118 protein-coding genes, 1 tRNA gene, 3 rRNA genes and 3 other annotated features (2 of these 125 only partly in view) are annotated in these 115,343 nt (G+C 37.5%); of the genes, 16 read left to right on the top strand and 106 right to left on the bottom strand.

The features are described from left to right. The 7 genes from purS to NST49_RS03415 form a co-directional block, all read right to left on the bottom strand. Positions 1–106 carry the 5' portion of a phosphoribosylformylglycinamidine synthase subunit PurS gene (gene purS / locus NST49_RS03445; RefSeq protein ID WP_034537873.1) on the bottom strand. Its footprint begins 146 nt before the window's first position, so the window shows 106 of its 252 coding nt (coding positions 1–106); its start codon is at positions 104–106; the stop codon falls past the left edge of the window. Positions 107–192: 86 nt separating this feature from the next. After that, on the bottom strand, positions 193–903 hold the full coding sequence (gene purC, locus NST49_RS03440) for a phosphoribosylaminoimidazolesuccinocarboxamide synthase (RefSeq protein WP_034537874.1): 711 nt from the start codon (positions 901–903) through the stop codon (positions 193–195). A gap of 180 nt (positions 904–1,083) precedes the next feature. Beyond that, the gene (purK, locus tag NST49_RS03435) at positions 1,084–2,232 is read right to left on the bottom strand and encodes a 5-(carboxyamino)imidazole ribonucleotide synthase (RefSeq protein WP_034537877.1); all 1,149 of its coding nucleotides are present in this window, start codon (positions 2,230–2,232) and stop codon (positions 1,084–1,086) included. After that, positions 2,225–2,713, bottom strand: coding sequence for a 5-(carboxyamino)imidazole ribonucleotide mutase (gene purE, locus NST49_RS03430; RefSeq protein WP_034537879.1), 489 nt, complete (start codon positions 2,711–2,713; stop codon positions 2,225–2,227). Before purE ends, purK begins: the two co-directional genes overlap by 8 nt. 263 nt (positions 2,714–2,976) lie before the next feature. Continuing rightward, positions 2,977–4,470 (bottom strand): oxidoreductase, encoded by a 1,494-nt coding sequence (locus tag NST49_RS03425; RefSeq protein WP_341047009.1) that lies wholly within the window; start codon positions 4,468–4,470, stop codon positions 2,977–2,979. 22 nt (positions 4,471–4,492) lie between these two features. Next, the gene (locus NST49_RS03420; protein ID WP_187948727.1) at positions 4,493–4,894 is read right to left on the bottom strand and encodes a YbaN family protein; all 402 of its coding nucleotides are present in this window, start codon (positions 4,892–4,894) and stop codon (positions 4,493–4,495) included. A 55-nt stretch (positions 4,895–4,949) separates the two neighbouring features. Further along, the gene (locus NST49_RS03415; protein WP_341047004.1) at positions 4,950–6,035 is read right to left on the bottom strand and encodes an FMN-binding protein; all 1,086 of its coding nucleotides are present in this window, start codon (positions 6,033–6,035) and stop codon (positions 4,950–4,952) included. Positions 6,036–6,261: 226 nt separating this feature from the next. On the opposite strand from NST49_RS03415, the gene NST49_RS03410 reads away from it, so the two are divergent. The 3 genes from NST49_RS03410 to NST49_RS03400 all read left to right on the top strand — a co-directional run bounded on the left by NST49_RS03410 (position 6,262) and on the right by NST49_RS03400 (position 9,626). Next, positions 6,262–7,167, top strand: coding sequence for an FAD:protein FMN transferase (locus tag NST49_RS03410; RefSeq protein WP_341048657.1), 906 nt, complete (start codon positions 6,262–6,264; stop codon positions 7,165–7,167). 353 nt (positions 7,168–7,520) lie between these two features. Beyond that, the gene (locus tag NST49_RS03405) at positions 7,521–8,099 is read left to right on the top strand and encodes a hypothetical protein (protein WP_341047002.1); all 579 of its coding nucleotides are present in this window, start codon (positions 7,521–7,523) and stop codon (positions 8,097–8,099) included. Positions 8,100–8,141: 42 nt separating this feature from the next. Further along, positions 8,142–9,626 (top strand): flotillin family protein, encoded by a 1,485-nt coding sequence (locus NST49_RS03400; protein WP_341046999.1) that lies wholly within the window; start codon positions 8,142–8,144, stop codon positions 9,624–9,626. A gap of 661 nt (positions 9,627–10,287) precedes the next feature. Here the strand turns inward: NST49_RS03400 and NST49_RS03395 are convergent. The 7 genes from NST49_RS03395 to NST49_RS03365 all read right to left on the bottom strand — a co-directional run bounded on the left by NST49_RS03395 (position 10,288) and on the right by NST49_RS03365 (position 18,200). Beyond that, positions 10,288–11,334: a LacI family DNA-binding transcriptional regulator gene (locus tag NST49_RS03395; protein WP_341046996.1), complete on the bottom strand. Its 1,047-nt coding sequence runs from the start codon at positions 11,332–11,334 to the stop codon at positions 10,288–10,290. A gap of 333 nt (positions 11,335–11,667) precedes the next feature. Then, a complete protein-coding gene (locus NST49_RS03390) occupies positions 11,668–11,982 on the bottom strand; it encodes a PTS lactose/cellobiose transporter subunit IIA (protein WP_002305088.1) in 315 nt (104 codons plus the stop codon). Positions 11,983–12,037: 55 nt separating this feature from the next. Beyond that, positions 12,038–13,402, bottom strand: a complete 1,365-nt coding sequence (locus NST49_RS03385; protein ID WP_341046993.1) for a PTS sugar transporter subunit IIC — start codon at positions 13,400–13,402, stop codon at positions 12,038–12,040. 18 nt (positions 13,403–13,420) lie between these two features. Beyond that, the gene (locus NST49_RS03380; RefSeq protein ID WP_002305086.1) at positions 13,421–13,723 is read right to left on the bottom strand and encodes a PTS sugar transporter subunit IIB; all 303 of its coding nucleotides are present in this window, start codon (positions 13,721–13,723) and stop codon (positions 13,421–13,423) included. A 47-nt stretch (positions 13,724–13,770) separates the two neighbouring features. Further along, entirely contained in the window at positions 13,771–15,210 is a 1,440-nt protein-coding gene (locus NST49_RS03375) for a glycoside hydrolase family 1 protein (protein ID WP_126108985.1), read from the bottom strand. A gap of 73 nt (positions 15,211–15,283) precedes the next feature. Beyond that, positions 15,284–16,177 carry an ROK family protein gene (locus NST49_RS03370; RefSeq protein WP_002305082.1) on the bottom strand — a complete coding sequence of 298 codons (894 nt, stop codon included), beginning with the start codon at positions 16,175–16,177 and terminating at the stop codon, positions 15,284–15,286. Positions 16,178–16,841: 664 nt separating this feature from the next. Beyond that, positions 16,842–18,200: an IS91 family transposase gene (locus tag NST49_RS03365; RefSeq protein WP_341046520.1), complete on the bottom strand. Its 1,359-nt coding sequence runs from the start codon at positions 18,198–18,200 to the stop codon at positions 16,842–16,844. A 407-nt stretch (positions 18,201–18,607) separates the two neighbouring features. Between NST49_RS03365 and mutT the strand changes: the two genes are divergently transcribed. Both mutT and NST49_RS03355 read left to right on the top strand, forming a co-directional pair. Beyond that, positions 18,608–19,009: an 8-oxo-dGTP diphosphatase MutT gene (mutT, locus tag NST49_RS03360; protein ID WP_445662718.1), complete on the top strand. Its 402-nt coding sequence runs from the start codon at positions 18,608–18,610 to the stop codon at positions 19,007–19,009. After that, on the top strand, positions 19,006–21,879 hold the full coding sequence (locus NST49_RS03355) for a DEAD/DEAH box helicase (protein ID WP_341046988.1): 2,874 nt from the start codon (positions 19,006–19,008) through the stop codon (positions 21,877–21,879). The genes mutT and NST49_RS03355 overlap by 4 nt, the downstream gene beginning before the upstream one ends. A gap of 124 nt (positions 21,880–22,003) precedes the next feature. On the opposite strand, the gene NST49_RS03350 is transcribed toward NST49_RS03355, so the two are convergent. Continuing rightward, positions 22,004–22,135, bottom strand: a complete 132-nt coding sequence (locus tag NST49_RS03350) for a hypothetical protein (protein ID WP_034537971.1) — start codon at positions 22,133–22,135, stop codon at positions 22,004–22,006. A 523-nt stretch (positions 22,136–22,658) separates the two neighbouring features. Here NST49_RS03350 and NST49_RS03345 point away from each other — a divergent pair. The 5 genes from NST49_RS03345 (at position 22,659) to NST49_RS03325 (ending at position 27,077) form a co-directional block, all read left to right on the top strand. Further along, entirely contained in the window at positions 22,659–23,399 is a 741-nt protein-coding gene (locus tag NST49_RS03345) for a MurR/RpiR family transcriptional regulator (protein ID WP_341048654.1), read from the top strand. A 94-nt stretch (positions 23,400–23,493) separates the two neighbouring features. After that, a complete protein-coding gene (locus NST49_RS03340; RefSeq protein WP_187948716.1) occupies positions 23,494–24,927 on the top strand; it encodes a 6-phospho-beta-glucosidase in 1,434 nt (477 codons plus the stop codon). A gap of 55 nt (positions 24,928–24,982) precedes the next feature. After that, a complete protein-coding gene (locus NST49_RS03335; protein ID WP_187948715.1) occupies positions 24,983–25,537 on the top strand; it encodes a hypothetical protein in 555 nt (184 codons plus the stop codon). Between the two features lie 478 nt (positions 25,538–26,015). Beyond that, positions 26,016–26,192, top strand: coding sequence for a hypothetical protein (locus NST49_RS03330; protein WP_187948714.1), 177 nt, complete (start codon positions 26,016–26,018; stop codon positions 26,190–26,192). A 57-nt stretch (positions 26,193–26,249) separates the two neighbouring features. Continuing rightward, entirely contained in the window at positions 26,250–27,077 is an 828-nt protein-coding gene (locus tag NST49_RS03325; protein WP_341046982.1) for a sulfurtransferase, read from the top strand. A gap of 86 nt (positions 27,078–27,163) precedes the next feature. On the opposite strand, the gene rpsI is transcribed toward NST49_RS03325, so the two are convergent. The 42 genes from rpsI to rpsL all read right to left on the bottom strand — a co-directional run bounded on the left by rpsI (position 27,164) and on the right by rpsL (position 53,849). Beyond that, a complete protein-coding gene (rpsI, locus tag NST49_RS03320) occupies positions 27,164–27,556 on the bottom strand; it encodes a 30S ribosomal protein S9 (protein WP_023179527.1) in 393 nt (130 codons plus the stop codon). A gap of 13 nt (positions 27,557–27,569) precedes the next feature. Next, positions 27,570–28,016, bottom strand: coding sequence for a 50S ribosomal protein L13 (gene rplM, locus NST49_RS03315; protein WP_023179528.1), 447 nt, complete (start codon positions 28,014–28,016; stop codon positions 27,570–27,572). Positions 28,017–28,162: 146 nt separating this feature from the next. Then, the gene (locus NST49_RS03310) at positions 28,163–28,660 is read right to left on the bottom strand and encodes a GNAT family N-acetyltransferase (protein ID WP_341046978.1); all 498 of its coding nucleotides are present in this window, start codon (positions 28,658–28,660) and stop codon (positions 28,163–28,165) included. Beyond that, on the bottom strand, positions 28,635–29,474 hold the full coding sequence (gene truA, locus NST49_RS03305) for a tRNA pseudouridine(38-40) synthase TruA (RefSeq protein ID WP_023179530.1): 840 nt from the start codon (positions 29,472–29,474) through the stop codon (positions 28,635–28,637). Before truA ends, NST49_RS03310 begins: the two co-directional genes overlap by 26 nt. A gap of 92 nt (positions 29,475–29,566) precedes the next feature. Beyond that, on the bottom strand, positions 29,567–30,364 hold the full coding sequence (locus NST49_RS03300; RefSeq protein WP_341046975.1) for an energy-coupling factor transporter transmembrane component T family protein: 798 nt from the start codon (positions 30,362–30,364) through the stop codon (positions 29,567–29,569). Further along, positions 30,361–31,251, bottom strand: coding sequence for an energy-coupling factor ABC transporter ATP-binding protein (locus tag NST49_RS03295; RefSeq protein WP_341046973.1), 891 nt, complete (start codon positions 31,249–31,251; stop codon positions 30,361–30,363). Before NST49_RS03295 ends, NST49_RS03300 begins: the two co-directional genes overlap by 4 nt. After that, positions 31,227–32,066 (bottom strand): energy-coupling factor ABC transporter ATP-binding protein, encoded by an 840-nt coding sequence (locus NST49_RS03290; protein ID WP_341046972.1) that lies wholly within the window; start codon positions 32,064–32,066, stop codon positions 31,227–31,229. Before NST49_RS03290 ends, NST49_RS03295 begins: the two co-directional genes overlap by 25 nt. A 724-nt stretch (positions 32,067–32,790) precedes the next feature. Next, complete coding sequence (rplQ, locus tag NST49_RS03285; protein WP_007722182.1) at positions 32,791–33,171, bottom strand: 50S ribosomal protein L17; 381 nt, start codon at positions 33,169–33,171, stop codon at positions 32,791–32,793. Positions 33,172–33,197: 26 nt separating this feature from the next. Continuing rightward, positions 33,198–34,142, bottom strand: a complete 945-nt coding sequence (locus NST49_RS03280) for a DNA-directed RNA polymerase subunit alpha (RefSeq protein WP_023179534.1) — start codon at positions 34,140–34,142, stop codon at positions 33,198–33,200. Positions 34,143–34,214: 72 nt separating this feature from the next. Then, complete coding sequence (rpsK, locus tag NST49_RS03275; protein ID WP_023179536.1) at positions 34,215–34,601, bottom strand: 30S ribosomal protein S11; 387 nt, start codon at positions 34,599–34,601, stop codon at positions 34,215–34,217. A gap of 23 nt (positions 34,602–34,624) precedes the next feature. After that, positions 34,625–34,990, bottom strand: coding sequence for a 30S ribosomal protein S13 (rpsM, locus tag NST49_RS03270; RefSeq protein ID WP_023179538.1), 366 nt, complete (start codon positions 34,988–34,990; stop codon positions 34,625–34,627). Between the two features lie 31 nt (positions 34,991–35,021). After that, the gene (gene rpmJ, locus NST49_RS03265) at positions 35,022–35,135 is read right to left on the bottom strand and encodes a 50S ribosomal protein L36 (RefSeq protein WP_007722194.1); all 114 of its coding nucleotides are present in this window, start codon (positions 35,133–35,135) and stop codon (positions 35,022–35,024) included. Positions 35,136–35,169: 34 nt separating this feature from the next. After that, a complete protein-coding gene (gene infA / locus NST49_RS03260; protein WP_013712012.1) occupies positions 35,170–35,388 on the bottom strand; it encodes a translation initiation factor IF-1 in 219 nt (72 codons plus the stop codon). A gap of 260 nt (positions 35,389–35,648) precedes the next feature. Further along, positions 35,649–36,302, bottom strand: coding sequence for an adenylate kinase (locus NST49_RS03255; protein WP_023179540.1), 654 nt, complete (start codon positions 36,300–36,302; stop codon positions 35,649–35,651). Positions 36,303–36,361: 59 nt separating this feature from the next. Further along, complete coding sequence (gene secY / locus NST49_RS03250; protein WP_023179541.1) at positions 36,362–37,657, bottom strand: preprotein translocase subunit SecY; 1,296 nt, start codon at positions 37,655–37,657, stop codon at positions 36,362–36,364. Beyond that, a complete protein-coding gene (gene rplO, locus NST49_RS03245) occupies positions 37,657–38,097 on the bottom strand; it encodes a 50S ribosomal protein L15 (protein WP_023179543.1) in 441 nt (146 codons plus the stop codon). The genes secY and rplO overlap by 1 nt, the downstream gene beginning before the upstream one ends. Positions 38,098–38,141: 44 nt before the next feature. Continuing rightward, the gene (rpmD, locus tag NST49_RS03240; protein ID WP_023179545.1) at positions 38,142–38,321 is read right to left on the bottom strand and encodes a 50S ribosomal protein L30; all 180 of its coding nucleotides are present in this window, start codon (positions 38,319–38,321) and stop codon (positions 38,142–38,144) included. 15 nt (positions 38,322–38,336) lie between these two features. Next, positions 38,337–38,837, bottom strand: coding sequence for a 30S ribosomal protein S5 (rpsE, locus tag NST49_RS03235; RefSeq protein WP_023179546.1), 501 nt, complete (start codon positions 38,835–38,837; stop codon positions 38,337–38,339). Positions 38,838–38,857: 20 nt separating this feature from the next. Further along, positions 38,858–39,214, bottom strand: coding sequence for a 50S ribosomal protein L18 (rplR, locus tag NST49_RS03230; protein ID WP_023179548.1), 357 nt, complete (start codon positions 39,212–39,214; stop codon positions 38,858–38,860). A 48-nt stretch (positions 39,215–39,262) separates the two neighbouring features. After that, positions 39,263–39,799, bottom strand: coding sequence for a 50S ribosomal protein L6 (rplF, locus tag NST49_RS03225; RefSeq protein ID WP_023179549.1), 537 nt, complete (start codon positions 39,797–39,799; stop codon positions 39,263–39,265). Between the two features lie 31 nt (positions 39,800–39,830). Then, a complete protein-coding gene (gene rpsH, locus NST49_RS03220) occupies positions 39,831–40,229 on the bottom strand; it encodes a 30S ribosomal protein S8 (RefSeq protein WP_023179551.1) in 399 nt (132 codons plus the stop codon). A gap of 31 nt (positions 40,230–40,260) precedes the next feature. Further along, entirely contained in the window at positions 40,261–40,446 is a 186-nt protein-coding gene (locus NST49_RS03215; RefSeq protein WP_013712021.1) for a type Z 30S ribosomal protein S14, read from the bottom strand. Between the two features lie 18 nt (positions 40,447–40,464). Next, a complete protein-coding gene (gene rplE / locus NST49_RS03210) occupies positions 40,465–41,004 on the bottom strand; it encodes a 50S ribosomal protein L5 (RefSeq protein WP_023179552.1) in 540 nt (179 codons plus the stop codon). A gap of 26 nt (positions 41,005–41,030) precedes the next feature. Further along, positions 41,031–41,342 (bottom strand): 50S ribosomal protein L24, encoded by a 312-nt coding sequence (gene rplX / locus NST49_RS03205; protein ID WP_007725693.1) that lies wholly within the window; start codon positions 41,340–41,342, stop codon positions 41,031–41,033. A 35-nt stretch (positions 41,343–41,377) separates the two neighbouring features. After that, on the bottom strand, positions 41,378–41,746 hold the full coding sequence (rplN, locus tag NST49_RS03200; protein WP_023179554.1) for a 50S ribosomal protein L14: 369 nt from the start codon (positions 41,744–41,746) through the stop codon (positions 41,378–41,380). A gap of 49 nt (positions 41,747–41,795) precedes the next feature. Next, positions 41,796–42,062 carry a 30S ribosomal protein S17 gene (gene rpsQ, locus NST49_RS03195; RefSeq protein WP_034537976.1) on the bottom strand — a complete coding sequence of 89 codons (267 nt, stop codon included), beginning with the start codon at positions 42,060–42,062 and terminating at the stop codon, positions 41,796–41,798. A 27-nt stretch (positions 42,063–42,089) separates the two neighbouring features. Then, a complete protein-coding gene (gene rpmC, locus NST49_RS03190) occupies positions 42,090–42,284 on the bottom strand; it encodes a 50S ribosomal protein L29 (RefSeq protein ID WP_013712026.1) in 195 nt (64 codons plus the stop codon). Further along, positions 42,274–42,708 carry a 50S ribosomal protein L16 gene (rplP, locus tag NST49_RS03185; protein WP_007725689.1) on the bottom strand — a complete coding sequence of 145 codons (435 nt, stop codon included), beginning with the start codon at positions 42,706–42,708 and terminating at the stop codon, positions 42,274–42,276. The genes rpmC and rplP overlap by 11 nt, the downstream gene beginning before the upstream one ends. Positions 42,709–42,710: 2 nt before the next feature. Beyond that, positions 42,711–43,367, bottom strand: a complete 657-nt coding sequence (rpsC, locus tag NST49_RS03180; protein ID WP_023179557.1) for a 30S ribosomal protein S3 — start codon at positions 43,365–43,367, stop codon at positions 42,711–42,713. 3 nt (positions 43,368–43,370) lie between these two features. Further along, positions 43,371–43,727 (bottom strand): 50S ribosomal protein L22, encoded by a 357-nt coding sequence (rplV, locus tag NST49_RS03175; RefSeq protein WP_023179559.1) that lies wholly within the window; start codon positions 43,725–43,727, stop codon positions 43,371–43,373. Positions 43,728–43,750: 23 nt separating this feature from the next. Then, positions 43,751–44,029 carry a 30S ribosomal protein S19 gene (gene rpsS, locus NST49_RS03170; RefSeq protein WP_023179561.1) on the bottom strand — a complete coding sequence of 93 codons (279 nt, stop codon included), beginning with the start codon at positions 44,027–44,029 and terminating at the stop codon, positions 43,751–43,753. 54 nt (positions 44,030–44,083) lie between these two features. Beyond that, positions 44,084–44,917 (bottom strand): 50S ribosomal protein L2, encoded by an 834-nt coding sequence (gene rplB / locus NST49_RS03165; RefSeq protein WP_023179563.1) that lies wholly within the window; start codon positions 44,915–44,917, stop codon positions 44,084–44,086. 37 nt (positions 44,918–44,954) lie between these two features. Continuing rightward, positions 44,955–45,239 (bottom strand): 50S ribosomal protein L23, encoded by a 285-nt coding sequence (gene rplW, locus NST49_RS03160; protein WP_023179565.1) that lies wholly within the window; start codon positions 45,237–45,239, stop codon positions 44,955–44,957. Beyond that, positions 45,239–45,862 (bottom strand): 50S ribosomal protein L4, encoded by a 624-nt coding sequence (gene rplD, locus NST49_RS03155; RefSeq protein WP_007725670.1) that lies wholly within the window; start codon positions 45,860–45,862, stop codon positions 45,239–45,241. Before rplD ends, rplW begins: the two co-directional genes overlap by 1 nt. A 25-nt stretch (positions 45,863–45,887) precedes the next feature. Next, positions 45,888–46,520, bottom strand: coding sequence for a 50S ribosomal protein L3 (rplC, locus tag NST49_RS03150; RefSeq protein WP_023179567.1), 633 nt, complete (start codon positions 46,518–46,520; stop codon positions 45,888–45,890). A gap of 38 nt (positions 46,521–46,558) precedes the next feature. Then, positions 46,559–46,867, bottom strand: coding sequence for a 30S ribosomal protein S10 (gene rpsJ, locus NST49_RS03145; RefSeq protein WP_013712034.1), 309 nt, complete (start codon positions 46,865–46,867; stop codon positions 46,559–46,561). A gap of 400 nt (positions 46,868–47,267) precedes the next feature. Next, the gene (locus NST49_RS03140) at positions 47,268–48,290 is read right to left on the bottom strand and encodes a branched-chain amino acid aminotransferase (RefSeq protein ID WP_023179568.1); all 1,023 of its coding nucleotides are present in this window, start codon (positions 48,288–48,290) and stop codon (positions 47,268–47,270) included. 172 nt (positions 48,291–48,462) lie between these two features. Then, positions 48,463–48,987: a kinase gene (locus NST49_RS03135; RefSeq protein ID WP_341046952.1), complete on the bottom strand. Its 525-nt coding sequence runs from the start codon at positions 48,985–48,987 to the stop codon at positions 48,463–48,465. A gap of 391 nt (positions 48,988–49,378) precedes the next feature. Further along, the gene (tuf, locus tag NST49_RS03130) at positions 49,379–50,569 is read right to left on the bottom strand and encodes an elongation factor Tu (protein ID WP_251165930.1); all 1,191 of its coding nucleotides are present in this window, start codon (positions 50,567–50,569) and stop codon (positions 49,379–49,381) included. A gap of 139 nt (positions 50,570–50,708) precedes the next feature. Then, positions 50,709–52,796 carry an elongation factor G gene (gene fusA, locus NST49_RS03125; protein WP_023179574.1) on the bottom strand — a complete coding sequence of 696 codons (2,088 nt, stop codon included), beginning with the start codon at positions 52,794–52,796 and terminating at the stop codon, positions 50,709–50,711. A 104-nt stretch (positions 52,797–52,900) separates the two neighbouring features. After that, a complete protein-coding gene (gene rpsG, locus NST49_RS03120) occupies positions 52,901–53,371 on the bottom strand; it encodes a 30S ribosomal protein S7 (RefSeq protein WP_013712039.1) in 471 nt (156 codons plus the stop codon). A 67-nt stretch (positions 53,372–53,438) separates the two neighbouring features. Next, positions 53,439–53,849, bottom strand: coding sequence for a 30S ribosomal protein S12 (rpsL, locus tag NST49_RS03115; protein WP_023179576.1), 411 nt, complete (start codon positions 53,847–53,849; stop codon positions 53,439–53,441). 346 nt (positions 53,850–54,195) lie between these two features. Between rpsL and NST49_RS03110 the strand changes: the two genes are divergently transcribed. Then, a complete protein-coding gene (locus tag NST49_RS03110; protein WP_341046948.1) occupies positions 54,196–54,948 on the top strand; it encodes a prepilin peptidase in 753 nt (250 codons plus the stop codon). Positions 54,949–55,029: 81 nt separating this feature from the next. On the opposite strand, the gene NST49_RS03105 is transcribed toward NST49_RS03110, so the two are convergent. The 15 genes from NST49_RS03105 to NST49_RS03035 form a co-directional block, all read right to left on the bottom strand. Further along, the gene (locus NST49_RS03105; protein ID WP_081901374.1) at positions 55,030–56,502 is read right to left on the bottom strand and encodes an NAD-dependent succinate-semialdehyde dehydrogenase; all 1,473 of its coding nucleotides are present in this window, start codon (positions 56,500–56,502) and stop codon (positions 55,030–55,032) included. Positions 56,503–56,640: 138 nt separating this feature from the next. Then, positions 56,641–60,261, bottom strand: coding sequence for a DNA-directed RNA polymerase subunit beta' (gene rpoC / locus NST49_RS03100; RefSeq protein ID WP_341046945.1), 3,621 nt, complete (start codon positions 60,259–60,261; stop codon positions 56,641–56,643). Positions 60,262–60,436: 175 nt separating this feature from the next. Continuing rightward, positions 60,437–64,003, bottom strand: a complete 3,567-nt coding sequence (gene rpoB, locus NST49_RS03095) for a DNA-directed RNA polymerase subunit beta (protein WP_023179584.1) — start codon at positions 64,001–64,003, stop codon at positions 60,437–60,439. A gap of 285 nt (positions 64,004–64,288) precedes the next feature. Then, the gene (locus NST49_RS03090) at positions 64,289–64,900 is read right to left on the bottom strand and encodes a class I SAM-dependent methyltransferase (RefSeq protein WP_341046943.1); all 612 of its coding nucleotides are present in this window, start codon (positions 64,898–64,900) and stop codon (positions 64,289–64,291) included. Positions 64,901–65,033: 133 nt separating this feature from the next. Beyond that, positions 65,034–65,399 carry a 50S ribosomal protein L7/L12 gene (gene rplL / locus NST49_RS03085; protein WP_023179588.1) on the bottom strand — a complete coding sequence of 122 codons (366 nt, stop codon included), beginning with the start codon at positions 65,397–65,399 and terminating at the stop codon, positions 65,034–65,036. A 71-nt stretch (positions 65,400–65,470) separates the two neighbouring features. Beyond that, positions 65,471–65,971: a 50S ribosomal protein L10 gene (gene rplJ / locus NST49_RS03080; protein ID WP_341046940.1), complete on the bottom strand. Its 501-nt coding sequence runs from the start codon at positions 65,969–65,971 to the stop codon at positions 65,471–65,473. Positions 65,972–66,029: 58 nt separating this feature from the next. After that, positions 66,030–66,157, bottom strand: a sequence feature (ribosomal protein L10 leader region). A 51-nt stretch (positions 66,158–66,208) separates the two neighbouring features. Beyond that, a complete protein-coding gene (rplA, locus tag NST49_RS03075) occupies positions 66,209–66,898 on the bottom strand; it encodes a 50S ribosomal protein L1 (protein ID WP_043945515.1) in 690 nt (229 codons plus the stop codon). 96 nt (positions 66,899–66,994) lie between these two features. Beyond that, positions 66,995–67,420 (bottom strand): 50S ribosomal protein L11, encoded by a 426-nt coding sequence (rplK, locus tag NST49_RS03070; RefSeq protein ID WP_023179593.1) that lies wholly within the window; start codon positions 67,418–67,420, stop codon positions 66,995–66,997. Positions 67,421–67,541: 121 nt separating this feature from the next. Next, a complete protein-coding gene (locus tag NST49_RS03065) occupies positions 67,542–68,060 on the bottom strand; it encodes a hypothetical protein (protein WP_341046938.1) in 519 nt (172 codons plus the stop codon). 216 nt (positions 68,061–68,276) lie between these two features. Beyond that, positions 68,277–68,816, bottom strand: coding sequence for a transcription termination/antitermination protein NusG (nusG, locus tag NST49_RS03060; RefSeq protein ID WP_407371964.1), 540 nt, complete (start codon positions 68,814–68,816; stop codon positions 68,277–68,279). A 189-nt stretch (positions 68,817–69,005) separates the two neighbouring features. Further along, positions 69,006–69,185 (bottom strand): preprotein translocase subunit SecE, encoded by a 180-nt coding sequence (gene secE, locus NST49_RS03055; protein ID WP_023179598.1) that lies wholly within the window; start codon positions 69,183–69,185, stop codon positions 69,006–69,008. A gap of 36 nt (positions 69,186–69,221) precedes the next feature. After that, entirely contained in the window at positions 69,222–69,374 is a 153-nt protein-coding gene (gene rpmG / locus NST49_RS03050; RefSeq protein ID WP_013712055.1) for a 50S ribosomal protein L33, read from the bottom strand. 94 nt (positions 69,375–69,468) lie between these two features. Further along, complete coding sequence (gene menA / locus NST49_RS03045; RefSeq protein ID WP_251165933.1) at positions 69,469–70,410, bottom strand: 1,4-dihydroxy-2-naphthoate polyprenyltransferase; 942 nt, start codon at positions 70,408–70,410, stop codon at positions 69,469–69,471. 16 nt (positions 70,411–70,426) lie between these two features. Beyond that, positions 70,427–71,497 carry an FAD:protein FMN transferase gene (locus NST49_RS03040; RefSeq protein WP_341046933.1) on the bottom strand — a complete coding sequence of 357 codons (1,071 nt, stop codon included), beginning with the start codon at positions 71,495–71,497 and terminating at the stop codon, positions 70,427–70,429. Between the two features lie 159 nt (positions 71,498–71,656). Beyond that, the gene (locus NST49_RS03035; RefSeq protein ID WP_034537985.1) at positions 71,657–72,196 is read right to left on the bottom strand and encodes an FMN-binding protein; all 540 of its coding nucleotides are present in this window, start codon (positions 72,194–72,196) and stop codon (positions 71,657–71,659) included. A 637-nt stretch (positions 72,197–72,833) separates the two neighbouring features. Between NST49_RS03035 and NST49_RS03030 the strand changes: the two genes are divergently transcribed. The 3 genes from NST49_RS03030 (at position 72,834) to NST49_RS03020 (ending at position 76,510) form a co-directional block, all read left to right on the top strand. Further along, positions 72,834–74,687, top strand: a complete 1,854-nt coding sequence (locus NST49_RS03030; protein ID WP_341046932.1) for an FAD-dependent oxidoreductase — start codon at positions 72,834–72,836, stop codon at positions 74,685–74,687. A 231-nt stretch (positions 74,688–74,918) separates the two neighbouring features. Further along, on the top strand, positions 74,919–75,488 hold the full coding sequence (locus NST49_RS03025) for a Gx transporter family protein (protein ID WP_034537986.1): 570 nt from the start codon (positions 74,919–74,921) through the stop codon (positions 75,486–75,488). A 41-nt stretch (positions 75,489–75,529) separates the two neighbouring features. Further along, a complete protein-coding gene (locus tag NST49_RS03020; RefSeq protein WP_023179609.1) occupies positions 75,530–76,510 on the top strand; it encodes a polyprenyl synthetase family protein in 981 nt (326 codons plus the stop codon). A gap of 192 nt (positions 76,511–76,702) precedes the next feature. On the opposite strand, the gene NST49_RS03015 is transcribed toward NST49_RS03020, so the two are convergent. The 12 genes from NST49_RS03015 to NST49_RS02960 all read right to left on the bottom strand — a co-directional run bounded on the left by NST49_RS03015 (position 76,703) and on the right by NST49_RS02960 (position 87,631). Continuing rightward, the gene (locus tag NST49_RS03015) at positions 76,703–77,302 is read right to left on the bottom strand and encodes a sigma-70 family RNA polymerase sigma factor (protein WP_023179611.1); all 600 of its coding nucleotides are present in this window, start codon (positions 77,300–77,302) and stop codon (positions 76,703–76,705) included. Between the two features lie 105 nt (positions 77,303–77,407). Next, positions 77,408–77,932 (bottom strand): NYN domain-containing protein, encoded by a 525-nt coding sequence (locus tag NST49_RS03010; protein WP_023179613.1) that lies wholly within the window; start codon positions 77,930–77,932, stop codon positions 77,408–77,410. A 32-nt stretch (positions 77,933–77,964) separates the two neighbouring features. After that, positions 77,965–78,822, bottom strand: coding sequence for a 23S rRNA (guanosine(2251)-2'-O)-methyltransferase RlmB (gene rlmB / locus NST49_RS03005; protein WP_341046929.1), 858 nt, complete (start codon positions 78,820–78,822; stop codon positions 77,965–77,967). Continuing rightward, on the bottom strand, positions 78,809–79,222 hold the full coding sequence (locus NST49_RS03000) for a Mini-ribonuclease 3 (protein ID WP_023179616.1): 414 nt from the start codon (positions 79,220–79,222) through the stop codon (positions 78,809–78,811). The genes rlmB and NST49_RS03000 overlap by 14 nt, the downstream gene beginning before the upstream one ends. Positions 79,223–79,229: 7 nt before the next feature. Next, positions 79,230–80,636 carry a cysteine--tRNA ligase gene (gene cysS / locus NST49_RS02995; RefSeq protein ID WP_341046927.1) on the bottom strand — a complete coding sequence of 469 codons (1,407 nt, stop codon included), beginning with the start codon at positions 80,634–80,636 and terminating at the stop codon, positions 79,230–79,232. 33 nt (positions 80,637–80,669) lie between these two features. Next, on the bottom strand, positions 80,670–81,200 hold the full coding sequence (gene epsC, locus NST49_RS02990; RefSeq protein WP_023179620.1) for a serine O-acetyltransferase EpsC: 531 nt from the start codon (positions 81,198–81,200) through the stop codon (positions 80,670–80,672). A gap of 68 nt (positions 81,201–81,268) precedes the next feature. Continuing rightward, positions 81,269–81,491 (bottom strand) — a binding site (T-box leader). Between the two features lie 54 nt (positions 81,492–81,545). Continuing rightward, complete coding sequence (gene gltX, locus NST49_RS02985; RefSeq protein ID WP_023179622.1) at positions 81,546–83,015, bottom strand: glutamate--tRNA ligase; 1,470 nt, start codon at positions 83,013–83,015, stop codon at positions 81,546–81,548. Positions 83,016–83,084: 69 nt separating this feature from the next. Beyond that, the gene (gene ispF / locus NST49_RS02980; RefSeq protein WP_034537988.1) at positions 83,085–83,582 is read right to left on the bottom strand and encodes a 2-C-methyl-D-erythritol 2,4-cyclodiphosphate synthase; all 498 of its coding nucleotides are present in this window, start codon (positions 83,580–83,582) and stop codon (positions 83,085–83,087) included. A gap of 14 nt (positions 83,583–83,596) precedes the next feature. Continuing rightward, positions 83,597–84,310 carry a 2-C-methyl-D-erythritol 4-phosphate cytidylyltransferase gene (gene ispD / locus NST49_RS02975; RefSeq protein WP_023179625.1) on the bottom strand — a complete coding sequence of 238 codons (714 nt, stop codon included), beginning with the start codon at positions 84,308–84,310 and terminating at the stop codon, positions 83,597–83,599. Between the two features lie 11 nt (positions 84,311–84,321). After that, complete coding sequence (locus tag NST49_RS02970) at positions 84,322–85,434, bottom strand: PIN/TRAM domain-containing protein (protein ID WP_023179627.1); 1,113 nt, start codon at positions 85,432–85,434, stop codon at positions 84,322–84,324. A 75-nt stretch (positions 85,435–85,509) separates the two neighbouring features. After that, positions 85,510–86,880, bottom strand: coding sequence for a DNA repair protein RadA (gene radA / locus NST49_RS02965; protein ID WP_023179629.1), 1,371 nt, complete (start codon positions 86,878–86,880; stop codon positions 85,510–85,512). A gap of 211 nt (positions 86,881–87,091) precedes the next feature. Then, the gene (locus tag NST49_RS02960; RefSeq protein ID WP_251165937.1) at positions 87,092–87,631 is read right to left on the bottom strand and encodes a dUTP diphosphatase; all 540 of its coding nucleotides are present in this window, start codon (positions 87,629–87,631) and stop codon (positions 87,092–87,094) included. Between the two features lie 240 nt (positions 87,632–87,871). On the opposite strand from NST49_RS02960, the gene NST49_RS02955 reads away from it, so the two are divergent. Continuing rightward, positions 87,872–88,975: an ABC transporter ATP-binding protein gene (locus NST49_RS02955; protein ID WP_043945832.1), complete on the top strand. Its 1,104-nt coding sequence runs from the start codon at positions 87,872–87,874 to the stop codon at positions 88,973–88,975. Positions 88,976–89,360: 385 nt separating this feature from the next. Here the strand turns inward: NST49_RS02955 and rrf are convergent. The 16 genes from rrf to rsmG all read right to left on the bottom strand — a co-directional run bounded on the left by rrf (position 89,361) and on the right by rsmG (position 107,938). Next, positions 89,361–89,476 (bottom strand): 5S ribosomal RNA (gene rrf, locus NST49_RS02950). A 91-nt stretch (positions 89,477–89,567) separates the two neighbouring features. Continuing rightward, a 23S ribosomal RNA gene (locus NST49_RS02945) occupies positions 89,568–92,488 on the bottom strand. 216 nt (positions 92,489–92,704) lie between these two features. Further along, positions 92,705–94,266: ribosomal RNA gene (locus tag NST49_RS02940) — 16S ribosomal RNA — on the bottom strand. Together the 16S, 23S and 5S rRNA genes form the textbook arrangement of a ribosomal RNA operon. A 515-nt stretch (positions 94,267–94,781) precedes the next feature. Beyond that, on the bottom strand, positions 94,782–95,318 hold the full coding sequence (gene msrA / locus NST49_RS02935) for a peptide-methionine (S)-S-oxide reductase MsrA (RefSeq protein ID WP_023179634.1): 537 nt from the start codon (positions 95,316–95,318) through the stop codon (positions 94,782–94,784). Positions 95,319–95,398: 80 nt separating this feature from the next. Continuing rightward, positions 95,399–96,682 carry a serine--tRNA ligase gene (gene serS / locus NST49_RS02930; RefSeq protein WP_023179636.1) on the bottom strand — a complete coding sequence of 428 codons (1,284 nt, stop codon included), beginning with the start codon at positions 96,680–96,682 and terminating at the stop codon, positions 95,399–95,401. A 65-nt stretch (positions 96,683–96,747) separates the two neighbouring features. Continuing rightward, positions 96,748–96,984: a binding site (T-box leader), on the bottom strand. Positions 96,985–97,134: 150 nt separating this feature from the next. After that, positions 97,135–98,460 (bottom strand): serine hydrolase, encoded by a 1,326-nt coding sequence (locus NST49_RS02925; RefSeq protein WP_341046920.1) that lies wholly within the window; start codon positions 98,458–98,460, stop codon positions 97,135–97,137. A 184-nt stretch (positions 98,461–98,644) separates the two neighbouring features. Next, entirely contained in the window at positions 98,645–99,787 is a 1,143-nt protein-coding gene (locus NST49_RS02920) for a sensor histidine kinase (RefSeq protein WP_420867479.1), read from the bottom strand. Between the two features lie 28 nt (positions 99,788–99,815). Next, positions 99,816–100,505, bottom strand: coding sequence for a response regulator transcription factor (locus NST49_RS02915; RefSeq protein ID WP_023179642.1), 690 nt, complete (start codon positions 100,503–100,505; stop codon positions 99,816–99,818). A gap of 122 nt (positions 100,506–100,627) precedes the next feature. Beyond that, the gene (guaB, locus tag NST49_RS02910) at positions 100,628–102,109 is read right to left on the bottom strand and encodes an IMP dehydrogenase (RefSeq protein WP_023179644.1); all 1,482 of its coding nucleotides are present in this window, start codon (positions 102,107–102,109) and stop codon (positions 100,628–100,630) included. A gap of 238 nt (positions 102,110–102,347) precedes the next feature. After that, a complete protein-coding gene (locus NST49_RS02905) occupies positions 102,348–103,034 on the bottom strand; it encodes a DUF1129 domain-containing protein (RefSeq protein WP_034537993.1) in 687 nt (228 codons plus the stop codon). A 56-nt stretch (positions 103,035–103,090) separates the two neighbouring features. Beyond that, positions 103,091–104,191, bottom strand: coding sequence for a redox-regulated ATPase YchF (gene ychF / locus NST49_RS02900; protein ID WP_023179649.1), 1,101 nt, complete (start codon positions 104,189–104,191; stop codon positions 103,091–103,093). A 40-nt stretch (positions 104,192–104,231) separates the two neighbouring features. Then, positions 104,232–104,426 (bottom strand): DUF951 domain-containing protein, encoded by a 195-nt coding sequence (locus NST49_RS02895; RefSeq protein ID WP_023179650.1) that lies wholly within the window; start codon positions 104,424–104,426, stop codon positions 104,232–104,234. A gap of 18 nt (positions 104,427–104,444) precedes the next feature. Then, on the bottom strand, positions 104,445–105,335 hold the full coding sequence (locus tag NST49_RS02890; RefSeq protein ID WP_023179652.1) for a ParB/RepB/Spo0J family partition protein: 891 nt from the start codon (positions 105,333–105,335) through the stop codon (positions 104,445–104,447). Continuing rightward, positions 105,328–106,089, bottom strand: coding sequence for a ParA family protein (locus NST49_RS02885; protein ID WP_023179654.1), 762 nt, complete (start codon positions 106,087–106,089; stop codon positions 105,328–105,330). Before NST49_RS02885 ends, NST49_RS02890 begins: the two co-directional genes overlap by 8 nt. A 152-nt stretch (positions 106,090–106,241) precedes the next feature. Then, the gene (gene noc / locus NST49_RS02880) at positions 106,242–107,111 is read right to left on the bottom strand and encodes a nucleoid occlusion protein (RefSeq protein ID WP_023179656.1); all 870 of its coding nucleotides are present in this window, start codon (positions 107,109–107,111) and stop codon (positions 106,242–106,244) included. 110 nt (positions 107,112–107,221) lie between these two features. Beyond that, positions 107,222–107,938 (bottom strand): 16S rRNA (guanine(527)-N(7))-methyltransferase RsmG, encoded by a 717-nt coding sequence (gene rsmG / locus NST49_RS02875; RefSeq protein WP_023179657.1) that lies wholly within the window; start codon positions 107,936–107,938, stop codon positions 107,222–107,224. A 517-nt stretch (positions 107,939–108,455) separates the two neighbouring features. Here rsmG and NST49_RS02870 point away from each other — a divergent pair. After that, positions 108,456–109,472, top strand: a complete 1,017-nt coding sequence (locus NST49_RS02870; RefSeq protein ID WP_023179659.1) for a PTS transporter subunit IIC — start codon at positions 108,456–108,458, stop codon at positions 109,470–109,472. Positions 109,473–109,556: 84 nt separating this feature from the next. Here NST49_RS02870 and NST49_RS02865 read toward each other — a convergent pair. From NST49_RS02865 to NST49_RS02840, 6 genes are all read right to left on the bottom strand, one after another. After that, a tRNA-Val gene (locus tag NST49_RS02865) sits at positions 109,557–109,629 on the bottom strand. 209 nt (positions 109,630–109,838) lie between these two features. Beyond that, positions 109,839–111,728, bottom strand: coding sequence for a tRNA uridine-5-carboxymethylaminomethyl(34) synthesis enzyme MnmG (gene mnmG / locus NST49_RS02860; protein WP_023179661.1), 1,890 nt, complete (start codon positions 111,726–111,728; stop codon positions 109,839–109,841). Positions 111,729–111,929: 201 nt separating this feature from the next. Continuing rightward, a complete protein-coding gene (gene mnmE, locus NST49_RS02855) occupies positions 111,930–113,318 on the bottom strand; it encodes a tRNA uridine-5-carboxymethylaminomethyl(34) synthesis GTPase MnmE (protein WP_034537995.1) in 1,389 nt (462 codons plus the stop codon). Between the two features lie 227 nt (positions 113,319–113,545). Further along, on the bottom strand, positions 113,546–114,313 hold the full coding sequence (locus NST49_RS02850) for a DUF3891 family protein (protein WP_341046909.1): 768 nt from the start codon (positions 114,311–114,313) through the stop codon (positions 113,546–113,548). Positions 114,314–114,400: 87 nt separating this feature from the next. Further along, positions 114,401–114,841 (bottom strand): ASCH domain-containing protein, encoded by a 441-nt coding sequence (locus NST49_RS02845; protein ID WP_023179667.1) that lies wholly within the window; start codon positions 114,839–114,841, stop codon positions 114,401–114,403. A 16-nt stretch (positions 114,842–114,857) separates the two neighbouring features. Further along, a protein-coding gene (locus tag NST49_RS02840; protein ID WP_051932738.1) for a TraX family protein crosses the window boundary here: on the bottom strand, positions 114,858–115,343 show its 3' portion. Its footprint extends 114 nt past the window's final position; only the last 486 of its 600 coding nucleotides appear in the window; its start codon lies beyond the right edge, outside the window — the gene reads right to left on this strand; the stop codon is at positions 114,858–114,860.

Raw genomic sequence — 115,343 nt, 5'->3', positions numbered from 1 at the left:
TTTCGATTGACTCATATCCCATGCGATGAACCGCACCCTTGACTGCTTCCCCTTGCGGATCTAGAACGGAGTCTTTATAAGTGACATAAACGGTTACCTTATACACGATTGAAACGCCTCACTTTTCTCTTTTGATTTATAGTGGTTGATTTTTCATTAGTCTGTATCTAGATGAAAGGATAATTCGTTTATTCAGATGTTGTTCAGCCGCTTCAATACTTCTGCGTAAACAGGAATGATATCTCCTATATCACGGCGATAAAGATCTTTGTCCAAATGTTCTTTCGTATTTATATCCCACAAACGACAAGTATCTGGAGAGATTTCATCAGCGAGGATGATTTTCCCATCCGCCGTTTTTCCAAATTCAATTTTAAAATCAATTAAGCGAATAGCGATTTTTTTGAACATTTCCACTAAGGCAGCATTGATCTCTAAGGCTTGTTTTTTTATTTCGATCAGTTCTTCGTCTTTCGCAACATTTAGCATTTTAACGTGCGAGTCATTGATAAATGGATCATCCAGCTTATCATTTTTGTAATAAAACTCAAGAATCGGAAAAGGCAAATCGATTCCTTCCTCCATACCAAATCGTTTTGTAAAACTGCCGGCCGACGTGTTACGGACAACGACTTCTAAAGGAATCATTTCAACTTTACTTATTAATTGTTCGGTTTTTGACACTTCTTGGATATAATGACTTGAAAAGCCTTTTTCAGCTAAGTACGTGAATATCAAGCCCGTTATTTGGTTGTTCAGTTCTCCTTTCCCTTCAACATTTTCTTTTTTAGCACCATTTAACGAAGTTACTTGGTTTAAATACTCTGCTAAAAGAACGTTTTTTTGATTTGTCGCATACATCTTTTTAGCTTTCCCAGTATAGAGCAATTCTTTCCTTTCCATTATCTCTTCCTTTCTATTTACGAACATTAATTTACCATACCGTTTAATCATTCGTTTTAATTGTAGCACTCAACTTTTGATTGTCAATGGAATATCCACTATTTTTTCAAATGATAAACGAACGAAACCTATCTTATTTCATCGAAAAAAGACCGGAACAATAGCTCCAGTCTTTCTAGGTTAATTCAGATTTAATTTTCTGTATGATTCATTCCAAATCCCGGTATTCTCTATTTCTATCAAGGTTTCTTCTACATCGTTTGTCAAGATCGTGACGTGTCCGACTTTTCTATTTGTATGCAAGTCTTCTTTCCCATAGTAATGAAACGACCACTCCGCTTTTTTATCGCGGAACGCTAAACTGTCTTCCATATGTTGCCCAAGAATATTGACCATAACGACACTCGAAAGCAAGCGTGCTTTTGGCATCGTCAGCCCAGCTACCGCTCGGATATGTGCATCAAACTGCGAAAGAGACATTGCTTCAATCGTGTAATGTCCTGAATTATGCGGACGAGGTGCCAGTTCATTGACGAAGATGACATCGTCTTTTGTCAAAAACAATTCGATTCCTAACGTTCCAATCAATTGCAACGCATCAGCAATCTGTTGAGCGGCTTCTACCGCTTTTTCGCTCACTTCTGGAGAAATCCGAGCGGGTACAATGGATTCATGTAAAATATTAGCGATATGGATATTCTCAGAAACAGGAAAAATGGTCGTTTCTCCTTTTTGGTTGCGAACAATCATGACCGATAATTCTTTCGAAAAAGGTACCCAAGCTTCGAGAATACAGCTATTAGCAGCAATCAGCGCTTCTGTTGCTCCTTTATCCGCTTCTGATTTCAAGACAACTTGCCCTTTGCCATCGTATCCAAAACGTGTGGTTTTCAAGACGCAAGGATAGCCAATTTTTTCAACGGCAGTATTCAGTTGGTCTATTGTTTCCACAACCTCAAAGGGTGCAATCGAAACCCCACTAGACTCTAAAAACCGTTTTTCTTTGATTCGGTCTTGCGTAATAGCTACTACTTCGCTACCTTGCGGGATAGCTACCAACTCTTCCATCTCTTGTAATGCTTCTGCATCAATATTCTCAAATTCAAACGTTAAGACAGTTGCTCTTCTCGCAAACTCACGCAAAGCTTTTTTGTCTGCATAATCGGCACAGATGTTCCAATCAGACACTTGAGCTGCTGGACAATTTTGATTAGGATCCAAGATTCCAACAGTAAACCCCATCTTTTTTGCTGATTGAGCCATCATCTTTCCTAATTGTCCGCCTCCAATAATTCCAATAGTATCTCTTGGTTTAAGTGTTTTATACAAGATTTTCACTACTTTCTATTACACTTTTTTTAAGCCGATCACGTCTTACTTCCAATTTTTTTGCCAATTTTTCATCTTCAATAGAAAGAATCTGAACCGCAAGCAGTCCTGCATTCGCAGCTCCTGCTTTTCCAATCGCCACAGTAGCAACAGGTACACCCGCCGGCATTTGTACAATAGACAATAATGAATCCATTCCATTAAGTGCTCGAGTTTGTATCGGTACGCCTATGACTGGCAACGTGGTTTTCGCTGCAATCATGCCCGGTAAATGAGCTGCACCTCCAGCTCCTGCAATGATTATTTTTATTCCCAATTCCCTTGCTTGTTCCGCAAAACTAAACATCAAATCGGGTGTCCGATGGGCTGATACCACCTTTTTTTCATACGCTACATCAAATTCATCCAAAATCGCACAGCAGTCTTTCATCGTTTCCCAATCCGAAGTGCTTCCCATAACAACGGAGACAATGGCATTCATTCATTTTCCTCCACTCTATTTTCTCACGTTCAATATAGCACAACACACCAAATATTTACAAACGTTTAATCATAGTTTTTTATTTTCATTCGTTATTAAACCTTTTCCGCTCTATTAAATTGGATTTTATGATTATTTTTATTGGATTACACGTTTTTTTGATATTTTTTTAGAGTTCAAATCCTTAGACCTAACAGCATACAAAAAAAGCCAAGATCTGCTTACAGCATTCCTTGACTTCTTGAATATCTAAATCAAAATAGTTATTTTTCTTCTGTACTCTCCCACTGAACAGCATCTTTTGAACGTGCACGCAGGGCTTCAGAATTCCCATTTGCTTTTTCCACTGCATCTGCCACTCCATCAATGAGGCTTTTTGAAGTCACCGTTGCTCCTGAGATGACATCCACTTGCAACGTTTGCCCGGTTATAATTTCCTCCGGTAACCGCTTGAAAACAGAAGTTGCAACAGCATCTAGCTGTTCTTGTCTGTCCAATTCTATTGCTAAAATTTTGGTATCCGAGAAGGTTACTTTCATTAAGATATCACTTCCATCATGACCTTCAACAGAAGCTTCATAGGTTCCAGGATTGAAAGTAATTTTTGTATTTTGCAATTCTTTCAAATATTCATATTTTTCTTCTTCTGCTTTCACATCTTTAATCATGAAATCCATCACGTCCCATAAAGGTTCAGGGATCTGTAACCGATCTTGTTCGTTGATATCCGCAAAGTCTTTGATTTCTTCATCAGATTTTGTTTTTTCAACCCAATTCGGTTCGACCAAAAAGGCTTTCCCGACCGCAACTAGATCATAGCCCGCTTCAAGTGCAGCTTCCGCATCGCTGCGTTGACCAATTCCCCCTACACCGATAAGAGCAATTTGAGCTAACTCTTCCGATTGTTGCTCGATATACTTCTCTAATAGCGGCTGACTGTCTTCTTTATCTATGATTGATGTTCGGTTCCAACTGCCCATTGAAACATGGAAGTAATCCGGCTTTAATTTAGCTAAGCGGTTCAATAAGTACATTGTATCTTCAAATCGAATCCCCGGTTCTTCAATTTCTTCCGGAGAGAATCGATAACCTACAATGAAATGTTCTGCTTGCTGTTTCTTGACTTCTTCTTGCACAGCTTTCATCACGGCTTCCGGAAATTTAGCGCGTGCTTCTCGGCTGCCGCCCCATTTGTCTTCACGGCGGTTAGAATGAGGAGAGAAAAATTGTTGAATCAAGTATGTATTGGCACCATGAATTTCAACTCCATCAAATCCAGCTTCAATCGCGCGTCTGGTAGCATCTGCAAAACTTTGAATCATCCTATCAATATCCACTGGCATCATTTGTCGCGGTGTAACAGCTTCCGGTCTCAACGCTGCCACAGGACTAGCTGAGATTGGCGCAGCTCCACCATTGAGCTCTGGGGCCGCCATCCGTCCGGCGTGGTAAATTTGTAAAATAGATTTAGAGCCTTTTTCTTTAATCGCATTAGCCAATCTACGCAATTCTTTCACTTGAGAATCTTTATTGTTACCCAACGCCCCTGCAAAGCCTCGTCCTTTATCTTCCACAAATGAACTTTCTACAATAATTGCGCCTGCTTCTCCAGAACGATGGGCATAATAATCAATCATTTCTTGTGTGACCGTGCCATCAAAGTATGCTGCTTGAATAGTCATTGGTGCCATCATGATACGGTTTTTCAGTACCGCTCCCGATTTAAGTTCCATTTTCTCGAATAATTTATTTGACATGTTGGTAGTCCTTTCCAGCAATTTAATGTATGTATTTTTGGTCTTCTTTCGTTTTAAGATGATCTTTACGATTCGGAATAACGAATAATAATACTACAGTTAAAGCCAGTGTCAACAACACCAGCATTACTTTAACTGGTTGAAGTGGAGCAAGAAAAATTGAAATACCCATCAGAATATAACTATTCATTAGTATTTTCCATTTTTTATATTTAGGAATGGATTTCGTTTCAGCATAATCTGATACGTATATTTGATATATTTTAGTCTTTTTTAGCCAATCATTAAACTTGTTGGAGCTGTGTGCAAAACAGTAGCCAGATAACAATAAAAATGGTGTTGTTGGCAGCACTGGCAGAAGTACGCCTGCTGAACCTAAAAGAAAAGAAAGAATCCCAACACTAATTAAAAAATGGCGTTTCATCTGCATCATTCCTTTTCTTCATCTAAACGATAAACGAATTCTTCTCTCTGTCATTTCAACTCCATTTTTCGCGAGCAAATGGATTTGGCTCAGTTGGATCACTTAATTCACCACGGCGGTTCGGCTCATCAATTGTCTCAATAAATGGCGTTCCATTTTGGACGTATTCCATGAACCCGATACTTTCACCTTTACGATTAAAAACAGGAACATAAGAAATGAAAATTTTACGACCGTCATCTTTTCGTGTGAACCAATGCGTTTCGCTCTTGCGTGTCCCATCTGCCAGTTCTCCAGCTAGTTTGCCAACAAATTCGCGCACATGAGGCGGATGGCAATCAATAAAGTGGCTTCCTAAACTCGCTTGGGAACGGTGAAACTCATGATGATCTTCATTGAAATATTGAAAGCGCAAATCCGGCCCAACAAACGTAATTTCAACTGGTAGCGTATTCAAAACAGCTTCAATTTGTTCAATTGTCAAGGATCCTCCTCTAAATTGAATGCGAGGTTCTAAGTCTTCTAGCTTTGGTTCAGCTTCCGGGTCAATCTCGCCTCTAGCTATACCTAAAGCATAGTCCAATGCTTCTTGTGCTCCGCGTGAAGAAAAGGTTGCTCCAGAGATCGTGTCGATTTGAGAAGATTGACTGCGTAAAACTCTTGCAATAATGTCCTCCATTGCTTTGCCCCCGATATCAGGAGTTTCTTTTCCTTGGTATTCGATTTTTTCAATCTTATTTTCACTTACTGTTACATTCAGATTGATTTCACCTTTATACCCATCTCCGTTTCCGCTATATGTTCCAGATGTGAAATGGTGCTCAATCGTACCAGTATCTTCGTTAAATTCACCGTCAATTGGAGCCCGTTCTCCTCGTGCTACTCCTAACGCATAATCCACAGCTCGCAAAGTACCTTCTGAAGCATAGGTCGCACCAGACACTGTATCAATTTCTACTGATTGTCGTTTAATGATTTCTTCGACCATTTTCGCTACAGCTATCCCGCCTTTATTAGGTGTTTCATTTTCAGAGTAATCGATTTTTACTATTTTTTCTTCATCCACTGTTACATCCACGGTAATATAATCATGGTACCCAGTTGCTCTTCCTTTGTACGTTCCCGCTTTAAGATTATTCATATTAACCTCCCTGATATTGTTATTAATTTCACAATTTATTTTTACATCCTTAGTATAACAGAAAGAAGTTTGAAAAAATTGATCTATATTAAGTTTTTTTATTTTTTCATAGGAAATTATCACATATTTTCCTGATTATGTTAAAATGCAAACATATGCACCGTACGATATTTTTAAATTTATAGATGGGTGGGTGAAAAAAATTAAACAGAAAATTATCAACCAAATGGGAACACGAATTAGCCTTTCCATCGTGCATCCGGAGGCAGAAAACCTATTAGAGAAAGCTAGCCATATGTTGGCAGATTACGAAGCACGATTCAGCGCGAACAATTCTAAAAGTGCTTTAATGATGGTGAACCAACAAGCAGGAATACAGCCCGTTCATGTCGATTCAGATTTATATGACTTGATTCAATTCGGTAAGAAATATAGTTTATCTTCTAATCTTGCTCTAAACATCACAATCGGACCGCTCGTTAAACTATGGAAAATTGGTTTTACGGACGCGCATGTACCTGAACAAAAAGAAATTGAAGAAAAATTAAAACTGATTGATCCAACTGACATTAAATTGGATGCAGATAAAAGAACCGTATACTTAACAAAAAAGGGAATGGAACTAGATCTAGGTGCCTTAGCAAAGGGCTATTTCGCCGATAAACTCAAAAGTTTTTTTCAAAATGAAGGCGTACAAAGCGGCTTAGTGGATTTGGGCGGGAATGTTTTGACGATTGGGGAAAATCCAAAATACGAAGATGGCTATTGGCGTGTAGGCATTCAAAAACCTTCACCGGTTCGTGGGGATTTAGTAGGAGTTGTATTGGTGAAAGACAAGTCAGTGGTCACATCTGGCATTTATGAACGGTCGCTTAAGGTAGACGGAAAAAAATACCACCACATTTTTGATTCAACAACAGGCTACCCGATTGAAAATGAATTGGCCAGCGTAACCATAGTTTCGGACGAATCTATTGACGGAGAATTATGGACCACCCTGTTGTTTATGTTCAGTCCCACTGCGGCCATCCAATATATCGACAGCATTCCTGGCATCGAAGCTCTTATTATCACAAAAGACAACGATGTGAAAACGACACGTGGTATCGTACCGTATGTTGTTTTGTTTTAAGAAACTATAATAAACCCTGCAGTTTCTTGAGCTGGAATCGAAGTCTTTTTGAGTTATACCAATTTGTAGGAATTGTCTCATGTAATGGGATAAATGAAAACGTTTAAAAATTTGTCTTTGCTATCAAATATTCCGCACACTTCAAATGCAGTGTGGTATTATTTACATTAGTAGACCATTTATCCAGTCACGCTAAATATAAACAGAATCAACAAGCCATCAAGAGAGAGTATCCTATCTGACAAAACAATTATTGCAGTCATTGATTAGAGCAATAAAAGAGTTGAGAATGTACGTTTTTTCTTCGATAAGTATCATACAATAACTCATCACTGAAAGGAGGTGAAAACGAAGTGCTAACCACTATCTTAGAAGACCCACTGTACTTACAATTTGCTTTTGCAGGCTGTATAGCATTAGCCATTTTGACATTACCGTTAAAAGATATCATCAGTATCGGTTTTTACGACATCAGTGATTTATTTGTCACGGCTATGATTGCTTTTTTCATCACATATGGGGTTCTAGTAACCAATCATGCAGCCGTATCTATTTGGTTGTTTGTGGGTATCTTTTTTGCTATTATGGTTGTCATTATGCTCATGAACATTCTCGTTATTCTGCCCTTTAAAAGTCGTGCAGAAAATTCAAATATCACATCAATCCACGAATTAGAAGGCAAAGAAGCAAAAGTATCCATTCCGATCACACTCAATGGAACAGGTGAAGTCATCGTCTCTACAGGTTTTTCAAGAGTCAATAAAATGGCTAAAATCTACGAAAATACTGACGGCATAACCGACATTCCAAAAAATGAAAATGTATTGGTTATGGACGTCAGCGACAACATTCTTTATGTGCTGCCTTATACGAACAGCATTAAAACCATTGGCAAACCAAAGCCGACGTGGAATGAGAAACAAAGAAAATAACCTCACCATCAAAAACAGATAGAAGAAAGTAGGAATGTACACATGGATTCAGCATTATTTGGAACCGTTGGCGCAGTTGTCATCGCAGTCATTTTATTAGTAGCATTAGTTAGTCGTTACCGTACAGCTTCTCCAGCAGAAGCGTTAATTATCAGTGGTACAGCATTAGGCAGTAAGAACGTGTATGTAGACCCAAATACGGGCAATAAAATGAAAATCGTTAGCGGAGGCGGGACATTCGTTTGGCCAATCATTCAATCCGTTCATAAGTTGTCATTACTGTCATCTAAACTAGACGTTCGTACACCAGAAGTGTATACCGAGGAAGGTGTTCCAGTCGCAGTTGACGGAACCGTTATTATTAAAATTGGATCTACATCAGAAGATATCGCAACAGCCGCTGAACAATATCTTGGTAAATCAACGGAACAATTAGAAAGCGAAGCGAAAGAAGTCCTAGAAGGTCATTTGCGTTCAATTTTAGGTCGTATGACTGTTGAAGATATTTATCAAAATCGGGATAAATTCAACCAAAACGTCCAAGATGAAGCATCTGGCGATTTAGCTAAAATGGGATTGGTTATTTTATCTTTTACCGTAAAAGAAGTAACGGATAGAAACGGTTACCTAGATTCATTGGGTCAAGGGCGTATTGCTGAAGTGAAACGAGATGCAGATATCAAAACAGCAAATGCGGATAAAGAAACACGTATTCAACGAGCATTAGCTGAACAACTGTCTCAAGAAGCGGAATTGCAACGCCAAACAGAGATTGCACAAGCTGAAAAAGTGAAAAGTCTGCGCGTATCTGAATATGGAAGAGAACAAAATATCGCTAAAGCCGAAGCTGAAAGTGCGTATGACTTAAAGAAAGCTGAATTAAGAAAACAAGTTATCATTGAAGAGGGTAACGCTCAAATTATTGAACGTGAAAAGCAAATCGAATTGCAAGAAAAAGAAACCATCAAGCAAGAACGTGAATACGACGCAACTGTCCGTAAGAAAGCTGATGCTGAACGTTACTCTGTTGAGCAACGTGCGGAAGCCGATAAAAATAAAGCCATTGCTGAATCTGAAGCGAGAGCCAAAGAAATCGAATTAAACGGTATGGCTCAAGCTGAAAGTATTCGTTTAATCGGTAAAGCTGAAGCAGACAGTAAGACTGCATGGGCAGAAGCCTTGAAACAATACGGTGATGAAGCCATTGCAACCTTACTAATTGAAGCTTATCCTGCAATTGTTCGTGCTGCTGCTGAACCATTGAGTAACATTGACAAAATAACCGTTGTAGACAGCGGAAACGGAAATGGCGCATCAGCTATTACCAAAACAGCCTTAAACACATTGACCGCTTCTCAAGAAGCGTTTAAAGACGCAACAGGCTTAGACATCAACAATTTAATCAACTCATTTGCTGGAACAAAAAATGTGGGTCGTCAAATCAGTAATTTAAACGACACACTCACTCAAACAGCAGTCGTGGCTGAAGAACCAATCACCACAGACGATGCAGAAAAGATCATTTAAACACCTGCATCAATGCACGGCTAGGAGCTTTGTGGCGGTTCGATTCCGCCTCGTGTATTTAAATTAGATCAAATGAGTTCCAAAAACAACCCCGATGAAAAACCTTTCGTTAAAGGATTGATCTGTAATCAAGATAGAATAGGCACAATTGTCATTCGCTAACGCGTACTCGCTACCAATCCTGTAGTAGACTTTCACCACCAAGTTATCACCCACGCGGGCGCATTAAGAAAAGCGGACAAGTCCGCCTTGACCTATGAAAAAATAGGAAATTTGACCCTGAATGAGCAGCGAAGCGCGCAATGGGGCAAATTTATCTTTTTTTCACTAGGTCAGGACTTGGGAGCTAGACATTGATGGCTGAACTTATAATCCCCTAGTCTACAAAAAAATATGCTCCCCCGATATAAGAAAAAGAGGAGGAGAAATCGTTTAAAAACTTTTTAAATTATCTTATCATGAAAAAAGAAAGTCTGCATAATTTTTGTATAATTACTCAAAGAAGGAGATGTTTGGGAAATATTCCTGTTTTTGCTGAGATTTAAAGTACAGAGCATTTTTGGGCGCTGTACTTTACTTTTCAAGTCGACATAGACACAGACATTGTCTACCTCAATCAAAATAATCAAATAATCAGCTCCAACTAATTCAGCAAGTTTTGCTACTGCAAAATCCCACAACTCTCCCTTTCCACTAATGAGACAGGTACTACATTTATAGATGGCTTCGTTTCACCTTCAATCGATGCAACAATCGACTTTGTGGCGATATCAGCCATTTCTCCTAACTTCATTTTCATAGAAGTCAATGGCGGATTAGAATATTTAGACGATTCAATATCATCAAATCCTATAACAGAGATGTCATCTGGAACTTTGAGACCTCTTTCTTGAATAGCTTTGATTGCTCCAAATGCTATCTTATCATTACTGGCAAAAATAGCCGAAAACTCACTATTTCCATTAAATAATTTTTTCGCAGCCTCATATCCAGCATTTTCCACAAATTCGCTATTTACAATCAAGTTCTTATTTACTTCTATCCCTGCATCTTCTAATGCTTTTTTGTATCCTCTTATCCTGTCTTTAGAAGAGAATTTGACCGTACCGCCTGTAATATGTGCGATTTGTTTATGTTTTTTATCTATGAGATATTTTGTCGCACAATAAGCGCCGTTGTAATTGTCCGCATTCACTATCATGCACTGGTTATAGGTGGCATCTTCAGGTCTGATTGATTGATCGAGCAGCACAACTTTATACCCTCTATCAATGATTGTTTTTATCGATTCATCGTCGTCATTCTGGCCTATGAAAATCCCACCAGAAATTGTCTTATTATAAAAACTCTCTTTAATTTTTTCATAGCCTGCGACGCTATGTATAATATGGACAAGAACCAGGTAATCCATCTCACTTGCTGTTTCTATCACTGAACTAGTAAATTCTAGATAATACGGACTTTTGGTAATTCTATTTTTTAGTCCAACTTCTTCATGTATCAGGTCTATAATAAATAAGCCGATCACCTTATTTTGGCTTCCTGCAAGCATCCTTGCTGAAGCATGTGGCACATACTCATGTTCCTTAATTACTCTTAAAACCTTTTCTCTTGTTTCTTCCGAGACATTTGAATAATTATTTATCACTCTGGATACAGTACTGCGTGATACTCCGGCAATTTTTGCAATTTCAGTACTATTCATCATAAAGGCATCTCCTTTCGTTCGTAAACTCGTGTTCATACTGCAACACTATATTATTTGTCCATTTTTTTCAATCTTTTTCTGTTTTTCGAAAAACTCTGCCTGCTTCAGGATTCCAGCAAAAGGAGACTTTTGGCAATACCTTTCATGCAGAAACCATCAGCAAATGCCTTCAACCGCAGAACAAACCACCACCCCGGTGTTTTGTTCTAAAAATAAGGCACCCAGGATTATATTTCATCCTGGGTGCTCTATGTTTTGCTGCTGGCATCAGATTCTGCCTGTAAAGTAAGCAAGCAATTCTAGTTCGTCTAATATTTTCTCTTTCATGTTCACTTATTTATTGTTTAACTGTTTGAACATTTCTATCATTTCTTCGATTAATAATTTAGTTGTCTCCGTCGACATCAATTGATCTTCTGCGTGCATGATTATTAACGAAAGTTCAACTTTTTCGCCAGCAGCTTCTTTTTGTATCAAAGAAGTATGTGCATGATGGCCTTTCACAAAATATTCCGATGCTTCAGCCATTTTCTTTTCTGCTTCATTGTACTTTCCTTTTCTGGCATCTCTTAATGCTTCAATAGCCAATGATTTGGCCATTCCAACATTACTGATTATACTAAAAGCAGTTAATTCAATTCCTTCCATGTGTAAATCTCCTATCTTGAATCTTTCGGTTTGTTCTCAGCGTACTGCAGCTTTTTTAAATCGATTCTACTACTTCTTGTGACTGTATTTCATTCTCCATTTCATCTTCAATAATCGCTGCTTTATTCGCTGCGATTACAAACGGCGAGTAAATCAATACACTCACCGCAAGACAGATGAATCCGACAAACAGTGCGACGATATTTCCGCCTGTACCCAAGAAAGGCATCAATGGTCCTGGTGTTGTCCAAGGAATACCAATCGTTACCGGCGGCATAATCTTAAGAATCATAACTGCGGTATAACCAATCATAATGTTAACCAGTGGCGCAATAATAAATGGAATAATGTAAATCGGATTCAGAACAATCGGTAAACCAAAGATAACCATTTCGTTTATATTGAACAAACCGGGTGCCAAAGAAAGTTTGGCAATACTTTTCGATTCCTTATTTTTCGAGAAAATCAACATAGCAATGATTAGACCCAATGTCGCTCCTGAACCGCCATATTCAGAGAAAGCAGTAGCTAAACCACTGTACGTTATCGGATAAGGCGCTCCCCATGTAGTACCGCTTTCAGCATAATGTAAGAGGTTTGCGTTTCCGGCTTCCGAGAACATGGTATCTCGAATAGCTGCAATCGTATTTGGTCCGTGTATTCCCATAGCCCATAGCGATTGAGATAATAATGCTAAAATAAGCACTGAGAATAAACTTTGACTCATTCTGGTCAATGGTGTTTGAATGATGTTATAAATTAATTCATGTAATCCGCCCGGTGCAGCCATTTTTACAAAGTAGTTGAGGACGGAGAATAAAATCGTCGTGATGATAATCGGGATCAACACTTTGAAGGATCTTGCAACTGCTGAAGGTACTTGTTCTGGCATTTTAATTTCTAACTTATCTGATTTTGCTAATCTAGACATTAGTTCGCCGACCAAGAGCCCAACCAAAATTGCTACAAACAACCCTTGTGCGCCCATATATTGATTTGTTAGATAATTTACTCCTTCATTATCGAAATAATCAGGATAGATGATGAAATAAACAGAGATTGCGGTCAAACCTGTCAACAAATCATCGCCTTCCATTAGTTTCGCAAGGTTTCTGGCTATCAAAAACACAATCAGAATCGAGAAAATATCAGCTGAACCTTTAACAACTGGAGCGAACACTGCTTGGAATTTAACAATACCCGGAAAAAGTTTATCGAATTGCAAGATTTTAAACATGAATCCATCTGCTGACAAGAAAACATTATTCAATAACACCATCAATGATCCTGCCATCGTTAATGGGAATGATAAAATAAAAGCATCTCTTACTGCGCATATGTGTCTTTGAGCGTTCAACTTTGTAGCTACAGGCACTAACAATCTTTCTATAGCACTTTGAAATTTGTCCATAAAACTCATTTTTTTTAGCCTCTTTTCCTAGTTTATTTTTTGTAAAGCATCTTCTAAAATCGCTTTTCCATTCATCATTCCATACAGCCGCATGTCCATCACTTCTACGGGAATTCTGCCTTTTACAAGTTTTTCAACGGTCCCTTTCTGGAAACGCACTTGTGGTCCTAAAAGAACGATATCGACATTATCAACGGCCGTACTTGCCTCTGCAACTGGAAGAGCATCTATTTCTACTTCAATTCCTTTTTCCTTTGCGGAGTTTCTCATTTTGGTCACAAGCAAACTTGTGGACATTCCTGCTGAACATACTAGTAAAATTTTTTTCATGGTCTATCTCTCCTTGTTTTTTCATATTCATTGATTGTGAACGATTCTTATAACTCTTCTCCATTGGTGCGAATAACATTTTTGTACCAATAGAAGCTGTTCTTTTTGATTCTTCTCAAATCTTTTTGATCATTTTCATCTCTGTCCACATACACAAATCCATAGCGTTTTTGATAACCATTCAACCAGCTTAACAAATCTGTAAATGACCACGTGCAGTAGCCTAGAAGATCAACACCATCTGTTATTGCTTCTTTACAAGCCTTGATATGTGCGCTCAAGTAATCGATTCTGTGAGCATCATTGACAGTGTCGTCTTCTTCAAGCTTGTCGAATTCTCCAAGCCCGTTTTCTGTAATAAGTATTGGAAGATTATATTTGCTGGTCAATCTTCTTAGTCCAATTCTTAAACCAGTAGGATCAATTGCCCAGTCCCAATTTGTTGTTTCCAGATGTGCATTTTTTGCATTTTTATAAACTCCGGGTAATCCGCTTTCTTTAGCGGTGCCTTTTTTACCTGTGTTATTGATACCTTCCGATTGCCCTACTCCATCAAGCGGATTGAATGCAACTGTGCTTGTTTGGTAATAATTTATTCCGATAAAATCTGGTTTTACTCTTTCCAACAATTCAAGATCTCCATCTTCAATAGTGGGTGCGATTCCAAGTCTTTCGTAATATTTAAAAGCGAACACTGGATATTTACCTTTGCAATAAACATCGAGCCACCAATTGCAATTTAAATCCTCTGCATTTTCTGCGGATAAAACATCTTTTGGATCGCAACTGAATGGATAAACTGGTCCAAATGCAAAGCTTGGTCCAATCATACCGTCTGGAACATATTTTTTGAAGGATTCAATTACGGTAGCATTAGCTAAGTTCGCTATATGATTCGCCTCAAGCATTCTCTTTTGATCTTTAACAGCTGGCGGGTGCATAGCGGTTACGTAACCTAGTGTTACAAATATATTTTGTTCATTCAATGATACCCAGTGCTTAACTTTATTCCCAAATCTCTTGAATAACGTTACACAGTATTCATTAAAATCATGAATGATTTCTCTTGATTCCCATCCGCCGTACAAATCTTGAAGATGTTGAGGTAAATCCCAATGGTACAACGTAATGATTGGTTGGATATTGTTCGCGATAAGTTCATCTATCAAGTTTTCATAAAATTTTAAGCCTTCTTCATTTACTTCATTTCTTCCATTGGGATAAATACGTGTCCATGCAATTGAGAATCTATAAGCTTTCAATCCCATTTCAGCCATTAAAGCTACGTCTTCTTTGTATCTATTGTAATGGTCGACCGCGATATTCCCGTTTGTATTCTTAAATGTTGTCCCCGGTTGGCGGGTGTACACATCCCATACACTTTCCCCCTTTCCATCTTTGTCCCATGCTCCTTCAACCTGATACGCTGCAGATGCCGATCCCCATAGGAAATCATCTTGGAATTTGTCTAATTCTTCGTATATCACTGAATCTTCTCCTCCGTTTTCAATATAAATTTATTTTCAAACATTCTTTCTTGAAACAAAACTGTTGTGTATTTTAGATAGAAGCTTTTATAACAGCACCCAGTATGTTGGCATCGTTATTATGCTTGCATCTATTGATTTCGGTAGTAATAAAATCCGCTTCTAAATACTCCCTACAGGTTTTCTTATACGTTTCTCTTACTTTATTGATGAACCAGTTTTCTTCGGATATTCCTCCACCGATGCATATCACTTCAGGATTATAAAAAACGGTGATTACTATTAATTGAGCCACTATGTTTCCTATCCATTCATCTACTGAAGACACAGCTGATTCATTTCCGTTTAGGTACTTCTTGCAAACCTCATTTCCATACTGAACCTGCTCCTCCCGATTAGCTTTTTTATTGTATAAATTAACCAATCCGGTTATCGAAGCATAATCACCCATCTTATCAAGGCCGCCTATCTCAGCGTTTACAAAAGGCATATTATGGAATTCCCCCGCAAACGAATCTTTTCCATACACAACTCCGTTTTCGTCGCATATGCATCCGCCTGTTCCTGTACCTATAATCAAAAACGCTGAAGATTTGTATCCCTTTGCATTTCCAATTTTAAACTCACATAAACCTGCCGCTTTTGCATCATTGATTGCGGACACTTTTTTATTTGTCCTTTTGTTGATTTCATTATTGATATTTGTGCCGTACATTATAGCTACGTTAGGAGCAGCATAGGATTTAACATTCGAATCTTCATCAATAAGGCCGGGTGCGCTTACACCGATTTTGTCAATTTCATCTACATTTCTTATATTTGAACATATATAATCGTAAAATTCGTCGGCTGTATTGTACTTAACCGTTTCGACTTTCCACTTCTCTTTGATGCGATGTTGCTTGTCTATTAATGCATACTTAATGAACGTCCCTCCTATGTCTATTCCTAAACTTATTTTCCCCATAACACTTCTCCTTAAAATGAAGGTCTTGCAGTTTGCCTTCTTATATTGCAGCTTGATTCAAACTCATAAACGCGCGTTCATGATTTGTTAAAAAGAAAAACGATACGCTCATTTCCACCTTTTTTTATACGATGAACATCCCATGAACGCGCGTTTATGGATATAGCATATACTGAAAGCAATTACATTTCAATACTTTTTTTATTTTTTTTATTTTTTATGTGTAGTTTTTGTTTGAAAAGTACCTTTTAATTCCACCAATACTAAAAAATAAGGGAGCGATTTCATCTTCATTTAACCAGTTTTTTAAAGTACAGAGCAAATTTCTGGGCTGTACTTTATTTTTTTGACTTCAAAATTGATAGAAATGAACATTTTGATTTTCATTATCATTTTTCAGAAAAAAATACCTTCTCAAGTTAATAAATCAACTTAAGAAGGTATAGATTTTTATCACGCTAAACTGTAAGAAAACCTCGAGCTAACGCTCGAGGCCTTTTTATTTTAGTGGAGACTTTCAACTCGGAGATATCGATTGTCGTAGAGGACGCCGGTGGCACCTCGGAAATATTCTGGAATCATTTCTCCCTGGCAGACTTGGCAGCTGAACCGCGGTGGGTCATGAGGATCTCCCCCATCCAGCCAATCGAATTGCTCCACGACCTCAAGTGGAATCTCTTCCACTGCCCTGCATTGACGACAGATATAGCTCACGCTCTTGTCCTTGGGCTCTCTGTCGTAATCCTTCCCAGTCGAACCGAAGGTTTTCAAGAGCTTGCGCTTCTGCTTTTCTCTGCTGGTGTTTTTCTTTTTCTGACTCAATCCGTTCAATCTCCTCCCGTAAATACCTTCTCGCATCCCAATCGTTCGCATATTGGATGGTAAGCTGTCCTTTTTTGGACACAACAATCCCCTTGAACTCGTAGTAGTTGCCGCATTTCGAACATTTGAGTGGATCGATTCCGAATGTTTCGGTTATCCTTTCGCGCCATTTTTTCGGTTGGGCCATCTTTCGCGCACGGATGAGCAACTTCGTCATCTTCTCCTGTAGATGACGGACCACCTTTTGGACGGTCTTCTTGATACGTCTGCTGTACAACCCGTAATGGCGGATTGTTTTGAAGCCTTTGTCCGGGATGTGCCGGATCAGCGAAAGGATAAACTCTTTGGCCCCCATTATCTTGATTGCTTCTTTGTTTGTGCGTTTGTCATGATACCGGAAGAGGACCGTGTCACCATCGTAATAGATGATCCGTTCGAGCGCGATGGGTCCTCGTTTCATGTATCGGCTGATATATTGCAGCAGTGCCTTCACATTGGTCCTGCTCCGTTTCGGGGCGTTCACGTAAAAGCCTTCCGCATTCTTCGAATACGCGTTTTGCAGCAGGGGCTGGGCTTTCTTCTTCTCCTTCGGAGTAAGGGTACGCCGCAGGAGCTTAAGAACCGCGTTCTGCCAATGTATTCGCAAGAGTTTATAGGGAATGTAGTCGTAATCCACCCATTTCCCGCCGTCTGTCAACCCGCCCATGGTCACAATCATGTGCACATGGGAATTGAACTCCAACTGGGAGCCGAAGGTATGTAGGCCTGCGATGATGCCCGGGGTGATGCGTTTCTTGCGGAAATACGCCTTCACCACGTTTGCTGCCTCATCCATTAATCCCTTCAACAGTTCCTCCCGGTGAAGGAGAAACAAATCCCGCAATCCTTCATCAATCGTGAACACGATATGCCGGTGAATGGTGTGGTACATGTCATCCGCAATCATGTCGCTCCAGCGCTGACTCTCCCCAACCGCACAGGTCGGGCAAAACTTTCCCTTGCAGCGAATCGGAACATGCTTGACATCATGACAGCCTTCGCAAACGAACAATCGAAATCCTTTCCTCACATCGCCGCAATAGTGGAACTTATCTACTTCCGACAACACCACAGAGCGAATTCTTTTCTTGTGTATTCTCACAAGCGAGTCCCAATGGTGTTCTTTATCAAAGAAGATGGCGTGAAGAATATTCTTATTCATACCTTTATTTTACCCTCCGTGGAACAAAAAGCAAATTTGTGGAACATGCATCCGGATAAGCTTCTTTTCAAGAATAATTTTATAAAACCCTATACTATAAAAAAACACCTTCCAAAATATGAAGGTGTCGTGAAATGTTAATATACTAACATCCAAGTTATAAAATGCATCATTTTTTGCTTGCGTCTTGCCTTCTATTACTCCATGTTGAGTGGTGTTTTCCAAAATGGAAATAGTCACTTGTTCATTTAATCTTCTTGATTCAACGGAAATATAAATTCTCCTTCATCAAGAGTTGTATTTTAACGGACTAAAGTGAATTTACGCTTATTAATTAACTTCATACTTAAGGCTAGGAATGATATGATAAAATAAAACTACTACCGGTAAAGAAAGAAGTGAATCTATTGAAGAAAATTAATGTCGTTGGCGCTATTTTAATAGAAAATGGAAAAATTTTATGTGCGCAACGAGGTGAAGATAAATCGTTAGCTTACCTTTGGGAGTTTCCTGGTGGGAAAATAGAAACTGGAGAAACACCACAAGAAGCTTTAATTCGTGAGCTACAAGAAGAGTTGATGATTGAAGTGGAAGTGGAATTTGAAAAATTTGAAGAAACGAGTTATCAATATGACTTTGGTATAGTAAATTTAACTACCTTCATTTGTTTTTTAAAAAGTGGCACACCACAGTTAACTGAACATATCGCTGTAGAATGGTTAGTACCTAAAGAATTGAATAAACTAGAATGGGCACCAGCGGATATACCAGCCGTTGAGAAATTAATGGAAATGGAAACAATACGATGACAGATATGTTAGAGCGGTCTTTAAAAAAAGCTTTTATAGACAAAAAAATTGAAGGTTCTTTATATGACCCTCAAATGATCATCAATGATACGAAAAAAAAGCAGTATATGCTGAATGTGTTGCAAAATGAATTAGATACTTGTAAAGAATTCTTTTTTTCAGTGGCGTTTTTAACTCAAGGTGGTCTAGCAGCACTAAAAACACAATTGGCCGACTTACATGATCGAGGAATTAAAGGGAAAATTTTGACTTCAATTTACCTAGCCTTTAATCAGCCCGCGGTCTTTGAAGACTTAATAAAGATTCCTAATGTAGAAGTGCATATTTCAAAAAAAGAAGGGTTTCATTCCAAAGGATACCTTTTTAAACAATTAGGCTATCATTCTTTTATTATCGGAAGCTCCAACTTAACCATGAGTGCTTTAAAGACTAACTACGAGTGGAATGTCCGTTTAACTTCCTATGACCATGGGCAAATGATTCAGGACATCCAATTACATATGGAACAAGAATGGCAAGCAGCCCAAGTATTAACATCAGAATGGGTTTATGACTATAAAAAGACTTATCAACCAATGACATATTACAAAGAAGTCAGCACAATTCAAGATCCAGCTCTCGTTGATGGGTCCGCTCCTTACATTGTGCCCAATAATATGCAAAAAACGGCTCTATTCAATCTAAAAGAATTACGGAAAACTGGAGCCAAAAAAGGGTTGGTCATTTCTGCTACAGGAACTGGAAAAACATATTTATCAGCTTTTGATGTTTTACAAGCTAAGCCTAAACGCGTTTTATTTATCGTTCACCGAGAACAAATTCTCAATAAAGCCAAAAGCGATTTTCAAAAAATTCTTGGAGGACAAAATGGTGATTATGGAATTCTCTCTGGAAATAAGAAAGAAATAACAGCAACTTATTTGTTTGCTACTATTCAAACTATATCAAAAGATGCGGTCATGCAACAATTTGCTAAAGAACACTTCGACTACATTTTAATTGATGAAGTCCATAAAGCGGGTGCTCCTTCCTATCATCGAGTAATCGATTATTTTCAGCCCGATTTTTTACTAGGCATGACAGCTACTCCTGAACGAACTGATGGATTTAATATTTTTGAGTTATTTGATTACAATATTGCTTATGAAATTCGACTTCAAGAAGCTCTAGAAGAAGATATGCTTTCCCCATTTCATTATTTTGGAGTGACCGATTATGTAAAAGATGGAGAACTAATTTCTGAATCGACGGATTTGAAATATTTGGTTGAAGAAGAACGCGTTACTTATTTGTTAGAAAAGCTCCAGTATTATGGTTGTTCTGGTAACATTTCTAAAGGGTTAGTTTTTTGTAGTCGTAAAGAGGAAGCTAAAACACTGTCTACGCTATTCCACCAAAAAGGCCATCCTAGTACTTATCTAACAGGAGAGCATTCACTTGAAGACCGAGAAAGACAAGTTGAGCGACTAGAGAGCGGCGAAATTGAATACATCTTTACAGTAGATATTTTTAATGAAGGAATTGATATTCCCAAAATCAATCAAGTGGTTATGCTTCGAAATACCCAGTCGAGTATTATTTTTGTGCAACAATTAGGCCGGGGATTAAGAAAAGACCTTTCTAAAGAATTCGTTACCGTAATTGATTTTATTGGAAACTACAAAAACAATTATATGATCCCAATGGCTTTGTCTGGGGACGTGTCTAGGGATAAAAATAATTTACGCAAAGATACTTTTGATACAAACTTTATTTCAGGCATTTCTTCCATCAATTTTGAAAAAATTGCGAAGCAACAAATCTTCACTTCAATTAATCAAGCTTCTATGGATAGCATGAGTGAGTTAAGAAAATCATTCCAATTGCTTCATAATCGACTTGGCCGGGTACCCTACCTTAAAGATTTCGAAGAACAACACACGATCGATCCTTTGCTAGTTGCTAATAAAAAATTAAGCTATTACGATTTCCTAGTCAGTATAAACCAAAGTGAAGGGACACTTTCTGAGTTAGAAAATCGATTCTTAATGATTGCTTCAAGAGAATTGTTACCAGGAAAAAGAAAACAGGAATTAGTATTGTTAGAAAAAATGATGAGTGAACCTGAAAACAGTATATCTTTAAAAGGAATCCAACAGCTATTTATAGATAATGGGATTTTAGCAGATGAAGAAACAATAAATTCTATACTGAATACATTAGATCTATCCTTTTATACTGGTGCTATGGCAGCTACGTATAGGAAACAAGCTTTTATCAAACGAGCAGAAAATAAAGTGTCCTTGTCTCCTCTTTATAAAGAAGCATTAGTAAATGAATATTTTAAGTATTTGATGACGGATATTCTTGCAACTGGGTTGCTAAAATCTAAAGTGTATTCTTCTACAGAACCCTTAACGCGTTACCAAAAATACAAACGAAAAGACGTCTTGCGCTTGTTGAACTGGGACAAACAACTAGTAGACCAGAATGTTGGCGGCTATACATCAAGCAAAGACGAATTCGTTATTTTCGTAACCTTGAAAAAAGGAGAAACCTTCTCAGGTGCTCAAATGGCTTATGAAGATGAGTTGATCGACTATTCCACAATGAAGTGGTTCACGAAATCTCCAAGAACAATGTCCTCGCCTGAAGTGCAGAAATTAATGCAGCCTGAAGAATGGAATATACGTGTATTCGCTAAGAAATCGGATAACGAAGGAACAGAATTTTATTATCTAGGTGAAGTAAAACCAGTAAAAGAATCTATTATCGAGTTAGAAAAACCACTTCAAAATGGCGATAAAAAAAAGGTTGTAGAGATGTTTTTGAAGTTTTTAGAACCAATTGATGTAAACTTGTATCGGTATTTGGAAGCTGGACAGGAATGATATTAGAAATAAAGGTAATCGTATGGGTGTTGAATTGATCTCTTAATTATTTTAATTTAGAATTCAGCGTATCAAAAAAGAGCAGTAGCTGATTTTAGCTGCTGCTCTTTTGCTGTACCAAAGATTACTTATTAAAAATCTTCGGACCTTTTCGCATGTTTTTAAGATCATTTTTTGGTGTGTTGGTTTGTTTCGATTTTCCGCCACCTGCTTGTTTCTTTTTAATGATCTCTAACATTTTCTCTTTTGAATTCACTTATCACACCACCTTGTTAGTGTAACACTAAATACTTTCAGTGAGATAAGAGGAATAATGACTACTTTAATGGGATGATTCTTTCTCTATCCTAGTGAGTTCTTAGAATGATTAATCCATTCTCAAGACACCACTATTTATTAAATCCATTATTTTTTTCTATATCCTTTGCCCACCATCACAATATCTGGTTTTACATTCATCATTAAATAATACAGGATAAATCGTGAAGTAACAAACAAATTTTTGTTTATTGAGCAGATAATTTGTCCAAGGAATGTCCATTATTCTATTAAAATGAAATTCGGTAGAACGGTCAGAAAAAGTAGTATTAAAGTTTTTACCATTCCATAGCATAAGAAAATCCTTTATAATGGGAATGAATGATATCTCTAAGATACCAACCCTTACTATCACGATTATGATTCCCTTGATGTGCTTTTGAATAAACTCTTAGCCAATTATTAAGTTATTTATTCTCTCTGTTTTAATTTCGCTTTATAAAGGACTGATACGATTGATAATGGATAGACTAAACGATGTGACAAATTCCTATAAAAAAAATTCGACTTTCTATATATTAAGTTTATTCTTTCAAGAACATATTCACGAGATTCCTTATATTACAATGGATGAGGTTGCTATTAGAACCTTTGTATCAAAAAGCCAAATTTCTAAATATGTCAGATATTTAGACTATAAGACTTACATTGACTTTAAAGACGCTTGCGTAGAATACCTTGAATCCTTAGAGAGACGCCGTCACGATTCGAAAGAATCTAATAATATGAAAAATACTATTCTAAACTTTACAGATACTATGATTCATTTTCTTAACTCTTTAACAAGTTTGTTAGACTATAATCACCTAGAGTTATTAACTGAACAGCTTACTTCCGCAAGCACTATATTTGTATTTGCTCAAGGCGATGCGCGCTACCTCTGCCATCAGATCCAAACAGAACTACAAGTGATTAACATGAATGTTATTATTTGCGATGTTGATTTTCAACATTCCTACGATATTAGCGACGATGATTTATTATTAGTACTCAGTATTGACGGCAATACTTTCAAGTACGACAAACGAGTAGTGAAAAGGCTCGAGGAAACGAATGGAACAAAATGGCTCATAAGTTGTCAAAGTAATATAAAATTCAAAGGGCAACTGTTGCATGTTCCCATACAATACGGAAAATTCAATGCCTACTTCTTCAAATATGTTATTGATTTATTAATTCTCAATTTAAAGCAAACCTATTAAGCTTGTTCGTCAAGGAAGTTTCTTTTAAAGAAACTTCCTTTTTGATTAACAACATATCCCTTATACTTTGTGATAAGAGCAAGGAGGAATATACATGTCATTTCCAAACAATTTTTTATGGGGCGGAGCAACCGCTGCGAATCAAACAGAAGGTGCTTACGATGTTAATGGACGAGGCCCATCAAATCTAGATTATATGCCATACGGAGATTTACGTTTCCAAGTAGGTACAGGAAATTTGGACCCTAAATCTTTACCAGAGGATACTTTTTTCCCATCAAGAGTCGCCATTGACCATTATCACCATTACAAAGAGGATATTGCACTGATGGCCCAAATGGGATTCAAAGTCTATCGGTTATCACTCTCTTGGTCAAGAATTTATCCTAAGGGAAATGAATCAGAACCTAACCCGTTAGGCCTTGATTACTATCTGAATGTCTTTAAAGAGTGTCGAAAGTATAATATTGAACCTTTAGTAACCATCAATCATTTTGATATCCCTATGCATTTGGTTGACGAATATGGTGGATGGAAGAATCGTCAAACTATTGATTTTTATTTAAAATTCACCGAAACATTGTTTAATCATTATAAAGATTATGTCAAATATTGGCTTACTTTTAATGAAATCAATATGGTCTTACATTTCCCTTTTGTAGCAACAGGCTTAACTTTTAAACCAGAGGATAACAGAGAGCAGATAACAACTGATGTAATCCATCATCAATTAGTCGCCAGCTCTAAAGCTACTCAGCTTGCTAAAAAAATAAACCCAGATTTTCAAATTGGATGTATGCTGGCTGCTGGAAGTTATTATGCTCAGACGCCGCATCCAGAAGATGTATGGAAATCTATCCAAGATTCACGTGAAAGTTATATGTTTTCAGATGTCCAAGTAAGAGGAAGCTACCCTAATTATTACTTGAAACAAATCGAACAACAACATCTCACTCTTCCTATTAAAGACGGTGATATTGAGGTTTTAAGAGACCACACAGTAGATTTTATTAGCTTTTCTTATTATTCTTCAAGAGTAAGCAGTGCCCAACCTGATGCTGCGAATCAAACTGAAAGCAATATTTTTGCTTCAGAAATCAATCCTTATTTAGAAACTAGCGAATGGGGTTGGCAGATTGATCCATTAGGATTTCAAATTACAATCAATGAAATTTATGATCGTTACAACAAACCTATGTTTGTTGTAGAGAATGGTTTAGGGGCTGTCGATAATTTAACAGAAGATGGTGAGATTCATGATGATTACAGAATTGAATACCATAAAGAACACATCAAAGCCATGTCTGACGCAATCACTCTAGATGGTGTCGAGTTAATCGGCTATACATCATGGGCATGTATTGATTCTATTTCTAATGGAACTGGTGAAATGGCTAAGCGCTATGGTTTTATTTATGTTGACCGAGATAATTCCGGTAAGGGAACATTCAGACGTATTCCGAAAAAATCTTTTTATTGGTATCAAGAAGTAATTAAACATAACGGTGAAAATTTAAATGAAAAATAAATTTAATCTCACTTCATTATTTCGTTTCTTTCTTCTTTTATTCGGGTCTTTAGTCATGGGCTTAGGAGTTTCATTGTCCATATCAACAGGTTATGGAAGCGATTCTCTTTCTTGGGTCTGGCAGGGTATTTCACTTCATACTAATTTATCTTTAAATCAAGCCAATATGATCATCACTTTACTAATGCTGATTCCACCTTTAATTTATGATCGCGCTCAATTAGGCATTGGGAGTATTCTCCAACCTTATATTGTTGGAGCAACTGCCGAATATACATTAAACCAAGGACTCAGTAATCCGGGCAACTTTCTTTTCTTAATTATAGGTATTTTATTACTTGGGATTGGAGCCGGTATCTATACTAGTGCAAATCTAGGGAAAGTGCCTTATGATGCGTGTGTTTTTTGGATCAGTAAGGTCACGAAAAACTCAATTGGATTGATTAGAAGCTTAGGAGATCTGTGTCTCTTTATTATTGCTTGGTTGCTTAATCAGCATCTTATTATTGGTCCTTTAATCTCCGTATTTCTGATTGGTTACATTCTAAACACGACATATAATTTAATTAATACGTCTTTACAAAAGAGTAAGTACACGCTATTTAAGTAATGCGCTTAAAAACTTTCTGATACTAAACAAAACATCATGTTATTATCTTACTTTCTAGAAATGATGAATCAAAAGATTAAATAAACGTTAAATGTGATTCGAAATATAGTGCAATATAGACGGAGCTTAGCATTAAAAGAATTAAAAACTGAAATAGAAGGATAGAAGAGCTTATTCATGCTCTTCTATCCTTCTATTTTTTATTAATCAGTTCTTATCTCTCTCAGTTATCCAATTTGCCTACAGTAAACCATCTGGAGAAGTTACTCGTTCGTTGCACATTGATTAGTTGAACTGCCGAATTGACACATTCAGAAATAGCTATGTTTAGATGGCTACAATGCTTTTGATCTGGTTTAGAATAACTTTATTTTAAATAAAAAAGTATTGATGTTATCATAGAGATACAAGAAATCTTAATTAGAATAGGTTTGAACTGAATGCAAAATACGCTAATTGTTTGAAAGGTGTGTAGAGGATGAACAAATATCAAAAACGTACTGTTTCTATTTCAATTGCTGCACTTGTTGGTTTTTTAGTCTTGTCTTTACTAACATCTAATTGGAAATTCTTTTTATGGAGTTTATTGCCTATTTTTATGGTTTTGATGCTTTCATTTACTGCTAAACCTGATAAAAAAAGCAGTCGGAAATAAAAGAAAAATTCTATGTCTCTTCTTTTTCTAAAAAAATTGTTAATTTAGGAGGACTTTATGAAAAATTTTGTTACACAAACATGGTTATTAGAAAATTATTCAAATGATAACTTAATCTTACTGGATGCCCGTGCAGAATTAAATGACCCCAAGGCCGGAAATAATCAATATAAAAAAGGTCATCTCAAAAGAGCGCTATTCGTCTCTTTAGAAGATACAATGACCGGAAAAGTTAGCGAGCATGGTGGTCGGCATCCTTTGCCGGATATGGAAGTATTTACTAGGGAAATGAAGCAGTTGGGTATTTCTGATTCTTCTACAGTAATCATTTATGATAATGGGGATCTGGCAATGGCAGGCAGATTATGGTGGTTGTTAAGGTACGCTGGTAAAGATAAGGTATTTTTATTAGAAGGCGGTATAAAACATTGGGTCGATAATGGGTTAGAACTTACTATAGTTTTTCCAGAGCCGCAAGCTTCTGGGGATTTAAGATTGAATTTAAATGAATCCATGATTGCAGAACACTCTGAAGTAAAGGCTGCTGTTGACTTAGATCAAACAGCAATAATCGATTCCAGAGCGTATGAACGGTATTCTGGACAAGTGGAACCCTTAGATAAATTGCCTGGACACATCCCCAGTGCTTTAAACTATCCTTGGATGGATTTAGTTGATAAAGGTACCATAATGGACAGCAAAATTATAAACGAAAAGTTCAAATCTCTGGAAGAATATGAGGATATTATCGTTCACTGCGGATCTGGGATAACCGGGACAGTAAATGTGTTGTTTATGGAAGAAGCTGGATTGGAGCCAAGGTTGTACCTAGGAGGCTACAGTGATTGGGTCAGTTACGAAAACAGTCAAGTGGTAAAAGACTAAAAATTAGGAAAAACATTATCAGATTTTTATGCATAAAAAAAGAACTGCCATATAGACAGTTCTTTTTTGATATATATAACGTAATATTAACGTTTTGAGAATTGTGAAGCTTTACGCGCTTTTTTCAAACCTGGTTTCTTACGTTCAACCATACGTGGGTCACGAGTTAATAGACCTGCAGCTTTTAATGGGCCACGGAAGTCTGGATCAACTTCTAGCAATGCACGAGCGATACCATGACGGGCTGCTCCTGATTGACCAGTGAATCCTCCACCATTTACGTTTACATGTACGTCGTAGCTACCTAAAGTTTCTGTAAGAGCTAAAGGTTGTTTAACCACTTCGTGTAAATATGGGAATGGAATGTATTCAGTGATATCTTTTTTGTTCATGATGATTTTACCAGTACCTGGTACTAAGCGTACGCGAGCAGTTGAATTTTTACGTCTTCCTGTTGCGATATATTGTGTTTGTGCCATAGATATTCCCTCCTTAAATTAAGTTTGTGATGTCTAATACTTCAGGTTGTTGCGCTTGGTGATTGTGTTCTGCTCCACCGTAAACATGTAATTTCATGCCTTGAGCGCGACCTAAAGTGTTTTTAGGAAGCATACCTTTGACAGATAATTCGATTAATTTACGAGAATCTTTAGCACGTAAGTCACCAGCAGAGATTTGTTTCAATCCACCTGGGTTACCATCGATGTTACGAGAATAGATTTTGTCAGTTGCTTTTTTACCAGTTAATTTCACTTTGTCAGCGTTGATTACGATAACGAAGTCACCTGTATCAACATTTGGTGTGTAAGTTGGTTTATTTTTACCACGTAAAATAGCTGCGACTACACTTGACATACGTCCCATAGGGATATCAGTTGCGTCTACCACATACCATTTACGTTCTACTTCATTTGGTTTTGCCATATAAGTTGTACGCACGTTTTATTCCTCCATATTCTTATCTGTTTGTTTGAATGCACAATAAGTTTCCGGGGCTCATCGTGGTGGCAAACAATACCATTTAATATTCTACCTTTAATTTTGAATTTTGTCAAATTTTTTCTAAGAAAGAATTCTTTTTTCTTTTACTTATTTTCCGGAATAAAATAAGCCATAAATAAATCATCGACAAAGTGACCGTCGATCCAAAATTCATCCTTTAAGTGACCTTCTATTTCAAATCCGCTCTTTTGATAGAGCTTAAGGGCATTCGGATTAGTAGCTAATACGCGCAAGCTGAGTTTATGAATACCTCTTTCAGCTGCTAAAGGCTTGATAGCTGCTAGTAAAGCTGTTCCGACGCCTTTGCCTTGGGCGGATGGATGAACACCTACATCAATGCTCCAGATCTTCTGGTGAGCCGGTAGCTGAGAAGGCTTTTGAAAACCTAAGAGCCCTGCTATTTCTTGCGTTTCTTTGTCTTCGGCTACTAAGTGGGATCCCACAGCAAAATGCTTTTGATAGTCTTCCACTGTTTCATAAGTCGTTACACTAGGCGTATTGCCTGAATGCCAGATTTGATTTTCAATCGCCATTAGTTCGGGGTAATCACTTAATTTACTTAATCGAATGATCCAACTCATCTTGCACCTGCTCTCCTAGTACGCTGTCTTCTTGATAATCTGTGCCTTTTTTAGCTTTTGAAGAATCGTAATAGACTTCCATCAAATACAATCCTTGTGGTTTAGCCGTAGGACCAGCCTGATTGCGGTCTTTAACTTCCAGCAGTCGTTGGATTTCATCTGCCGGTCGTAAGCCATTAGCAATTTGCAGCAAAGTACCTACAAATATACGAACCATATTATACAAAAAGCCGTTTCCTCTAAAAGTAAAAACCAATTCATTATTAAATGTGTCTTCATAGACACTGGCTTCATATACTGTGCGCACTTTGTCTTCTCTGCCACTGTTGCTGGCACAGAAACTGGAAAAGTCGTGTTCACCTTCTAAGTCTTTCAACGCATCTTTTAATTTTTTCATATCAATTGGGTAAGGATGGTGCAACGTATACAACCGTTTGAATGGATCCGGAATCGCGTTTAAATCGACTCGGTATTGGTACTTCTTTCCACTAGTATTGTACCGGGCATGAAAATCAGCATCGACAAGCGAGACTTCCTGAACAAAAATCTCATCAGTGGTCAAGCTGTTCAATGCTCGCTGCATATTTTTGACTGGGATTTCGATTGGGTAGTCAAAGTGAATGACCTGTCCTTTTGCATGGACGCCAGAATCTGTTCGTCCAGATCCATGGATGATCACTTCTTTTCCTTTAGTCATAATTTTTAACGCTCGTTGGATTTCGCCTTGTACGGTACGATCATGAGGCTGAATCTGAAATCCAGCAAAATGCGTGCCGTCGTATTGAACAATCAATTTATAGCGTAGTGGTTCCATTTGTTCGACTCCTTTAAAAATAACCTATTCTCATTTCGTTAAAAGCAAAAGAACCTTTCACAACCAAGCAGAAAGGTTCTTTTCCTGGTGCATCAATTTCTAAATACAACTAATCCGACTGTCAATAGAGCATACGCCAGCATAGCTACTGTATCCCGTGATACCCAATCCAGTTTGCGGTATTTTGTTCTTCCTTCGCCGCCTTTGTACCCTCTGGCTTCCATAGCCGTAGCCAATTCCTCAGCGCGGTTAAATGAGCTGACAAATAGGGGGATCAAAATCGGTACGATGGCTTTCATTTGTTGGAAAATATTCCCTTCGCCAAAATCGACTCCACGAGCTCGTTGAGCATTCATAATTTTTTCCGTTTCATCCATCAACGTTGGCACAAAACGCAACGCGATCGACAGCATCAAGGCAATTTCATAAACAGGGACTTTAATGACTTTCAACGGACGCAATAAATACTCGATGGCATCAGTCAGCGATAAAGGCATCGTTGTCAAAGTCAGTAAGGTCGACATAAAAATGATCAACACAAATCGACAAAAAATGAAGATTCCGTTAATCAAACCTTCTTGTGAGACGATAATTGGGCCCCAATCAAAGTAGATCGTGCTGCCTCCCGTAAAGAGGACTTGCAAGACAACTGTAAACAGAATCAGCCAAATCAACGGTTTAACTCCATTAATGAAAAAGCTGAGTTTAATATTGGACAAGTGAATAGCACCTAAAGCAAAGACCAATAAGAGCAGATACGTTTGCCAATTGTTCGCTAAGAAAATAATTCCGATAAAAATAATGGTTCCTAACAGTTTCGCACGCGGATCTAATTTGTGAATCCACGAGGTTCCAGGAATGTAACGACCAAAAATCAATTTATCCATCATTGGGCATCACCTTCTTCTGTTGCAACTAACTGCAGTTTCAATGCTTTCGCAATCTCATCAGCCAAGTCCCCTGTTGTTAGTGGCAGTTCATTTAAGAAAAGGCCTGTTTTTTGGCTCAAGAGGCTTCCGAATGAAACAGCAGAAGGAACACCTAACTGCTTCGATTCAAGCCACTCAGCGTCTTTAAATACTGCTTGAGGCGCGCCTTCTTTGATGACAGTTCCTTTTTCAAGTACCACCATATGATCGGCATAATTCGCTACATCGTCCATTTGGTGAGTTACCAATATGATCGTGATACCTTGTGTGCGGTACAAGCGGTAAAACATGTCCATCATTTCTTTTCTCCCTTGAGGATCCAGACCTGCAGTTGGTTCATCTAAGACCAATACTTCAGGTTCCATCGCTAGAACGCCAGCAATAGCCACACGTCGCATTTGACCGCCAGATAGGTCAAACGGTGAGCGTTCTAAATACGAATCGTCTAAGCCCACGATTGGAAGCATACGCTTAGCTAGTTCAAGTCCTTCTTCTTCAGTAGCTCCGAAATTTTTAGGTCCAAAAGCAATATCTTTTGCGACTGTTTCTTCAAATAACTGGGATTCAGGAAATTGAAAGACGATTCCTACTTTTTTACGAATACTTTTCAAGTTTTTATTATCTGTTTGTGCGGTAATGATCCGGTCTCCAATGGTTACTGTACCTTCACTAGGTTTCATTAATGCATTTAAATGTTGCAGAACAGTCGATTTCCCGCTGCCTGTGTGACCTACTAAAGCAGTGAAGCTACCTTCTTTAATATGTAAGTCAATGTCATAGAGTGCCCGGTTTTGGAAAGGTGTGCCTTTTTGATAGGTATAGCCTACTTTTTCGAAAGTAATGTCCATAACCAGTCCACCATCCCTTCTTCAGTCAAGTACTCAGCTGGAACATCAATACCGCGATCGCGTAAGTCGCTTTTCAGCTTTTCAGCAAAAGGCAGATCAAGTCCCATTTCAATTAATTGGTCTCCATACGAGAATATCTCTTCCGGTGATCCTTCTTGTACCAATTCACCATTTTTCATCACTAGTATGCGATTAGCATTTGCTGCTTCATCAATATCATGCGTAATCGAAATAACCGTTAGATTCGCTTTTTCTTTGATTTCTTTAACGGTCGCCAGCACTTCTTGTCGACCTTGCGGATCCAGCATACTGGTCGCTTCATCTAGAATAATGATCTGCGGACGTAAAGCTACAACTCCTGCAATAGCTACCCTTTGTTTTTGACCTCCAGATAACCGAGCCGGTTCTTTTTCCATAAAGTCTTCCATTTTAACGCGCGTGATTGCACTCTTAACACGTTCGATCATATCATCTCTAGGAATCCCTTGATTTTCTAGACCAAAAGACACATCATCTTGAACGGTTGATCCTACAAATTGATTGTCTGGATTTTGAAACACCATTCCAACCATTTCACGGATGTCCCAAATATTTTCCTCACTTAATACAAGACCACCAACTGTCACTTCTCCTTGGCTGGGAGCTATCAATCCATTAATGGTTTTAGCTAGAGTTGATTTACCTGAACCGTTATGGCCAATAATTGCGATCCATTCACCCTCTTCAATTGAGAGAGAAACATTATTTAATGCCTGTCTTTCATCAGTTTCATGATATTGATAAGAAATTTCTTTTAATGTTATGATTTTATCCATTGAACATTCCTCACGTTCTATATCCTGAAAAAGAGTGGTTTCTTTTCCAGCTTTTTTTAAACCAAATTTAGTTAAGACTATCAAAAAAGAAGTTTCATTGCAATTCGATGATTTCCAACTTATTTTTATTCGTTCTTAATAAACTACTTCATAGTATAGCATTTCTTGACCTATTTTCGGAGGTGTCTTGACATATTTTAAAAGAACTTTACATTCTTTTTCATTTTAATAAACTTAAGTACATTAAAAACCTATTCGCATCGCTAATTTCTTGTTTCCATGAAAGAGTGAAACACTTTTGTTGTTCTACTTTTACGTCAACATCCATTTTATTGCTCAATTTTGTGAAATAGACATTACTTTAGTATTTAATACTTCATTCTATGCTAATCTTTCAGATGTTTTCAACGTTTTACAAGTAATAACCTCTAGTTTTTACAATCCAACCAATTTTTTATATTAAAAAAGGAAACAAATATATGGACACCCCCACCTACTTGTTTCCTTTCTTAAGACAAAAAAAATCACTTTCTTTTGATGAATTTACCTCTCCTGAATGAGCAATCTCAAGTCAGGAGAAGTTTCGAGCTAGACTTGGAAACCAATTTTCATTGATCCCATCATCATAACACTCTTTGCATACATCTAAAAAGTGAAACAAATTTAATTTTGAACCTGTTCTAGAATAAACGCGGCAACTCGTCATTCTAGTAGTGAATGAAAATTAAACTAATTCAATAATAACCATTGGTGCAGCATCGCCGCGACGTGGTTGAGTTTTCATGATACGTGTGTATCCACCTTGACGCTCAGCGTAACGTGGAGCAACATCACTAAACAATTTTTGTAAAACTGATTGAACAACGATATCTTCGCCTTCTTCTTTAACAGAAGCGACTTCATTACGTACGAATTCAGCAGCTTGACGGCGTGCGTGTAAATCGCCTTTTTTGCCTAAAGTAATCATTTTTTCAGTCGTTTTACGGACTTCTTTAGCGCGAGCTTCAGTCGTTACGATGCGTTCGTTGATGATCAAATCAGAAGTTAAGTCGCGTAGCATTGCTTTACGTTGTGAACTTGTACGTCCTAATTTACGGTAACCCATTGTACATTTCCTCCCTTGTTACAGTACTAGTCATCTTGGCGTAAGTTTAAGTCTAATTCAGCTAACTTAAATTTCACTTCTTCAAGTGATTTACGTCCTAGATTACGTACTTTAATCATTTCAGCTTCAGTTTTATCTGTTAACTCTTGAACAGAATTGATTCCAGCACGTTTCAAACAGTTGTATGAACGGACAGACAAATCAAGCTCTTCAATTGTCATTTCGAGCATTTTCTCTTTATGAGTTTCTTCTTTTTCTACCATGATTTCAGCTTTACGAGCTTCATCAGTTAGATTTACAAAGACGTTTAAATGTTCTGTAAGAATTTTAGCTGCTAAACTCACAGCCTCTTCTGGACTAATCGAACCATCTGCCCAAACATCAAGTGTTAATTTGTCAGAAATATTTTTTTGACCCACTCGAGTATTTTCAACTTGATAGTTCACACGACTAACCGGGGTGTAAATTGAATCGACTGGCAATACACCAATTGGCATATCGTCTTGTTTATTATGTTCAGCACGTACATATCCGCGTCCTGATTTTGCTGTCATGCGTACGTGGAAGCGTGCGCCTTCTGCAACTGTACAAATGTACAAGTCAGGATTTAAGATTTCAACATCGCTATCATAAATGATATCAGCTGCTGTTACGACTGCTGGACCTTTTACGTCAATTTCAATCGTTTTGTCTTCACCAGAATATAACTTGAGAGCAAGTTTTTTAATATTTAAAATGATTGATGTTACATCCTCAACAACACCATCGACAGTTGAAAATTCATGTAATACACCATCAATTTGAATAGTAGTTACTGCTGCTCCTGGAAGAGAAGACAACAAAATACGACGTAGTGAATTACCTAACGTTGTACCATAACCGCGTTCAAGTGGTTCTACAACGAATTTACCAAACTTGGCATCATCGCTGATCTCAATCGTTTCAATTCTTGGTTTCTCAATTTCGATCATTCTATCTATACCCCTTTCAAAACGTTAAGTTCATGTTATTGAGTGCTACCTACATAGTGAAGCGGCTCTCAATTAAACACGACGGCGTTTTGGAGGGCGGCATCCATTATGAGGAATTGGAGTTACGTCACGAATTGCTGTAACTTCTAATCCAGTAGCTTGTAAAGAACGAATTGCTGCTTCACGACCAGAACCTGGACCTTTAACTGCAACTTCTACAGTTTTCATTCCGTTTTCCATACTTACTTTAGCGGCTGCTTCAGCTGCCATTTGAGCTGCAAATGGAGTAGATTTTTTTGATCCGCGGAATCCTAAAGATCCTGCTGAAGACCATGAAATCGCATTTCCATGTACATCTGTAATCATTACGATTGTGTTGTTAAAAGTAGAACGAATATGTGCAACTCCGCTTTCTACATTCTTTTTAACACGACGTTTACGTGTAACTTTTTTTGCCATGAGGTTACCTCCTTACTAATGTTTTATTTTTTTCTGCCGGCAATTGATTTAGCTGGGCCTTTACGAGTACGCGCGTTGTTTTTCGTGTTTTGTCCACGAACTGGTAAGCCACGGCGATGACGTATGCCTCGGTATGATCCGATTTCAATCAATCGTTTGATGTCTTGGCTTACTTCACGACGAAGGTCACCTTCAACTTTTAATTTATCAATTGTAGAACGAATAGCGTCTAATTGATCATTTGACAAGTCACGTACACGAATTTCTTCAGATACGCCAGCTTCGTTTAAGACTTTTTGAGCTGTGTTTTTACCGATTCCATATATATAAGTTAGAGAAATTACTACGCGTTTGTCACGCGGAATATCTACACCTGCAATACGAGCCATTAACAATTACACCTCCTGTTTTTTTAAATGATTATCCTTGGCGTTGTTTGTGTTTAGGGTTTTCGCAAATCACCATAACACGTCCTTTACGACGGATAACTTTGCATTTGTCACAAATTTTCTTTACTGATGGTCTTACTTTCATGAACTATACCTCCTATTTTATTGACGGAGTACAATTATTTAAAGCGATAAGTTATGCGACCACGTGATAAATCATACGGTGACAACTCAACTGTTACTTTGTCTCCTGGTAGGATTCTAATGTAGTGCATTCGGATTTTACCTGAAACGTGAGCCAATACAACATGGCCATTTTCAAGTTCGACTTTAAACATTGCATTCGGCAAAGTTTCAACGACTGTTCCTTCAATTTCAATGACATCGTCTTTCGCCACGCCTAGTACCTCCTTAAAATTGTTTCGCATTTGCACGCGATAAACAGTGAGCGCACTTAGCCCTCACCTTCTATTTTTTTAATCTTCTTATAATAACACAATAGTTCAGCATTGAAAAGACAACACCTCGAATATTGTACCACAAATTAAATATAGTGACAAGTAGCCTTGCTCGAATACTGTTTAATCAATTTCAACAGTGATCTTGCTGGCAGTGACTTATATCAAGAATATAATGAAGTCATTGTTGCTCTGTTCATTTACTTAGTGTTTACAAGTATGTTTTGGACATTTTTGAAAACGTCTTTAACATCATCTTCACCATTTACGGTGTGTAACACATTACGTTCTTTATAAAAGTCTAATAGAGGTTCGGTTAACTCTAGGTTAACACTAATACGATTTTCAACAGTTTCTGGTTTATCGTCTTCTCTTTGATAGAATTCATGTCCGCCACATCGATCACAAGTACCTTCAACCACTGGTGGTTTATTGATTTTATGATACGTTGCACCACATGAACGACAGATAATCCGTCCAGTTAAACGTTGCATTAAGATATCTTTGTTAACACTGATGTAAACAACAGCATCTAATTTTTTGTTTAGGTCTTTTAAGATTTCTTCCAAAGCATGCGCTTGGTTAAGCGTTCTAGGAAAACCATCTAATAAGAACCCATCTTCAGTATCTGCTTCAGCTAAACGTTCTTTTACAATCCCGTTGGTTACTTCGTCAGGTACTAAATCGCCTTTATCCATATAAGACTTAGCTTCTAATCCTAAGGCAGTTTCATTTTTGATAGCAGCTCGGAACATATCCCCTGTAGAAATATGTGGCACATGATATGTGTCAACAATTTGTTCAGCTTGCGTTCCTTTCCCTGCACCAGGAAGACCCATTAAAATGAGATTCAAAATATTTTCCTCCTTAAATGTAAGAATGAGTGCCGAGGATAATCCTCAACACTTTCTTCTTATTGTATAAAGCCTTGGTAACTTTTTTTAGACATTTGGCCTTCAAGTTGTCTCATAAGTTCTAGAGCTACACCAACTACGATAAGTAGGCTGGTTCCACCTAGAGAAACAGATTGAGGTAAGTTCCAAACGTTTGACGCAAGTATTGGAAGTATTGCGATAACTCCAAGATAAACAGCTCCGACTGTACTCAAACGCGTTAGCGTTGCTGAGATAAAGTCTTGTGTTGGTTTTCCTGGACGCACACTAGGAATATATCCGCCTTGTTTTTGTAAGTTTTCAGCAACTTTTTCCGGATTCACTTGGATGAATGCGTAGAAATACGTAAAGACTACAATTAAAACAGTATATAATACTGCTCCAATCGGTTCTTGCAAGTTAAAGATCTTATTTAAAATGATAAACCATTGTGCATCTGCATTCGTAGCACTAAAGAATCCTAAGACTGTTTGTGGTGTCATAATAAATGAACTTGCGAAGATAACTGGAATAACACCAGCTGAGTTTACTTTCAAAGGCAAGTGAGTGTCCTGGTTTGAGCCAGCTGAACGTTTTGAGTATTGAACAGGAATTTTTCTTTTTGCATTTTCGACGTAGACGACTGTTACAACAATTGCTACGAAAGCAATCGCAATTAGAAGTGCGAAGAGAAGAGCTTGCGCCATTTCATCTCCAGCATTTCGTATTTGTGAATTGTAAAAATCACTTAAATCAGAAGGTACACGAGCAATGATACCTGAGAAGATAATCATTGAAGTCCCGTTTCCAAATCCCTTAACTGTAATTTGTTCCCCTAGCCACATAACTAACATAGTTCCGGCAGTAAACATGACGGCAATCATAAGATAAGTAGTCGTTCCTGGATTGATAATCAATCCTTGGTTCGTGCCAGCATTAAACCCATAAGAGATACCAATTGCTTGAACAAATGCCAACCCAATTGTTAAGTATCTTGTAACTTGGTTTAATTTTCTGCGGCCTACTTCACCTTGTTTTGCCCATTCAGCAAACTTAGGAATAATGTCCATTTGCAACAGTTGAACAACAATTGAGGCAGTGATATAAGGAGAAACACCGAGTGCAAAAATAGAAAATCTGTCTAATGCTCCCCCACCGATAGTATTCAATAAACTAAACAAAGAACTATTTGAGGATAGTTCTTGTAAAGCTGCCGCATTAACACCAGGAACCGTTATATGAGTTCCTAGTCTAAACACGATTAAAATACCTAAAGTGAAGATAATTCTACTTCGAATGTCCTTTGCTTTAAAGGATTCTATAAGCAGTTTGATCATTAGATCACCTCAACTGAACCGCCAGCAGCTTCAATTGCTTCTTTAGCTGCTTGGGAGAATTTGCTTGCTTGAACAGTAAGTTTACGTTCAACTTGACCATTACCCAAAACTTTAATCCCTGATTTTTCAGATTTGATGACTTTTGTTTCCACCAACAATGCTGGTGTTACTACTGTACCATCTTCGAAACGGTTTAAAGTATCAAGATTTACAATAGCGAATTCTTTGCGGTTAATGTTTGTAAATCCACGTTTTGGTACACGACGGAATAATGGTGTTTGACCACCTTCAAATCCTAAACGTACGCCACCACCTGAACGTGAGTTTTGTCCTTTTTGGCCTCGACCTGATGTTTTACCGTTACCTGATGAAGTCCCACGTCCAACGCGGTTACGCACTTTACGAGATCCTTCTGCGGGTTGTAATTCATGAAGTTTCATATAGATTAGGCACCTCCTTCAATTAAAAGTCTACTTACTTGTTACTATACTTCTTTAACGTCCACTAAATGTGAGATTGTGTTAACCATACCAGTGATTGCTTCATTAGCAGGCTTCACTACAGTGCTGTTGATTTTTCTTAATCCAAGAGCTTTAACTGTATCTTTTTGGTTTTGAGGACGTCCGATAACGCTACGTTTTAAAGTAATTTCTAAATTAGCCATTTCTTAATGTCCTCCTTATCCTATAATTTCTTCTACAGTTTTACCGCGAAGTTTTGCAACATCTTCAACGCGTTTTAACTGTAATAAACCTTCAACAGTAGCACGAATCATATTGATTGGTGTACTTGAACCTAAAGATTTACTTGTTACGTCAGCAACTCCAGCTAATTCCAATATGGCACGTACTGGACCACCAGCAGAAACCCCAGAACCGGCAACAGCAGGTTTGATTAAGATGTTACCGCCGCTGTAGCGACCAATAACTTCGTGAGGAATCGTAGTATCTACCATAGGTACTTCAATAAGATTCTTCTTAGCATCTTCAATTGCTTTGCGGATAGCTTCTGGTACTTCTTGAGCTTTACCAGTACCGAAACCTACGTGTCCGTTTTTATCTCCGACAACAACGATAGCAGCAAAACGTAGACGACGTCCACCTTTAACAACTTTAGTTACGCGATTGATTGAAACGACACGATCTTCTAATTCCAAATGTGTTGGATCGATGTAAACCATGTGTGGTATTCCTCCTTTTTTTAAAATTCTAGTCCATTTTCGCGAGCAGCTTCAGCTAAAGCTTGCACACGGCCATGGTAAAGGTATCCACCACGGTCAAAGACTACTTGTTTGATACCTTTTTCTACAGCACTTTTAGCGATAGCTGAACCAACAGCTGAAGCTTGTGCTACTTTTGTTTCTCCTGAAACTTCTTTGTCTAATGAAGATGCACTTGCTAGCGTTACACCCGCTACGTCATCAATTACTTGAGCGTAGATGTTTTTATTAGAACGGAACACGTTTAAGCGTGGGCACTCTGCAGTACCAGAAATTTTAGAACGTACACGACCATGTCTTTTCAGACGTAGTTTGTTTTTGTCTGGTTTTGTAATCACAATTGTCACCTCTTTAATTTTATGGTTGAAAATTAGGCAGCCAGGCTATTATTTACCTGTTTTACCTTCTTTACGACGTACAACTTCGTCAGAATAACGAATTCCTTTACCTTTATAAGGCTCAGGTGGACGTACGCTACGAATGTTAGCAGCTAAAGCGCCAACTTTCTCTTTGTTCATTCCTTTAACAACTACTTTAGTGTTTGCAGGAACTTCAACGTTAATTCCATCTTCTGGAACAAATTCTACAGGATGAGAGTATCCAACGTTCAATACAAGTTTTTCACCTTGTAATTGAGCACGGTACCCAACACCAACTAATTCTAATGTTTTTTCAAAACCAACAGTTACACCAACAATCATGTTGTTTAAATTAGCACGCATTGTGCCATGTAGTGCACGATTTGTTTTCAAGTCGTTTGGACGAGAAAAGTTAATTTCGTTGCCTTCTACATTCATTGTGATAACTGGGCTGAAAGAACGACTCAATTCACCTTTTGGCCCTTTAACAGTAACGATATCCTCATTACGAGTAACCGTTACGCCTTCAGGGATAGTGATTGTTTTATTACCTATACGGCTCACAGCAATGCACCTCCTTGATTATTCTTACTTATTACCAAACGTAAGCGATTATTTCGCCACCGATATTTTTTGCTCTTGCTTCTTTATCTGTGATGACACCTTCAGAAGTTGATACGATCGCAATACCAAGTCCGTTAAGAACTTTAGGTACTTCGCCAGCTTTAGCGTAAACACGCAAACCTGGTTTAGAGATACGTTTCAATCCTGTGATAACACGTTCGTTGTTTTTTCCGTATTTTAAGAAAACGCGGATAACGCCTTGTTTGTCATCTTCCATGTACTCAACATCTTTAATGAAACCTTCACGTTTCAAAATGTTAGCAATGTCTTTTTTAATTTTTGATGCAGGTGCTTCTAGTTGTTCGTGACGTGCTTGGTTAGCGTTACGTACACGAGTTAGAAAATCTGCAATTGGATCTGTCATGACCATTGAATTTAGCCTCCTTTATGCGAGTATCGTATTACCAGCTTGCTTTTTTCATGCCAGGAATTTGTCCTTTATAGGCAAGTTCACGGACGCAAATACGGCAAAGTTTAAATTTGCGGTAAACTGAGTGTGGACGTCCACAGCGTTCACAACGAGTGTATGCTTGAGTTGAGAATTTAGCAGGGCGTTTGTTTTTAGCAATTTGTGATTTTTTAGCCACGTAGTTCGCCTCCTATTCTTATTTTTGGAATGGCATTCCAAGTTGTGTCAAAAGTTCACGAGATTCTTCATCTGTGTTTGCAGTAGTTACAATAACAATATCCATTCCGCGGACTTTGTCTACTTTATCGTAGTCAACTTCTGGGAAGATTAATTGTTCTTTAACTCCTAAAGTGTAGTTTCCACGTCCGTCAAATGACTTGTTGCTTATACCATGGAAGTCACGTACACGAGGAAGTGAAACAGAAACCAATTTATCTAAGAAATCGTACATTCTGTCTCCACGTAATGTAACTTTAGTACCAATTGGCATACCTTCACGTAAACGGAAGCCAGCAATTGATTTTTTAGCTTTAGTAATTAATGGTTTTTGACCAGAAATCACTGTTAATTCGTCAACAGCTTTATCTAAATTTTTAGCATTTGATACAGCATCACCCACACCCATGTTGATAACGATTTTATCTACTTTAGGAGTTTGCATAATTGATTTGTAACCAAATTTTTCTACCATTGAGGGTGTTACTTCTTGGATATATTTTTCTTTAAGGCGGTTCATGAAGTTCATACCTCCTTCCTTATCTATTATTTATCTAAAACTTCACCGGTTTTTTTAGAAATACGTACTTTCTTACCATCTTCTACTTTAAAGCCAACACGAGTTGGTTCGCCAGTTGAAGCGTCTATTAGCATAACATTTGAAACGTGTATAGGGGCTTCCATTTCAATGATTCCACCTTGTGGATTCGCTGAGTTAGGTTTTTGATGTTTTTTCATAACATTAACGCCTTCTACGATTACACGATCTTTTTTAGGAAAAGCTTTTAATACAACAGCTTCAGTTCCTTTGTCTTTGCCAGTAATAACTTTTACTTTATCACCTGTTTTAATGTACATGTCTTTCACGCACCTCCTTTGTGGATGGTTGATTATTAAAGAACTTCTGGAGCAAGTGAAACGATCTTCATGAAGTTGTTGTCACGCAATTCGCGAGCAACTGGTCCAAAGATACGAGTTCCACGTGGACTCTTATCGTCACGGATAATTACACATGCATTTTCATCAAATTTAATGTATGAACCATCTGAACGGCGAGCTCCTGATTTAGTACGAACGATAACTGCACGAACGACTTCACCTTTTTTGACAACGCCACCTGGTGTTGCTTGTTTTACAGTACAAACAATTACATCACCAATATTAGCAGTTTTACGGCCAGATCCGCCTAATACTTTAATAGTTAAGACTTCACGAGCTCCTGAGTTATCTGCAACTCTCAAACGACTTTCTGTTTGGATCACTGTGGTATCCTCCTTCCAGATTTGGAAACTAAGTTATGTGTTGTAAACCTTAAATAGTAACAGATTCTTCAACAACTTCTACTAAACGGAAATGTTTTGTAGATGATAATGGACGAGTTTCCATAATTTTTACGATATCGCCAATTTTGGCAACATTGTTTTCATCATGTGCTTTATATTTTTTAGAGTATTTAATACGTTTACCATAACGGCTGTGTTTCTTTTGTGTTTCGATTACGACAACAATCGTTTTATCCATTTTGTCTGAAACAACTCGGCCTTGGTAGACTTTACGTTGATTACGTTCTTCACTCATTGTTTGGTGACCTCCTTTGCCAATCAACTATTTTTGTAATTCAGCTTGACGTAACGCAGTTTTAATGCGTGCAATCGATTTGCGAACTTCACTTAAGCGAGCAGTATTTTCTAGTTGGCCAGTAGCTAACTGGAATCTTAGATTGAATAACTCTTCTTTAAATGCTTTTTCTTTTTCAACCATTTCAGCAGTGGTTAACTCTTTAAGTTCATTAGCTTTCATTCGATTCACCACCAATTTCTTTACGTTTTACAATCTTAGTTTTAACAGGTAGTTTATGAGAAGCTAAACGAAGTGCTTCACGAGCTACTTCTTCTGAAACTCCATCAACTTCAAACATGATTTTGCCACGTTTTACTGGTGCAACCCAACCTTCGGGTGCTCCTTTACCAGAACCCATACGAACTCCAATTGCTTTAGACGTATATGATTTATGAGGGAAGATTTTAATCCATACTTTCCCACCACGTTTCATGTAACGTGTCATTGCAATACGAGCTGCTTCAATTTGACGGTTTGTGATCCATTTTGATTCTACGGCTTGTAAACCCCATTCACCAAAAGTTACTTCTTTCCCACCTTTAGCTTCACCGCGCATTTTACCTCTAAATTCACGACGGAATTTTACACGTTTAGGTACTAACATGATTATTTCCCTCCTTTCTCAATGTTCTTTTTTGCAGGAAGAACTTCTCCACGATAGATCCAAACTTTTACGCCTAGTTTACCGTAAGTTGTAGCTGCTTCTTCCCATGCGTAGTCGATATCGGCACGCAATGTATGAAGAGGAACAGTTCCTTCTGAATGTGTTTCGCTACGAGCGATATCTGCACCATTTAAACGGCCAGAAACCATTGTTTTAATACCTTTAGCTCCAGCACGCATTGTGCGTTGGATAGCTTGTTTTTGAGCACGACGGAAAGCAACACGGCTTTCTAGTTGACGAGCAATTCCTTCGCCGACTAATTTAGCATCTAGATCAGGGCGTTTGATTTCCACGATGTTGATGTGAACTCTTTTGCCTGTTAAATCATTTAATTTTTTACGTAATGCGTCAACTTCAGACCCACCTTTACCAATAACCATTCCTGGTTTAGCAGTATGAACTGAAACGTTAACACGGTTAGCAGCGCGTTCAATTTCTACTTTAGAAACAGAAGCTTCACTTAATTTTTTAGCAATATATTCGCGGATAGCGATATCTTCGTGTAAATAGTTTGCGAAATCTTTTTCTGCATACCATTTAGAATCCCAATCGCGGATGATACCTACACGTAAGCCTGTTGGATTAATTTTTTGACCCACAGATTATCCCTCCTTCTTTTCAGATACCACTATTGTAATGTGGCTTGTGCGTTTCAAGATTGGTGCAGCTGATCCTTTTGCACGTGGACGGAAACGTTTCATCGTTGGTCCTTCGTTAACATAAGCTTCGCTTACTACCAAGTTTTCTACGTCTAAATCGTAGTTATGTTCTGCATTAGCAATTGCTGACATCAAAACTTTTTCGATTGCTGGTGAAGCACCACGTGGAGTGAATTTCAAAATTGAAATTGCTTCTCCGATGCTTTTCCCTCTAATAAGATCGACAACTAAACGAACTTTACGAGCTGCAATACGAACAGTTTTAGCAGTTGCTTTAGCTTCTGTAATTTGTTCTGCCATATCGAGTTATCCTCCTCTCAAAATTAACGTTTAGTTTTTTTATCATCCGCAGTGTGACCGCGGTATGTTCTTGTTGGTGCAAATTCACCTAATTTGTGTCCGACCATGTCTTCTTGAATATAAACTGGTACATGCTTGCGTCCATCATAGACTGCGATTGTGTAACCAATGAAACTCGGGAAAATTGTTGAACGACGAGACCAAGTTTTAACGACAGATTTCTTTTCGCTTTCAGCCATTGCATTCATTTTTTTCATTAAGTGTTCATCGACAAAAGGTCCTTTTTTAAGACTACGACCCATGGGTGAACCTCCTTCCATTCTTTAGGAAAGTTGGAAAAACCAACTATCCTAGATTTATTTTGTTTTACGACGACGTGTGATAAATTTATTAGATTGAGCTTTTTTATTACGTGTTTTCAATCCAAGAGCAGGTTTACCCCATGGAGTCATTGGACCAGCATGTCCGATTGGAGCTTTACCTTCACCACCACCGTGTGGGTGATCGTTAGGGTTCATTACAGATCCACGAACAGTTGGGCGTTTGCCTAACCAACGAGAACGTCCGGCTTTACCAATGTTAATCAATTCATGTTGTTCATTACCAACTGAACCGATTGTTGCACGACAAGTTCCTAAAATCAAACGAACTTCACCTGAGTTTAAGCGGATCATTACGTATTTGCCTTCTTTACCTAACACTTGCGCGCTAGTTCCAGCTGAACGAACTAATTGTCCACCTTTACCTGGTTTCATTTCGATGTTGTGGATTACAGTACCAGCAGGAATGTTTTCTAATAGAAGAGCATTACCTGTCTTGATATCAACTGTTTCTCCTGAAATGATTTGTTGTCCTACTTGAATTCCTTTAGGTGCGATGATGTATGTTTTAACACCATCAGTGTATTGTACTAATGCAATGTTTGCTGAACGATTTGGATCGTATTCAACAGTTTTGATAATTCCAACGATACCGTCTTTATTACGTTTAAAGTCGATTACGCGGTAATTACGTTTATGTCCGCCACCACGGTGACGTACCATGATTTTACCAGCATTGTTACGACCGGCTTTTCTTTTGTTTGGTTCTAACAATGTCTTTTCAGGCGTTGTTGAAGTGATTTCTGCGAAATCAGAACCAGTCATATTACGACGGCCGTTTGTGGTAGGTTTGTACTTTTTAATACCCACGTGTTTTCCCTCCCGATGTTTATTTTCAAAGCTTTAATTAAGCTTCGAACAATTCAATTTCTTTTGATTCAGTTGTTAAAGTTACGATTGCTTTACGACGTTTTTTAGTGTATCCAGCATGTTTACCCATACGTTTTAATTTTCCACGTACGTTCATGATGTTAACATTAGAAACTTTTACGTCAAAAATTTCTTCAATCGCTTGTTTTACTTGAGTTTTATTTGCGCGTACATCCACTTCGAAAGTGTATTTTTTGTTATCTTGAGCAGCCATTGCTGCTTCAGTGATAACCGGGCGCAAGATTACGTCACGTACATCCATTATTGAAGAACCTCCTCTAGCTTAGTTAGAGCAGTTTGTGTCAAAATCAATTTTTCATGCGCTACAACATCTAACACAGTAACATTATCAAAAGCTACAACTTTAACTCCTGGAAGGTTACGAGCAGATAATGTTGCGAAATCATTGTCGTTTTCTACTACGATAAACGCTTTAGAATCAACATTTAGATTTTTTAACACTTGTGCAAATTCTTTAGTTTTTGGTGCATCAAAGTTCAATGCGTCAACAACAATTAAATCTCCGCTTATTACTTTAGTAGAAAGAACAGATTTGATTGCTAAGCGACGAACTTTTTTAGGAAGTTTGTAGCTGTATGAACGTGGAGTTGGTCCGAAGACGATTCCACCACCGCGCCATTGTGGAGATCTGATTGACCCTTGACGAGCACGACCAGTTCCTTTTTGAGCCCACGGTTTACGTCCACCACCGCGTACTGCACTGCGGTTTTTTACTGAGTGATTTCCTTGTCTTAATGAAGCACGTTGCATGATGATTGCATCAAATACAACATTTTCGTTTGGTTCGATACCGAAAATAGCGTCGTTTAATGTAACTTCACCATTTTGAGTACCATCTTGTTTATATAAGGCTACGTTTGGCATTCCTTTGTTCCTCCTCTCTTAATTTTTATTTAGCTTGTTGAAAAGCTGATTTAATTTGGATTAAGGATTTTTTAGACCCAGGTACATTCCCTTTGATAAGAAGTACATTTTTTTCAACGTCAACGCGAACAACTTCAAGGTTTTTGATAGTTACGCGATTTCCGCCCATACGACCTGGTAATAATTTGCGTTTGAATACACGGTTAGGATCTACAGGACCCATTGACCCTGGACGACGGTGGTGACGGGATCCGTGGGACATTGGTCCACGACTTTGTCCGTGGCGTTTAATAACACCTTGGAATCCTTTACCTTTGGTAGTCCCCGTTACATTAACGATGTCTCCAGCTTTGAAAGTATCAACTTTCACTTCTTGTCCTACTTCGTATTCTCCAAGCTCAACATCGTCAAATTCACGGATGAAGCGCTTAGGAGTAGCATTTGCTTTTGCTACATGACCCATTGCAGGTTTATTTGACAATACTTCACGTTGTTCTTGGTAACCCAATTGAACTGCTTCGTAACCATCCGTTTCGACTGTTTTAACTTGTAAAACAACGTTTGGAGTTGCTTCGATTACAGTTACTGGAATTAATTCACCAGATTCAGTGAAGACTTGTGTCATTCCTACTTTTTTTCCTAAGATTCCTTTGGTCATGAGTACACCTCCATTATATTATTTTTTTTAATTAAAAATTAAAGCTTGATTTCGATATCTACGCCAGATGGTAGATCTAATTTTGTTAAAGCATCAACAGTTTTAGATGTTGGATTAACAATATCAATCACACGTTTGTGTGTAAGCATTTCAAATTGTTCACGAGAATCTTTATATTTGTGAGTCGCACGAATCACAGTGTAAAGAGTTCTTTCTGTTGGCAATGGAATTGGACCAGATACACTAGCACCAGTTCTTTTTGCTGTTTCTACAATTTTTTCCGCTGATTGATCTAAGATACGATGTTCATATGCTTTTAAGCGGATACGAATCTTTTGTTTTGCCATTATTTTCCCTCCTTCGCCTATTTTTATAAATTAGACATTGCTCCACGAAAATTTCCGTCACACGCGCCGTGACAAAGCGGCCGGGTGTGTCGCGACCTCTCGTTTCATAGCCGTTGGGTTTCTTTCGAATACCCCAGTACGATTTCACTTATGAAATCAGCACCTTTTCAATTATATAAAAAATGACTTTATTAATCAAGCTTTTTTTAATTGTTTATTGAATTAATTTATTCCTGCTAAAACTATTTTCGATTTATTTTTTATCTAATAACTTAAAAAAGCTAAGTTAGGAATACATCAACGTTTCCCATCTTAGCTTATTTTATATTGTTTGTCTATTTATTTGTTTGACTATTTTTATTTCTTTTATTTTCTTGATTCTTCTATAACTATATTGTTCCTAAACTTTTTCAATCCATCCTTCAGGCGCTTCTACATCACCATACTGAATGCCCGTCAATTCCTCATATAACTTTTTAGTTACTGGTCCCGTTTCTGTTTCACTATAGAAGACATGGAAATCATCTTTGTATTGGATTCCTCCAATAGGCGAAATCACGGCTGCCGTTCCGCATGCTCCCGCTTCTTCAAATTCATCCAACTGTTCAATAAAGACGTCGCCTTCCACCACTTCAAGTCCCAAACGTTCTTTTGCAAGGTAAAGCAAAGAATATTTTGTGATACTTGGTAAGATAGATGGTGAAACTGGTGTCACAAATTTATTGTCTTTCGTGATGCCAAAGAAATTCGCTGATCCTACTTCTTCTATTTTAGTATGGGTTGTTGGATCTAAATAAATGGCATCACTAAAATTACGTTTATGGGCTTCTACTCCTGGAAGTAAACTACCACCATAATTTCCTCCAACTTTCGCTGCTCCCGTTCCATTACCAGCAGCTCTATCATAATCCGAAACAATAAAGTTCGTTGGGGTCAATCCGCCTTTAAAGTAAGCTCCTACTGGCATACAAAAAATAGAGAATAAATACTCTTCAGCTGGTTTTACACCAATATTATCTCCAACACCGATCATATACGGACGAAGATATAAAGATCCTCCTGTACCATATGGCGGAATATAGTGTTCATTTGCTTTTACTACTTTTTTAACGGCTTCAATAAATACATCTGTCGGTACAGCAGGCATCATTAGACGTCTGCAGCTGCGTTGCATCCGTTCAGCGTTTTGATCTGGCCGAAAAAGATTGATTGACCCATCTTTTGTTCGGTAAGCTTTCATTCCTTCAAAAACAGTTTGTCCATAGTGTAAGGCTGTTGATCCTTCACTGATATGAACTTTATTATCTTCTGATAAAGTTCCATCATCCCATTGTCCATCTTTCCAATAAGAAATATAACGGTAATCGGTTTTTATGTAGCTAAAACCTAAGTTATTCCATTCTATATCTACTGTCTTTGTCATTCCATCACTCCTTATCACTAGTGCTATTTAGTGTAACACAACAATGATAAAATTATGAGAAGTTTCTTACTTTTATGCAAATAATTTCTGTTTACTTTTATAATTCCTATCGCTATTGCTATTCAAACTTTTCTTTTTTATATAGCACAGAGTAACATTTTCTAAAGTAGGATTATTCATTAAAGTGTAGCCTAGTTTTTTCTACTCCTATATCATTCAATATATTCCTCACAACTTCTTCTTGCAAAGTGTCTTTCGTAATAATTTTTTCATTTGGAACTCCTAAATAATCTTTTTCATTCCACCAACTTCGCATTTCACTTTCTCCGAATTCGTTTACTTTTCCTCTTTTTTTATGTCTGTTGAGCGTTTCTTCAAAAGGTACGTCAAAATAGTAAGTATAAACGTTTTGTTCAAAAGTATTGATTAAATCTAACAACATATTTTTATATCTTTTATTGATCAAAATTCCCTCTACAATTATAAAAGGACATTTCCCTAACCCAAACTCAGCAATTTGTTTGCTCAATGCTATAGATAGATTTCCTTCCCTGTCGTTGACTTTAAGCATGTCCCGCCTAACCACATCTTGAGACACAACTAAAGTAGCTTCTCCTAACATTTCTTGCAGCTTTAAAGCAGTTGTTGTTTTGCCACTTCCAGAGTTGCCACGTAAAACAATTTGTTTTGAATCCATATTTACAACTCCTAGTTCGTTTTGACTGTTCTGCTATTCTTACCTATTATACTATATATATGAAGCAATCTTTCTTTATTAATAGATACATATCTATAGAAAATTTAAAACTTTTTTTAAGAACTTTTAATTCATCACATCATACTATTTATCAAATAGCCAAAATATTTCTTCTTACGGTGTTTTCGATTTATTCACGAAATAGATCATTTCACTTTTACGTTAACCTCCGTTTTAAGTCCTTCTTTGTGGGGAAAATTATTTATAAAGTACGCTATTTAACAAAAAGACCAAATAAAAAAACCCTGTCGCAATGACAGGGTTTTTTTCTCGGATGATCACGCTCTATACCAGATAGAGTCAATTTTTAACGTTTTATTTTAAGAGTTGATTAAGCTTCGATTGAAGCAACAACGCCGGCTCCAACAGTACGTCCACCTTCACGGATAGTGAATTTAGTACCTGCATCGATAGCGATAGGTGCGATCAATTCAACGTTAATTGTAACGTTGTCTCCTGGCATAACCATTTCAGTACCTTCTGGTAACTCAACAACACCAGTTACGTCAGTAGTACGGAAGTAAAATTGCGGGCGGTAGTTAGCGAAGAATGGAGTATGACGTCCACCTTCTTCTTTAGATAAAATATAAACTTCACCTGAGAATTTTGTATGTGGAGTAATTGAACCTGGTTTAGCTAAAACTTGTCCACGTTGGATGTCTTCACGAGCAACCCCACGTAATAATGCACCAATGTTGTCCCCTGCTTGAGCAAAGTCTAACAATTTACGGAACATTTCAACACCAGTAACAGTTGATTTAGTAGTAGCTTCATGAATTCCGATGATTTCTACTTCTTCACCGACTTTAATTTGTCCAGTTTCTACACGTCCTGTAGCAACTGTTCCACGTCCAGTGATTGAGAATACATCCTCAACTGGCATCATGAATGGTTTGTCAGTATCACGTTCTGGAGTTGGGATGTAAGAATCTACAGCATCCATCAATTCCATGATTTTATCTTCGAATTCTTCAACGCCTTCAAGAGCTTTAAGAGCTGAACCAGCAACAACTGGAGTGTCGTCTCCTGGGAAGTCATATTCTGACAATAAGTCACGAACTTCCATTTCAACTAATTCTAATAATTCTTCATCATCAACTTGGTCAACTTTGTTTAAGAAAACAACGATGTATGGAACACCAACTTGGCGAGACAATAGAATGTGTTCACGAGTTTGTGGCATTGGACCATCAGCAGCAGATACTACTAAGATAGCTCCATCCATTTGTGCAGCACCAGTGATCATGTTTTTAACATAGTCAGCATGGCCTGGGCAGTCTACGTGAGCGTAGTGACGAGTTTCAGTTTCGTATTCAACGTGAGAAGTGTTGATCGTGATTCCACGTTCGCGTTCTTCAGGAGCTCCATCGATTGAAGCGTAGTCAGTTGCAGTACTTTTGAAACCTCTTTTAGCTAATACAGTAGTGATTGCAGCAGTTAATGTTGTTTTACCATGGTCAACGTGTCCAATAGTACCAATGTTAACGTGCGTTTTTGAGCGATCGTATTTTTCTTTTGCCATTTTATTAATATCCTCCTCATAGTGAGTTCTTTTTTTATTGATAAGAATAGAGCATTTTGCTCCATCCTCATCATTTGTAAAAATTATAACGATTATCTGTTAGAAAATCAATACTTAACGATCGGACAACAAACTAAGATTAGTCAGCTGATCCGCCATTTTTCTTGATAATTTCTTCAGAGATAGATTTTGGAACATCTTCATAATGATCAAATGTCATTGAGAAGGTACCGCGACCTTGTGTTGCTGAACGTAATGCAGTTGCATAACCGAACATTTCAGCCAATGGAATCATACCTTTAACGATAGTAGTATTTCCACGAGCTTCAGAACCTTCGATACGTCCACGACGAGCTGAGATGTGTCCCATTACGTCTCCTAAATAATCTTCAGGAATTGTAATTTCAACACCCATCATAGGCTCTAAGATAACTGGATTTGCTTTTTTAGCAGCATTTTTCAATGCCATTGAAGCAGCAACTTTAAAGGCAGTTTCATTTGAATCGACATCATGGTATGAACCATCATAAAGTTTTGCTTTAATATCAACTAATGGATATCCAGCAAGAACTCCGTTGTCTAATGAAGCTTCCAAACCAGCTTTAACTGCTGGGATATATTCACGAGGAACAGTACCACCAACGATTGCATCTTCAAAATCAAAACCTTTTCCTTCTTCATTAGGAGAGAATTCGATCCATACGTGACCGTATTGACCTTTACCACCTGATTGACGAACGAATTTACCTTCTGCTTGAGTAGAACCACGGAATGTTTCACGATAAGAAACTTGTGGAGCACCAACACTAGCTTCAACATTGAATTCACGTCTCATACGGTCAACAATGATGTCCAAGTGTAACTCACCCATACCAGCGATAATTGTTTCGCCAGTTTCGTGGTCAGTTTCAGCACGGAAAGTTGGATCTTCTTCAGCAAGTTTTTGTAACGCAACACCCATTTTATCTTGGTCAGCTTTTGATTTTGGTTCAATAGCTACTTGGATAACTGGTTCTGGAAAGTCCATTGATTCTAAGATCACTTGTACTTTTTCATCACACAAAGTATCACCAGTAGTTGTATTTTTCAATCCAACAGCTGCTGCAATATCTCCAGCAAATACTTCAGGAATTTCGCTACGAGAGTTCGCATGCATTTGTAAGATACGTCCTACACGTTCACGTTTACCTTTAGTAGAGTTTTGGACATAAGATCCAGCTTGTAACGTACCAGAATAAACACGGAAGAAAGTTAAACGACCTACATACGGGTCAGTCATAACTTTAAATGCCAATGCTGAGAATGGTTCGTTGTCATCAGCATGACGTTCTACAGTTTCTTCAGAATCTGGTAAGATTCCTTGGATTGCAGGTACATCAAGTGGTGACGGTAGGTAGTCAACGACTGCATCAAGCATTAATTGAACACCTTTGTTTTTAAATGCTGAACCACATAGAACTGGATAGAATTCAACGTTAACTGTTGCAGTACGGATAGCTTTTTTCAATTCAGCTTCAGAAATTTCTTCACCTTCAAGATATTTCTCCATCAAAGCTTCATCTGTATCTGCTACTGCTTCAACTAATTTTGTACGCCATTCTTCTGCTAATTCTACGTATTCTTCAGGAATGTCTTCCTCACGGATATCTGTTCCTAAGTCATTTGTATACATTTCAGCTTTCATCTTGATCAAGTCAATGATACCTGTGAAGTTATCTTCAGCACCAATTGGCAATTGAATCGGATGAGCGTTTGCTTGTAAACGATCATGAATAGTACCTACAGAGTATAAGAAATCTGCACCAGTTTTGTCCATTTTGTTTACGAATACAATACGGGGCACACCGTAAGTTGTTGCTTGACGCCAAACCGTTTCAGTTTGAGGCTCAACACCTGATTGTGCATCAAGTAAAGCAACCGCACCATCTAATACACGTAGAGAACGTTCAACTTCAACAGTGAAGTCAACGTGACCAGGAGTATCGATAATGTTTACACGGTGATTATTCCAAGCAGCTGTTGTTGCAGCTGATGTAATTGTAATACCACGTTCTTGTTCTTGTTCCATCCAGTCCATTTGTGAAGCACCCTCATGGGTTTCACCAATTTTATGGATTTTACCAGTATAATACAGAACACGTTCAGTTGTTGTTGTTTTACCAGCATCAATATGAGCCATGATTCCAATATTACGGGTATTGTGTAGAGAAAATTCTCTTTCTGCCATCTTGCAATAACACCTCTCTTAATTTAATTTGAACTAAGAAACTTCAATTCTTCCTTTAAAGGCTAAGGTGCACATGTGCACCAAAGCCTCCTCTAGAAAAAATCTTACCAACGGTAATGAGCGAAAGCTTTATTCGCTTCAGCCATTTTATGAGTGTCTTCACGTTTTTTAACTGCTGCTCCAGTATTGTTAGCAGCATCCATGATTTCTTTAGCAAGACGTTGTTCCATAGTATCTTCTCCGCGTAAACGAGAGTAGCTTACTAACCAACGAAGAGCAAGAGCCGTACGACGTTCTGGACGAACTTCGATCGGAACTTGGTAGTTAGAACCCCCAACACGGCGAGCTTTAACTTCAAGAACAGGCATGATATTTTTCATTGCTTGTTCAAATACTTCAATAGGTTCGTTGCCAGTTTGTTCTTTAATCATGTCAAATGCATTATAAAGAATTGTAGCAGCTTTCCCACGTTTTCCGTCAACCATAATACGGTTGATCAAACGAGTAACAAGTTTAGAATTATAAAGTGGATCAGGTAAAACATCACGTTTAGTAATAGGACCTTTACGAGGCATCCAAATTCCTCCTTTCGATAATAGTTATCTTTTAGACTAATTTTTTTGTTTTAATTAAGCGCTAAGCTTATTTAGGTTTTTTAGTACCGTATTTAGAACGGCTTTGTTTACGATCTGCAACACCGGCAGTATCAAGCGCTCCACGAACGATGTGGTAACGAACTCCGGGTAGATCCTTCACTCGTCCTCCACGTAAAAGAACCACACTATGTTCTTGCAAGTTGTGACCTTCACCTGGGATATAAGCAGTTACTTCAATTAAGTTAGACAAACGAACACGTGCATATTTACGTAACGCTGAGTTAGGTTTTTTAGGAGTCATAGTTCCCACACGAGTACAAACACCACGTTTTTGAGGTGAGTTTACTGTTGTTTGTTTTTTTCTTTTACTGTTGTAACCTCTGTTTAAAGCTGGAGATTCAGATTTTTCTATTTTTGATTTACGAGGTTTACGTACTAATTGATTAATAGTAGGCATCGATTGTTTCCTCCTTCCCTATGTTATCATTCTAGTCCACACATCCAGGCGGTTCTTTTTTCAGCAAAAAAATAAGTGCTGCAAAATTGCAACCAACCGTTCAGTATAGTTTTAAGGCCAATGTACCAGTCAGCACGACTGATAGACAGGAATCTGCGTACAAAAGCACCTTTTGAATCATAACATGGTCTAATATTATTGTCAACAAGTTGCGTTGAAAAAAATGCTAAAAGTCTTTTATACTTTTGCACTTTTACTAGTATACTCCATCTCTTTAATTTTTTAAAGCATTCTGGACTAAATAGCAGATATTTATTAGTAAGTCGTTTTTATGAGGTGAATGAAGTTGCTAACTAGTGTATTTATATTGTTGATTTGGCTTACAGGCTGTTGTCTAGGTTCATTTTTGATGGTGGTTGGATTAAGAGTTCCTATTCATCAATCCATTGTTTTGCCACGTTCTTACTGCCCAAATTGTCACCAAACACTTCATTTTTTTGAGTTGCTGCCTGTAGTTTCTTATCTTTTTCAAAAAGGGCGCTGCCGCAATTGTCACCAACCCATTTCTATCCTTCATCTATTAACAGAATCATTAATGGGGTTTATGTTCCTTTTTATCTTTTATACTTATTATTTAAATCCAATTGAAGGATTGTTCCTTATAGGATTAGCTTCTTTTAGTCTGGTATTTACTATTTCAGACATTTACTACCAACTTTTACCTAATTACTTAATGAGTCTTTTCTTATTATGGGTAATTGCAGGGCAATTCTTTCTTCATTCTCAGCAATTTTATACCTATTTGCTATGCGGATTGGGATTTTTCATCTTCTTTTATCTACTTTATCAATTCTATCCTATAGGCGGTGGCGATGTTAAGTTATTAGGTATTATCGGCTTGCTTCTTGGATATCCTTTAACCTTGACGGCAATTATGATCGCTTGTTTTTCGGCATTACTGATTCATTTACCTTTAGTACTCAGCAAGAAAATCACTTCTAAGCATCACATACCATTTGCTCCTTTTATCTTTTTCGGTACCTTTTCTGCTTATTTCTTGCAAGAGATTCTTTCCGATTGGTGGTTATTTCTTTCTTAATAGATTATAACCGTGTGACTTCTTACATACACTACCTAAAAAAATGAGAAGCTTGGTTTCCAAGCTCCTCATTTCCTTGTACTATTCAGGATATTTTGTATGAACAAATTTAATTTCTAGATACTCTTCTATTCCGTAACTGCCGTTCTCACGTCCAACACCTGAGTGTTTTACGCCGCCAAATGGTGCTTCAGAAGTAGAAATAGCTGTATTATTGATGCCTACAAGGCCGTACTCTAATGCATCACTAACTACTTCAGCGCGTCTTAGATCTTTTGTAAAGAAATAAGATGCTAAACCGAAATGTGTATCATTTGCCATTTTAATGACTTCGTCTTCCTCTTCGAAATCAATTAATGGAATGACTGGACCAAACGTTTCTTCATAAAAGATATCCATCTCTGTAGTGACGGCATCTAAAATAGTGGGTGCATAAAAATATCCGTTAGCATAATCTCCTTCAGTTAAAGGACCTCCGCCAGCGAGCACCTTAGCCCCTTTAGCTTTCGCATCATCTACTTGTGCTTGGACCGTTTCAACGGCTTCGCCATTAATTAGCGGTCCTGCCATTACATCGTCTAGGCCATTTCCAACCGTTACTTTTTCAACAGCCGCTGACAACTGTTCAACAAATTCTTGTTTGATAGCTTTGCTGACAAAAATACGATTAGGTGAAGTACAAGCTTGTCCATTATTTCTAAATTTCATCGCCACAAGCGTTTCAACCGCATCTTCAATATCTGCATCTTCAAATACGATAAATGGAGCATGCCCACCTAATTCAAAAGAAATCTTTTTCATTGTTTGGGCAGATTGTTCATACAACATTTTTCCAACTTCAGTAGAGCCTGTAAATGTTAATTTTCGAACATCGTTGCTGTCTGTTAACGTCTTCCCAATTTTACTTGATGGTCCCACAATAAGATTGGCGACTCCAGCCGGAAGTCCCACTTCATGGAAGATCTCAAAAATCGCAATTGCTGACAAGGGTGTACTGCTTGCAGGTTTTAAAATCACCGTACAGCCTGCTGCGATAGCCGGAGCAATTTTCCGAACGATCATATTAGAAGGAAAGTTCCAAGGAGTGATTGCTCCAACTACTCCGACGGGTTGTTTCTTCACTTCGTATTTATGATTATTAGGAGCAGGAATCGTTTCTCCATAAATACGTCTTGCTTCTTCCGCACTCCAATGTAAGTTTTGACTATCAGTAAGGATTTCTGCCCTTGATTCTTTTAATGGTTTCCCTTGTTCTAATGTCATAATTAATGCCAATTGTTCTGTTTTTTCTTCAATTTTATCTGCAATAGCATGGATCAATTTGACTCGTTCAGCTAATTCCATACCTGACCATTTAGGAAAAGCTTCTTTAGCTGCTTGGATGGCATGCTGTGTTTCTTCTTCTCCACCTTGAGAGACTTTAATCAACTCTTCTTTAGTCGCTGGATTATGGACAGCCTTTTTTTCTAGTGATCCTTCTACCCATTGACCGTTGATGTAAAGTCCTGTTTGAATTTTTGGTAATTTTTCTCGTGTTTTTACCACTAAAATCACTCCTTCAAATTTTGGTGTCTGTTTTCTTTTTCCTCTTCCACCTTAACATATCATTTTTAAATTTCTAAATTATTTGCTCTTTTCGTTTTTAGATACAAAAAAAAAGAACCCCTCGCCTAACGAGGAGTTCTTTCCATATTATTTAGGTTCCACTTGGTCATTGATACTGTAAACATTCTCGCTTACAACGCCAACACCTTTAGGTTCCATCTTACGGTATTTAGCCATCCCAGTACCAGCTGGAATTACTTTACCAATGATAACATTTTCTTTCAATCCTAATAGAGGATCGCGTTTTCCGCGAATAGCAGCATCTGTTAAGACACGCGTTGTTTCTTGGAATGATGCGGCAGATAAGAAGCTGTTTGTTTCAAGGGAAGCTTTTGTAATTCCAAGCAATACAGGACGAGCTGTTGCAGGAATTCCGCCAGATACCAATGTATCAAAGTTTTTATCTGTGTAGTCATGAATATCAATTAGTGTACCTGGTAAGATATCTGTTTCACCTGGGTCCATTACACGTACTTTACGCAACATTTGACGTACCATAACTTCGATATGTTTGTCGCCGATTTCTACCCCTTGCATACGGTATACCTTTTGTACTTCGCGTAACAAGTAGTTTTCAACAGCAAGTACATCACGAACACGCAATAGTTCTTTAGGATCAATTGAACCTTGGTCTAATGCTTCACCACGGTGGATGATATCTCCTTCAGCTACTTTCATACGTGCTGTATATGGAACTTGATAAGAACGTGTATCTGTTTCTCCCTTAATGGTAACTTCTTTTGTACGAGCTGCTGGATTTTCATCGATTGAGATAATTTCCCCAGTAACTTCAGTAATCACAGCTTGACCTTTAGGGTGACGTGCTTCAAAAATTTCTTGGATACGAGGAAGCCCTTGAGTAATATCGTCTCCGGCAACCCCACCGGTATGGAACGTACGCATTGTTAATTGAGTACCTGGTTCTCCGATTGATTGAGCGGCAATTGTTCCAACTGCTTCCCCAACTTCAACTTCAGAGCCTGTTGCTAAGTTACGTCCATAACAATGTTTACATACACCATGTTTAGTATTACATGTAAATACGGAACGGATCGTTACTTCTTCAATCCCAACAGCTACGATTTCTCTAGCAATGTCTTCAGTAATGATTTGGTTTTCACCAATAATAACTGTTCCATCTTCAGGGTTAAAGACTGTTTTACGAGTGTAACGTCCTAATAAACGTTCTTCAAGTGGTTCAATAACTTCGTTTCCTTCTTTAATTGCATGAATCACTAATCCACGGTCAGAACCACAGTCTGTTTCACGAATGATAACATCTTGTGCAACGTCAACTAAACGACGAGTCAAGTAACCTGAGTCAGCTGTTTTCAAGGCTGTATCGGTCATCCCTTTACGAGCTCCATGGGTAGAGATAAACATCTCTAAAACTGACAAACCTTCACGGAAGTTAGATGTTACCGGTAATTCCATGATTTGGCCATTCGGTGCAGCCATCAATCCACGCATACCAGCAAGCTGAGTAAAGTTGGAAATGTTACCACGGGCACCAGAGTCACTCATCATGAAGATTGGGTTAAGGTCATTCAAACTTTCCATTAGGCGGATTTGAATGTGATCTTTTGTTTTGTTCCAGATATCAATAACACGTTCATAACGTTCTTCATCCGTGATTAAACCACGACGGAATTGTTTCGTTACTTTTTCAACTTGTTCATGAGCGTTATCTAGAATTTCTTGTTTTTCTTCTAATACTACGATATCGGCGATACCAACTGTAATACCAGCTTTTGTTGAGTATTTGTATCCTAGGTCTTTCATTCTGTCTAGCATTTTAGACGTTTCAGTGATTTTGAATCGTTTGAATACTTCAGCAATGATGTTTCCAAGGTTTTTCTTCTTGAATGGTTTAATCAATTCTTGAGCTTGAATGTGTTCAAGAACATCAATACCAGCATCAACAAAATAACTATCAGGTGTTTGAACTTCCAAATTGCTTTGTGTTGGTTCATTCAAATACGGGAATTCATTCGGCATAATATCGTTAAAGATCAGTTTACCAACAGTGGTAATCATCAATTTATCTTTTTGCCCTTTAGTAAATGGTTTGTTTGGAATATCAGATGGTTTGATTGCGATTCTAGAGTGTAAATGTACATAGCCGCTTTGGTAAGCAAGCATTGCTTCATTTAAACTACTAAATTGCATTCCTTCACCTTCGCGTCCTTCTTCTTCCATAGTTAGGTAGTAGTTACCTAAGACCATATCTTGAGAAGGTGTAACAACTGGTTTACCATCTTTTGGATTTAAAATGTTTTGGGCAGCTAGCATCAACATACGTGCTTCAGCTTGTGCTTCATCACTTAAAGGTACATGGACAGCCATTTGGTCACCATCGAAATCGGCATTATAAGCTTCACATACTAATGGGTGAAGACGGATAGCTTTACCTTCTACAAGAACAGGTTCAAATGCTTGGATCCCTAATCTATGCAAAGTAGGTGCTCGGTTCAATAGAACTGGATGTTCACGAATAACTTCTTCTAAAATTGGCCAAATTGAATCATCTTGGCGATCAATTTTGCGTTTAGCGTTTTTGATGTTGCTTGCGATATCGCGTGCAACTAACTCTTTCATTACGAAAGGTTTGAACAATTCAATCGCCATTTGTTTTGGCAGTCCACATTGATACATTTTCAAGAACGGTCCAACAACGATAACTGAACGTCCTGAATAGTCAACACGTTTACCTAGCAAGTTTTGACGGAAACGTCCTTGTTTCCCTTTAAGCATATGAGACAATGATTTCAATGGACGGTTACCTGGTCCAGTTACTGGACGTCCGCGACGACCATTATCGATCAAAGCATCTACTGCTTCTTGCAACATACGTTTTTCATTTTGCACAATAATGTTTGGCGCGTTTAAGTCTAATAAACGTTTCAAACGGTTGTTACGGTTGATCACACGACGGTACAAGTCATTTAAATCACTTGTAGCGAAACGTCCACCTTCTAATTGAACCATTGGACGAATTTCTGGCGGAATAATAGGAATAACATCCATTACCATCCATGAAGGTTGGTTGCCAGAATTACGGAATGCTTCTAAAATGTCTAAACGACGAATAGCACGTGTACGTTTTTGACCAGTAGTTGTTTTTAAAATTTCTTTTAGTTCTTCTACTTCTTGATCCAATTTAACATCATTCAAGAGTTGTTTAACCGCTTCTGCTCCCATTTCAGCTTGGAACTCATTGCCGTATTGTTCACGTTTTTCACGGTATTCTCTTTCTGTTAATAATTGTTTCTTTTCTAATGGTGTGCTACCTGGTTCGATAACCACATAAGAAGCAAAGTAAATGATTTCTTCCAACGCACGTGGACTCATATCTAACACAAGACCCATACGACTTGGAATACCTTTGAAGTACCAAATATGAGAAACTGGTGCTGCTAATTCAATATGACCCATACGTTCACGACGTACTTTAGAGCGAGTAACTTCTACTCCACAACGGTCACAAACAATCCCTTTATAGCGGATACGTTTGTATTTTCCACAAGCACATTCCCAGTCTTTAGAAGGTCCAAAAATACGTTCGCAGAATAAACCATCACGTTCAGGTTTTAAGGTACGGTAGTTAATGGTTTCTGGTTTTTTTACTTCACCATATGACCAACTACGGATTTTATCTGGAGAAGCTAAACCAATTTGCATGCTTTCAAAATTATTAACGTCTATCAAGGGGCTAACCTCCCTTTATTTTTGTTGAGCTGCCCTACCTGCTCTATTGTTTTATTTATAGATAGTGGTATCTATCTTTGGTTCAATGGACTACTTTGTACGTTGATTCGTTTTAAAGGATACTCGAAAGGCCCATTTATTAGTTCTAATTCAGAGGCCAATCGAGATACCTGGTTTAATCTTCTTTTAGTCGTTCTTGTTCAGCTGCTTCAGCACGGATTTTTTCTTGTTCTTCAGCATATTTGTTTAATGCATCAGGGTTCACGATATCATCGTCATCATCCATGTCACGTAATTCAATCAACTCATCATCTTCATTCAACACTTTCATGTCTAAACCTAATGATTGTAATTCTTTTACTAACACGCGGAATGATTCTGGAACACCTGGTTTTGGAATTTTTTCACCTTTAACAATTGCTTCATAAGTTTTCACACGACCAACAACATCATCCGATTTGTAAGTTAAGATTTCTTGTAGCGTATAAGCTGCCCCATATGCTTCAAGTGCCCAAACTTCCATTTCACCAAAACGTTGTCCACCAAATTGAGCTTTACCACCCAACGGTTGTTGTGTAACTAATGAGTAAGGTCCTGTTGAACGAGCATGTAATTTATCATCGACCATATGCGCCAATTTGATCATGTACATAACTCCAACAGAAATACGGTTATCGAAAGGTTCTCCTGTACGTCCATCGTATAATACGGTTTTCGCATCAGCAGCCATTCCAGCTTCTTTAACAGTATCCCATACGTCTTCATCTGAAGCTCCATCAAATACTGGAGTTGCAATATGAATACCCAATTGACGAGCAGCCATACCAATGTGCAATTCTAGTACTTGTCCAATATTCATACGTGATGGTACCCCTAATGGGTTCAACATGATGTCTACTGGAGTTCCGTCAGGCATAAATGGCATATCTTCTTCCGGCATGATCAAAGAGACAACCCCTTTGTTACCATGACGTCCGGCCATTTTATCCCCTTCGTTGATTTTACGTTTTTGAACGATATAGACACGAACAAGCATATTTACGCCTGGTGATAATTCATCCCCAGCTTCACGAGTAAAGATTTTAACATCATGAACTGTTCCGCCGCCACCATGTGGCACACGAAGAGATGTATCTCTAACTTCACGAGCTTTTTCACCAAAGATTGCATGCAATAGACGTTCTTCAGCTGATAATTCGGTTACCCCTTTAGGAGTTACTTTACCAACTAACAAGTCACCATCTTTTACTTCAGCACCGATACGGATAATACCCATTTCATCTAAATCTTTCAAAGCGTCATCTCCGACGTTTGGAAGTTCACGAGTGATTTCTTCAGGCCCAAGTTTTGTATCACGTGCTTCTGATTCAAATTCTTCAATATGAATAGAAGTGTATACATCATCTTTAACTAAACGTTCGCTCATGATAATAGCATCTTCATAGTTATACCCTTCCCATGTCATGAAGGCTACTAATGGGTTTTGTCCTAAAGCCATTTCGCCTTGTTCCATAGAAGAACCATCTGCTAATATCTCGCCTTTTTCAACGCGATCGCCTTTTTCAACGATTGGGCGTTGGTTGTAACAAGTACCTGAGTTCGAACGACGGAATTTTGTTACAGCATATTTATTTAAAGCACCGTTATCTTGACGTACGCGGATTTCATTAGCATCTACGTATTCAACGACACCGTCATTTTTACAGATCAATGCAGCTCCTGAATCTCGAGCAGCTACGTGTTCCATACCTGTTCCTACAAGCGGAGCTTGAGGATGGATCAATGGAACAGCTTGACGTTGCATGTTGGCTCCCATAAGGGCACGGTTACTGTCATCATTTTCTAAGAAAGGAATACAAGCTGTCGCTACTGCAACTACTTGTTTAGGAGAAACATCCATATAGTCAACGCGACTAATAGGGACTTCTAAGTTTTCTTCCACATAACGAGCAAGTACAATATCATTTGTAAATGTGCCATCTTCATTTAATGGAGCATTTGCTTGTGCAACAACATAGTTATCTTCTTCATCAGCTGTTAAGTAATCGATTTGATCCGTAACAACACCTGTTTCGCGGTTAACACGACGGTAAGGTGTTTCAATGAAACCAAATTTATTTACTTTAGCGTAACTTGATAGACTGTTGATCAGTCCAATGTTTGGACCTTCTGGAGTTTCGATCGGACACATACGGCCATAATGGGAGTAATGCACGTCACGAACTTCATATCCAGCACGGTCTCTTGTTAAACCACCGGGTCCTAATGCAGATAAACGACGTTTATGAGTCAACTCACCTAATGGGTTTGTTTGGTCCATGAATTGAGACAATTGAGACGAACCAAAGAATTCTTTGATTGATGCTACAACTGGACGAATATTGATCAATTGTTGTGGTGTTACTGTAGCCATATCTTGGATAGACATACGTTCACGAACCACACGTTCCATACGAGACAACCCAATACGGAATTGGTTTTGCAACAATTCACCAACAGAACGAATACGACGGTTTCCTAAGTGGTCAATATCGTCTACGTTTCCGATGCCTTCTTGTAAGTTAAAGAAGTAACTCATTGAAGCTAAGATATCAGCTGGTGTAGCATTTTTAGTTTCATCAGCAATAATTTTATTTCCAATCATGTTTACAACACGTTCAGAGTCTTTTTGAGAAAAGACTTTTACAACTTGTAATTCTACAGGTTCTGGAACGACACTGTCGTCTGAAGGGTAATAAGTTACGCTATTGATACCAGCATTCAAATACGGTGTTAACTTATCGATTTGATCACGGTCTAAGAACGTACCTGATTCAGCAATAATCTCACCTGTTTCAGGATCTACTAACGTTTCAGCCAATGTTTGGTTGAATAAACGAGTAGACAAGTTTAATTTTTTATTTACTTTGTAACGACCAACGTTAGCTAAGTCGTAACGTTTTGGATCAAAGAAGCGAGCTGTTAACAAACTTCTTGAGCTATCTGCTGTTTTAGGCTCACCTGGACGAAGACGTTCATAAACATCTTTTAAGGCTTCTTCTGTACGAGAGTCACTTGCATTTTTGTGTAAATCTTTTTCCATTGTTAAACGAAGACTTTCGTTGTCTCCAAAGATTTCAAAAATTTGATCATCCGAACCAAATCCTAATGCACGAACCAATACAGTCAATGGTATTTTACGTGTACGGTCAATACGAACATAAGAAAGGTCTTTTGCGTCAGTTTCAAATTCAAGCCATGCTCCACGGTTTGGAATAAGCGTTGAACCAAATCCTTCTTTTCCATTTTTGTCTAATTTTCCGTGGAAATAAACTCCTGGAGAACGAACCAATTGAGAAACAATTACTCGTTCCGCTCCGTTGATAACAAATGTACCCATTTCAGTCATTAGCGGGAAATCTCCAAAGAAGACTTCTTGTTCTTTAACTTCTCCGCTTTCTTTGTTGATCAAACGTAATTTAACATAGATAGGAGCTGAATAATTTGCGTCATGTGAGCGAGCTTCTTCAACGGTATATTTAGGTTCTTGCAATTGATAATCGACAAATTCTAGTGATAAATTCCCAGCAAAGTCATCAATTGGAGAAATGTCTTTAAACATTTCACGTAACCCTTCATCTAAGAACCATTGGTAAGAATCAGTTTGAATTTCAATTAAATTTGGAAGTTCTAAAACCTCATGGATACGTGAAAAACTTCTACGTGTACGGTGCTTACCGTAATTTACTAAATGGCCTGCCAACCTGTTCACCCCTCAAACTGTTTTTAGTGTGGTCGTTCTAGGTAAATCAACATGTTTCATTTGTGTTACTTTTATTAAAGATGCATAACAAACTGAATATCTACCTATTTTTTGGCAAAAAAAAACCAAAAGATTCGTGAACTTTTAAAATAAAAATCCATTTCCTTTTGTTTTCTTCTTTAAATCTGCTCTGGACAATATTTCAGAACAAATTTTTCTTCTTTAAGACACACTATATGCATTAGATTATTTTACACTAAATTTACTTATAAGTCAACAAAATTATTAATCCTCTTGTTTTACACTTTGAATGATCCAATAGCCTTTGTCTTTAGCGATGACTTCTGCATTTCTGAACATTTCTTCCATTTTCGCTTTTGCACTTGGCGCTCCCTGTTTTTTTTGAATGACCACAGTTAACGTACCCCCATGTTTAAGCAAATCGTAAGCTCCGGTCAAAACTCCATGAACCACTTGTTTACCTGCCCGTATAGGAGGATTACTAACAATAGCCGCAAAGTCCTTACCTTCTACTGATTCATAAATATCAGATGTATGGATCAATACATTTGCCAACCGGTTATTAGATGCATTTTGCTTCGCTAACCCTAAAGCTCTTTCGTTTACATCGACCATCTCTACTTTTCGTTCCGCATCTTCTTTAGCTAAAGATAACCCTATCGGACCATACCCACAACCAATATCTAACAGATTACCGGGAACCATTTCAGAAAAATCAAGGGTTTCAATCAGCAAACGCGAACCAAAATCAACTGTCTTTTTAGAAAAAACGCCTGTATCTGTTACAAATTTAAATTCTTTCCCTCGTAAAGTATACGTCCAAGCAGAAGTTTCACTGGCCGTTTGAGGTCTATTAGTAAAATAATGATCTGACATGCTCGTTCCTCCTTTATCTGGTTTCACTTTAACGTTCTATCCATTTAATTGTCTTTCAAAAAAACTCACTAAAGATAAAAAAGACACGCAGCAAACTGCGTGTCTTTTCTTAAAAGCATTAGTAGGGTTAAAATTATTTAACTTCTACAGATGCTCCAGCTGCTTCTAAAGCTTCTTTCAAAGTTTCAGCTTCTTCTTTAGAAACGTTCTCTTTGATTGCTGCTGGTGCTCCATCAACTAATCCTTTAGCTTCTTTCAAGCCAAGGCCTGTAGCTTCACGTACAGCTTTGATAACTTTAATTTTTGAGTCTCCAGCAGAAGTTAATTCTACTGTAAATTCAGTTTGTTCAGCTGCTGATGATTCACCAGCACCTGCTGCTGCTACAGGAGCTGCTGCAGTTACGCCAAATTCTTCTTCGATTGCTTTTACTAAGTCGTTTAATTCTAAAATCGTTGATTCTTTCAAGTCAGCAACGATTTGTTCAATGTTTAATGCCATTGTTGGTTTCCTCCATTATTGGTTAGTTTTTTTGGTTTAACTTACTTTTCTTTCAAAAAGAGATTGCTTGATTAAGCTACTTCTTCTTTTGATTCTGCAACTGCTTTGATAGCAAGTGCAGTATTGCGAACTGGTGCTTGAAGTACAGATAACAACATTGACAATAGACCGTCGCGGTCTGGCATAGTTGCAAGAGAATTCATTTCAGCGGCTGAAGAAACACGTCCTTCAATTACGCCACCTTTAATTTCTAATGCTGTTGCTTCTTTAGCAAATTCAGCGATAATTTTTGCAGGTGCTACAACGTCATCGTTACTAAATGCAACGGCTGTAGGTCCTTTGAAAACATCGTCCATTCCTTCTAAACCTGCTGCTTGTGCTGCACGGCTCAAAACAGAATTTTTGATAACTTTCATTTGAATTCCTGCATCACGTAATTGTTTACGTAAATTAGTCACTTCTTCAACAGTTAATCCACGGTAGTCTACTACAACTACTGAAGCTGCTTCTTTAAATTTAGTTGATGCTAAATCAACTAAATCTTGTTTTTTTGCGATAGCTGCTTGACTCATAAATTTTTCACCTCCTGATCGATTGGCTAGAATTTCTTGTTTTTATGAACTTAAAGTCCTATAAATGCAAAAAACTCTATGTCACCTTAGACATAGAGGGATAATCGTATGTTCTCACATATTCATCCTCGGTAGGAAATTAAGGCACTCGCCACCTACTGTCTTCGGTAATATTTCTCAACCTAGACGATTTTAACAATTTATATCGCCCAGGTCAAGACTATTAATAATTATTTATTAAAACGATCCTGCATCAACTTTAACACCAGGTCCAAAAGTAGTTGTTACTGTAATGTTTTTGATGTATTCGCCTTTTGCAGTTGAAGGTTTAACTCTTAGCATTGTTTCGTTAATAGTTTTGAAGTTTTCAACTAATTTAGCATTGTCAAATGATACTTTACCGATTGGAGCATGAACATTTCCTGCTTTGTCAACACGGTAAGTCACTTTACCTGCTTTAATTTCGTTGATTGCTTTAGTAACGTCCATTGTAACAGTACCTGTTTTAGGGTTTGGCATTAAGCCTTTAGGTCCTAAAACACGTCCAAGACGTCCAACTTCAGCCATCATGTCTGGAGTTGCTACAACAACGTCGAAATCAAACCATCCGCCATTGATTTTTTGAACTAATTCAGCTTCTCCTACGTAGTCTGCACCAGCAGCTTCAGCTTCTTTAGCTTTTTCACCTTTAGCGAATACTAATACTTTTTGAGTTTTCCCTGTTCCATTTGGAAGAACAACTGCTCCACGAATTTGTTGATCAGCTTTCTTAGGGTCAACGCCAAGTCTATAAGCAACTTCTACAGTTGCATCAAATTTAGCGTAGTCAACTTCTTTAACTAATGCTACAGCTTCTTCTAATGAATAAGCTTTTAAAACATCAACTTTTTCAGCCGCTGCTAAATATTGTTTACTTTTTTTAGCCATAATTTTTTCCTCCTTGATTGTGGTTATAACGGTTTTACCTCCCACTTAATCCTTATAAAGTTATCTATAAGGGATACTGAGAAGCGGAATATAGAATTAACCTTCTACAGTGAATCCCATGCTTCGTGCAGTACCTTCGATCATTAACATAGCAGCATCAACATCTGCAGCGTTTAAGTCAGCCATTTTTGATTCTGCAATTTCTCTAACTTGGTCGCGAGTTACTTTTGCAACTTTTTTAGTGTTTGGTTCACCAGAACCAGATTCAACACCAGCAGCTTTTTTAAGTAAAACAGCAGCAGGTGGTGTTTTTGTAACAAATGTAAATGAACGATCTTCATATACAGAAATTACAACGGGAATGATTATTCCGTTTTGATCAGCAGTACGAGCGTTGAATTCTTTACAGAACCCCATAATGTTGATTTGTGCTTGCCCTAAAGCTGGACCTACCGGTGGAGCTGGAGTTGCTTTTCCTGCAGGAATTTGTAATTTAACTAATTTAACAACTTTTTTAGCCACGAGACATACCTCCTTGATTGAGTCCGTGATGTGGTTAATGGGGTTAATATTTCCCCTCCCACATTTGACGCATACGTAAAACGTACCAAGATACTATACCATCTGAAATTCAATTTTGCAACTACTTTTTAAACTTATTCTTGTTTTTGACTTGAGAGCGATAAACCACTGGTTCTTTTATTGGTTCTTCTATCGGTTTCTCTGGCATCAACGCTTGTTCTTCTACTGATTTTTTAGAAACCTTCTTTATTTTTTTCTTTCTAATATGAGAATATATGGTGTAAATCACACCTACAACAACAACATAGACAGCAAAAAACACAATAAATCCCCACAACCCTACTGCAGCATCAGCAAATTCCATATTCCCCCTATTCGTAATGGCTTGTTGAATTTCAATAGCAAAAACCAATACCGTCATCATCGTAAAAGTATAAATAAAAGAAAGAATCGTTGTACTAAATTTCCATTTCCCAACAATTTTGAATAGGATATAGACCCCTATAAAGAAAATAATCCCTATAATGCCCATCACCCAGAAATGCAGATCTTTATCAGACATATTCATACCGAACAGCTGATTAAGGGTGTCATGAATTTCATTTACAATAGCTGCCAATATTAAAACAAGTTCTTTCATTCACTATTCACCTACTTAGTTCATTTTGGGTTTAGTATACCACAGGCTTGTGACTTTTATCGATGCTTCTCAGTGCATCTTTGGCTGTAAAACAAGAGGATGATACTACCGCAGTTACTGAAAGATTCAAGTCTTAGTACCCTATAATTTAACTGCACAAAAAAAGCGGGAACGGCTTGCCCCACTTCTTTCAATACTATTAAAACGGATCTTTGTTTACAGTTTATCTGCTTGTTCAAAGTCTAGTTCTGTACTTGTTTCACGACCAAACATCTCAACATTAACTTTAAGTTTTGCTTTTTCCAATTCAATCTCAGTAATTTTACCTGTAAGGCCGCTAAATGCACCTTCAATAATTGTAACGGTTTCGCCAACTTCAAAGTTGATTTCTTGATGACGAGCACTCATACCGATACGGCGTAGAATAACTTCGATCTCTGAGTTCAAAAGAGGTGCCGGCTTGCTACCTGCTCCATGTGAACCAACAAACCCTGTTACACCTGGAGTGTTACGAACAACGTACCAAGAATCATCAGACATGATCATTTCAACTAGAACGTATCCAGGAAATGTTTTTTTCATATTTGTTTTTTCTTTACCATTTTTTACTTCTTTTTCTTCTTCTTCAGGGATAACTACTCGAAAAATATAATCCCCCATACCCATACTGTTAGCTCTAGACTCGATGTTTTGTTTTACTTTGTTCTCATATCCGGAATATGTGTGTAAGACATACCACTGTTTTGCACTTTCTATTTCTTCCACCTGTATCACTCCTATTCATTTTATTATTGATGTTTGTTTTTTGTTATTGGCTAGTTGACTACTTTTTATGACATACAAAAAAACCTTCATTTACTTTTAAAGAAGGTTTTGTGCATTTATTGTTGAACTTATTATACCACCATGTGTTCTTTCACGCTAGTGGTTTCTGTTTAACACCTTTTATAGAACCAAGTCTAAGATTGCATCTATACCGAAATCAACAACTGCAAAGAAAAGAACAAATAATAGACAGACGACAAAAACAGTCAATGTATATTTTCTAAGTTCTTTACCAGTAGGCCATGTGACTGATTTAATTTCTTGGCGTACATTACCAAAAAAGTTTTTTATTTTCTTCATTTTTTATTCCCTCCAAATTGGCATTGAGACTTCTTTTTATTTTGTTTCACGATGCAATGTATGTTGATTGCAATATTTACAGAATTTTTTTACTTCTAAGCGTTCTGTGCGATTTCCTTCATTCACTTTTTTAGAGTAATTTCTAGATCCACAAACAGAACAAGCTAGAGATGTTTTTTTACCACTCATTTTTTCACCTATTCTTTCTCCTAAACGGACGGACGAATGACATCTTACTAAATTTACCATCACTCGTGAAACATGTCAATTGCTGTTTTTGATCTTATCGAAACAATAAGCTTATAGCTAACAACACAACTTCGCTACTACAAAATAAAATAATATTTTTTATAGCAATCACAAAAGTTTCTGATTTTACTTGTTTCGCGTTATAAACAGCTAGATTTTTTCGCATAGGCAAGATCGTTACTACTAAAAGTAATAATATAGGATGCAACAAACCTAAAATAATTGCTATCACAACGACAGCATAACTTGAGTAAACCAGCCCATTAAACAATTGAACGGCTCTTTTTTTACCAATATAGAAAGGCAGTGTATAACGGTGATTTAAAATATCTTGTTCCAAATCACACGTATTATTTGCCAGCATAATATTTGCAATTAAAAATACAGCAGGCAGAGAAACAAGGAACAACGACAAGATGAGCACCATATCTCCTTCTACTATAAATCGTGTTCCTTCAAACGCTAAGCTTAATAAGGTTCCTGGCTCAACATTTACGAAGGCTGCAATAAAAAAGATCCCAAATCCCATTGTTAGCCCAGAAATAGGTTCTCCTAACGGCATTCTTGAAATTGGGACTGGTCCAAAAGTATAAAAAATCCCAATAAAAAAGCAAACAGCTCCGATCAGTAATAAAATAATATTTGTTCTAAATACAAGTATAATTCCTAAAAGAAACGCGATAACCAGCATAGCCACGATTAGGCGAACAACTAATTTCTCTGATAGTTTTTCTTGTCCGATAATATTTACTTCATCTTTGTACCCTTCGTCTTTAGCTTTCTGGTAATCCATCAAATTATTGATGGCTGTTGTTGTCATATCAAAAATAATCATACTCAAAAAGAAAAGAAGTGTATTGATTGGACTAAAAGAATCAAAATAATAAGTTGCAAACAATGTTCCTAGCAGAAAAGGAAAAAGGCTCGCTAACTTCGTTTGGATCTCCACTAATTTCAAAAATGTATTTATCGACATCGCTTATCCCTCTTCGCTAATTTTTCAATGTGAAATCATCATTCGTCAATTTAAAGGTATCTTTTAAACCATCAGATAAATAAACTTCTTTATCTTTAGTAACAAATATTGCGTCAACGTTTTCTAAGGTATTAACATATTCTAACCCTTCTACCAATCCTTTAGAGAAAAGTGATGTTGACAATCCATCTCCATCAATAGACTTCTCTGTGACTACACTTACTCCAGCTAGTTCATTATTAAAAGGATACCCTGTTTCAGGATTCATCAAATGATGGTAAGTTTCTCCATCCACTTCAAGAAATCGTTCATAGATTCCGGAAGTAACAATTGAACGGTCGCTTAAAGCTAAAGAACCTAAAATCGTTCCTCGCGTTTCAAACGGATCTTGGATTCCAACATTCCAAGCCACACCTTCACCTCTTGCACTATCTCCTAATACATAAACGTTACCACCTAGATCAATAATAGCTGTATCTACTTCATGTTCCTCTAACACTTCCACTACTTCATCTGTAATAAAACCTTTAGCGATTGCCCCTAAATCGACTCGCATGTCTTTTTCTGGAAGGTAAACTGTTTGGGCTTCATCATCAAACTGAACTTTTGTATAATCAACTAAAGCTAAAGCTTTATCAATTTCAGATTGCTCCGGCTTCCTAGCGTCATCAAAACCAATGTGCCACAATTCAGTAATTGGCCCAATTGTCATATCAAAACTCCCAGCAGTAGTATCGCTGTAGTCAAAGGCTGCTTGCAACAAGTAATATAAATCATCCGATACCTCGACTGGTTTTATACCAGCTTGGCTATTGATTTTTTCAACTTCTGAATCCCCACTGGCTTCATCAACGGTAATCAAACCCGCAAGCTCTTCGATCCGTTCAAAAGCTGCATCTAACGCTTCTTGTTTGTCTTGATTATAAATCGTTACTTTCACTACCGTACCCATTAAAAATTCAGTTCTTTCAAACGGTTCCTTAGCTAACGACCGCTCTTTTGTGCTCGTTTCTTTTCCGCAACCCGCAAGCAAGAAAAGTCCAGCAATTAACAAAACCATCATCTTGCCTACCCATTTTTTTCTCATCAAAAAGACCCCTTGTTTGTTATCAATTTTTATCCAAATTCCATTAAAAATAAACAGGCCTTAGAAATTAATCTAAGACCTCTATATTATGTCATTTTACCTTAACCTTTTCAATATTTGCTAAAGGAATTGCCCTAGCAAAAAACAGTTTCAAAGGGATTAGTTATCTATTTCAATCTTATCTGTTTTACCTTCTGCTGCTGCATCAACGAGTTGTTGTGCATATTCAACAAACAATTCATGAGAATGAGTTGCACCCGACACAACTTCAACAGCTGAAGGATCTTGTGCATCTACTAAAGCTTGGTTGTATTCAGGAATGTACTCTGCAGGACCAGTTCCAACTTTTTCTTTCATTGCTTTTTGATATTCTTCGCTTTCTGATTTTAATTCTCCAGCATCATTAACATAGTCATAGTTTGATTCTGTAATTTGTCCGTCTTTAACAGTCATATTAAAAACAACACGCCAACCATTGTCATCAAGATTTTTTTCTTCTAATAAGTATGAACCATCTTGTAACGCTACTGCTTCAGTTGAGCTCATTGACTCAGAGCTTGTCTTTTCTGATTCAACAACTGCTGAACTTTCTACAGCAGAACTCTCTTCAGTAGTTGAATCATCTGACCCACATGCTGCCAATACAAATGTTGAAGCAAAAACAACTGATGCCATTTTCAAACCTTTTTTAAATTCCATAATATATACCCACCCTATTTTTATAGTCTGATCTTCCTAACGAAAGAACAACCCGGCTATTTCATTTGGCTGATCATCTACTATCAGTATAACGACTTACACATATATTGTCTATATTTTCACATGATATTCTTATAATATACACTGAGACAACACGTTACCAACAGCCACGCAACCCAAATATGCTTATTTATAAGCATTTAATGGTGGTATATCTTTCTAAGTCTTTTTTAATAGTGGAATTTTTCTTCAATATAAATTATTTTTTCCATCACAAACTCTCTTTTTATAATCTCGAAATTTCTATTTTCTTTAAAATACCCTTTGTTTCTTGATGAAAACTGGAATTTGTCGATAATGTGACAACCGTTTGTGCTTTTTTGCATTATCATTTTCCTTGATTTAATCCTTTTTTTAACACTGTTTTGTATATATTTTAACGAATACTTTCTTTTTCAAACTGTATATACCCAGTTCTGTATACCTTTTTTCAAAAGAATCTTTTAAAATGTAGACATATTCATTTTTATTTTGTATAATAAATTCATCAGATGGTTGTGAAACTTTTAACTAACTTGATGAAACTTGCAATTATTATTCTATTTAAAAAAAAGTTTTTAAAAAGGAGCTAGAAAAAATGACTCAAACAAATGTAGTTGTTGTTGGTGCTGGTTTTGCAGGAGTTGCTGCTACGAAACAATTAGCAAAGAAACTTAAGAAAAATAAAGATGTAACGATCACGTTAATCGATCGTCACTCTTACCTTACTTATATGACCGAATTGCACGAAGTGGCTGGGGGACGTGTTGAGCCTGAAGCTATTCAATATGATTTACAACGTTTATTCGCTCGCAAAAAAAATGTTAACTTGGTAACAGATACCGTTACTGCTGTTGACCACGATAAAAAAGTTGTTGTAACTGAAAACGGATCTTACAACTATGATTATTTAGTTTTAGGTATGGGTGGAGAACCAAATGACTTTGGAACACCTGGAGTTAAAGAACACGGCTTCACTCTTTGGTCATTAGAAGACGCTGTTCGTTTACGTCATCACATTGAGACTACTGTTGCTGCTGCAGCAATTGAACACAATGCTAAAAAACGTGCAGCTATGATGCGTTTTGTGATTTGTGGGTCTGGATTTACGGGTATCGAAATGGTCGGAGAATTATTAGATTGGAAAGATGTTTTAGCTAAAGAATACAAATTTGACGCTTCTGAGATCGAATTGATCGTTGTTGAAGCTGCTCCTACTATCTTAAACACACTTCCTCGTCAAGATGCCGATAAAGCTGAAAAATTCATGACGAAAAAAGGTATCAAGATTATGAAAGATGCTCCAATTGTTAGCGTTGGTTCAGATTCTGTTCTATTAAAATCTGGAGAAGAAATTGCTACGAAAACATTAGTCTGGACTGCTGGTGTTAAAGCGAACACAGATACAGCAGAATTTGGAATGGAACAAGCACGCGCAGGACGCCTAGTTGCTAATGAATTTATGGAAGCAAAAGATCTAAAAGATGTTTATGTTATTGGTGATCTTGTCTACTACGAAGAAGAAGAAGGTAAACCAACTCCTCAAATCGTACAAGCTGCTGAACAAACTGGACACACTGCTGCTGTTAACGTGATTGCAGCCATTGAAGGTAAAGAAAAACACAAATTCGAATCAAATTACCAAGGAACAATGGTTTCTATCGGTTCGAAATATGGTGTTGCTTATTTGATGGATAAATTCCACCTTAGCGGATTCTTCGCTATGTTAATGAAACACATTGTGAATTTGAAATACTTCCTTGATATTCGTTCTGGCTACTACATGGTACAATATATATTCCATGAATTCTTCCACATCAAAAACCAAAGAAATATTTTCCGCGGTCATCTTTCTCGGTACGGAAATGTCTTATGGAGTGTTCCTTTAAGAGTCTTTTACGGTAGTATGTGGTGTTTTGAAGGGGTCAAAAAAGCCTTTGGTTTATTTGGTTCTCAAAGCTGGTTTGGCGATAATGTAGCTTTACCGTTCTCTTGGTTGCAAGACGTAACTAGTGGAGCTTCAGAAGTAGTGGACGAAGTTACGGAAGTTGCAAAACCTATCTTTGGTCTGAGCTACGTATACGGTGAAGAACCCATGATGGTTTTATCTCATGCTCCTGGCTGGTTTAACAGTATTATGGAATTTATGATTCCTACTCCTGAAGTAGCTCTAATTTTCCAAAAGTTCATGACTTGTGTGGAAATTGCTATTGGTTTGGCTTTAATTGCCGGCTTATTCACTTGGTTAGCTAGTGCTGCTACTGTTGCTTTAGTTGTCAGCTTTGCTTTATCTGGTATGTTCTACTGGGTCAACATTTGGTTTGTCTTCGCAGCTATCGCTTTGATGAATGGTTCTGGTCGTGCGTTTGGTTTAGACTACTACGTGATTCCATGGATTCAAAAAGTTGCCGGTAAATGGTGGTATGGTACACCAAGGTCTTTATATAAATAAAAATTTAAGTTTACTATAGTATAAATGGGTGAGTGAAGGTAGGTCTCTCTACCTCCACTCATTTTCTTATGGCTTAAAGGGCACTAAACTTCATGTATGAAAGAGAAAAAAATGTTAAGATAGAAAGAAGAATTCAGTATTTTTTCTTCTTTGTCTCTTGTTATTTTTACTGAATGATCAAAACAAGCGATAACTTAATTCATTGAGTTTATTAAATAAGGGCTGGTGTATATGAATAGAAACCAAAAACTTGTATATATTGCATTATTGGCAGCTCAAGCTGTTATTTTAAGTTTAGTTGAAAGAAGCATTCCTTTTCCCTTTGCCTTTGCTCCAGGTGCAAAACTTGGAATTGCTAACCTTATTACAATTGTGGCTATATTTACGTTACCTTTAAAAGACAGTTTTACAGTAGTCTGGATGAGACTCATTATGACTACTCTCCTCGGAGGCACCTTGTCTACTTTTATGTACAGTTGTGCCGGAGCTCTATTGAGTTATGTTGGCATGCTAATCGTAAAAATGTTGGGGCCAAAACGTGTCAGCATTATCGGAATAAGTGCTACAGGTGGTATCTTGCATAATGTTGGCCAATTAGCAGTTGCTAGTTGGATCGCTCAAACGTGGACCGTTATGCTTTACTTGCCTATTTTATCCTTCATGGGTATTTTGTCTGGTATTGCTATTGGTATTGCTGCTAATTATCTAATGACTCATGTAAGAACATTAAAAGATTTCCAAAGTCATACTCAACACCATAGTAAAAAAAGTAGTCGTAAAACTACTTATGCAAATTCTTAAATACTACCGCCATAACTTTATGAAACGAAAGGGGAATACACATGCAGATCCATCCTATGTGGGAAGCCTACCCTGAACTGCACTCTGAATTGATACAAACGATCGAATTAATGGATTCAAAAATCCATCTTAGAAATAAGCCTATCGAGAACGCTATAGTCGATATGATGCATACAGGAGGTAAATTGATTCGGCCAGCTTATACCCTATTGTTTTCCTCATTCGGGGATGATCATGATCCTAGCCGGGCACGGGCTTTTTCTGCTGCTATTGAAGTATTGCATATGGCTACGTTGATCCATGATGATGTCATTGATGATTCACCTAAACGACGTGGTCAAAAAACCATTCAATCAAAATACGGCAAAGATGTAGCTGTATATGCTGGTGATTATCTCTTTACCGTGTCATTCAAACTGATAACAGATTATTCTAATTCTATGAAACAAATGCAAATCAACACTAAAGGGATGGAACGCATCCTAATGGGTGAAATTGATCAAATGCATCTTAGATACAATAAAAAAATAACCATTCGAAATTATTTAACTCAGATCTCTGGTAAAACAGCTCAATTATTTGCTTTAGCTTGTTACTCAGGCGCCTTGGAAAGTGGACAAGACGAAAGATTTGCTAGACATTGCTATTATATCGGAAGTCATATTGGTATGGCTTTTCAAATTAAAGATGATATTTTAGATTACTCCCAGACAGCTGATACATTTGGAAAACCCGTGCTAGAGGATGTTAAACAAGGTGTTTATTCTTCGCCTCTCATTTATGCTATGCGGAAAAATAATGCTGCTTTTAAAGACTTGCTTAATAAAAAAGATCAGATGACCAACGAGGACACAAAGAAAGTGCGACAATTAGTGATTGATTTAGGCGGATTAAAGGAAGCTGAACGTTTAGCCCATAAGTACACAGAAAAGGCTTTAAAACGTATTGATCAATTACCAAATACTCCAGAAAAAGAAATTATTCGCGACGTAACGGAGTCACTATTAAACCGTAATATTTAGCGGATCGTAAATAAACACCTAATTCACATAAAAAGACAAGAACAGGCTAAAGCCTAATTCTTGTCTTTTTATTTTAAAACCTTACGAGAATGGTAGACTATTTCTACTTTTAAGAATTAAAGCAGATAAAGAATCCGCTTTCATTTTTATTTACTTAAAACTACTATAAGTACAACTAACTAGATAGAATCGTTAAGAATCTAACGTTTGCTTCATTTTACGTTTGCACCGGTCTAACGCATTTTTTATTTGCAAACTATCACAATTCAGTTGTTCAGCAATCTCGTCTATTTCTTTATTATTAAGATAAAGAGAAAAGACCTGCTGCTCTAACTTAGACAATGCATGGTGATAGCCCTCTAATTTTTCTTTAACTTGTAAAATATCCAGTGCGGATAGTCCTTCTTTTGCGTTCGTTATGTATTGAGGACTCATTCCCTTTTCTAGCATACTATCTAATGACTCAACAATTTTTTCAATTCTTCTTTTCTTTGCCATATCTTTTCGAATCAAACTGAAGATATGGTGTTTGAAATTTAATTTATAGAAATTTCCAAATGTATGTCCTTTATCTGAATCGTATGTTTGTATCGTTTTATGAAAGACCATCCGTGCTTCTTGCCAAAGATCTTCTGATTCATAACTTTTAAGATAGTACTCTTTTGTTAATTTGATTACTAGAGGATGATAACGCTCAAATAAAATTTTGAACGGATACCCATCTCCATGTTTGATTTTGCGAATCAGTTCTTCATCGCTCATAAGAGAGAGTGTCTCTTCTTCATCTGCCAAACCTTTTCCTCCTTTAATGGCTAAATTAGTAAGATTAGATACCTAACGCGAGTTATTTCAATTGTCTACCATTCTCGAAAACTCTCAAAATAACAAACAGTCACTTTAGTACTTCGTTAGATCATCTCTTAATTTTTCTAATCTGTCCATTTGATGGTGAGTCCAAGGTGAGTTTCTTCTATAATCCTGTAAGTGGTAAGCTTTTGCGTCAGCCTCTATTGCTTTTTTTACACGTTTAACGTCACTAAAAAGTTCATTAGCTGATTTTCGTAAAGCTCCTTTTTGAAAAACGACCCATTGTTCCGCCAGATCACTTGTTGCAACGGTCACTTGCATAATCAAGGTACTCTCTATTCCAACAATCCGTTCAATATAACTATCCGCAGTTTCTCCTTCTTTTGTGAAAATAACTGATAATTGATATTTTTGATACGACTGTTGAATTCCAGGAACAAATTGAGCGTCAAATACTACGCGAATTTCTATACCTGTATACTTTTGGTAATTAGAAAGTTCATGTAACAACGCATCTCGAGCATCTTCCATCTTATCTTGATTTTTTAATTTCACCAAGTGTGGCCATGCTCCAATAATATTGTATCCATCAACGATCAATAATTCTTTTTTCATAGCATTTGACCCCCTTTCCTTTATTCCATTAGCTAGATTTTATTTCTTCCACGATAGACTTCATACATTAATAAGCTTGCCGCTACACTTGCGTTCAGACTTTGAACATGACCAGTCATCGGTATGGTAATCATGCCATCCATTTGTTCTTTTACTAAACGAGAAATCCCTTTTCCTTCGTTGCCCATTACTAGTCCAATTGGCAATGTTGTTTCCCATTGACGGTAATCTTGACCTTCCATGTCTGTTCCATACAACCACAATCCGCGTTCTTTTAATTCTTTAATTGCTTGAACCAGGTTCGTTACTCGTGCAACAGGAACATGTTCGATTGCTCCAGTAGAAGCTTTGGCTACCGTAGCTGTCAATCCTACAGCACGTCTTTTTGGAATAATGATACCATGTGCTCCGATAGCATCAGCTGTTCTCATAATGGAACCTAAATTATGCGGATCTTCAACTCCGTCTAAAAGAATGAAAAACGGATCTTCATTTTTTCGAGCTGCTACTGCGAATAGATCATCAATTGTCGCATATTGGAAAGCAGAAGCTGCTACAACTACACCTTGGTGATTCATTCCATCTACTAACTGATCCAATTTAGTTTTGGGCACAAACGAAATTTGAACACTGCGTTTTTTAGCTAAATTTTGGATTTCTTCCATCTTAGCTCCGCTTAAACCTTCTTGTAGAAAAATTTTATTAATATCACGTTCAGATTTCAATACTTCAATAGCTGGCAAGCGTCCTGCAACTAAATCACGATCTGTTTCTTGCTCTTCTACTTCATCTTTAACTGGTTTAACAGCTTGTCGGGCTGGTTTTTTTGAAAAAGACGGCTTTTTAGGCTGGCTGTTGCGTTTACCAAAATTTTTATTATCTCTTGTCATCTTTTGTATCCTCCACTTTCTTAATACACCAACGGATCAATTCTTCCATACGCTCGGTTTGTTTTGCTAAATGTAAGTATCCCATCAGTGATTCAAATCCAGTAGCTACACGATAAGTCGTGATATCTGCATTTTTGGCTGAAGTATAACTTTTAGAGTTTCGGCCACGTTTGTACATCGTTACTTCTTCTTCCGTTAAAAAGCCTTCTACTGCTAGCATTTCATGCATCAAGAAACTTTGTGCTTTGGCTGATACAAAATGTGTCGCTGTTTTATGCAATTGACTTGGCTTTGTGTATCCTTGTCCTACTAAATAATCGCGAATATAGATTTCGTATATGGCATCTCCTACATAAGCTAATGCTAGCCCATTTAATAATGCCCAGTTTTTTTCCGTCATATCTTTATTATCCTCTTCTCCATCTTGTTCCTTGCGGTGTATCGTCTAAAATAATGCCTTCTTCTTTCAACTGATCTCTAATCTCATCACTGCGTTGGAAATTTTTCATCGCACGTGCTGTATTTCTTTCTTCAATCAACTGTTCAATGGTTTCATCTAACAATTCCGTTTCCTCAAAAGTGATACCAAATACTTGAATTAATTCCTTGTACTGATCCAACATAGCTTCTAAAACAGCTTTAGAAACAAACGCACGTTCGCTATAAATATTCATAGCTTTTGCCATTTCGTAAACGACTGTAATGCCATTAGCAGAATTAAAATCATCATCCATTTCCTTAATAAAGTCTGCTTTAAATGATTTGATCTGTTTTAGCATTTTTTCATCATCTTCGCTTGTTGCAGCTGCATCTTTTAAACGGTAGTTGACGTTGTCATAAGCCATTCTTACTTTCGTCAAATTAGCTTTAGCTTCTTCAATGGTCGTATCATTGTAACTAATGGGTCTGCGGTATTGAGTCGTTGCCATAAAGAAACGTAAAATTTGGGGATCTATTTGTTTGATCATATCGTGAACCAATACAAAATTGCCAAGTGATTTACTCATTTTTTCATTATCCATCGTTACAAATCCATTATGCATCCAATAATGTGCAAAGGGATGACCTGTTTTAGCTTCGCTTTGGGCAATTTCATTTTCATGATGTGGGAAGGCTAAATCTTGTCCGCCGGCATGAATATCGATTGTATCGCCTAAATATTTTGTGGCCATTACAGAACATTCAATATGCCAGCCTGGACGCCCTGCTCCCCAAGGAGATTCCCAAGAAATTTCATCTGCTTTAGCCGATTTCCATAAAGCAAAGTCTAGCGGATCTTCTTTTTTATTATTTTCTTGGTCATTTAAACGATTGCTTGCTCCAACTTCTAGGTCATCGATTGAGATATCACTTAATTTTCCATACTCTTTAAATTTTCTAGTGCGGTAGTAAACATCACCTTCTGCTTCATAAGCATACCCTTTTTTTATCAATACTGCTATAAAATCAATGATTTCAGACATATTTTCCATTACACGAGGATAATGTGTTGCTTCTTCTACTCCTAATGCATGGGTATCTTCATGATAAGCTGCAATAAACTTATCCGCTATTTCTGGAGCTGTTAGATTCATTTCTTTTGCTGTACGAATAATTTTATCGTCTACATCTGTAAAATTGGACACATATGCTACATCATAGCCTCGGTACTCCAAATATCTTCTAACGGTATCAAAAGCAACTGTACTGCGAGCATTACCAATATGAATATAATTATAAACTGTTGGTCCACAAACATACATTGATACTTTGCCTTCTTCTATTGGAACAAATTCTTCTTTTTTTCTCGTTAATGTATTATAGATTTTTAGCATAGCTGCTCTCCTTTTCTATTTAAAGACAGATTTTTAATGGGAAAGTTTTTCTCCATTTAATTTGACTACTTTAGCAGGAATCCCAACTGCAGTTGAATTAGCCGGTATCTCTTCTAAAACTACTGCTGATGCGCCAATTTTTGAATTATCTCCAATCCTAATAGGACCCAAAACTTGTACATGGGCTGACAATAAAACATTGTTTCCAATCGTAGGATGACGTTTCCCTTTATCTTTCCCAGTTCCACCTAATGTCACACCATGAAAAATAACAACTTCATCACCCACTTCAGCTGTTTCTCCAATGACAACACCCATACCATGATCAATGAACACTCTTCTGCCTAATACTGCTCCAGGATGGATTTCAATGCCGGTTAAAAAGCGAGAAAAATTAGCTAAGACACGACTGATCAAAAAGCCATTACGTTGGTATAAAAAATGGGCCCATCGATGAAATAAAATCGCGTAAAAACTAGGATACGTTAATAGAATTTCAATTGTACTTTTTACTGAGGGATCATTCTTTTTGATTGTTTGAATGTCTTCTCTTAATCTCCTCATAGATTATTCCACCTTATTGGTTTCTTTCTGCAATTAATTTACTTTACAAAAAAAGTAGCGTCTTATATATAAAAGACGCTACTGCGTGGTTCCACTTTTCTTTATCGTCTTCTTCCTACTGAATAGAACAAACGACCTTTGACACGCTAACGGGTGTTAACCGATAAGAGTCTACTTTATTCAACTCTCTAACTCAGAGATGCACTTCACCCGATCACCACCATCTGCTTCCACCAGCACAGACTCTCTTTGGATGTTGATAGGGTTACTCTTTCTCGTCATCGTCTTTACTATTATTTAACTCAGCATTTTTTGACTAAAATTTTTGTGCTCTACTTCTTAATTCTATAGTTTTGCTAATGCAGCTTGTAAATGAGCTTGCGCTTTTTCTCGGCCAAGAAGTTCAATGGTTGGTCCGATTTCTGGTCCGTGTGATTGCCCTGTAACAGCTACACGAATTGGCATAAAGAGATTTTTCCCTTTAATTCCTGTTTCTTTTTGAACGGCTTTGATTGCTTTTTTGATTTCATCTGCATCAAAAGGTTGAATTTCTTCTAATTGTTTAGAAAAGGCCGTTAATACTTCTGATACTGTTTCGCCTTCTAAAACTTCTTTTGCTACGCTGTCTATCGCTGGTTCTTCACTAAAGAATAAACTTGATAATTCAACGATCTCTGCACCATAACTCATTTGTTCATGGTATAATCCAACTACTTTTTGAACCCATTCTTTTTTCTCTGGAGATGCATCTTCTTCAACATATCCAGCTTTGATTAAATGCGGCAAAGCTAATTTTGTTACGGTTTCTAAATCAGCTTGTTTCATGTATTGGTTGTTGATCCATTCCAATTTTTTAGCGTCAAATGCAGCTGGAGATTTGCTTAAACGGTTAGGATCAAACATTTCTACGAATGTATCATGATCAAAGATTTCTTCTTCTCCAACCGGTGACCATCCCAATAATGAGATAAAGTTAAACATTGCTTCAGGTAAATAGCCTAGTTCACGGTATTGTTCGATAAATTGTAAGATGTTTCCATCACGTTTGCTTAATTTTTTACCTGTTTCGCTATTGATGATCAATGTCATGTGTCCAAATTGAGGAGCTTCCCAACCAAAAGCTTCATAGATCATTAATTGTTTTGGCGTATTGGCAATATGGTCATCTCCACGTAAAACATGAGTAATTTCCATAAAATGGTCATCTACGGCAACAGCAAAATTGTATGTTGGCATGCCATCGCGTTTCACGATAACAAAGTCTCCTCCTATACTTTCTGCTTCAAATGAGATAGGGCCTTTCACGATGTCTTCAAAACTATACGTGTTTTCTTTAACCACACGGAAACGAATAACTGGTTCAATTCCAGCTGCTTCTTTTTCTTGTTTTTCTTTAGCTGTTAAATGAGCACATTTACCACCGTAATGAGGCATTTCTCCTCTAGCTCTTTGGGCTTCACGTTCTTCTTCTAACTCTTCTTCAGAACAGTAACATTTGTACGCACGATTGCTTAATAATAATTGTTCTACTAATGGATCATAGATCTCTCTACGTTCAGATTGACGATACGGACCAAAGTCTCCAGGATTATTAGGGCTTTCATCCCAATCCATCCCTAACCATTTCAAGTTTTCTAATTGGCTAGTTTCTCCGCCTTCAATATTTCGTTTTTGGTCTGTATCTTCAATACGGATAATGAAGTCTCCACCATTGTGTCGTGCGTATAAATAGTTAAATAACGCTGTACGCGCGTTTCCTATATGTAGATATCCTGTTGGGCTTGGCGCATAACGTACACGAATTTTTTTTGTCATAATTTATTTCCTCTTTTCTTATAGTTTTTTTATTCTCTATTAGGTTAACTCTAAGCTCACTTATTCTTATTAAATAGGCGAAGGGGTTCTATCTTGTTTCTCTAATAAACAAACAGCCATAGCTGCAAGGCCTTCTTTTCGACCAATAAAACCCATTGTTTCTGAAGTTGTCGCCTTTACGTTAACATGCTGGATACTAGTTTGACAATCATAAGCTATGTTTTCTTTCATTTCAGCTAAATAAGGAGCTAATTTCGGCCTTTCAGCTAAAACAGTTGCATCAATATTTCCAATCGTATAACCTTCTTGTTTTAACAAACGCCATACCTTACGTAATAACTCTCTTGAATCGACATTTTTAAATTGTTCATCTGTATCCGGAAAATGATAGCCTATATCTCCTTTGCCAGCAGCCCCTAATAAGGCATCAATAATAGCATGAAGCAACACGTCAGCATCAGAATGACCCAACAATCCATATTCATAAGGAATTGTTACTCCACCAATGATTAAGCTTCTATCCCTTACCAATTGATGAACATCATAACCTTGTCCTACGCGAATCATAAGCTAACCTCCCTTTACTTCTTTTGCTGTTTTCTATGGAGCAAAATAGCTTTTCCAGTTACCATATCTTCAGGAGTCGTTATCTTTATATTATCATAGGACCCTTCTATTACTACTATTTCTTTTTCTATTCGTTCTACTAATGAAGCATCATCTGTGCCTAAAAAATGATCTTCTTTAGCTTTTTCATGAGCTTGCAGAACTATGGAGCTTTTAAACGCTTGGGGAGTCTGTATCTGCCATAATTCACTTCTGGGCAAAGTCACCTTGACAGTCTGGTTTGGGTAAACAGCTTTAATCGTATCTTTAGCAGGTACTCCTAAAATAGCAGCCCCCATCTTTTGAACTTCTTTGTACAATCGATGAACAGCTTCCAGTTCAATAAAAGGCCTTGCACCATCATGGATCATTACGATACCCGATGTTTTATTATTCAATTTTTTCAATCCATTGTAGACGCTATGCTGTCGTTCCGTTCCGCCTATTGCTATGGTGATTTTTTTTCCACTGAACATCTGCTCTTGTCGCAATAAATCATTGATCAATTCAACTTCATCTTCTTTTACAACTAAAATGATGTGGCTGCAATACTCATCTTTTAAAAAAATATTCAATGGGTATTCAATCAACGGCTTATCTAGTAAAGGCAATAAAATTTTATTCTTAGAAGATCTCATGCGTCTCCCATGACCAGCTGCCAATAAAATCAGCTCATAGTCCTTATTCATCGCATCACTTCCTACTCTCTATCTTTAATGCCTTTTTGAGAATGAACCGGTTTTGCAAAAATCATACGTCCAGCAGCTGTTTGAAGCGCACTGGTTACGACAACTTCAATTGTTTTATTCATAAAGTGTTGTCCTTCTTCAACAACGATCATGGTTCCGTCATCTAAGTATGCTACTCCTTGACTGCGTTCTGTTCCAGCTTTAACGATCATGACCGTCATGTTTTCGCCTGGAATAACGACTGGCTTCACAGCATTAGCCAATTCGTTTATGTTTAATACCGGTACATTTTGGAACTCACTCACTTTGTTTAAGTTGTAGTCATTTGTTACCACAACACCGTCTAATAATTTAGCTAGTTTAATTAATTTGCTGTCTACTTCTGTAATGTCTTCAAAGTCTCCGTCGTACATTTCAACTTGCATGTCATTTTCTTTTTGCAATGCATTCAAGATATCTAATCCTCTACGTCCACGTACTCGTTTTAAACTATCAGAGGAATCTGCAATGTACTGCAATTCTTGTAAAACAAAATTAGGAATCAAAATCGTTCCTTCAAGAAAACCTGTTTTTGCAATATCATAGATTCTTCCATCAATAATAACGCTTGTATCTAATATTTTATATTTACGAAAAGTCTCATCTGCTCTACGCTCTAAAACTTTTCCATCTTCATCTTCCGTATTCTTTTTTACCTTCGGTTGAAAAAGCTTACGCCACTCGTCTCTACGTGTTGTTCCAACACGAAACCCTAAGTAAGCAAAACCAATAACAAGGATAAAAGGTATTACATCACTAATAACTCGAATATTCATACCAATTAGGACCACACTAATTAGCCAAGCCAGCACCAATCCTATGATCGTTCCTAAACTCCCAAATAATAAATAGGTCACACTTTGTTGACTTAAAAAAGTTTCGATTTTTTTAAAGGCTTGTTCAATGTATGTCACTGATAAAAAAGAAATAAATAAAAATATAATAGCACCAATCAGAATATTTGTGACTACATTGTTGATGTAAAGATTTTCAACCCCTGCCATATCCCAGGCAATCGGCATCAAACTTGCTCCAATACTTCCACCGATCAATATGAATATACCGGTTATAATTTTTTTTACCAAAAGTATTCCTCCTTTATAAATGGGGCTCCTGTTCTACAAAAAGAACAGGAACTTTCCCATTTTATTTTGCTTTATTTAAGAAAAAGCTTTCTTTATTGCTTCAGAAATAGTTGTCACTCCAATAATATCTACATTACTAGGGAATTCCCATCCGCCAATATTATTTTTCGGAATCATGATGCGTTTAAACCCTAGTTTAGTCGCTTCATTTACCCTTTGTTCAATTCGGCTCACACGTCTGATTTCTCCAGTCAAGCCGATTTCTCCGATAAAACAGTCGGTTTCTTTTGTTTCTTTTTCTTGGTAACTAGAAGCGACACTGATGGCGATCGCTAAGTCGATCGCAGGTTCATCTAATTTTACGCCACCTGCTGATTTTAAATAGGCATCTTGGTTTTGCAACAACAATCCTGCTCTTTTTTCCAACACCGCCATAATCAACGATACACGATTATGATCTAAGCCACTTGCTGTTCGCTTAGCATTCCCAAAAGCAGTCGGTGTGATCAAAGACTGGATTTCAGCTAAAATTGGTCGCGATCCTTCCATTGAAGCCACTACAGCAGATCCTGTAGCTCCAGATAACCGTTCCTCTAGAAACATTTCTGAAGGGTTTAACACTTCAACTAACCCACCTTCACGCATTTCAAAGATCCCAATCTCATTGGTAGAGCCAAATCGGTTTTTAACAGCTCTTAAAATACGGAAAGTATGATGCCTTTCTCCTTCAAAATACAATACGGTGTCTACCATATGTTCCAACATACGTGGACCAGCGATAGCCCCTTCTTTTGTAACATGTCCCACTATAAAAATAGCAATATTATTCGTTTTTGCAATTTTCATTAAATCAGCTGTGCTTTCTCTAACTTGAGAAACACTTCCTACTACTCCAGTGATATCTGGTTGATTCATAGTTTGAATAGAATCAATAATAACATAATCAGGTTTCAAATCTTCAATTGTTTGTCTTATAGCACCCATATCCGTTTCTGGATAAATATAAAAGTCAGCACCTTTAACACCCAATCGATTCGCCCGCATTTTAATCTGGCTAGCGCTCTCTTCACCACTTACGTATAACACTTTTCCACCTGCTAGATTCAATTGAGCTGAAACTTGCAGTAAAAGAGTCGATTTTCCGATACCTGGGTCTCCTCCGATTAGAACTAGTGAGCCTGGAACTACTCCACCGCCTAAAACACGATTCAACTCTTTTAATTCTGTTTTGACTCTGGGAACTTTAGATACGTTTATGTCTTGAATTGCTTCAGCCTTAGCCGTTTTACCTGTCATACTGACACGACTTCTACGATCATTTTTATCTGCAACGATTTCTTCTTCCATTTGGTTCCAACTGCCGCAATTTGGACAACGACCCATCCATTTAGGTGATTCATAACCACATGCTTGGCAGACAAACTTTGTTGTTTTCTTTTTTGCCACCTATTCAGCCTCACCTTCAGAGTTTTAAAAAACGATTTAGTTTTATTTTAACATAAAAGCGATTAGAATAGGCGTTGAAACCATTAAAAGCCAGTTAATTCAAACTAAGTTCACTAAAAAATCAAATTTAAATTTCTGTCATTCTTCAATTTAGTTCCAATCCGGATTTCAACTAATGAATTGAACGGTAGAGTAAGGAATAACATGAAATTTATCTTCCAGAAGAACCGAAACCACCAGAACGGACTTTTCCGCTTTCTTTATCCACATCTGCTTTCAAGAATGGCATAAAAATTCCTTGGCCAATTCGGTCACCTTTCTTCACTACATGGTCTGTTAAACCAAAATGAATAAATTGAAAATATATGTGACCTTCGTTGTTTTCATTGTTGTAGTAATCTGAATCAATAATCCCTACCCCATTCGGTAAAACCAATTGGTGTTTGATTGGATTACTTGAACGATTTGCTAATTGCAAGTATTCATCTTCTCCCATATAGGCTTTGATGCCTGTTGGTACAAGTGTGGGTTTTAGATATTTTTTATTTTGTTCTAAAAGTGAAGCTTCATTTTCTTTATGTTTTATTTCTTGAGCCATACCTTTAAACAACACTTTCCAAATTGAAGGTACGATTGTATCTTCAGCAGCTTCAAAATCATAGCCTGCTGCATGATTGGTTGCTCTTACTGGTAAGTTTATACCTTTTGTTTTATAATCTGTTACAATTTCAAATCCGCGTTTCTTTTCCATATCTTTAAATTTCCTCATTTCGCATACTATTCATTAACTCTTTGATTATAACAAAAAATGGTTCAACTAGCGATTTACTATTGAATATTCTACTCCTCTTTCCTCAATTTTTCTTTGTATGTGCAACATGCACAACTATTTACAAAAAGTTTTGTGCAGATTCCCCTTTCGTTAAAATAGCGTTTACATTATGATTGTTTTATAATAACTTAGCTATTTAAGAGAGGATAAGTGAAAAAAATGGTAGAAATCGCACTAAAAAATATTAATAAAAAATATGAAAATAATGATTTTCTTTCTGTAACAGACTTTAATTTAGATATTAAAGATAAAGAGTTTATTGTATTTGTTGGTCCCTCTGGTTGTGGGAAATCAACTACATTACGTATGGTTGCTGGACTTGAAGACATTTCAGAAGGCGAATTATACATTGGAGACAAATTAGTCAATGATGTTGCTCCAAAAGACCGCGATATTGCGATGGTTTTCCAAAACTATGCCTTATACCCTCATATGACTGTATACGATAATATGGCTTTTGGTTTAAAATTACGTAAATACAAAAAAGAAGAAATTAAACAACGTGTTGAAGAAGCTGCTGAGATTTTAGGTTTAACTGATTTCTTAAAACGTAAACCTGCTGCATTATCTGGTGGACAACGTCAACGTGTTGCATTAGGACGTGCTATCGTTCGTGATGCCAAAGTATTCTTAATGGACGAACCTTTATCAAATTTAGATGCTAAGTTACGTGTAGCTATGCGTGCAGAGATTGCAAAACTGCACCGTCGTCTAGATACAACTACTATCTATGTTACTCATGACCAAACAGAAGCGATGACTATGGCAGACCGTATTGTTATCATGAAAGATGGATTTGTTCAACAAATCGGTACTCCTAAAGAAGTTTACAATACACCAGTTAATGTCTTTGTTGCAGGATTTATTGGTTCTCCAGCAATGAATTTCTTTGATGTTACTTTAAATAATAATATTATTTCTAATGGTCAAGGATTGTCTATCAAAGTTGATGAAAGAAATGCAAAAAATCTTATATCTAAAGGTTATGATGGTAAGAAATTGATTTTCGGTATTCGTCCAGAAGATATTCATAGCGAACAAATTGTTTTAGATGCTAATCCTGATAGTATCGTTCATGCTGAAGTAGTGGTATCAGAATTACTTGGAGCTGAAACTATGCTTTATACTAAAGTTGATGGTACTGAATTTATTTCAAAAGTTGATGCTAGAGATTTCCATGAACCTGGAGAATTTATTGACCTATCCTTCAACTTAAACAAATGTCATTTCTTTGATCCAGAAACTCAAGAAGTAATTAAGTAATTTAAACCAACTTAATTTATCTAATAGATATAGTGAGATACACTCCAAAAGCTCGAACTCTTGGAGTGTATTTTTATACTTAAGAATACAACCTTACCCATTAATACTATTTAATCATTTTATTTTTCTTAGACTTAATTTCTATTTACTTACCATTGAAGAAAAATTGTTAAGTCTATCTAATACGCATAACCATTGGAATATTTAGATAAAAATTTGAACCGTTTCAGCTCTTTATTTTATCAACTTATTTTTGAATTGTTTCACGTGACACAATTCTAGATCTCTTGAAAGGCTTGGTTATTATTTTATCTATGATATTCTATTTAACATTCTTATTCGAACACAAAAAAAGACACCATCCGAAGATGATGTCTTTTTGTTTGCGTGGCAGCGTCCTACTCTCACAAAGGGAAACCCTTCACTACCATCGGCGCTAAGAAGCTTAACTGCTGTGTTCGGCATGGGAACAGGTGTGACCTTCTTGCCATCGCCACCACACAAATTTCAATCTAGAGAACGTTGTTCTCTCAAAACTGGATAAGTTAAAAGTTTGTTCTTCGTTTAGAAACCGTCGTACACCGTTTATTCTTTGGTTAAGTCCTCGACCGATTAGTATTGGTCCGCTCCATCTATCGCTAGACTTCCACTTCCAACCTATCAACCTGATCATCTCTCAGGGGTCTTACTCACTTACGTGATGGGAAATCTCATCTTGAGGGGGGCTTCACGCTTAGATGCTTTCAGCGTTTATCCCGTCCACACATAGCTACCCAGCAATGCCCTTGGCAGAACAACTGGTACACCAGAGGTGTGTCCATCCCGGTCCTCTCGTACTAAGGACAGCTCCTCTCAAATTTCCTACGCCCGCGACGGATAGGGACCGAACTGTCTCACGACGTTCTGAACCCAGCTCGCGTACCGCTTTAATGGGCGAACAGCCCAACCCTTGGGACCGACTACAGCCCCAGGATGCGATGAGCCGACATCGAGGTGCCAAACCTCCCCGTCGATGTGGACTCTTGGGGGAGATAAGCCTGTTATCCCCAGGGTAGCTTTTATCCGTTGAGCGATGGCCCTTCCATGCGGAACCACCGGATCACTAAGCCCGACTTTCGTCCCTGCTCGACTTGTAGGTCTCGCAGTCAAGCTCCCTTATGCCTTTACACTCTGCGAATGATTTCCAACCATTCTGAGGGAACCTTTGGGCGCCTCCGTTACACTTTAGGAGGCGACCGCCCCAGTCAAACTGCCCGTCAGACACTGTCTCCCAGCCCGATAAGGGCTGTGGGTTAGAGTGGTCATACAGCAAGGGTAGTATCCCACCAACGCCTCCACCAAGACTGGCGTCCTGGCTTCAATGGCTCCTACCTATCCTGTACAAGCTGTACAAACACTCAATATCAAACTGCAGTAAAGCTCCATGGGGTCTTTCCGTCCTGTCGCGGGTAACCTGCATCTTCACAGGTACTATAATTTCACCGAGTCTCTCGTTGAGACAGTGCCCAGATCGTTACGCCTTTCGTGCGGGTCGGAACTTACCCGACAAGGAATTTCGCTACCTTAGGACCGTTATAGTTACGGCCGCCGTTTACTGGGGCTTCAATTCTGAGCTTCGCCCGAGAGCTAACCCATCCTCTTAACCTTCCAGCACCGGGCAGGCGTCAGCCCCTATACGTCATCTTACGATTTTGCAGAGACCTGTGTTTTTGATAAACAGTCGCCTGGGCCTATTCACTGCGGCTGACCAATTGGTCAGCACCCCTTCTCCCGAAGTTACGGGGTCATTTTGCCGAGTTCCTTAACGAGAGTTCTCTCGCACACCTTAGGATTCTCTCCTCGACTACCTGTGTCGGTTTGCGGTACGGGCAGTTTGTTTCTAACTAGAAGCTTTTCTTGACAGTGTGACATCGGGAACTTCGGTACTTAATTTCCCTCCCCATCACAACTTGTTCTTAAAGAAGCAAGCATTTGACTCACTTCAAAACTTGTTGCTTGGACGCGCATATCCAACAGCGCGTATTCCTTAGCCTACTGTGTCCCTCCATTGTTCAAACAAAACAAACTGGTACAGGAATCTCAACCTGTTGTCCATCGTCTACGCCATTCGGCCTCGACTTAGGTCCCGACTAACCCTGGGAGGACGAGCCTTCCCCAGGAAACCTTAGTCATTCGGTGGACGGGATTCTCACCCGTCTTTCGCTACTCATACCGGCATTCTCACTTCTAAGCGCTCCACTAGTCCTCACGATCTAGCTTCAACGCCCTTAGAACGCTCTCCTACCATAGAACCAATGGTTCTATCCACAGCTTCGGTGTTATGTTTAGCCCCGGTAAATTTTCGGCGCAGGGTCACTCGACTAGTGAGCTATTACGCACTCTTTAAATGATGGCTGCTTCTGAGCCAACATCCTAGTTGTCTAAGCAACTCCACATCCTTTTCCACTTAACATAAACTTTGGGACCTTAGCTGGTGGTCTGGGCTGTTTCCCTTTCGACTACGGATCTTATCACTCGCAGTCTGACTCCCGGATATAAATCAATGGCATTCGGAGTTTATCTGAATTCGGTAACCCGAGAAGGGCCCCTAGTCCAAACAGTTGCTCTACCTCCATGATTCTAATTCCGAGGCTAGCCCTAAAGCTATTTCGGAGAGAACCAGCTATCTCCAAGTTCGATTGGAATTTCTCCGCTACCCACACCTCATCCCCGCATTTTTCAACATACGTGGGTTCGGTCCTCCAGTGCGTATTACCGCACCTTCAACCTGGACATGGGTAGATCACTTGGTTTCGGGTCTACGACCACATACTCATTCGCCCTATTCAGACTCGCTTTCGCTACGGCTCCGTCTCATCAACTTAACCTCGCATGGGATCGTAACTCGCCGGTTCATTCTACAAAAGGCACGCTATCACCCATTAACGGGCTTTAACTATTTGTAGGCACACGGTTTCAGGGGCTATTTCACTCCTCTTCCGAGGTTCTTTTCACCTTTCCCTCACGGTACTGGTTCACTATCGGTCACTAGGGAGTATTTAGCCTTGGGAGATGGTCCTCCCGGATTCCGACGGAATTTCTCGTGTTCCGCCGTACTCAGGATACTGATCAGAGTGGATGTGGTTTCGGATACAGGGCTTTTACCTTCTTCGGCAGACCTTTCCAGGTCGCTTCTCCTACCAAATCCATTTATGACTCTATGTGTTCAGTCCTACAACCCCAGAAAGCAAGCTTTCTGGTTTGGGCTATTCCCGTTTCGCTCGCCGCTACTCAGGGAATCGATTTTTCTTTCTCTTCCTGCAGGTACTTAGATGTTTCAGTTCTCTGCGTCTACCTCTACTAACCTATGTATTCAGTTAGCAGTAACATCCTATCAAAGATGCTGGGTTCCCCCATTCGGAAATCTTTGGATCAAAGCTTACTTACAGCTCCCCAAAGCATATCGGCGTTAGTCCCGTCCTTCATCGGCTCCTAGTGCCAAGGCATTCACCGTGCGCCCTTATTAACTTAACCTATGGTTAATCGTTAATGTTCAATACTCATCTTACGATGAGAACCTTAAAAAACTCATTTTTAAAACTTTTCGGTGTGTTTCTGGTTTCTTACTTGAATTACAATTTTTAACTTTATCCAGTTTTCAAAGAACAACATCTATCTATTGAGAAGATTAGACCTCTCAAAACTAAACAAAGTAAGTACGAATGTGTGGGTTTCCGTTATATTCCTTAGAAAGGAGGTGATCCAGCCGCACCTTCCGATACGGCTACCTTGTTACGACTTCACCCCAATTATCTGTCCCACCTTAGGCGGCTGGCTCCCAAAAGGGTTACCTCACCGACTTCGGGTGTTACAAACTCTCGTGGTGTGACGGGCGGTGTGTACAAGACCCGGGAACGTATTCACCGCGGCGTGCTGATCCGCGATTACTAGCGATTCCGGCTTCATGCAGGCGAGTTGCAGCCTGCAATCCGAACTGAGAATGGCTTTAAGAGATTAGCTTGGCCTCGCGACCTTGCGACTCGTTGTACCATCCATTGTAGCACGTGTGTAGCCCAGGTCATAAGGGGCATGATGATTTGACGTCATCCCCACCTTCCTCCGGTTTATCACCGGCAGTCTCACTAGAGTGCCCAACTGAATGCTGGCAACTAATAATAGGGGTTGCGCTCGTTGCGGGACTTAACCCAACATCTCACGACACGAGCTGACGACAACCATGCACCACCTGTCACTTTGTCCCCGAAGGGAAAGCTCTATCTCTAGAGTGGTCAAAGGATGTCAAGACCTGGTAAGGTTCTTCGCGTTGCTTCGAATTAAACCACATGCTCCACCGCTTGTGCGGGTCCCCGTCAATTCCTTTGAGTTTCAACCTTGCGGTCGTACTCCCCAGGCGGAGTGCTTAATGCGTTAGCTGCAGCACTGAAGGGCGGAAACCCTCCAACACTTAGCACTCATCGTTTACGGCGTGGACTACCAGGGTATCTAATCCTGTTTGCTCCCCACGCTTTCGAGCCTCAGCGTCAGTTACAGACCAGAGAGTCGCCTTCGCCACTGGTGTTCCTCCACATATCTACGCATTTCACCGCTACACGTGGAATTCCACTCTCCTCTTCTGCACTCAAGTTCTCCAGTTTCCAATGACCCTCCCCGGTTGAGCCGGGGGCTTTCACATCAGACTTAAAGAACCGCCTGCGCTCGCTTTACGCCCAATAAATCCGGACAACGCTTGCCACCTACGTATTACCGCGGCTGCTGGCACGTAGTTAGCCGTGGCTTTCTGGTTAGATACCGTCAGGGGATGAGCAGTTACTCTCATCCTTGTTCTTCTCTAACAACAGAGTTTTACGATCCGAAAACCTTCTTCACTCACGCGGCATTGCTCCGTCAGACTTTCGTCCATTGCGGAAGATTCCCTACTGCTGCCTCCCGTAGGAGTCTGGGCCGTGTCTCAGTCCCAGTGTGGCCGATCACCCTCTCAGGTCGGCTACGTATCATCGCCTTGGTGAGCCATTACCTCACCAACTAGCTAATACGCCGCGGGTCCATCCATAAGCGGTAGCCGAAGCCACCTTTTTTCCATCTGTCAGGAGACAATTGGAAATATGCGGTATTAGCATCCGTTTCCGGATGTTATCCCCCTCTTATGGGCAGGTTACCCACGTGTTACTCACCCGTCCGCCACTCTTTTGTCTCGGTGGGTGCAAGCACCCGGTGAAACAAAAGCGTTCGACTTGCATGTATTAGGCATGCCGCCAGCGTTCGTCCTGAGCCAGGATCAAACTCTCATATAAAATGATGCTTGAAGCTCATTATTGATTGCTAGCGAATAATTATTCACTATATTTGTTACTGTTGACTCAGCACTGCTGAGTCACCCTCACATTTGGTTCGTCTTACTTTGTTTAGTTTTCAAAGGTCTAAAGTTGAATGTTTCGTTTGTGACAACTTACTAATAATATCATGTTCGATATCACTTGTCAACAACTTTTCAAATTTTCTTTTTCGCTGTGTCGGTTTGTTTCAACCTGTCTCAGCGACGTATATAAATATACCAAGGTTTTGGCGTTTCGTCAATCATTTTTGATAAATAAAATAAACAAATTTTTAAAACTGAACATTTTTTTAAAAAAATGTTCAAAATCATGTTTAACCTTTAAAAAACCGAACTTTATTCTAAAATTCTAACTTTTAGTTAAATAATCATTATGCAGTATAATGTTTTTTTATGAATAAAAGCCTATATTTTATATTTTAAAAAAGAGATTCTCCATTATTACTGTGGAGAATCTCTTTTTTTAATTATTATTTAGTTATTTGCCCAATTTGATTCAATAAAGCCTGCTCTTCCAGAACCTTGTCTGTACCTTGCATAATGAGCAGCATTCTTTTTATAGAACCCTTGGTGATATTCTTCTGCTGGATAAAAAGGTTCTGCAGGTTGAATTTCCGTTACCACGGGTTGTTTAAACCGACCACTATTTTGTAATGCTTCTTTAGAAGCTTCTGCTATTTGTCTTTGCTCTTCACTATGATAGAAAATCACAGGACGATACGATGAACCTCTATCAGCAAACTGTCCTCCGGCATCGGTTGGATCTGTTTGTTGCCAGTAAACTTCTACTAAATCTTTATAGCTAAATTTTTCAGGATCAAACGTAATCTGAACAGCTTCTGTATGGCCTGTTGTTTCAGTGCATACTTCTTCATAAGTTGGGTTAACCGTGTGACCTCCTGTATAACCTGAAACGACCGATTCGATACCTGGCTGTGTTTCAAAAGGTTTTACCATGCACCAAAAACAACCTCCGGCAAATGTTGCTTTTTCAAATTTTTGTTCACTCACTATCGATTCCCCCTTATTTTCTTACTTATTAAAGTATAGCACTCAAACTTAATAGTTAACATTAATCTGTTTGCGTCTTTTTAATTTTGTTTACGAATCTCTGTTACGCCACCCATATAAGGTATTAATACATCCGGTATTTTTACAGATCCATCCGCTTGTTGGCAATTTTCTAAAATAGCTGCTATTGTTCTTCCAACCGCTAATCCAGAACCATTCAAGGTATGAACGTATTCTAATTTGCCACTTTCTTCATTACGGTAACGGATTTTTGCTCTTCTTGCTTGAAATGCTTCAGTATTTGAACAAGAGCTGATTTCACGATATGTTTCTTGAGCAGGAATCCATACTTCCAAATCATACGTTTTTGCTGCTGAGAAGCCCATATCACCGGTACATAATGCCAAAACACGATAAGGCAAATCTAATTTTTGCAATACTGCTTCAGCATTGTTTGTCATTTTTTCTAATTCATCATAAGACGTTTCTGGTTTGCTGAATTTAACCATCTCAACTTTGTTGAATTGGTGCAAACGGATCAAACCTCGCGTATCTCTTCCTGCACTTCCGGCTTCTGATCTGAATGAAGGACTTAGGGCCGTAAAGTAGACAGGTAATTGTTCTTCTTTTAAAATTTCATTGCGGTAATAGTTTGTTAAGGGAACTTCAGCTGTTGGTATCAATGTTAAATCGGTTCCTTCAATTTGGAAAACATCTTCTTTAAACTTCGGAAATTGTCCTGTACCAAACATTGAATCGCTATTAACTAAATAAGGTGTCATCATTTCAGTATAACCGTGTTCTTCTGTATGCAAGTTCAACATAAAGTTGTATACTGCACGTTCTAATCTTGCCCCTAATCCTTTATAGTAAACAAAACGACTTCCAGATACTTTTGCTCCTCGTTCAAAATCTAAAATATCCAACTCTTCTGCAATCTCCCAGTGAGCTTTAGCTTCGAAGTCCATTTTAACAGGTTTACCCCATTTACGAACTTCAACATTGTCTGCTTCATCCGCACCTACTGGAACAGATTCATGTGGTAAATTAGGCAATCCAGTTGCAATTGTTTCAATTTTTTCATCAATTTGCGCTAATTGTTCGTCTAAAGCTTTTATCTTTTCTCCAACTTCACGCATTTCTTTTATTTTTTCGTCTGCATTTTCTTTATTTCGTTTCAACGTTGCAATCGCACCAGATACTTCGTTACGGTAACTCTTTAATTCTTCTGTTGTTACAATTAATGAACGTCTTTCTTTATCCAAACTAATGAAGTCTTCTAATACCTCGCCTTTAACCCCACGTGTTTCTAATTTTTTAGCAATAACATCAAAATCTGTTCTTAACTGTTTAATGTCTAACATTTTTATCATCCTTTCTGACTCTCTTTTTTATTAAATTGGACAAAAAAAGCCATTCCATCCCTATAATATGGGACGAAATGGCCTCAATGTTCGCGGTACCACCCAACTTTAGAAGATTGCCTTAGAATCTTCTACACTTTACATCAGATAACGGTCTGGATCCGAAACAATTTTATCACAAGTAGTGAGTTCATTGCTTACTTCATGCGATGGATTCAAAAGATTAAACCATCAGTTTTCACCAACCACTGACTCTCTTTGGGTATTTAATACAATTTACTATCTCGCATTACTAACGTTCGTGTTCATTCAATTAATATGCTTACATTCTACCCAATCCATTCCTTTAAGTCAATAAAAAAAAGGCTGGAAATCATTCCAGCCTCTCGTAACATAAAGTCTTTAGTTTTGTATCTTGAACAGTCGTATATGTCGCATGTATCGAGCTGCGATTAAAATAAGTTGCTTATGAAATCTTTCACCCAGCGCCCACCTAAAACAAATACATTCGCTTTTTCTATAGTTGAAGCAGCTACAACGGTAACTTCTTCGCCTTCTTCTCCATTAACATATCCTAGCTCGTCACCTTCGCTGATGACTTGTGCCGTTCCTACTTCAGTTCCTTTTTCAATTGGGGCTGTTAAATGATCTGATTCATTTAATAAATCTTTTTGCAATTGAATAGTTACAGTAGTATTTTTGATGTCTGTATTTTTAGGAACTAGAAGAGATACATCTGATTTCACAGCTAACTCAATCATATCTTCTTTTCCATCGTCTACAGCTACCGGATCTATGTTTTCAATTACTTGGTTTTCTTCAAAAGCTGGAACCATTTCCCAGTTTTCAAAAGCCCAGTCCATCATTTTGTCTGTCTCAACAAACCGTTTGCTCTCGTCTTCTTGTCCGTTCGTTGCATTCATTACGATTGTAATAATACGCATGCCTTCTTCTTCAGCTGTTCCGGTCATTGAAGCCCCAGCAAAATCAGTCGTTCCGGTTTTTAATCCGTCAACATTTTCGCGTTCGAAAATTAGACCTGGCAACATCCAGTTAAAGTTGGTCATCTTAATTTCATCAGATGTACCTTCTCTAAATTTTTGCTCGCTAATACTAGATGTTTTTAGCACATCAGGGAAATCAATTAACAAACGTTGAGCAACTATCGCCATTTCTCTTGCTGTCATTGTATTTTCACTATCTTCGGTACTGCCTGGATATATATTTCCGTACAAATCAGAATTAGATAACCCTGTCGAATTATACAATTCGTAATTTGTAATGCCCCATGTTTCAACTTTTTCACGCATCATATCAACAAATGTTTTTTCATCTCCAGCAATATGTTCTGCCAAAGCAATAGTCGCTCCATTTGCTGAATAAATAGCCATTGCTTGGTATAGTTCCTCTACTGAATAGGTTTCATCTACCCTTAAAGGGACATTTGACAGTTCATAATTTTGACTAATTTTATGAGCGTATTCACTAATAGAAATTTGGTCATCCCATGCTAAATCGCCATTTTCAATTGCTTCCAATAAAATATATTCAGTGATCATCTTAGTCATTGAAGCAATACCTAATTTTTCGTCCCCATTTTGGTTCAATAAAACTTTTCCAGTTGTGGGTTCAATAATAAATGCCGCGGCTGCTTCTATAGTTGGTTGTTCTATTGCTGCTGCCTCTGCAGTGATTGGTCTAATAAAATTTAGTGGAGAAAATGTTCCTAATACTAGCGTTGTAGCAAATACAGCACTAATTCTTTTTATGTTTTTCATTTTTTTATTGTCTCCTCAGTCAGTTTAAATTTAATTTAATTTTTTCAAGTTATTAAGTAGTCGATTACTACACACTTTTTCTATGTTAGCGAAATAAAGCAAAAAAAACAACCCTCTTTTGTTTAAAACTAATACAAGACGGTTGTTTTATTAAACATCTAGTTAAAGCCACCTATTTCATTAGTTATTCTACAGCTAATTGCTTTAAAGGCAAGTGCATGACAAAACGCGTTAAGCGATCATCAGAAGAGGCATAAATATACCCACCATGAAGAGCTACAATACTTTGAGCAATGGCTAATCCTAAGCCTGTGCCGCCTGTTTCTTGTGAACGCGATTCTTCTACACGGTAGAAGCGGTCAAATAATTGATTCAAGGATTTTTCCGGAATTGGTGCTCCATCATTATTAACTGAAATAATGGCTTCTTTTCCAGTTTTTTGAACCTCAATATATACTTTTTTGCCGCCTTTCCCATATTTTAAAGCATTTGAAATCAAGTTATTGAACACACGAACTAACTTTTCAGTATCAGCTTCCATCTGGACAGTCTCATAAGAAGTGATAACTTCTATTTCCATATGTCTTTTTTCAGCTTCTAGTTCAAAATCAGCTACTAACTGCTCTAATAGTTGGACCATATCAAATTGGGTTAAATTTAAAGGCGTCGTTGTTTGCCTTACTTTTGTATATTCAAATAGATCTTCTACCAAAACTTTCATCTGCTTAGCTTTAGTATACGCCGTATGCGTGTATTTCAGTAATTCTTCTTCATTTTGGTAACGCCTTTCTTCAATCAGTCCTAGATAACCAATAATAGACGTTAACGGTGTTCTGATATCGTGACTTACATTCGTGATCAACTCATCTTTAGACTGCTCGATTCGTCGTTCTTCTTCCATCGCTTGCACTGTACTATCTACCAAAACATGGATACTATCTACTACTTTTTCCATATCATCACCAAAAACAGTAGTGATCCGATGTTCATAATGACCTTCTGCAATATAGTGTAATTCACTAATGATATGGTTCAACTGCATTTGCTTGTAGCGTCTTTTCAATCTCCAATAGATAGTAGCTATAGCTATAATGGTTAAAAAAATTATAAAAAATGGTGTGACCGAAATAATTTGATTTCCGCGAATGCTAATGATTGCATCCCCAAAAATCCAATATTCTCGAATCATTGCAGGAGCATCCATAAGCATACGATTAAAAATAACAAAAGCCGCGTAGTACAAGATCAAGATCAATCCAATGGTAATAAAACCTTCAATGACCAACTTGCTTTTTTCTTTTCTTGTCAATTTCAACTGACCAGTCAACTCCTATTTTCATTGTTTCTATACAATATTATCGTTCGCCTATTTTGTACCCTACTCCCCAAACGGTTTGGATCACTTTTTCTCCGCCTGTTGCTTCTTCGATCTTATCTCTTAAATGACTCACATGAACCATCACTGTTTTAGCTGAAACAAGACTTTCTTGTTGCCATACTCGTTCAAATATTTCATCTGCACTAAATACACGATTCGGATGGCTGGCTAACAAATATAAAATACCAAATTCTAAAGCTGTCAATTGAATAAACTCACCATTGATTGTTCGAACTTCATGGGATTCTTTTTCAATCAATAATGGTCCAACTTCAAGTTTATTGGGTTCTTCCATATTAGTCGTATAATTGCTTCGACGTAATAAAGATTTGATTCTAGCCATCACTTCTAGCGGATTAAACGGTTTAGCCACATAATCATCTGCGCCTGTCACTAAACCTTTTATTTTATCGATATCTGTCGTTTTAGCACTTAGCATAAGGATGGGCAGTTGCAATTCTTTACGGACTTCTTTCAAAACTTGGTTTCCATCCATATTAGGCATCATGACATCTAGTACCATTAAATCAATATTTTTAATCGTTTTGATTTTTGTTAATGCTTCTTTTCCATTATAAGCTTTTTCTACTTCATATCCTTCATTTTGAATATAGATACTTAAGAGTTCAACAATTTCTTTATCGTCATCCACTACTAAAATTTTCATTTTATTTCCCTCATTTAGACGTATTTTTTCGATTTTACTTATCATATCAGAAAATAATAAAGAATTTGTTAAAAAGAAGCTCAATAAAGATCATTGTGACCTTTATTGAGCTTCTTTTTATTTTATTGAACAGAATAGTTTGGTGCTTCATTTGTAATTTGTACATCATGCGGGTGAGACTCACGTAATCCTGCACCACTCATTTGAACAAATTGCGTTTCTTCACGTAGTTGTTCTAGGTTTGCTGCTCCAACATATCCCATACCTGAGCGCAATCCGCCAAGCATTTGGAAGACGATATCTGATACTGCACCTTTATAAGCAACACGACCTTCAATACCTTCTGGAACTAGTTTGTTTGCTTCATTTACAGTACCTTGGAAGTAACGATCGCTTGAACCTTTTTCCATAGCAGCTAAACTTCCCATTCCACGATAAGTTTTAAAACGGCGGCCTTGGAAAATTTCGAATTCTCCTGGAGATTCATCTGTTCCAGCTAACATACTTCCTAGCATAACAGCATGGCCTCCAGCTGCTAATGCTTTTACGATATCTCCTGAATACTTGATCCCACCATCTGCAATGATAGAACGACCGTATTCACGTGCTATTTCTGCTGCATCATAGATAGCCGTGATCTGAGGTACACCGACACCAGCAACGACACGTGTTGTACAAATTGATCCTGGACCAATTCCTACTTTTACTACATCCACACCCACATCATATAATGCACGAGTAGCTGCACCTGTTGCTACGTTTCCAGCAATTAATGTAGCTTTAGGGAATTTTTCGCGAATTTCTTTTATCTTACGTATCACACCTGCACTATGTCCATGAGCTGTATCTATAACAATTGCATCAGCTCCTGAATCAATCAAAGCTTGAGCGCGGTCAAATGTATCATTTGTAACTCCAACTGCTGCTGCAACCAACAAACGACCATGAGAATCTTTTGCTGCATTAGGAAACTCAAGAATCTTTTCGATATCTTTAATCGTGATCAATCCGCTTAGGCGTCCATCTTGATCAACAATCGGCAATTTTTCAATTTTATGCTGTTGTAAAATATGTTCTGCTTCTTTCAAAGATGTCCCTGTTGGAGCAGTAACTAAGCTTTCTTTCGTCATTACTTCATCGATTTGAATTGAGTAATCTGCTACAAAACGCAAGTCACGGTTTGTTAAAATCCCAACTAACGTACGTTCTTCCATACTATTCACGATAGGAACACCGCTAATACGGTAACGACTCATCAATTGTTCAGCTTCTGAGACAGAATGTGTAGGCGTTAAAAAGAACGGATCAAGTATAACGCCACTTTCAGAACGCTTTACTTTTCTCACTTCATCTGCTTGTTGTTGTATGGTCATATTTTTATGGATAACACCTAATCCACCTTGGCGAGCCATTGCAATTGCCATTCTTGAATCCGTAACGGTATCCATACTAGCACTCATTATTGGAACATTTAACTTAATATTTTTAGCTAATTGAACACTTAAATCCACTTCATTTGGTAAAACATGGCTTTCAGCAGGTACCAACAATACATCATCAAAAGTAAAACCTTTTTTTGCAAATTTTGTTTCCCAATTAGACATTACAACCATCCGCTCCCTTTTTATACCGATTGATTTGATCAATAATTTTATCTACAAAATTAACAGAGATAGCCTGCTTAGTCAAGAGCATAGGGCTAAATTAACTCTTTATATCTTTATTTCCTTACTATTTTGTCACTTAAAGCGTTTTTTATGAAAAAAAAATGAGAGAACCTTCAATTAACAACATCAGTTGTAGTCCATTGAAAGTTCTTCTCATTTAATTGCTTTAAATTCTTTAGAATAATCCGCCTCGTATATTTAATTTACGTTTTGCAAAGTATTTCGCGACAAAGGCTAAAATACCCACTATTATATTGCCAACAGCATTTAGTGGAATATTAATAAATGATGGAACAACCATCATAGATCCAGTCATCACTACCATTAAAGATAGCATTCCAATCGTTGAAATCAGGATGTAACGGAACATGCCGCCTTTTTTAGGATTTTTTCTGTCCGGCATATTTTTAGAGATCCATAGAATAACTAATCCCCCAACGATAAAGTTCAATAAAGTTGTGATGATGCCTAGCGTTGATGAACCTTCTACGTTGTTGAATAGACCAGAAAGCCCCGTGATAAGAGAGAACAATCCACCGATCATTAATCCACCGTCTAAAGCGATTTTCCAATTCTCAGATGGTCCTTCTTGAGAAGGCTCAGGTTTAGCCACTAACTGATTCGCACATTCAGTAACCGTTCCATACAATTGACGAGCTGTTTCTCCTGATTTTTGACGCTCCACTAGATTGTGAAGCATATCATTAAACACTTCTTCTTTTTTAGCTTCAGATACATTTCTTTCCACTAGAGCTTTATTTAAACTCATCATGTATTGTTCATTTCTTTTTGTTAATTTTTTAAACAACTCACTGTTTTCTTCTTTTTTTGTTTTAATTATGCTTCCTTGTGTTTCTTCCACAGGTGAAATGCCCCTTTCAAATCCTTGATTTAAACTTATTTAGTCATTGATGATAGTTACACATTAAATCTAAATAACATGATATCCCCATCTTTAACCACATACTCTTTACCTTCAGAGCGCATACGACCTGCTTCTTTTGCAGCATGTTCGCTTTCATATTTGTCAAAATCTTCATAAGAAATCGTTTCTGCCCGAATAAATCCACGTTCGAAATCACTATGGATGATTCCAGCCGTTTGTGGAGCTTTCATTCCTTTTTTAAAGGTCCATGCACGAACTTCTTGAACACCTGCTGTAAAGTAAGTGCCTAATCCTAAAAGATTGTATGCTGAACGAATCAACTTATCTAAACCTGATTCTTCAATTCCTAATTCTTCCAAAAATAGTTCTTTTTCTTCATCTTCAAGTTCTGCAATTTCTTCTTCAATTCTTGCACAAATAACATTTACTTCTGCATTTTCTTCTGCGGCAAATTTACGTACTTGATTGACAAGTTCATCATTTTCAGTATCTGCAACTTGGTCTTCAGAAACATTTGCTACATACAAAACAGGTTTTGTTGTTAGCAAGAATAAACTTTTCACGGTTTTTTCTTCGTCTTCTGTAAATTCGATTGAACGAGCTGATTTTCCAGCTTCTAAAACGGGTTTGATTTTATCCAATACAGCTAATTCTGCAACAGCTTCTTTATCTTTTGTACGTGCAACTTTTGATACACGAGTATAGCGTTTTTCAACTGACTCTAAATCAGCCAAAACCAATTCTAAATTGATGGTTTCGATATCTGAGATTGGGTCAACTTTTCCTTCAACGTGAATAATATTGTCATCTTCAAAACAACGCACAACATGACAAATTGCATCTACTTGGCGAATATTAGCCAAAAACTTGTTTCCAAGACCTTCACCTTTACTTGCTCCTTTTACAATTCCAGCAATATCTGTAAATTCAAAAGTCGTTGGAACGGTCTTCTTTGGAGAAACTAATTCTGTTAAACGAGTTAAACGGTAATCAGGAACTTCTACAACTCCTACATTTGGATCAATGGTTGCAAATGGATAGTTAGCAGCTTCTGCTCCTGCTTTTGTAATGGCGTTAAATAATGTTGATTTACCTACATTAGGTAAACCTACGATTCCGGCTGTTAATGGCATGATTAAATTCACTCTTCCTTTTTAATAGTTTCTTTTTTAATTATTTTTCTGCTATCTCTAAAACTTTTTTCATTTTCTTTTCAAAATCTCTTCTTGGCATCATGACCATATGGCCACATTTTGTACACTTAACTCGAATATCCATACCCATTCTAATGATTTGCCAACGATTTTCCCCACAAGGATGAGGTTTCTTCATTTCAACAATATCATTCAAAGCATAATTTTTTTCCATCATCATTCTCCCTAAGCGTTATTCATCATCAAATTGAATCTCAAGAATATCTAAGATGCGCGTTAAATCTTCTGTAGAAAGATATTCAATTTCAATTTTCCCTTTTTGATTCTTTTCGTTAATAGACACACTTGTTCCAAATTTATCCATTAACCGTTCTTCACTCTCACGAATATAATAAGGTTTTTTGTTATTTTTTGTAAGCTGTTCTGCTTCTTCCTTAGGTTGATTCATCTTAGTCACTAATTGTTCCAACTGACGAACTGTTAAGTGTTCTCTGACTACTCGTTTAGCTAATTTAGAAATTTGTTTTTTTTCTTTCAATCCTAACAAAGTTCTTGCTTGCCCCATTGAGATATCCTCATTTTGAAGCATTTCTTTGACAGCATCTGGTAAACCTAACAAACGTAAATAGTTCGCAATATAAGGGCGACTTTTTCCTAAACGTGTAGCCACTTCTTCTTGCGTTAATTTCAATTTTTTCATCATCATTTCGTAAGCTTCTGCTTCTTCTAATGATGTTAGATCTTCTCGTTGGAGATTTTCTAAAACAGCAACTTCCATCATCTTCTCTTCATCAAATTCACGAATAATAGCGGGGATCGTTTCTTTTCCGGCCAATTTAGATGCTCTGAAACGGCGTTCTCCAGCTATAATCTCATATCCTTTGATTTTTGACTCACGAAGAATAATAGGTTGAAAAACTCCCGATATTCTAATGGATTCTGCTAGCTCATTTAAAGCCGTTTCATCAAATGTTTTTCTCGGTTGGTAAGGATTAGGTCTGATATCCGTTAATGGTATTTGTTGAACTTGTTCATTTGCAGCATCGATATTAGACAATTCAGCATAGTCTCCAAAAAGAGCGTCGATTCCTCTTCCTAACCCTTTGCTATTTTTGTTAGCCATTTGCCAGCACTTCCTTTGCTAATTCAAGATAAACCTCTGCTCCTCTAGAACGTGCATCGTAATCAATAATAGACAATCCATGACTTGGCGCTTCAGATAATCGAATATTCCGTGGAATGATCGTCTTATAAACTCTTTCACGGAAGTATTTTTTTACTTCATCGACTACTTCATAACCTAAATTTGTACGTGCATCTAACATTGTAAGTAAGACACCTTCAATTTTCAATTCAGGATTAAAGTGTTTTTGAACCAATCGAACGGTATTCAGCAATTGGCTCAATCCTTCTAAAGCGTAATACTCACATTGAACTGGAATCAAAATAGAGTCACTTGCAGTAAAAGCATTAATGGTCAAATGACCTAATGATGGCGGGCAGTCGATCAAAATATAATCATAGTCATCTCTTACTTTTTCTAAAGCTTGTTTCAATCTAGACTCTCTAGCCATTTGCGAAGTTAATTCAATTTCTGCACCCGCTAATTGGATAGTAGCTGGAACGACCCATAAGTTTTCTCTTGAAGAAGGCAGAACTACTTCCTTAACTAGTGTTTCGTTGACTAGAATATCGTAAATATCTTTTTCAACATCTGACTTTCGTACACCTAAACCACTTGTTGCATTTCCTTGTGCATCAATATCAACCAATAAAATTTTCTTTCCAAAATAAGCTAAACAAGCACCTAAGTTGACTGTCGTAGTTGTTTTCCCAACTCCGCCTTTTTGATTTGCGACTGATATAATTCGTGCCATCCTTTTTCCTCCATCTGTCTTTAGTATCCTGTACTAATTTTCTTGACGTCCATTTACCGACAACATACAAAAAATAGGAGAAAAATTACACTATGCGTATTTTTTCTCCTACGCATTTGTTCAAAATGAATGTTTCATTTATCGCTCTTTATTTATTTATCTTTCTTGATTTCAATTGTGATTCGGTAAACATCTCCTAGATCTTCTTCTTTTGCTTCTAAAGGCATACCGGTTTCCTTAATCAAATCAACTGACTTGTTAATGGTATTTAAAGCTAAACGAAGATCTTTCGAGATTTTTCTGATACGTTTTTTAGGCTGTTCTTGAGACTTGTTCTTCTCAGCCAACTGTTGTTTTACTAAACGTTCTGTTTCTTTAACCGTTAATTTTTTTTCAACAATACTACTTAATAGGGCAATTTGTTCCTCATGCGATAGAGCTAACATACTGCGCCCATGTCGCTCAGTTATTTTTCTATTAAGTAATGCTTCTTTTAAAGGCTCCGCTAGTCTTAGCAACCTCAATTTATTTGCTATGAACGATTGGCTTTTACCAATGCGTTGCGCTAGTGCTTCTTGCGTCAATTCATTTAAAGCCATTAACCCCTGATAAGCCTCAGCTTCTTCAATAGCAGTCAATTCTTCCCTTTGCAAATTTTCAATCAACGCTACAGAAGCCGTTTCATTATCTGACATTTCTTGGACAATTGCAGGTACTTCTGTCCATGTCAATTTTTGCATTGCGCGAAAACGTCTTTCTCCTGCAATGATTTCATACTTGTCTTCTTCATATTTCCTAAGAATAATGGGTTGAATCAAACCATGAATGTGAATCGTACGAGCTAATTCATCTAATTTTTCTTCATCAAATACTTTTCTTGGCTGAAAACGATTAGGAACAATCTTTTCAACAGCAATCTGTTGAACTCGTTTTTGGTTTTTTAATTCCTCTAACAGAGTATCCTCTTCATTCTCAGTTTTCTTTTTAGCTTTTCCTGAACCAAATAAATCAGACAACGCCATTCTTTTTCTCTCCCTCAGTCCTCTAAGTCCTTTGATTCTATTGTATCAAAAAACGTTCTTATTGAGTAGTTGAATCCGAATAGAAACGCTCTGATAGTTATCGGTTTCTACTATAGTGGATTCTTATTTGGTGTTCCCGGTTTTCTAGGATACTTTTTAGGTGTTTCTTTCTTTTTGTCAATTAATACAATGTGACGTTCTCCAGCTTCATGTGGAAGTTCAAATACAAATTCTTCACGAAATTTCCCGCCTAGTGTAGCAATGGCTTTTTGTCCTTCGTCCATTTCTTCTTTTGTATTGCTTGCTTTAAGCGCAATAAATAATCCGCCTTTTTTAGTTAAAGGTAAGCACAGTTCAGCTAACACGCTCATACGAGCTACTGCTCTAGCTGTTACAAAATCAAATGATTCACGAAATTGTTTATTTTGTCCAAATGTTTCTGCTCGATCATGGTAGAAGTGAACCCCTTCTAATCCTAGTGTTTCTGCTAATAAAGTTAAAAATTGAATTCTTTTATTTAATGAATCTACTATTGTGACTTCTAATTGAGGAAACATAATCTTTAGGGGGATGCTTGGAAACCCGGCACCTGCACCTACATCGCATAGGCTTTGGACCCCATTCTTAAAATCCACATACAAACCAGCTGTAATAGAATCATAAAAGTGTTTTAAATACACTTCTTCTTTTTGCGTGATTGCAGTTAAATTAATTTTTTCATTCCATTCTTGTAGTAGTTTAAGGTATTGATCAAATTGTTCCATTTGCTTCTCAGTAACCGTCATTCCCTTATCTTCAAGGGCTTTTTTAAACTCTTCAGGATTCATTAACTCAACTCCTTTTTACTATCGTGAAACACTTTTATGTTTCACAAATCCATCTTTTTAACTGTATAACAAATTGGCTAGAAGTGCAATGCTTTACCGCACTTTTTAAGCTCCTTAAATAGATAAACTTTTAAAAAAAATAAACATTAAATGAGAATACGTTAAAAAAAATTAGAAATAAATGATAAAATCCGTTGACATCCTCGCGTAAGGTTGTTAGAATATTGGAAATAGTCAGAAAACAATTATGAAAAGGAGATGTTCAATATGAAAACTACAACTTTTAATTCATTCAACACTCGTTCTCAATTGAACGGTTCTTTAGTCATTATTAACTTATTAATTTAGCAAAGGATTCGAACTATTCATTTAGTTGAGTCCTCGTTTGCGTACTCGGGCTCAATCATCGGTTAGATGAGACAAGCCTGTATACAAAGGCTTGTCTTTTTTGTTTGGTTGTTTTGTAAGAGAAAAAATGTTAGACGACTATTAAAACTAAACTATGGAGGCTGGAAAAATGAAAACTTATCTATTAGATCGAATGTATAAAGCATCATCAGGGATCGCAAATGCTATTTTTGTAACGATTGGGATCGGTCTACTATTAGAAACAATCGGAAACATGACTGGCCTTACTATTTTAGTTATTATCGGAACAGCTGTTAAAATGTTGATGGCTCCTGCAATTGGTGCTGGTATTGCAGTTATGTTGGGTGGAAATACTCTTACGATCTTTAGTGCTATGGCTGCTGGAGCAATCGGTGCTGGAGCTATTCAAACGACCGCGGATGGCATGATCACTATTGCCACTGGTGAACCGATTGGCTGTCTAATTGCCGCAACGATCGCTACTTTTGTTGGAAAACGTATTTCAGGGAAAACTCCATTAGACATGATGGCTATTCCTATTACTGCAGTCTTAGCTGGTGGTATAGCTGGTTATTACTTAAATCTTGTTATCGCTCCATTCTTAAATATCGTTAGTGCTTTTATCTCTGCTTCAGTTGCTGATTCTCCGGTTATTGGTGCAGCTGTTATTTCAGTTGTCGGTGGCTTAGTGTTGATGTCTCCAGCTTCTTCAGCTGCCATTGCTATCGCATTAAATCTTGATCCGGTTTCAAGTGCAGCTATGCTGGTGGGAACAACTAGTATGTATATTGGTTTTTCATTTGTCTCTATGCGTCAAAATAACCTTGGTGGATTCTTAGCCCAATTTGTTTGTACGCCAAAAGTACAATTGCCAAATATTGTTAAAAACCCTCGAATTTTGATTGGTCCCACTCTTGCTGCTGCAGTAGCTGCGCCTATTTCAACTGTTGCTCTAGGATTTACAGCTCCGAGTGCTTTAGGAGGATTAGGTTTTTGTTCTTTGATTGCTCCATTAAACATTTTTGTGTCTCAAGGAAGCGGATCTTTTGCTATTTATATCATTACTGCATGTTTGGTCCCTATCGCGATTACTATAGTAGTGAATAAAGTATTAGAAAAAGCTAGTTGGTTACGTAAAGGAGATATGGCTTTAGTAGTAGAATAATCTGATGGATACTACTAAATTTGCATCTCAATGAAAAGTAAAAAGAGAGAAAAATCCTTTACAGATTTTCCTCTCTTTTTTTGATGGTCCCTACTGGGCTCGAACCAGCGACCCCTACCTTGTCGAGGTAGTGCTCTCCCAACTGAGCTAAGGAACCTTTATTTACTTCTACACCAATCTTTAATAAATATACCTCAAATAATTCATTCCGTAAATATAGATTTACAAAAACAATTTTTATGAATTTATATTTCCCAGGAAATACTAATAGAAAAACACGACTAATTATATATACAAAAATAGCCTTACAATTAAGATGTTGCTTAATTGTAAGGCTATTTTTCATTTTTATAGCTACTTAAAAAATTAAACTTTAGCTATTTTCCCTTGTTCTACATAAACCATTAAAATCGAAATATCTGCTGGATTCACACCACTAATACGGCTAGCTTGGGCAATTGTTTCAGGCTGAATTTTAATCAGCTTTTCCTTTGCCTCTGTAGCGATACCATTGATAGCAGCATAATCAATATTTTCCGGTATACGTTTATTTTCCATACGTTTTAATTTATCCACTTTTTGAGAAGCTTTAGCGATGTATCCTTCGTATTTCACTTGAATTTCTACTTGCTCTTCTACAGCTATTGGCAGTTCATAATCACGAGGAACAAATGCTAAAAGGTCTTGGTAAGACACTTCCGGACGACGTAGGAAGTCTTTAGCTAAAATACCATCTTTCAAAGGCGCTTGATTTTTTTCAGTTAAATAAGTTTGAATCTCAGTAGTTGGTTTCAAACGAATAGAGCCTAAACGTTCTAGTTCTCCTTCAAGCTGAGCTTTTTTCACTAAGAATGTATTGTAACGTTCTTGTGAAATCAATCCAATTTGATGCCCTATTTCAGTTAATCTAAAATCTGCATTATCATGACGTAAAAGCAACCGGTACTCTGCACGAGACGTCAATAAACGATAAGGTTCATTCGTTCCTTTAGTCACTAAATCATCAATCATAACTCCGATATATCCTTCACTACGTTTCATAACAAAGGGTTCTTTTCCTTGAACTTTAAGTGCTGCATTGATACCAGCCATAATTCCTTGTCCAGCAGCTTCTTCATAACCAGAAGTTCCATTCATTTGTCCAGCAGTGAATAGATTTTCAACTACTTTTGTTTCTAAAGAGGGACGCAATTGATGCGGCGTAACCACATCATATTCAATTGCGTAACCTGTACGCATCATTTCAGCATTCTCTAATCCTTCAATGGAGTGCAGAATCTCTTGTTGAACATCTTCTGGAAGTGATGTTGATAAACCTTGGACATAGACTTCTTCTGTGTCGCGTCCTTCAGGTTCTAAAAACAATTGATGTCTTGGCTTGTCGCTAAAACGAACCACTTTGTCTTCAATAGACGGGCAGTAACGAGCTCCTACTCCTTCAACAATCCCGGTAAACATCGGTGCACGATGCAAGTTGTCTTGGATTTTTTGATGAGTTGATTCATTCGTGTACGTTAACCAGCATGATAATTGATCTTTTAAATAAGCACTGTTTGGCGTTTCGTAACTAAAATGATTTGGTTTTTCATCCCCAGGTTGTTCTTCAGTAACGCTATAATCAATCGTTGAGGATTTAACTCTAGGAGGAGTCCCAGTTTTAAAACGATTTAATTCAAATCCATTTTCTAATAAACTTTCTGATAGTTTAATAGACGGTTGTGAATTGTTTGGACCAGAAGAATATTTCAGTTCGCCGATAATGATTTGGCCACGTGAAGATGTACCTGCAGTTAAAATAACAGCCTTAGAACGATAAATAGCACCAGTATTTGTAATGATTCCTTTACAAATACCATCTTCAATAATCAATTCTTCAGCAATTCCTTGTCTTAAAACAAGGTTTTTAGTTTCTTCAATAGTTTTTTTCATTTCATTTGCATACATAAATTTATCCGCTTGAGCGCGTAAAGCTCTAACTGCGGGTCCTTTACCCGTATTTAGCATTCTCATTTGGATATACGTTTTATCGATATTACGTCCCATTTCACCGCCAAGAGCGTCGATTTCTCGAACTACTACTCCTTTAGCAGGACCTCCGATTGATGGGTTGCATGGCATAAAAGCAACCATATCTAGATTAATGGTAATTAAAAGCGTTTGGCTTCCCATTCTTGCTGCGGCTAATGCTGCTTCTGATCCAGCATGACCTGCACCAACAACGATGACATCAAAATCTCCAGCTTCGTAATGATTCATTTAAACAGTCCTTTCTTTCGTATCTTTCTCTTTGTTTATTTATGTCGAATTTATTTTTTGTTTTATTCATTGAGTTGAGTGACTTTTAGTTGAGCTGCGTGTCTCATCCTCTCGAGAAAAAGATAAAACTTCTTCGGGGGAAAAAACCCCTACGAATTTTTCCTGTTTTCTTGTCGAGGATAAACGAGACACTCCACATCCTTATTTTCCTAGACAGAATTGGCTGAATAATTGAGTTAGGAGTTCATCTTGGACGCTGTCTCCTGTGATTTCACCTAATAGATCCCAACAACGTGTCATATCTATTTGAATCAAATCAACTGGCATGCCCATTTCTACTCCGCTGATAACCTCATCTAATGCAGCTTCTGCATCGTTTAATAAAGCGATATGACGCACATTAGAGACATAAGTAGCGTCTCGCTCACCTGTTTGGCCTGTAAAGAAGAGGTCTGCTATTTTCTTTTCTAAAACATCTACACCAGATTTAGATAAAATAGAGGTTTTCACAATACTTTCTGGTTCTACTAACTGTTCTAATTCATTTAAATCTAATTTATTTGGTAAATCGATTTTATTTAAAATAACAATACGATTATGGTGATTCGTTGCTTCAATTAAAGCTTTATCTTCTATTGTTAAAGGTTCACTTTGATTAAAGACTAATAAAACTAGATCTGCATCACTTAAGGCTTGGCGGCTTCGTTCTACACCAATTCGTTCAATAATATCTTCTGTTTCACGAATACCTGCTGTGTCTACAAGTTTTAACGGAACGCCTCTAACACTGATATATTCTTCAATCACATCTCGGGTTGTACCGGCAATATCGGTAACAATAGCTTTCTCTTCATCTAACAGATAATTTAATAAGCTAGATTTACCAACATTTGGCCGCCCAATAATTGCTGTTGCCAATCCTTCTCTTAAAATCTTTCCTTGACTAGCGGTTTCCAATAATTGTTGAATGGATGCTTTAACTATTTTAGCTTTTTCAATCAATAATTTTGACGTCATTTCTTCAACATCATCGTATTCAGGATAATCAATATTTACTTCTACTTGAGCTAAGGTATCTAATATTTCTACACGTAAGTTACGAATCAAATGAGATAAGTTCCCATCTAATTGCTTCAACGCAACATGCATAGCTCTATCTGTTTTAGCACGTATCAAATCCATTACTGCTTCTGCTTGAGACAAATCAATTCGTCCATTTAAGAAAGCCCGTTTAGTAAATTCACCGGGTTCTGCTAAGCGAGCTCCATTTTGTAAAACACATTGCAAGACTTGATTGACAGATGTAATACCACCATGACAATTAATTTCAACAACATCTTCTCTAGTAAAAGTTTTTGGCTCACGCATAACCGATACCATCACTTCATCAATTACTTCATTTGTCTTAGGATTTTCAATGTGACCATAGTGAATTGTGTGACTTTGTTGTTCAGTCAATGCTTTTGAACCAGATCTATATACACGATCTGCTATTTCAATAGCTTGTTCACCACTCAACCTTACTATTCCTATTGCTCCTTCACCAGGAGGCGTTGAAATGGCTGCAATTGTTTCAAATTCTAATGTCAAGCTCGTTCACTCCTTCTATTTTTTTGCACGAAAAAAGTGCCCACTCCACCCTTTTGCTCTTTACAAAAGGAATGGAAAGCACTTTGACTACTTTTATCATTCAGATAAGATTATTTAATTTTTAATGTTTCAGTTAATTTGTTGTTCCGTTAAGACTATACAAGTTCTCTAACTAATTGTCAATAACTTCGTCAGAATTTATTTTATACTCTTGTTGTCAATCTATCTTACTCTTTTGGTCGAATATTGATCGTTATTTCTTCGTATTCAGCTTGATCGTAACTATCTAAAAGACCTTTTTCTGCAATAACTGTTTTTGAAACTATTTTTTGAACCAACGTACTGGTAATTGGTGTTTCAAAAGGAAAAACATCCAATGCAATCGTCTGTTCATCTACCCACACAGGTTTCATAGTGGGCTCTGCTAAACCCAGTTCCGAAGATAATGAAAGACCCTTTTTAAAGAATGGGTTAATTGTCTCTTGCGTAGCTCCTGGTTCATTAACACAAGCAAACACAGATATCGTATCTCCTAATGCCAGTAAAGCATAATGAAAATTAAATATGCCCTCATCAAAATTATCCAATGTGGCAATAATTCTTTCTTTTCGTTCTTCTTCTTGTTTAAGAAAAGCTTGTGATTCTTCTGAAGAATCTTTTAAAAAGAACTGAATGTAATGTCTGCTGCATAACAAAGCTGCATATCGGTCAACTTTTTCAACTGCATCAATACCATACGTATAAAAAATAACTTTCGGTGCTTTTGGAAAATCAAAAAGGGAGTATGGAACTTGTTTTTTATCATTCCAAAATGGAGTTCTGTCGAGATTTTCCCAGCCATAGTCATGCATACGAATAGCATAATCCACTGATTTTCTTAACTGACTTCCTTGAAAAAGCCCTGATTCCCATTTAGTCATAACATCTCCAGCAAATTGAGCATGGTGCATTTGTTCAATCATAACAAAATCATTTTCACGTTCTCTAATAATCATAATGATACATCCTTTCAACTTATTCTGTTTTTAACTATACTCTTTCATCCTGTTACTAGTTAGTATACCACTCTTTTAAAGAAGCTTTTATTTATAAATTACTTCAAATTCTACACATACGACAGGGATATTATCATGAAACATCAATCCGCTTTTCTTATAGCCATTTTCAAAAAAAGTTTTATGTACGTTTCTCCAGTATTCTAAAGAACGGTCTCCTTCTCCTTCTTTGAATGCATGTTCTTTGGATACATCTTGAAAAGGAACAACTGATACTTTAGTTGTTTTTGTGATACAGACTGCTTCTTCATCCGCATTTAATATAATATTTAACTCACCTTCTTCAGGCAGAGCTTCATTTTCTAAAGCATATTCTTCAAACGCAGAAGCTGTAGCCGTTTTTATTTTTTCAAAAGTTAACCGCGCCAACTCGTTTGCTTCTACTCCATAACTCCAAGCATTATAAGTTGTGTTCTGGTATTCAGGGTGAATTGAGATAAGCTCACTCCACATTTGTTGTGCGTTCATAACTATCATTCCTCCTTTATATAGTAGCTTTAATAATTAATAAGATTACTTGATGCAAAGGGTAATACAGATAGCCAAAAACTTTGGGTATCTTTTTACTACAGCTATAGTTCTCTATTAATAGTAGAAAAAGTGCTAAAAGCGCAAAAATTTGTAAAGATGAACCTATGAATAAATGCAGAACCAAAAAGAATAAGGCACCTATTTTCTTGTTCACAGATACCATACAATAAATAGACCAACCTAATAAAAAGCCATAAATTCCATATTCACAAAAGTAACTCAATAACAATGCTATACCAAAAAAGCGTTTATCTTTAACAGAAAGCGCAACTAAAGCTAGCGTAAACAATACGTTAAAGGTTGTTCCAGAATACAGGCTAATTGGAATAGTGAGCACACCCGTACCGATCAATTGGAACACATATTTTTTAAAGTTTCTGGTATGTTCAGTACCTTGAACAGTTGTATAGAGAAAACACGGGAACGCGATTCTTCCTAT

It is taken from the genome of Carnobacterium sp. FSL W8-0810, assembly GCF_038007125.1.
In the GTDB taxonomy this organism is placed as follows: Bacteria; Bacillota; Bacilli; order Lactobacillales; family Carnobacteriaceae; genus Carnobacterium_B; species Carnobacterium_B inhibens.
This window is presented reverse-complemented; position numbering and strand designations above follow the sequence as displayed.

What these genes read in the sequence shown, in the direction of transcription:
- purC (WP_034537874.1), bottom strand. Translation starts at nt 903, where the DNA reads ATGGAAAGGAAAGAATTGCTCTATACTGGGAAAGCTAAAAAGATGTAT.
- purE (WP_034537879.1), bottom strand. Translation starts at nt 2,713, where the DNA reads ATGAATGCCATTGTCTCCGTTGTTATGGGAAGCACTTCGGATTGGGAA.
- NST49_RS03425 (WP_341047009.1), bottom strand. Translation starts at nt 4,470, where the DNA reads ATGTCAAATAAATTATTCGAGAAAATGGAACTTAAATCGGGAGCGGTA.
- NST49_RS03420 (WP_187948727.1), bottom strand. Translation starts at nt 4,894, where the DNA reads ATGAAACGCCATTTTTTAATTAGTGTTGGGATTCTTTCTTTTCTTTTA.
- NST49_RS03415 (WP_341047004.1), bottom strand. Translation starts at nt 6,035, where the DNA reads ATGAATAATCTTAAAGCGGGAACGTACAAAGGAAGAGCAACTGGGTAC.
- NST49_RS03410 (WP_341048657.1), top strand. Translation starts at nt 6,262, where the DNA reads ATGGGAACACGAATTAGCCTTTCCATCGTGCATCCGGAGGCAGAAAAC.
- NST49_RS03400 (WP_341046999.1), top strand. Translation starts at nt 8,142, where the DNA reads ATGGATTCAGCATTATTTGGAACCGTTGGCGCAGTTGTCATCGCAGTC.
- NST49_RS03395 (WP_341046996.1), bottom strand. Translation starts at nt 11,334, where the DNA reads ATGATGAATAGTACTGAAATTGCAAAAATTGCCGGAGTATCACGCAGT.
- NST49_RS03390 (WP_002305088.1), bottom strand. Translation starts at nt 11,982, where the DNA reads ATGGAAGGAATTGAATTAACTGCTTTTAGTATAATCAGTAATGTTGGA.
- NST49_RS03385 (WP_341046993.1), bottom strand. Translation starts at nt 13,402, where the DNA reads ATGAGTTTTATGGACAAATTTCAAAGTGCTATAGAAAGATTGTTAGTG.
- NST49_RS03380 (WP_002305086.1), bottom strand. Translation starts at nt 13,723, where the DNA reads ATGAAAAAAATTTTACTAGTATGTTCAGCAGGAATGTCCACAAGTTTG.
- NST49_RS03370 (WP_002305082.1), bottom strand. Translation starts at nt 16,177, where the DNA reads ATGGGGAAAATAAGTTTAGGAATAGACATAGGAGGGACGTTCATTAAG.
- NST49_RS03365 (WP_341046520.1), bottom strand. Translation starts at nt 18,200, where the DNA reads ATGAATAAGAATATTCTTCACGCCATCTTCTTTGATAAAGAACACCAT.
- NST49_RS03355 (WP_341046988.1), top strand. Translation starts at nt 19,006, where the DNA reads ATGACAGATATGTTAGAGCGGTCTTTAAAAAAAGCTTTTATAGACAAA.
- NST49_RS03345 (WP_341048654.1), top strand. Translation starts at nt 22,659, where the DNA reads ATGGATAGACTAAACGATGTGACAAATTCCTATAAAAAAAATTCGACT.
- NST49_RS03340 (WP_187948716.1), top strand. Translation starts at nt 23,494, where the DNA reads ATGTCATTTCCAAACAATTTTTTATGGGGCGGAGCAACCGCTGCGAAT.
- NST49_RS03335 (WP_187948715.1), top strand. Translation starts at nt 24,983, where the DNA reads ATGGGCTTAGGAGTTTCATTGTCCATATCAACAGGTTATGGAAGCGAT.
- NST49_RS03330 (WP_187948714.1), top strand. Translation starts at nt 26,016, where the DNA reads ATGAACAAATATCAAAAACGTACTGTTTCTATTTCAATTGCTGCACTT.
- NST49_RS03325 (WP_341046982.1), top strand. Translation starts at nt 26,250, where the DNA reads ATGAAAAATTTTGTTACACAAACATGGTTATTAGAAAATTATTCAAAT.
- rpsI (WP_023179527.1), bottom strand. Translation starts at nt 27,556, where the DNA reads ATGGCACAAACACAATATATCGCAACAGGAAGACGTAAAAATTCAACT.
- NST49_RS03310 (WP_341046978.1), bottom strand. Translation starts at nt 28,660, where the DNA reads ATGAGTTGGATCATTCGATTAAGTAAATTAAGTGATTACCCCGAACTA.
- truA (WP_023179530.1), bottom strand. Translation starts at nt 29,474, where the DNA reads ATGGAACCACTACGCTATAAATTGATTGTTCAATACGACGGCACGCAT.
- NST49_RS03300 (WP_341046975.1), bottom strand. Translation starts at nt 30,364, where the DNA reads ATGATGGATAAATTGATTTTTGGTCGTTACATTCCTGGAACCTCGTGG.
- NST49_RS03295 (WP_341046973.1), bottom strand. Translation starts at nt 31,251, where the DNA reads ATGGACATTACTTTCGAAAAAGTAGGCTATACCTATCAAAAAGGCACA.
- NST49_RS03290 (WP_341046972.1), bottom strand. Translation starts at nt 32,066, where the DNA reads ATGGATAAAATCATAACATTAAAAGAAATTTCTTATCAATATCATGAA.
- rplQ (WP_007722182.1), bottom strand. Translation starts at nt 33,171, where the DNA reads ATGGGTTACCGTAAATTAGGACGTACAAGTTCACAACGTAAAGCAATG.
- NST49_RS03280 (WP_023179534.1), bottom strand. Translation starts at nt 34,142, where the DNA reads ATGATCGAAATTGAGAAACCAAGAATTGAAACGATTGAGATCAGCGAT.
- rpsK (WP_023179536.1), bottom strand. Translation starts at nt 34,601, where the DNA reads ATGGCAAAAAAAGTTACACGTAAACGTCGTGTTAAAAAGAATGTAGAA.
- rpsM (WP_023179538.1), bottom strand. Translation starts at nt 34,990, where the DNA reads ATGGCTCGTATTGCAGGTGTAGATATTCCGCGTGACAAACGCGTAGTA.
- rpmJ (WP_007722194.1), bottom strand. Translation starts at nt 35,135, where the DNA reads ATGAAAGTAAGACCATCAGTAAAGAAAATTTGTGACAAATGCAAAGTT.
- secY (WP_023179541.1), bottom strand. Translation starts at nt 37,657, where the DNA reads ATGATCAAACTGCTTATAGAATCCTTTAAAGCAAAGGACATTCGAAGT.
- rplO (WP_023179543.1), bottom strand. Translation starts at nt 38,097, where the DNA reads ATGAAACTTCATGAATTACAACCCGCAGAAGGATCTCGTAAAGTGCGT.
- rpmD (WP_023179545.1), bottom strand. Translation starts at nt 38,321, where the DNA reads ATGGCTAATTTAGAAATTACTTTAAAACGTAGCGTTATCGGACGTCCT.
- rpsE (WP_023179546.1), bottom strand. Translation starts at nt 38,837, where the DNA reads ATGGTTTACATCGATCCAACACATTTGGAATTAGAAGATCGTGTCGTT.
- rpsH (WP_023179551.1), bottom strand. Translation starts at nt 40,229, where the DNA reads ATGGTCATGACAGATCCAATTGCAGATTTTCTAACTCGTGTACGTAAC.
- rplE (WP_023179552.1), bottom strand. Translation starts at nt 41,004, where the DNA reads ATGAACCGCCTTAAAGAAAAATATATCCAAGAAGTAACACCCTCAATG.
- rplX (WP_007725693.1), bottom strand. Translation starts at nt 41,342, where the DNA reads ATGTACATTAAAACAGGTGATAAAGTAAAAGTTATTACTGGCAAAGAC.
- rpsQ (WP_034537976.1), bottom strand. Translation starts at nt 42,062, where the DNA reads ATGAGTGAAGAACGTAATCAACGTAAAGTCTACCAAGGCCGAGTTGTT.
- rpmC (WP_013712026.1), bottom strand. Translation starts at nt 42,284, where the DNA reads ATGAAAGCTAATGAACTTAAAGAGTTAACCACTGCTGAAATGGTTGAA.
- rplP (WP_007725689.1), bottom strand. Translation starts at nt 42,708, where the DNA reads ATGTTAGTACCTAAACGTGTAAAATTCCGTCGTGAATTTAGAGGTAAA.
- rplV (WP_023179559.1), bottom strand. Translation starts at nt 43,727, where the DNA reads ATGGCAGAACAAATTACAGAAGCTAAAGCAACTGCTAAAACTGTTCGT.
- rpsS (WP_023179561.1), bottom strand. Translation starts at nt 44,029, where the DNA reads ATGGGTCGTAGTCTTAAAAAAGGACCTTTTGTCGATGAACACTTAATG.
- rplW (WP_023179565.1), bottom strand. Translation starts at nt 45,239, where the DNA reads ATGGATGTACGTGACGTAATCTTGCGCCCGGTTATCACTGAAGCAGCA.
- rplD (WP_007725670.1), bottom strand. Translation starts at nt 45,862, where the DNA reads ATGCCAAACGTAGCCTTATATAAACAAGATGGTACTCAAAATGGTGAA.
- rplC (WP_023179567.1), bottom strand. Translation starts at nt 46,520, where the DNA reads ATGACCAAAGGAATCTTAGGAAAAAAAGTAGGAATGACACAAGTCTTC.
- rpsJ (WP_013712034.1), bottom strand. Translation starts at nt 46,867, where the DNA reads ATGGCAAAACAAAAGATTCGTATCCGCTTAAAAGCATATGAACATCGT.
- NST49_RS03140 (WP_023179568.1), bottom strand. Translation starts at nt 48,290, where the DNA reads ATGACAAAGACAGTAGATATAGAATGGAATAACTTAGGTTTTAGCTAC.
- NST49_RS03135 (WP_341046952.1), bottom strand. Translation starts at nt 48,987, where the DNA reads ATGGATTCAAAACAAATTGTTTTACGTGGCAACTCTGGAAGTGGCAAA.
- tuf (WP_251165930.1), bottom strand. Translation starts at nt 50,569, where the DNA reads ATGGCAAAAGAAAAATACGATCGCTCAAAAACGCACGTTAACATTGGT.
- fusA (WP_023179574.1), bottom strand. Translation starts at nt 52,796, where the DNA reads ATGGCAGAAAGAGAATTTTCTCTACACAATACCCGTAATATTGGAATC.
- rpsG (WP_013712039.1), bottom strand. Translation starts at nt 53,371, where the DNA reads ATGCCTCGTAAAGGTCCTATTACTAAACGTGATGTTTTACCTGATCCA.
- rpsL (WP_023179576.1), bottom strand. Translation starts at nt 53,849, where the DNA reads ATGCCTACTATTAATCAATTAGTACGTAAACCTCGTAAATCAAAAATA.
- NST49_RS03090 (WP_341046943.1), bottom strand. Translation starts at nt 64,900, where the DNA reads ATGTCAGATCATTATTTTACTAATAGACCTCAAACGGCCAGTGAAACT.
- rplL (WP_023179588.1), bottom strand. Translation starts at nt 65,399, where the DNA reads ATGGCATTAAACATTGAACAAATCGTTGCTGACTTGAAAGAATCAACG.
- rplJ (WP_341046940.1), bottom strand. Translation starts at nt 65,971, where the DNA reads ATGAGTCAAGCAGCTATCGCAAAAAAACAAGATTTAGTTGATTTAGCA.
- rplA (WP_043945515.1), bottom strand. Translation starts at nt 66,898, where the DNA reads ATGGCTAAAAAAAGTAAACAATATTTAGCAGCGGCTGAAAAAGTTGAT.
- NST49_RS03065 (WP_341046938.1), bottom strand. Translation starts at nt 68,060, where the DNA reads ATGAAAGAACTTGTTTTAATATTGGCAGCTATTGTAAATGAAATTCAT.
- secE (WP_023179598.1), bottom strand. Translation starts at nt 69,185, where the DNA reads ATGAAGAAAATAAAAAACTTTTTTGGTAATGTACGCCAAGAAATTAAA.
- rpmG (WP_013712055.1), bottom strand. Translation starts at nt 69,374, where the DNA reads ATGAGTGGTAAAAAAACATCTCTAGCTTGTTCTGTTTGTGGATCTAGA.
- menA (WP_251165933.1), bottom strand. Translation starts at nt 70,410, where the DNA reads ATGTCGATAAATACATTTTTGAAATTAGTGGAGATCCAAACGAAGTTA.
- NST49_RS03040 (WP_341046933.1), bottom strand. Translation starts at nt 71,497, where the DNA reads ATGAGAAAAAAATGGGTAGGCAAGATGATGGTTTTGTTAATTGCTGGA.
- NST49_RS03035 (WP_034537985.1), bottom strand. Translation starts at nt 72,196, where the DNA reads ATGGAATTTAAAAAAGGTTTGAAAATGGCATCAGTTGTTTTTGCTTCA.
- NST49_RS03030 (WP_341046932.1), top strand. Translation starts at nt 72,834, where the DNA reads ATGACTCAAACAAATGTAGTTGTTGTTGGTGCTGGTTTTGCAGGAGTT.
- NST49_RS03025 (WP_034537986.1), top strand. Translation starts at nt 74,919, where the DNA reads ATGAATAGAAACCAAAAACTTGTATATATTGCATTATTGGCAGCTCAA.
- NST49_RS03020 (WP_023179609.1), top strand. Translation starts at nt 75,530, where the DNA reads ATGCAGATCCATCCTATGTGGGAAGCCTACCCTGAACTGCACTCTGAA.
- NST49_RS03010 (WP_023179613.1), bottom strand. Translation starts at nt 77,932, where the DNA reads ATGAAAAAAGAATTATTGATCGTTGATGGATACAATATTATTGGAGCA.
- rlmB (WP_341046929.1), bottom strand. Translation starts at nt 78,822, where the DNA reads ATGACAAGAGATAATAAAAATTTTGGTAAACGCAACAGCCAGCCTAAA.
- NST49_RS03000 (WP_023179616.1), bottom strand. Translation starts at nt 79,222, where the DNA reads ATGACGGAAAAAAACTGGGCATTATTAAATGGGCTAGCATTAGCTTAT.
- cysS (WP_341046927.1), bottom strand. Translation starts at nt 80,636, where the DNA reads ATGCTAAAAATCTATAATACATTAACGAGAAAAAAAGAAGAATTTGTT.
- epsC (WP_023179620.1), bottom strand. Translation starts at nt 81,200, where the DNA reads ATGAGGAGATTAAGAGAAGACATTCAAACAATCAAAAAGAATGATCCC.
- gltX (WP_023179622.1), bottom strand. Translation starts at nt 83,015, where the DNA reads ATGACAAAAAAAATTCGTGTACGTTATGCGCCAAGCCCAACAGGATAT.
- ispF (WP_034537988.1), bottom strand. Translation starts at nt 83,582, where the DNA reads ATGATTCGCGTAGGACAAGGTTATGATGTTCATCAATTGGTAAGGGAT.
- ispD (WP_023179625.1), bottom strand. Translation starts at nt 84,310, where the DNA reads ATGAATAAGGACTATGAGCTGATTTTATTGGCAGCTGGTCATGGGAGA.
- NST49_RS02960 (WP_251165937.1), bottom strand. Translation starts at nt 87,631, where the DNA reads ATGGAAAAGAAACGCGGATTTGAAATTGTAACAGATTATAAAACAAAA.
- NST49_RS02955 (WP_043945832.1), top strand. Translation starts at nt 87,872, where the DNA reads ATGGTAGAAATCGCACTAAAAAATATTAATAAAAAATATGAAAATAAT.
- serS (WP_023179636.1), bottom strand. Translation starts at nt 96,682, where the DNA reads ATGTTAGACATTAAACAGTTAAGAACAGATTTTGATGTTATTGCTAAA.
- NST49_RS02925 (WP_341046920.1), bottom strand. Translation starts at nt 98,460, where the DNA reads ATGAAAAACATAAAAAGAATTAGTGCTGTATTTGCTACAACGCTAGTA.
- NST49_RS02915 (WP_023179642.1), bottom strand. Translation starts at nt 100,505, where the DNA reads ATGAAAATTTTAGTAGTGGATGACGATAAAGAAATTGTTGAACTCTTA.
- guaB (WP_023179644.1), bottom strand. Translation starts at nt 102,109, where the DNA reads ATGTCTAATTGGGAAACAAAATTTGCAAAAAAAGGTTTTACTTTTGAT.
- ychF (WP_023179649.1), bottom strand. Translation starts at nt 104,191, where the DNA reads ATGCCATTAACAGCCGGAATCGTAGGTTTACCTAATGTAGGTAAATCA.
- NST49_RS02895 (WP_023179650.1), bottom strand. Translation starts at nt 104,426, where the DNA reads ATGGAAAAAAATTATGCTTTGAATGATATTGTTGAAATGAAGAAACCT.
- NST49_RS02890 (WP_023179652.1), bottom strand. Translation starts at nt 105,335, where the DNA reads ATGGCTAACAAAAATAGCAAAGGGTTAGGAAGAGGAATCGACGCTCTT.
- NST49_RS02885 (WP_023179654.1), bottom strand. Translation starts at nt 106,089, where the DNA reads ATGGCACGAATTATATCAGTCGCAAATCAAAAAGGCGGAGTTGGGAAA.
- noc (WP_023179656.1), bottom strand. Translation starts at nt 107,111, where the DNA reads ATGGCGTTGTCTGATTTATTTGGTTCAGGAAAAGCTAAAAAGAAAACT.
- rsmG (WP_023179657.1), bottom strand. Translation starts at nt 107,938, where the DNA reads ATGAATCCTGAAGAGTTTAAAAAAGCCCTTGAAGATAAGGGAATGACG.
- NST49_RS02870 (WP_023179659.1), top strand. Translation starts at nt 108,456, where the DNA reads ATGAAAACTTATCTATTAGATCGAATGTATAAAGCATCATCAGGGATC.
- mnmG (WP_023179661.1), bottom strand. Translation starts at nt 111,728, where the DNA reads ATGAATCATTACGAAGCTGGAGATTTTGATGTCATCGTTGTTGGTGCA.
- NST49_RS02850 (WP_341046909.1), bottom strand. Translation starts at nt 114,313, where the DNA reads ATGATTATTAGAGAACGTGAAAATGATTTTGTTATGATTGAACAAATG.
- NST49_RS02845 (WP_023179667.1), bottom strand. Translation starts at nt 114,841, where the DNA reads ATGAACGCACAACAAATGTGGAGTGAGCTTATCTCAATTCACCCTGAA.